Below are 113,801 nucleotides of genomic sequence, written 5' to 3' on the forward strand. Positions count from 1 at the left end.
CGGGGTGGAGCAGTTCGGTAGCTCGTCGGGCTCATAACCCGAAGGTCGCAGGTTCAAATCCTGTCCCCGCAACCAAATTATCTTTTATACATACTTGAATATATTATTACTATCCTTAGGCATAGCCTAAGGATTTTTTGTTTGGCTATATTTATAAACACTTGTTTAGGTTATGATATAAGATAGTGATGCAGATTAATCAGGAGGTTTTTTATGTTACAAAGTAATATTCAAACTTATATTGAAAAAGAAATGAACGTTCAAGGTCAATCTTTATCTCTATATCAAGAAGAAAAGGAATATGCGTTGCAAAAAGAGTTGGTGCCGCAAAACCTGATGATAGAAGAAAAAGAGGCATCTTCACGTTTTAAAGATTCTTATATCGAAAGAGTAGATAAAGAAACGGACGAGCTGATCGCAGAAGAATCTCCTCTTTCGTTTTTAGATACTCCTCTTTCTTACTTAAAAGAACACAGAAGTGAATTTCTATATGTAGAATCAAAATGGTTTGAATTTATTAAGCTTGATGGATGTTCTTTTGAAGTGGATGATGTGTTTGGCACATATAAAGTATTAACGGGGTTACATATGCAAAAAAAATTCGGTTCTGTACTAAAACAATTTTTTGCTAAAGAGCTTAATGACGGCCCAACAAGCGTCCAGCTTTTATTTAATGATAAAGATGGATTATGGGATGTGAATATTGAGTTAGATGCTATAAAAGAGTTTGATGAAAAAATGTCAATAGGTGAAGCTCTTGTTCTTACATATCGCTTTTTCTTTCATCTAGTGGAGTATGTAGAGAACGAAAAAGCTTAAAAATGATGATTACTTTTACTATAAAGATGCTGGGACAAAAGCAGTTTAGTTAACGTTGAACACGAACTATCTATCAAAAATAGATAGTTCGTGTTTTTTAATGGTCATGGTGAACGTAGGTTTCAGTAGGAGGTGCTTCTAGCTGTTGGTTGGAGGGCAAGGCTCCATCGCCCGCTCGCGGAAAGCGAAGCCTTGCACGTAAAGCAACAGCGGCGGAACAAGCATCCCAGGTTATTTATCCGGGTTGTTCGTCTTTAGATTGCATTCATTTCGTTATGGCCCAATCTCTTTTTTGATAGGTGATACATAATGAATGCTAAGTGAAGCTGGAAATATATTTACATCTCTATGTTTTTATGGAATGATAAAGAGTATCTTTACATATATGACTGATATGGGTGAAGAACAACTATCAGGAATCTTTCTAGTTTTTTGAGAAAGCAGCCTGCATATTAGCTGTTAATAGGACTCCGAGGAAGAAAGCTTCCGTAGGATGAAGTATAATATATACATACAGGAACTATTTTTAACTCTATAAAAAATGTCTGCTGACGTATGGGATTATAAATAAAGAGGGGATGTTCATGTTATTAAGAAAAATAAAGTCTGAAGAATTGGCAGAAGTCTATCAAATGGGATATGCGGCATGGCCTAAAGGCAGGACGTACAAAGAGTATGTTAGAGATAATCAAAAAGAAGAAACATATGGAATTCGGTATGTATATGTAAATGAAGAGAATCAAATTATTGGTTCATTTATTTTGCTTCTTTTACAAACTCCTCGATTAAAGTTTGCTTTGCATGGTATTGGGTCCGTTGTTGTTCATCAGCTTTATCAACGAATGGGGTATGGCCGAGATATGCTTGAAGACTTTTTTAAAAAGATGAAGATAGAGAAGCGCAGCGCTATTTTTATGCTTTATAGCGATATTCTTCCTGAATATTATCATCAGTTTGGGTTTAAGGAGCTCCCTTCTCATTTACAGCGTTATCCTCAATCCATTGCTATGGTAAATTGCAGCGAGTCACAATATGAATACTTAAGTAAGCAATCCATAGAAGACATACCGGCCTATTTTTAAAAGGTATGTCTTTTTTATAGTATTTATCGACACAATCGTTTACAATTTTATGTAAGCGTTTTCTTCATTTGGAGATGAATGATTTTATTTGTCCTCATAACTGTAGGCAAATCGTGCAGTCAATATAAATTTTATTACATAAAACCTTGCTATCATCTTACTAGTAACTCTTATTCATTTCCATACCATACCGATATGTACGTTTGCTGCTAAGTATAACCATATCAATATAAGGAGGAAGCAGGAAGATGAAACGATTATTTATAGCAGGGATGATTTTTATGCTTTTTTTATCTTTAGGTGCTGTATCTTCTTCAGCCGCAGGAAGTTTTACCTCTAAAACATATAACGGAAGAACATACAAACTGTACGTACCTAGCAGTTATCAGGGAGGTGCTGCCTTACCTCTAGTAGTTATGCTACATGGCTGTACTCAAGACCCTGATCAATTTGCAGCAGGAACACAAATGAATGCACTGGCAGAAACAGAGAAGTTCTTTGTCCTCTATCCAGAACAGCCCTCTTCTGCTAATTCAAATAAGTGTTGGAACTGGTTTGATACTGCTCATCAATCAAGGGGAAGCGGTGAACCAGCGTTAATTGCTGGAATGGTTAATCAAATAAAAAGCAGTTATTCAATAGATGCCGACCAAGTCTTTGTTGGAGGGCTATCTGCTGGTGCAGCTATGAGTGTTATTATGGGAGCTACTTATCCAGACATATTTGCGGCTATCAGCGTTGGGGCGGGCTTAGAATATAAAGCAGCCACTAGTGTAACAGGTGCTTATACAGCAATGAGCAGTGGAGGTCCTAATCCTATCCAACAAGGAGATTTAGCCTATTCAGCCATGGGAGAGCATAAGCGAGTGGTTCCGGTTATTTTGTTTCATGGGACAGCTGACTACACTGTTGCCCCTATAAATGCGCATCAAATACTATCGCAATGGGCTCAAACAAATGATAGAGCGTCTGATGGACTGGATAATAACAATATTGATGATACGGCAGATCAAACTTTACCAGGTACAGTATCTGGTGGAAGAAGCTATACGCAATATATTTACAAAGATACAGCAGGAAAAACAGTAATGGAAAAGTACATGATAGAAGGAATGGGACATGCTTGGTCAGGGGGAAGTACATCCGGTTCTTATACAGATCCTAAAGGGCCAAATGCAACTAAATTAAGTTGGAACTTTTTTAAAAATCATCCGAAGAATGGTGACGCTCCTAATCCAGGAGATATATCCCCGCCGGTTACAGCTGCTTCACCAGCGGGAGGAACGTATGGAAGTTCTGTTTCCGTCACATTATCACCCAATGAACCTGCCACCACTTACTATACATTAGATGGAAGTACACCAACTGTTAATTCTCTAAAGTATTCTGAGCCTATTAGCATCAACTCTAGCAAAACAATAAAATTTTTTAGTGTAGACGCTGCGGGTAATCAAGAGGGAGTAAAGACGGAAGTTTATAAAATTTCTGGAACTTCAGAGAAATCCTCAGTATTTTCTTCGCTTGCTGCTGAAGATGGATTTATCGGAAATTTATCAGCTGACGGTATGAGTAGTTCTATTCATAAAATTGGGGATAAGGGAATGTACAATACCGACACATACCGAACCATTTTATCTTTTGATACAAGCTCTTTACCTGATGATGCAAGTATTACGGATGTATCTTTGAAAATTTATCGCAAATCTTCAATTGGTAATATTTCATCTTTGAAAGGCGATATTAAAAGCGGTGTATTTGGAACTAGCAGTGCTTTAGAACAAATAGATTACCAGGCCTCACCATCTATTTCAGCGGCCTTCCAAATGTCAGTGCCTTCACTCGATAATGGATATACAACTATTCAACTTCCTTCCTCACTTTTGGGATATATGAATAGGAACGGCAAAACTCAGTTTCGCTTGTCAAGCTCAGGTTCAGCGGACTTTTTAAGTGACGTAGTTGAAATTTATGGGGGCGACAATCCTGCATATGCTCCAACTTTAACTGTTTCATATAAGTAAAAAAACCTTCTAAAAGCAGTTAGCTTTTAGAAGGTTTTTTTTGCTGATAAGTTACTTTTATCACCGAATACAACTCCAACTTTTTATAGAGTTTTCTTCAAATTTTGACATGATTTTGATGAAATTTAATCATTATTCAAAAATGAATTGTCAGAAATATTACAAGAAAATGTTTAAAATTAATTAAATCCGTAATAAAAGTAAAATATTCCTGTAATGGAAGTGAAATGAACAGGTGGTATCATTCAGTCATTGAGTAAATAAGGAGGTATTCGGAAAATGAAGAAATTTGTATTTACTCTAGGGACAACGGCAATTCTTTCAGCAGGATTTGTAGGTGCAGCATCTGCCTCTACAAGCGGAACGTATGAAGTACAAAAAGGTGACACTTTATGGAAAATCGCTCAAAATCATAATGTGAGCGTAGACGAGCTAAAAGATGCTAATAACTTAACATCAACACTAATTTATCCAAATCAGACACTAAACTTATCTAGCATAAAAGAAATCGTACATACTGTAAAACGTGGTGACACTTTGTGGTCAATCGGTCAACATTATGGCGTAACAGTAGAAGAAATTAAAGAATGGAACGGTTTAACATCAGACTTAGTTTTCCCTGGAGAACAATTTAAAATTAAAGCGGCACAAGCAGCTCAATCTCAAACAGCTAGTGCGCCAGTAGCAAAGGCAGCTCCACAAGTGCAGCAGTCTCAAACGGCACAAGCTCAGCAAGAACAAGCAGCCCAAGAACAAACACAAAAAGAACAAGAGCAAGCTCAAGTAGCAGCACAAGAGCAAGCACAAAAAGAACAAGAGCAAGCTCAAGCAGCAGCACAAGAGCAAGCACAAAAAGAACAAGAGCAAGCTCAAGTAGCAGCACAAGAGCAAGCACAAAAAGAACAGGAGCAAGCTCAAGTAGCAGCCCAAGAGCAAGCACAAAAAGAACAAGAGCAAGCTCAAGTAGCAGCACAAGAACAAGCACAAAAAGAACAAGAGCAAGCTCAAGCAGCAGCACAAGCACAGGCAGCCCAAGAGCAGGCACAAAAAGAACAAGAGCAAGCTCAAGCAGCAGCCCAAGAGCAGGCACAAAAAGAACAAGCAGCTCAACAGCAACAACAACAAGCTCAGCAACAACAGCAACAGCAGTCTCAACAGCAAGCTAGCGGCAAGTCTATGACTGTTGAAGCAACAGCTTATACAGCTAACTGTGCTGGATGCAGTGGTACGACAGCTACTGGAGTAAATTTAAAATCAAATCCAAATCAACGAGTAATTGCGGTTGATCCTAGCGTTATTCCATTAGGTTCAAAAGTATACGTTGAAGGTTATGGTCAAGCTGTAGCGGCAGATACGGGTGGCGCAATTAAAGGAAATCGAATTGACGTATTCGTTTCTTCAGATAGTGCTGCACAAGACTGGGGCAGAAGATCAGTTAAAATTACAGTTATCGACTAATACTAGTCTTATAGAATAGAAGTAAGAAGAGATGTCTTTTAGAAGACATCTCTTTTTTTATGCTTAAAATAAACGTTTGAAAAAAATAGGTCGGGGCATACTGAAATTTATAGTAGGAATTAGTTTGTTATATTAGTAATTATTTCTTAATTTATATACAATGTTTGAGTGTCTTAAAAAGCTTAAATTATGTCAGGAGTATAGAAATATGAAATTTTATAAAAAAATAGCATTACTAATAGTGCTGGGTGTGATCGCAGGATTCTCGTATCTAGGCTATCAGGGATTATTTCGGCACAACGATCATTTGAACACGTCTGATCATAATCCTTTATCTTCTTCTAAACAGAAGCAAAATAGCATAGAAGTTGTTGGGAACCCCGAATCCATTGCCGTGCTAGTAAATAAACAAAATCTTCTTCCTGATCACTATGAACCCGCTGACCTTGTATACCCGGACGTTCGGTTTATATTTAAAGAAAAAATTGAAAAGCGACAAATGCGTACAGAAGCAGCAAAAGCGTTAGAAAGAATGTTTTCAGCTGCTGAACGAGAAGGGATTTACCTAGCCGGTGTTTCCGCTTATCGTTCTCAAATTCGCCAGGAATCTCTTTATCAAGCGTACATAAAGCAAGATGGAGAAGCGGCAGCCAGTCATTATAGCGCCCATCCAGGCAGCAGTGAGCATCAGACTGGTTTAAGTATAGATGTATCAAGCAGCACAGGTAAGTGTGCGGCTCAAGATTGTTTTAAAGATACTCCTGAAGCCAAATGGATTGAAAGAAATTCATATAAATATGGATACATTGTTCGCTATCCAGAGGGAAAGCAGCAGATTACAGGTTATAAATATGAGCCGTGGCATATACGATTTGTCGGAAAAGAACTCGCCTCTAAAGTGTATAAAAAAGGAATTACGTTAGAAGAATATTATAATGACTACATGCAAGTTGATAATCCAGTTCAATAAAAAAGAAGAGTTATATAAACTCTTCTTTTTTTGTATTGCTGGAATATACCCTTACTTTAAAAGTTGGAACGAGGGAAAGATGTAGAGATGAACCACGGGATGCTATATCCTATGCCTTGCTAGTAAAAGAGTTAACGCTTATAAATTATAATGAATTTTGTGATAAAGAATACTCATGTTCGTTTTCATTTCCCTTCACATATTCTACAAAAAAGGGAGGTGAAAGAAAATGAGTTTTTATGGAGGTTATGGTTATGGATACGGAGCAGGTCACGGAAGTAGCTTTGCGTTAATCGTTGTGCTATTTATTTTACTAATCATCATCGGTGCTTCATGGGCAGGGCACTATTAATAAGGTGTCCATAAATAAACTCCCTTGAAATAATTCAAGGGAGTTATCTATTTTTATCTATAACTAGGTAACTGTAAGTACGAAGTGCTTACATATCCTTTAAAGCCGTTGTATTCTACAAAAGCCCAATCAAATGAAAGCTTGTTATCTTTTGAGTAGCCCCAAGCTAAGAAGCTGACGCTTTTTCCTTTAGGAACAGTTGTTACAACTTTGTTGCTTGTGCTAGGCCCTGTGCGTAAATTAAGGTTAGCAGCTGTATGAACAGTAGTAGGGACTTTCATTAAATAGGAAGTACTGATATATCCAGTGCCGCCAATTATTTTAATGGCAGCCCAGTCTGCATTTACAAACTTGACTACTTCAATTTGATCTTTTTTTCTTAACGTATCAAGAATTTTTCCCTGAGTGCTAGGTTTTGAACGTATATTGAGTACGTTTGCTGTCACTTCATATACGCTGAACGGTGCGTTTATTTTTTCTGCTGCACTTGCTGTTTGCTCGTGAGTGAATGGCAGTGTTCCAGATAGAGATGAAAAAGTAAAGCCAGCTGCTAATGCAAAAACCGATATAGATTTTGTAATTGTCTTCATGCGAATATCCAACTCCTTAGTGAAATAGGTTATATCTTTTTCTATAACACTAAGAATAAAGAATACTTGTTTCTAAATTGTTACCAACATGCATCCTAGTTGTAAATTTACGAAAGGTCTGTAAAAAGGTTTATTTCACAGACCTTTTAATAGCGCTATTGTTACTCATCCTCGCGATCTTCCGTTGATTTATGAAAAGAAAAATATACAAAAATTGATAATACTGTCCCATAAATGCTCCACAAAGCTAAAGCAAAAATAAATTCTTTCTGCAGGCAATAAATAATGGTTAAAGCAACTAGTGCAATAAAACTTATTAAAATGGTCTTTTTCATAAGCACCCCGCCTATTTAGTCTAATTACTCTATACGCTTTTTGATCGTGCTTTACCCTATAATTATTCGGTCATTGCGCTAAAGATGAAAGGAAAAAGTTAAACAAAGCCGAACTTATAATAAAAAGAGAGATGCAGGAGGATACGTATGTTAAAACAACATGTACTAGAAGATATACAAAAGCTACAGTCTATTTGCCAACAAGAAGAAAAAATAGAGCTGAAGCTGAATTTTGACATGTTACGAAGTCGAAAACAAAATGAAGTTAACGATTTTTTTTATTATGAAAATAATCAGCTTGTTGGATTTATTGGTCTTTATGGGTTTGGGAATACAGTAGAAATATGCGGAATGGTCGATCCTAGCTATCGCCGAAAAAAGATTTTTTCAAAGCTGTTTTCTCAAGCTTTACATATGTGTAAGAAGCGTGAGTATACAGAGATTTTATTAAATGCTCCTGGCGATTCGATTTCAGGCAGGGAGTTCTTAAAGAAGATTCCATGTTCATTTACTTTTTCAGAATATCAAATGAAGTGGGTAAAAAAAGAATTAGAAGATGATAATCCCTTTGTTACGCTTCGCTCTTCCCAGTCAGATACCAATATGAAAATGGAAATACAAGTTGATGTGGAATGCTTTGGTATGTCTTTAACAGAAGCAGCTGCTTATTATGAACAAACGAAAACGGAAGAACAGCAAAATCATTTTATCGTAGAGTACAATAGTCAAGCGGTTGGAAAGTTAAGGGTATCTTATGATAAAAGCGAAGCATGGATTTATGGATTTGGTATTTTACCTTCCTATCAAAAATTAGGAATAGGAAAGGCTGCTTTAAAACAAGTCGTTTTACAGCAGCATCAGCTAGGGTATGATGTATTTCTTGAGGTTGAAGCAAAAAACAAACGCGCTTTGCAACTTTACGAAACATGCGGCTTCGATTCATATCACGTGCAGGATTATTACGTATACAGCTTGTAGATAAAAAACACGGAAATCTTAGATTTTCGTGTTTTTTATTTACATATTAGATGATATGTGCTTTTTTGAGTAAATAATGAGAAAGTAGAGAGAAAGTGATATGCCCGTTGATAAAAACAGGGAAGGCCATACAAATAAGATCGGAGCACTGCAAGCAAGGATACACGTAAGAATACCTCCAATAAATGCTTTTCTAAATAATTGATAAGCCGTATATCCTAGGCTAATACTGACAAATACATTGATGAGGCTAAGAAAAATAAACGAAAAAAACAAATTATCTCCCCCCTTGTTTTTAATACACAATAAAAAGAAATATTTCACATGTTTAGTGTAGCAAAAAAGAAAAAACAACAAAATTTGGATCCTAAAGATGAAAAAGGAAGCCATCTGTGTTATGTATAGTAAAGTGAATGAGAACGTTAAAAAAGGGAATGAGTTAATAAAGCGATATAATAGAAAGAAAGGAGTAAAAGGATGGAATTTGCCCATATCTTTACACTAAGTGTATCTGTTGTAACAGCTATTAATATTTTATTAGCCGGTATTCTTATTTTCATTGAACGAAGAGATATAGGATCTACATGGGCGTGGCTTCTTATTTTATTTTTTATACCAATTGTCGGTTTTATTGTATATCTATTCTTTGGAAGACAGCTAAAACAGAAAAACTTTTATAAATTGTCATCTGATGAGCGGGAATATTTAAGATCTTCAGTGGAAGAGCAATTAAAAGAGCTTAAAGCGACCCATGAATATCGAAATGATTTATTAATCCAACATAATAAACTGCTGTTCACTAATTTAAATTCTTCTAAGTCACTTGTGCGCATCGACAACGAAATTGATATCTTCAGTGACGGTAATCAAAAATTTGAGGCATTGTTTGAGGATATTCGAAATGCTAAAAAAGAAATTAATATTCAATATTATATTATTCAACGAGATAATCTTGGGAAAAAATTAAGAGATGAGCTAACAAAAAAAGCAAAAGAAGGCATAAAGGTTCGCGTTCTTTATGATGAAGTAGGATCTAGAAAAATGACGCCATCATTCTTTAAGGAGCTTATTTCATATGGCGGCGAAGCACAGGCATTTTTCCCTTCAATTCTTCGCTTAATTAATTTTCGGATTAACAATCGAAATCATCGAAAGCTTTGTATTATCGATGGTGAAGTAGCATACATAGGAGGATTTAACGTAGGAGATGAATATTTAGGGTTAGATCCAAAAATGGGTTATTGGAGAGACACTCATTTTCGCATTAAAGGAGAGTCAGTGAACGATATTCAAGGGCGATTCATTTTAGATTGGCATCAAGCAACAAAGCAGCCAATTGAACTGGAACAATTTTTGCATCGTACAGAAACTCATTCTGGAACAGTTCCTGTACAAATTGTAGCAAGCGGTCCCAATTCGACTACCCAGCACCTGAAAAACATGTATATCTCATTGATTATGTCGGCCAAAGAAAGTGTATACCTTCAAACGCCTTACTTTATTCCTGACGCAAGCTTTATGGATGCTTGTAAAATTGCTTTATTATCTGGAGTAGAGATTCATATTATGATTCCAAACAAACCTGATCATCCTTTTGTTTATTGGGCTACGTGGTCTCATGTAGGGGAACTGCTGGCATACGGTGCGAATATTTATCTCTATGAAAAAGGCTTTTTGCATGCTAAAACGATTGTAGTAGATAATGAAGTGTCTTCTGTAGGAACGACGAATATCGATCCGCGAAGTTTCAGCCTTAATTTTGAAGTGAATGCAGTTGTATATGACCAGCCTATTTCCAAAAAGTTGCAGAACCTGTTTCTTGAAGATGTGCAATGCAGTTCAAAATTAACGTTTGAACGATATAAAGAGCGCTCTCTTCTTATAAAATTTAAAGAAGCGGTATCTCGCTTACTGTCACCAATTTTATAATAAAAATCATTGATATCATGAAACAGACTTGAATTTTTAGATTCAGGTCTGTTGTTTTATTGGTATCTCCTTGTAAGGAGAGCTAGAGATAAAGTTAAAAAGTTTTACCAAAAAATCCAAGGGTATTAATACTATAACAAGCTAAAAAATGATAATACCTAGGAGGAATAGAAAATGACAAAAAATGTAGTAGGTACGTATGATTCAGAAGAGGCCGTTATTACAGCGATTCGAAATTTAAAAACACAGGGATATCCGGACAGTGCACTTTCTGTTTTGACAAACAGTGGTCCGCATCATGAAAATACAGAAGTGATTGAGCGTTCTGCAGGAATCGATGTGCAAACAGTTGATACAGATCAACACTCAAAGCACCATCAATCCTTTATGGAGAAAATAAAAAATGCTTTTACTTCGTCTGAAGAAAAAATGGATCAAGATGTTAATCGAATCGAAAATCAATTAACCGAATATGGTGTACCTGCTGCGGAAGCTTCCTCGTATGTATCTGATCTTAAAAACGGAAAAGTTTTGCTGATGGTAGACGCAGTTGAGCATGATAAACACAATTCAGCTCTAGGACAAACCGTGACACCTGCTGAAAAATCAGCTGACCCAATGAATGAAAAAATGTTATACGGCAATCACGAAAATAAAATAAGGTAATGTTGAAGGAACTAAATAAGATAATAAAAGACTGCGTTCTTAAATAAAAGCTAGTTAACGAAAGGAAGGGGACCGATGAGAAATCTAGAAAAAACGGAATATGAACTTGACTATTTAAAACAGCAGCAAGAAGTTAATCAAGAGCTCATCAAAGTTTCACAGTCTCTTGTCGCTACGTTAAAACAGTATGAAGAAGAACCGACCAATACAGAAGTGTTAGCTGTAATCGCTGATTTAGAAGGTCAGCAAGAACAGCTCAAAGCAAAGACCGAAAAGATATCTGAAGAGCTTGCACATTTATAAAGTGAGATAAAAGAAGTTCCTATAAAAGGAACTTCTTTTTATGTTTTATTATACACAGTCTATTGTGAGAGAAAGAGAATCTTATATAACCGGATGTGAACGTTATGGGGGTAGTGATTTTGTTTTAGATACATATAGATGAGAAGGAACGCGATAAGACATTATATAAAAATGGGAAAAAGGAAGAACGGTCATTCGCTCTTCCTCCAGCCGTATTGCTTATGATAGTGATTTAGAAACGTCCGCCGCCAAGTTGCTGTTCAGCCATTTGCACAAGGCGTTTTGTGATTTCTCCGCCTACTGAGCCGTTTGCGCGTGCAGTTGTGTCAGGACCAAGAGTTACACCAAATTCGCTAGCGATCTCATACTTCATTTGATCGATTGCTTGTTGAGCACCGTGTACTGCTAATTCGTTGCTGCTCTTATTTCTGCTGTTTGCCATCATAATCAACTCCTTTTATAAGGTTAAGATTATGATTTGATTAATAGATAGTTTTTATACATAAAATAAAAAAATTTTTTCAAGGACTTATAGAATATGCTTATTGGAATATAGTTACAAAGTTTTCCACTAGGTAACGGAAAATAATTATGTGTAGAAAGAGAGAGAGGTCACGTAAAATAGAACACAAGTAAGTAAGCGGTTACATATTATTCGAAATAGAATGAGAATGTTAATATTCCTATTCTAATTTAAAAGGAGGAGTCCATCATGTATCAAACATTAAAAAATATGTACTATTGGCTGTTACATGGAGTCTAGCAATTGGCATTGTACTCTCTTATGAGAAAGAAGCGCTTGCGAAACAGGCGCACGAAAAAGCTACATCTTATCGTACAGTGACAGAGATATATGACTGGGGAGCGGTGATCACAAAAATTATTATTGACTTAGGTGAACCTGTTCCAACCAATTCACTTACAAAAGAAACGTTTAAGGTGCATGTGGCTCGAAGTGATAGTCGATTAAAACCGTCTTTATTGGAACAAGGAGATCGTACAATAAAAAAAGCCTATGTATCCGATAAAGATGGACAACCAGCCGTACATACTGGAAAATATGCAGTTTTAGAAATGGAAGTTGGACCAGCTGTTTCATTAGGAGCACCACTAAATTATGATGAATATGGTACAGGGTTAAATGCATGGATAGACAGTCAATATACCATTACCCAGCAAAAAGATATCGTAACAAAAAAAGGAAAGTTGTCAGGGCTTGTAGTGAAACAGTTTAAGGGAGAGAAAAGAGAGCTCGTAGATGATTTTACCATTCAAAAAGGTATATATCATAATATGGAATTGGCATACGCAAGTTACGCGCCGAAAAAAGATAAGAAAAAGAATCCGTTAATTATTTGGCTGCATGGAGGAGGAGAGGGAGGAACAGATGCAACAATTCCCTTATCTTCCAATAAAGCTGTTAGCTTTGTCACAAATGAAACTCAGGCTTATTTTAAAGGCGCCTACGTTTTAGTACCTCAAGCGCCAACGAAATGGATGGATGGTTATACAGGTGAAGCGGATGGAACTTCGATTTATAAAGAATCACTGATGGCACTAATTCAAGAATATGTTGCTAAAAATCCTGATATTGATCCCAATAGAATCTATATCGGAGGAGCATCTAACGGCGGATATATGACTATGCTTATGATTCGTGATTATCCAAACTATTTTGCAGCAGCATTTCCAGTATGTGAAGGACTAAATGATAGATTAATTACGGATCAAGATCTTGAAAAGATGAAAGAAACGCCTATTTGGTTCGTAGCCGCTAAAAATGATACGGTTCTTCCACCAACGATTAACACTCTTCCAACTTATGAACGTTTGGTGAAAAGCCATGCAAATAATGCTTATTTATCACTATTTGAAGATGTGCATGACACCACGGGTTTATACAAAAATAATGATGGTTCGCCCTATCAGTATAACGGGCATTCATCTTGGATATATCTGTATAATAATGAACCCAACGCTAAAATAAATGGAGCTACAACAACCATAATGAAATGGATGAGCAAGCAATCGTTGAACAACAATTAATCATTTATAAAAAAGCTGTTTCAAGTAGAGCAGCTTTTTTATGTCTCTTTTAAAGCTAAAGCATATATCTAAAATAAACGATTGAATACTTTCGTGATAAAATAAGGAAAGAGATCACGAAGAAAGGAACAGTGAAAGTGAAACCAACCATTTACGATGTTGCGAAAAAAGCAGGGGTATCGATAGCCACTGTATCCAAAGTAATCAATCAGACAGGCCGTATTAGTGAAAAAACGATAAAAAAAGTAAATGAAGTAATGATGGAATTAGATTATCAGCCTAGCAGTGTTGCAGCTGCGTTAACTGGGAAAAAGACATACACAATTGGCGTGCTAGTTCCTGACATCTCTAATCCTTTTTTCGCAGAGGTAGCAAGAGCTTTTGAGAATAGTGCCAGAGCAGCGGGATACACGCTTTTTTTATGCAGTACGGATCATCAAACAGAACGTGAGCATGAATACATAGATCTTTTATTCAAAAAGCAAGTAGATGGAATTATTATCGCAACCGAACTAAATGATACGAAGCTAGTAAAGAAAATTGTGAAGCATGATGTACCACTTGTATTGTTTTCAGTTGATCATCCTTCTATCTCAACGCATGTAGTGACAATTGATAACGTTCGCGGAGGATATATCGCAGGTACGTATTTAATAGAAAAAGGTCATCAATCGGTAACGATTATCACTGAAAAAGATAGAAAAAGCAGTGAGGGGCGATTAGCAGGATTTAAACAAGCGCTCACAGAGGCAAATTTATCACTAGAAAATCAGTCCATTATCAGCTGTTATTCAACAGTAGAAGATAGCAGAAGAGCAAGTAAACAGCTGCTTTCTTTGCCTAATAGGCCGACAGCAGTCTTTGCATGTACGGACTTAATTGGAATATCCCTCATAAATGAGGCAAGAAAGCAGGGGCTTTCAATTCCAGGAGATCTGTCGGTAATTGGATTTGATAATACAATTTATGCGGATATTGCTGAGCCTGGTTTGACAACGATTGAACAACCTATTTCGCAGATGGCAACTAGTACGTTCGAACAGCTGTTAAAGTCTATGAAAAAAGAAGAGCATGCAAAGCAGCGAATAACAATTATTCCAGAACTAGTAGAACGTGCGTCGGTAAAAAAGCTATAAAACAGAGAAAAGAAAAAGCTGCATGTGCCCAGGCACATGCAGCTTTTTTACTTAATAATATTTATAGAGAGACCGGATTTTTGACTTCGTTTATTGTTTCGCCTTTGACTGTTGTTTCTGTTGGAATTGTAAGGAAACCCGTTAAAAAAGCTCCAAAGAAATATAGGCAAGCAAATATCCAGATTACGCCGCCCGTGCCTAAAAGACCTATGAAAATAGTTACAATTAAAGGGCCTACAAAAGCAGAAAGTCCAGATCCTAAATTCAATACGGACATCGCAGCTCCTTTATTCTCCGGAGCTAAGGAAGGCACTAACGCTGTAAGAGGGACATATCCTGCTAGTGTTGCACCGTAACAGCATGCGACAATCATCATTACCCAATAATTATGTCCTACGAATTGAGGTACATAGTAAAGAGCGAGTGTTACAATTCCGCATCCTACTCCACCAAACCATTTGATTGTATTTACCCAGCCAAATTTATCTCCAACAATACCAAAAATAATATTAAAAGCCATATTCACAAAAAACAGAGTGCCCCAGATTTGAAGCCATTCGCTCATTGTGAAATCGTGTTTCATCATATAGGTTGGCAAGAAGACAACAAATCCAAATTGAGCAGCGGAGTTAATAATCTTTACAACTCCACCGATCCCTACTTTAGGGTTCTCAAATGCAATTGTAATCCCTTTCATTAATTCTTTTGTTTTGTTATCGCTTACTTTTTGAACGGTAAATCTGTCTTTATTCATGATAATTGAAAAGATTCCGCCGATCAAAACAAAAAGTAAACCACTCCACAAGGTAGCAATTTCGCCGATTTTAGGAACCATGTAACTGGAATAAAAAGCTCCGATTACGCTTAAACCAAGCTGGAAGACAAACCAAAACCAGCCTACTGCTTTTGAAAGCATTTCCTGGGGCGTGCGGTAAGACACCCAGACCAAGAATGAGTAAGCAAATAAAGGGTAGCCAAATCCTCTAAGAGCATAACAAATTAATATAATTGTGTAATTCATAATATGAAGTCCTATACCTATAAATCCAATTGAACCAATAATAAAGGATATCAAGCCGAATGCCATTGCTTTTCTAGGACCCCACAGCTGAACCAGTACGCCGGAGAACCAGGAAGAAATAGAGACCGTAATACCGTAAACGGTAAAAAGTAAAGCAGCATGTTCAATGGTTAAACCTCTTTCTACAAGATAAGGAGATAACCATCCTTGTTCTAAGCCATCGCCAATCATAAAAACAATAATACCTATGTATCCCCACGTTAAATGAGAAGGGATCCCAATCCTGTCAAGAGCTGTTTTTCTGGAAATAAATTCATTCATTTTTCCACACCACCAGATCGATTATTTTGTTGAAAACATCAAACTAATTTGGTTAAGCGCTTAATCTATTTGATAAAAAGTATACGCTTACATTTTTTAAACGTCAATTAAAATTTTAAATATATATAATTTTCAATTAAATGATTTCAACAGTGGAAATAGTAGTAGATAAGATTATAATAACTTGCCCTTATTATAAGAATACTTAAATATAGAGAATTCCCTTAATTTTAAGCATAAATAGATAAAAATAAGGTTTTTCATACTGTACAATCAGATGAATAAAAAACAAATATTCTAAATAATCTATAAAAAATGTTGCATTTCAAAAAACAGTATGTATAATTGGAAATAGGAAAGCGCTTAACCTAAAGATAGGTTTGAGCGAATGTTTTCTTAACTTTTAATTAAAGGGGAAAATAAGATGGGGATTCTTACAATTGGAATAATTGGTGCTGGACGAATAGGTAAATTACATGTTGATAATTTAAAATTAATGCCGCAAATAAAAATTAAAGCGGTTTCAGACGTAGTGGTAGATCATTTGCACGAGTGGGCTGCAAGTAAAGGAATTTCAACGTTAACAACAAATTATCAAGATTTATTAGCAGATTCAGAAATTGATGCCGTTTTCATTTGTTCGCCAACGAATACGCACGCATCGATTATTGAAGAAGCTGCTCGAGCGAAAAAGCATATTTTCTGTGAAAAGCCCGTTAGTTTTTCAGTAGAAGAAACAATCCAAGCGTTAGAAGTAGTAAAAGAACACGGCGTACAGCTTCAAGTTGGCTTTAACCGACGATTTGATCCCAACTTTAAAAAAGTGCATGATCTTGTACAGCAGGGAGAAGTAGGGCAGCCGCACATTTTAAAAATCACCTCCAGAGATCCTCAGCCTCCGAGTCCAGAATACGTCCGCGCTTCAGGAGGATTGTTCATGGATATGATGATTCATGATTTTGATATGGCTCGTTATGTAATGGACAGTGAAGTAATTGAAGTATCGGCTTACGGGACGACGCTCATCGATCCTGCTATTGAAGAAGCAGGGGATATAGATACGGCAATTGTGTCATTAAAATTTGCAAACGGAGCTTTAGGCGTGATTGATAACAGTCGTCAAGCTGTCTACGGTTACGACCAGCGCCTTGAAGTTTTTGGTGAAAAAGGTTCCGCTACTGCTGATAATTGCCGTCCAACTACAGTAGAAATATCAACAGGCGAAAGTGTAGTGAAAGAGAAGCCGCTATATTTCTTCCTTGAACGCTATACACAAGCATATATAGATGAAGTAACACAGTTTGCAAGAGCAATTATGGAAAATCAAAGCGTAATTTGTACAGGTAACGATGGATTACAGGCAGAACGAATTGCTAAAGCAGCAAAAAAATCTTTACTATCAGGGCAGCCAGTGAAGATTGAACATAAAAAATACGCAGTGAATTAATGATAGAAATGTGGGCTGAAAGAGAATATCTTGCTCTTTTCGCCTTTTTAGGAAAGCGCTTAACTAAGGAGGAGTAAAGATGAATCCGCTTGTTTTTAAAGAAAATCGTGAGTTAGATTTTATCGCTATCGGTCGCTTATGTATAGATTTAAATGCAAATGAAACACAGCGTCCAATGGAAGAGACTAAAACATTCACTAAATATGTAGGAGGCTCTCCAGCTAATATTGCGATTGGAGCAGCAAGGCTAGGCTTAAAAACCGGTTTTATCGGAAAAGTATCAGATGATCAAATGGGCCGCTTCATTACTGGGTATCTTCAAAAAAATAAGATTAATACAGATAGTATTGCTGTCGATAAAACAGGGGCTGTGACGGGGCTTGCTTTTACGGAAATCAAGAGCCCTACAGATTGCAGCATCTTAATGTATCGAGATAACGTAGCGGATTTAAAACTAGATCCTACAGAAGTATCAGAAGAATATATTAAGAAGTCAAAGGCTCTTTTAATATCTGGAACCGCTCTTGCACAAAGTCCTTCTCGTGAAGCTGTATTTCTAGCATTAGAATACGCACGCAAGCATGAAGTTGTAGTGTTTTTTGATATTGACTATCGTCCATATACATGGGAATCGGAAGCTGAAACGGCAGTCTATTTTAATTTAGCTGCTGAAAAATCAGATGTGATTATTGGTACGCGAGAAGAGTTTGACATGATGGAAAAACTTTTAAATTATGAAGAATCTAATGATCAAGTAACAGCAGAGCGCTGGTTTTCTCACCATGCTCAAATCGTCGTGATTAAGCATGGTGGAGAAGGCTCTATTGCCTATACAAGAGATGGTAAGTCTCACCGTGGAGGAATATTTAAAACAAAAGTTCTGAAAACGTTTGGTGCTGGTGATTCCTATGCTTCAGCCTTTATTTATGGATTGATGCAAGGACTGGAAATTCCACAGGCAATGCGATTGGGGGGTGCCTCCGCTTCGATTGTCATTTCAAGACACAGCTGTTCAGATGCTATGCCGACAAGCGTTGAGCTCTTCAACTTTATGGAGACAGCAACTGAAGTTTTGCAGAAAGCCTAATAAACAAAGGGAAAATCTTGAGAGATTAAAGGAATAGAAGCTTATTAAAATCAGATAAAGGGAGAGATATTCTATGACGCAAACAGCAGTAAAAACAGTAAAAAACTATATTGGTGGACAATGGATTGAATCAGTTGTATCAAAAACGGAACCTGTGTATAACCCAGCAACAGGTGAATTAATCGCACAGGTACCTCTTTCTACAAAAGAAGACGTAGATCAAGCGGTGCAAGCAGCAAATGAAGCGTTCAAAGGGTGGGCAAAAACAGCTGTGCCTAAACGTGCACGAATTTTATTCAAGTATCAGCAGCTATTAGTAGATAACTGGGATGAATTAGCAAAGTTAGTGACAGTTGAAAACGGAAAAAGCTTTAACGAAGCGCGAGGTGAAGTACAGCGTGGAATTGAATGCGTAGAATTCGCGGCAGGAGCTCCTACGTTAATGATGGGGAAACAGCTTCCTGATATTGCAACAGATATTGAGTCTGGCATGTACCGCTATCCAATTGGCGTCATTGGAGGAATTACACCGTTCAATTTTCCAATGATGGTTCCTTGCTGGATGTTCCCGCTTGCGATCGCTTGCGGCAATACATTTGTGTTAAAGCCTTCTGAGCGTACGCCGCTGTTAGCTGCAAGATTAGCTGAGCTGTTTGAAGAAGCTGGTTTGCCAAAAGGTGTATTAAATATTGTAAACGGCGCGCATGATGTGGTAAACGGTCTTCTTGAACATAAATTAGTGAAAGCTATTTCGTTTGTAGGTTCCCAGCCTGTAGCTGAGTACGTGTACAAAAAAGGTACGGAAAACTTAAAGCGTGTTCAAGCTTTAGCCGGTGCTAAAAACCATTCAATTGTATTAAATGATGCAGATTTGAACGTAGCAACAAAACAAATTATCGGAGCCGCTTTTGGTTCAGCAGGTGAACGCTGTATGGCAGCATCTGTTGTTACTGTACAAGAAGAAATTGCGGATCAGCTAATTGAAAGATTAGTAGAGGAAGCAAATGATATTGTAATTGGCGACGGCTTAGAAGAAAACGTCTTCTTAGGACCAGTCATTCGTGAAAATCATAAAGAGCGTACGCTCAGCTATATTGAATCAGGCGTGCAAGAAGGAGCGGAGCTTATTCGTGACGGTCGCACAGATGCAGCAGTAAATGGCAAGGGCTACTTTGTCGGACCAACGATTTTTGATCATGTTACGCAAGAAATGAAAATTTGGCAAGATGAAATTTTTGCACCTGTGCTGTCTATTGTACGTGTGAAAACATTAGAAGAAGCTATTGAAGTAGCTAATAACTCTCGATTTGCAAACGGTGCTTGTATTTATACAGATAGCGGCGCCAGCGTACGTGAGTTCCGTGAAAATATTGAATCTGGTATGTTAGGAGTAAATGTAGGGGTACCGGCACCTATGGCATTCTTCCCATTCTCTGGCTGGAAAGATTCTTTTTACGGTGATCTTCATGCAAATGGTACGGACGGCGTGGAGTTTTATACAAGAAAGAAAATGGTAACAACGCGCTGGTAAGTGATTCATTAAAAATCGCATTCCATTTTAAAAGGAGGTATCAGGAATTAAAGATATTCCTTATGCTTCCTTTTTTAAAATCGCAATCTAGTATTAGAAGGGAGAAAGAAGCATGGAAACAGTTAGAATGACGACGGCACAAGCATTAGTGAAGTTTTTAAATCAGCAGTATGTTGAATTTGATGGAAAGCAGCATCAGTTTATTAAAGGGATTTTTACAATTTTCGGGCACGGAAATGTAGTAGGTCTTGGGCAAGCTTTGGAAGAAGACCCAGGAAATCTAGATGTATATCAAGGACGTAATGAACAAGGAATGGCCAATGCAGCGATGGCTTTTGCAAAACAAAAACATCGAAAGCAGATTATGGCTTGCACATCTTCAGTAGGACCAGGTTCGGCAAATATGGTTACAACGGCAGCAACAGCTTCAGCTAATAACATTCCAGTTTTGTTGCTTCCCGGCGATGTATTTGCAACTAGACAGCCTGATCCCGTTTTGCAGCAAATTGAACAGTCATATGATTTATCTATTTCTACAAACGATGCTTTCCGTCCAGTGAGTAAGTACTGGGATCGCGTAAGCCGCCCTGAACAATTGATGACAGCTATGATTAATGCGATACGTGTGTTAACGAATCCTGCAGATACGGGAGCTGTAACTATTTGTTTGCCTCAAGATGTGCAGGGAGAAGCATGGGACTTTCCAGCTTATTTCTTCCAAAAGCGCGTTCACCGCATTGAGCGTCGCCTTCCGACTAGAGACAGTCTAGCAGATGCAATTCAAGCAATAAAAACAAAGAAAAAGCCAATCATCATTTGCGGAGGAGGCGTTCGGTATTCAGAAGCTGCAAAAGAGTTAAAACAATTTGCTAGTGAGTTCCATATTCCATTTGGAGAAACTCAAGCTGGGAAAAGTGCCGTTGAAAGCGACTATCGTTATAATCTTGGCGGAATAGGTGTAACAGGAAACTCAGCTGCTAATACAATCGCTAAAGATGCGGATTTAGTAATTGGAGTAGGCACTCGATTTACTGATTTTACAACAGCATCTAAACAGCTTTTTCAACATCCCGACGTGCAATTTCTTACTATTAACACGTCTGAATTTCATGCAAATAAACTGGATGCCGTGAAGCTTGTAGCTGATGCAAAAGAAGGGTTGTTTGCTCTTAGGAAAGAGCTCATGTCAATTGGCTATCAGTCTGGTTACACGACAGAAATTGCAAGTGCAAAAGACGCATGGGAAGCAGAATTAGAGCGTCTACATAGCATACGTTTTACAGGGGCAGATTTTATTCCAGAAATAAAAGGTCATTTAGATGAAAGCTTAGCTGAATATGCAGAATCACTTGGTACTCAATTAACGCAAACAGAAGTAATTGGAGAGGTTAATAAGCTCCTTGATGACAACTCCGTCATTGTTGGTGCAGCTGGAAGTCTTCCAGGTGACTTACAGAGAATGTGGAAGTCTAATAAACCCAATACCTATCATATGGAATATGGATATTCATGTATGGGATATGAAGTATCAGGTGCACTTGGAGTTAAGCTGGCTGAACCAGCTAAAGAAGTGTATGCGATGGTTGGAGATGGAAGCTATCAAATGCTGCATTCAGAGCTCATTACAAGCCTTCAAGAAAGAAAAAAGATAAATATTTTACTGTTTGATAACTCCGGATTTGGATGTATTAATAATCTTCAAATGTCAAATGGAATGGGGAGTTTTGGAACAGAGTTTCGCTATCGAAACGATGAAACAGGAAAATTAAACGGAAACGTGATGAAAATTGATTTTGCAGCCAGCGCCGCAGGCTACGGTGTAAAAACATATCGTGTAAGCTCTCTTGAAGAACTAAAAACGGCAATGGAAGATGCACAAAAACAAGAGACTTCTACATTAATTGATATTAAAGTGCTACCCAAAACTATGACAAACGGTTATGAATCGTGGTGGCATGTAGGAGTAGCAGAGGTATCTGAAAATCACCATGTACAAGAAGCCTATAAGGATAAAGTGAAAAATCTTGAAATGGCCAGAGGTTATTAACAAGCAAGAGAAATGGCCGATGTTGAGGGGAAACATTCGGTGAATATAATAGCGTTTTCAATTTGATATAGGGGAGAGGAAGACATGTTCAAGGAAAACACGGTCAAACTGGGGATTGCTCCAATCGCTTGGACAAATGATGACATGCCTGAACTAGGAGCTGAAAATACATTTGAACAGTGTATCAGTGAGATGGCTTTAACCGGTTTTAAAGGAAGTGAGGTAGGAAACAAATATCCGCGAAATGTTTCGATCTTAAGGAAGGCATTATCACTTCGGAATTTAGAAATTGCAAGCGCATGGTTTAGTACATTTTTAACGACAAAGCCGCTGGAAGAAACGGTGACGCCATTTATTGAACATCGCGATTTTTTATACGAAATGGGAGCAAAAGTAATTGTTGTATCTGAACAAGGACACAGCATTCAAGGGATGATGGATGTACCTTTATTCAAAGAAAAGCCCGTGTTCACGCCAACAGAGTGGAGCAGCCTTATAGAAGGCCTGCACTATCTTGGGAAACTAGCAAGAGAGAAAGATATGCATATTGTCTATCATCATCACATGGGAACAGGCGTCCAAACAACAGAAGAAATTGAGCAGCTAATGGAGCTTACCAATCCAGAGCTTGTTTCGCTCCTATTTGATACCGGTCATCTTGTTTTTTCAGGCGAAGAACCTCTTTATATCTTAAAAAAATATCTTCATCGTATTAAACATGTTCATTTAAAAGATATTCGCCAAGAAGTAGTTGATCGAGTCAAACAACAAGACCTGAGCTTCTTGCAAGCGGTAAAAGAAGGAGCCTTTACTGTTCCAGGCGACGGAGTTATTGAATTTGATGAAGTATTTACTACGCTTGCCGCTTCTGATTATAACGGCTGGTTTGTCGTAGAAGCAGAACAGGATCCAGCGCTTGCTAATCCTTTTGAATATGCGTTAAAAGCAAGAAACTTTATTAAAGAAAAAAGCGGTCTTTAATTTCTATTGTAAAAGGTTTTACGCCTTTTATATGTTTATGAAAGGAAAGGAGGAGATGAAATGAAGCCAACCATCTATAGTGTGGCTGAAGAAGCAGGTGTATCAATTTCCACCGTATCAAAAGTTATCAATCAAACCGGTCACATTAGTGAAAGAACAAGACAAAAAGTAATTGAGGTTATGGGGCAGTTGAATTACCATCCAAGCGTCGTAGCATCTGCTTTAACAGGAAAGCCTACTAAAACGATTGGGCTTCTCGTACCCGACATCTCCAACCCTTTTTTTGCCGATTTGGCAAGAAGCATAGAAGACCGAAGTCATGAGCGAGGTTTCCATGTTGTAATGTGTAATACCGATAACGATGCGGAAAAAGAGAAAAAATATCTATCGCTGTTAATTCGTCAGAGAATCGACGGTTTAATTGTAGCATCTGCTTTTCGCAATGCTAATCTTTTAAAAAATATGCTGAAGCAAGATATACCCATTAGCGTTATTGCTTCAGAAATCCCTCACATATCTGTTAATACAGTGACAGTGGATGACTATAAGGGAAGCTATTTGGCGACTGATTATTTGCTATCTTTGCATCATAAAAAAATTGCGATTATTACAGAAAATGCAAAAAGTAATCACGCCCGTTTAGATGCTTTTCGAGATGCCATGCAAGAAAATGGAATCACTGTGTTACCTCAGCACGTTATTACGACCGAAGCAAGTATTCAAAAAGGATATGAAAGTGCTAAGCAAATTTTTTTAATGAAGGAGAAAGTGACGGCTATTTTTGCTTGTAACGATTTACTGGCTATTGGCGTCATACAAGCGGCAAAAGAATTCAACATTGATGTGCCGAATGACTTATCAGTGATTGGCTTTGATAATACCGTCCTTTCTACTACCATCACGCCCATGTTGACGACGGTAGCACAACCGACAAAAGAAATGGCTGTAAACGTAGTGGATTTGCTGGTTAGAGAAATGGAATACTCAACGATGCATAAAGAACATTTACTTCTTGAGCCGAAATTGATTGTCCGGAAATCGACGGCTCCGTTACGAAGAAACGCCACAGCATCTGCAAATAATTGAATACAATCAAGAGTATTGCTGTTAATAAAAACTCTTCACAGTCACATATTCAAAAGAATGTATAAAGTCTATGAAGAAAAAATGAGTGATTAGTAAATTCTGATTGTGCTACTACATAAAGGAGGAAGTTAAACATGCTAGGTAAATTAGGTGAATTAAATAAAGGATACAACGTACTTACAGAAATGGCCGGTCAGCACAAAGATATGCTGATGGATATTGGGATTTATAATATGTCTCAAGGAAAAGAGGAAACCTTGCTAGACAGCAACAATGAAACGGCTATTCTTTTACTAGAAGGAAAGGTAAAGCTAGAGTGGGAAGGACATTCGAAAGAAATTCAGCGTGAGTCTCTTTTTGAAGAAGAGCCTTGGTGTTTGCACGTTTCGAAAAATGTGGAGGTTAAAATTACCGCGCTTGCCAATAGTGAAGTACTAGTTCAAAAAACGGATAATGAAAAAGAATTTTCATCAAAATTATATACGCCTGAAGACTGTCAAAATACAGTAGCTGGTGAAGGAGTATGGGAAGGTACCGCTCAGCGTGTCATTCGGACAATCTTTGATTATAATAACGCTCCTTATTCTAACCTTGTTATTGGAGAAGTTATTTCTTATCCAGGAAGATGGTCGAGCTATCCGCCTCATCATCATGATCAGCCTGAAGTATATTACTATCGTTTTGACAAGCCGCAAGGATTTGGCTGTGCAATGGTTGGAGAAGATGCATACCGTGTAGTTGATAATAGTTTTATTACAATTCCAGGTGAATTAGATCATCCTCAAGCAACGGCTCCCGGCTATGCGATGTACTTCTGCTGGATGATTCGCCATCTTGACAATAATCCATGGACAGACCGTATTATGGAAGAAGAGCATAAGTGGTTATTAGAGCCGGATGCAAAAATTTGGCCTGAAAAATAAATAAAACTCTTTATACGAAATGGGTTTCAAATGTTGAAAAGCCTCGAATAAAAAAATAATTATGCGTAAAATAATAGTTTATTTTTGTAAAATATGTTTTTATATGTTAAAGTATAGCTTGTATTAATATTCAGGCGATGATATCGCTCTTTTTGGCAGATTCCTTTTTTAGGAGTCTCTTTTTTTTCTAAACAGAAGCAAGAGATCGTATGTCAATCAAAAAAAGGAGATAAGCGTAGCCGCTTATCTCCTTTTCTTTTTAGCATTATCTAACGCTAAGTTCTTTTTCACTACTTTTTCTAAAGCAACTTCCACGTGAACATTTTTTTCATCGATGTCATTCACAAGCACGACGGTTCCTTTTCGTCCCTTAATCTTTAAATCATCACCCGTAGAAGGAATGTTTTCCCTCAGCTGGCTTAATAGAAGCTTTCTGTTTTCAAAAAAGTGGACAGCCACCATTTTATCTCACCTAATTTCATATGATATGTGTGATACAAAGATGTGTATATGAAATCCTTCCTATACATTATGCCGCCAGGGGTGGTTTTAGAACACATTGAATAGACAATTGTTGCATCGATATATGAAATAAATAGGGTGGCATAGTTATAAATCTTCTATTCTTGGACATACTTATACTACTAATCTAAAAAGGGATGTGGATGAAAATGAAGGTGGCTATCGGATTAAGTGTATTTACGGTCGTTACAGGAGCAATTGCGTTAGGGTCAGTTTACTTTTTAGCAGGGATCTTTTCGTTTTTCTTAACGGTTTTTTCATAAAAAAATCCACCAAGAGGTGGATTTTTTTATTTAGCAGCGGCTTTTGTTTCATGAGGCGAATTGCCGATAAATCCAAATTTTCCGCCGACAACTTCTTTTACTTCGTGGATGACAATAAAAGAATTCGGGTCAATTTGCTGGATTTTCTTTTTAATTTTTAATAACTCGTTCTTTTTAATAACAACGTAGATAATGCGTTTATCTTTGTTGGCGTAGTAGCCATATCCATAAAAGATGGTAGCTGCATTTCCAAATTCACTGGTGATAACTTGCGCAATGTCTTTGTACTGATCAGACATAATCGTCATTGCTTTTTTGTTGTGGAAACCTTCGATAACAACATCGACGATTTTAGCACAAAGATAGACGAATATAAAAGTATAGAGGGTATTGTTGACGCCAATAGCAAAAATCGATGCTAAAATAATGACGCTGTCCATGTAGAACATGCTTTTCGAGATATTGTAGCCTTTTGTGTAGTTTAATAAATAAGCTAAAAGAGTTGTGCCGCCGGTAGATCCATCCGCGATAAAAATGAGTGCCAGTCCTGTTCCCATTAGTAAAGCCCCGAATACAATTCCTAAAATCATGTCGTGAACGTGAAAAGGAATATAGCTGACCAGACCTAAGAAAACGGACGTCATGACAGCTCCTAGAATCGTATAGAGAATCGTTTTTTTAGTTAGAAATTTATAAGCTAAGGCAATGAATACAAGGTTCACAAGAAATGTGCTGATACTTGTAGGGATATGAAATAAATAATATAAAACAAGAGCAATACCAACCGTACTTCCGTCACCTAATTTATTTGGAATGACAAAAAAATCAATGGATGCAGCAACTAAAAGCGCTCCGGCAATAATTAAAATGATGTCTTTATAGATTGTTTTCAATATGCAAACCTCCCTGATCATTAGGATATTTTTGCGTGGAATCTTGTTTTTACTAGTGTTTCACAAATGATAAAATAAAAAACGTCTTAGAAATTGTCTAGTTATAAAACTGATCAACTTCTAAGACGAAGAATTACGATACGTGTATAATGTCTTGAGTCTGCTTTTCTATGCTTCGATGTCACCGATTATATAAACCTCTGACCGCTATGTCAACGCTATGAGAGATGTTCAACTTTTCAAAAAATAGAAGGCGGTTTCCTACATAAAAAAAGAATCCTTTGCGACGGCGCAAAGGATTTTCAAATTTATTGGAATAGGGGGAATACGTTATTAGGATTACCATTTTCATAAATTAATATACCTTTATTTTTTAAAAAAATTTATTTGTTAATGACGATTGAAAGTTTGTAATTCACATGCTGATTTAGCTCTGTCAAAAAATCATTTAATTCTTCATTCGAATGAAATTTACATTCTAGTAAGTAGCAGCCATCGCCGCTGATTTTAAAGTTGTTGATGACGTACTTCTTCTGACTTTCTACAAATGTAAGGTAGGGGTGGTGATGAATGCTCTGCGTATAGATATTTAAAAATGCATGGACGGTGTAGCCAAGTTTTCGTTCATCAATGTTAATTGTATAGCCTTTGATAATGCCTTCATCTTCTAACTTTAATACTCTAGCAGAAGCGGCTTGTCCGGTTAAATGCACTTTTTCTCCTAATTCTTTCATCTTCATACGTCCATTTTTTGATAGCTCTTCTAGTATGCGCTTATCTGTATTATCTAACATCGCTACAAATCCTTTCGTATTTCAAATCAAAAGGGTTAACTACTTTATGTCACCTATGTATACGGATACGTCTTCTATTTTATACTAAAGAAAAGTAAGAAAAAAGAGCAGTCAATATGGAAGACATGAAAGCAGCAGTAGTTTGCAAACAGCTAGATTGACGAAAGCTTAAGCTTGCTGTATGATTCTTTGAGTGTTTACGTGGTTCGTAACCATCCCACGTTAAAAAACTAAGGAGAGAATAGTAAGATGAATATAAGAACACTTTGCGTCAACGGTCTTTTAGCAGCTATGTATATTGCTGTTAGCATGTTAATTCAGCCGTTTGGCTTCACCAATATCCAATTTCGTATATCAGAAATGTTCAATCATTTGATTGTATTTAATAAAAAGTACGTGTACGGCATTGTACTAGGGGTATTTCTGACGAATTTGTTTTTTTCACCAATGGTCGCTTATGATCTGGTGTTTGGGGTAGGACAATCTGTACTATCATTACTCATTACCATTTTTTCTATGCGCTACATTAAAAATATGTGGGCTCGTATGCTTATTAATACACTTGTGTTTACGTTTACGATGTTTATTATTGCGTTTGAACTGCACCTAGCATTTGATTTACCATTTTTCTTTACATGGTTAACAACAGCTGTTGGTGAGTTTGTGGTTATGCTTGTTGGAGCACCAATTATGGCGGCAATTAATAAACGTGTACAATTTAATAAGCTAGTTGGATAAAAAGATGCGGCTGTGATAAATCTCACAGCCGCATCTTTTTTTCTTTGTTATTCTATAAGTGTAGTGATAAACCCCTTATTATTGAAGAGCTTTTCACGCATGGACAAATTACCCATATCTAGCATGTAAAAAGAGCAGGTCGCTATTGCGTTCTGCTCTTTTTGCGTAACGCAATAGCGAGTATTCAATTAGATTATTTTGAAAGAAGAAGTGACAAATCTCACAGCGTGTTCTTTTTTCTTTTGTTACGATATACATATAGTTGGCAAACTCCTTATCGAAAAGTTTTTCGCACAACAACACATTACCTATGCGTAGCAATTAAAAAAGCAGACCGACAAGGTTTGCTTTTTTAATTGTGTATTTTTACCATTAAATAACTTTTTTGAGTTATAATTGTAAAATAATCTTTGTTACGAGAGAGGGGATTATTTTTTGAATAGAAAGTTAGGAATTCTTGTTTTATTAGTGTTAGCTATCTTATTTGCCGGGTGTTCAAAAGAAGAAGACAACGTTCCTTTAAGAGAACTAGAAAAAATCCATATTAACGTCATCAAAGAACAAAAGATGAAGCAAGGGATTTCGTATGAATTGGAATTCGTAAACAAGAGCGATTTGACCATCAAACAAAACGACGTATTTTTATCGTATCCACTAAAAATAAAAAACGGTTATTCTGAAAATAAATTTAAGGTGTTAGCAGAAGGCAATAAGTTAAATATTAAGCCAAAACAAAAGGTAAAGTTGACTGCATTTCTTCCTTATAAAGGAATTAATAAAGAAGCGTTAGCTATTGATGAGCCTGACGTAAAGTGCATAGGATATTGGAATAAGATCGATGACTACCATCAATTTTCTTTTGGAGGATCTTTGAAGCGAGAATAATACATGGATTTGTTAAATGATGGAACTTATGAAGCGTGAAATCGTATATAAATCAAGGGAGAGATTTTATTGAAGAGATATGGACTATTTATCATTAGTTTCATCGTTTTCTTGGGTAGCTTTCAACTGCTATCAGGAATGATTCTTACGCTCTTATATGTTCCAGAAAGTTCGACTATGTGGAGCTCAATCGAAGGATTATCAAGTAAAGTAACGTTTGGCAGTTATTCTGGTAGCTTTGCTTTTATGATTCCGGCTGTAGCAGCTACAGCCGCTTTTTTTATCTCTAAAAAATGGGTTAGGAAAAGTGTATAAGAAACTAATAGCGGTGGTGAATAAACAGTGAATGTAGACACGGATAGATTAGTTAGCTTCTTTATTTTATGGGGAACACCCGCTGCTTTTAGTATAATAGAGTACTTTAAACTGAGTAAGACTGAAAAACAAGAAGCTATACGAGACTTAACATCATTAAAATCGATTATAACAACAGGCTTTATATTGATTGGAGGAGTGATGGCGAGTTTAGGTAGAGTATTATCGCTGCTGCCTCTGCACATTATAGGTACTTTTATTTTAGTCATTGGTGGTATCGCGGGCGCTATTGAAGCATGGAAAACAGAAAAAAAGAGAGGTATTATTATTCTTGCTTTCATAGTATCTATGATTGCTTTTACATTTGTAATATAAATTCGGCATGTAACAAGAGCTGCTCATGACTTGAGCAGCTCTCGTTAGTTTCTTATTTATTGCGTCTCCAGCTGCTGGTCTTTTTTCTTTAACGTAAGAGTGAGCAGGAACGAAACGATAGCGAAAGCGATGGCTACATAATAGACGGTATGGACCCCGCTTGTCATACTTTTTATTTGCAACAGCGTTTTATTCGCTTCATTTGATTGTTGAATAAAGTGCTGAGAAGCCATAGTCATAATACTTGTATACAAAGCTGGTCCAATCGCGCCTGCAACTTGGTTAATCGTATTTGAAATGGCTGAACCGTGAGCGTGAAGAGGTTTAGGTACTTGATTTAAAGCAAGCGTCATCACGGGCCCTATGCTTAAACCTACGCCAATTGTAAAGGCAGCGTATAAAATAGCTGCAGTCATCGTAGTTGTTTCGCTTGAAATGGTAGTGAACAAACTTAAAATAAACGTTAAAAGAATTAAACTTGTTAAAAGCAGCGGCTTAAATCCAATTTTATCGAACAAATGTCCTCCGACCATAGCTGTCAGAGCCAGCGTTACTCCTCCTGGAAGCATAAGAAAACCTGATGGTAGCAACTCTATACTGATCAGTCAATCCAGACGTCTATGTCTTGTATAGGAGTGAAGATTGACGTTGGTTTGACAGGTGTAAGCATTGCTTGAAATGTTAAGAATAAGGTTACAAAGTATTTTGAGGCTATCCTTTTATTTCTGTTAAAAAAATATAGTCAAGTAATGAAATTAAAAGAAGACGAGAAGCGTATAGCATGTTACGATAGGGACGGTATAGAAATTGACACATATCGGTTTCTAATAGAAGAGACAAATTTTAAAATTTTTAAATGTAAGGTTGTGATTCACCTGAGACTGAATAAATTTATTAGCGAATCTGGCAAAGCGTCAAGACGCGGGGCAGATAAGTTAATTAGTGAAGGAAGAGTAACCGTTAATGGAAAGGTTGCAAAAATCGGAGATCAAGTTAAGCCTGGCGATGATATTCGAGTAAGTGGCCAACAGCTTCGGATTGCTCGAAATAATGTATATATTGCACTTAATAAACCAGTCGGCATTACAAGTACGAGTGAGAAAAAAGTAAAGGGAAACATCATTGACTTAGTCAATCACCCTTTGCGTATTCATCATGTCGGACGACTAGATAAGGATTCAGACGGCTTAATTTTACTTACAAATGACGGCGATATTATTAACGAAATTTTACGTGCAGAAAACAAGCATGAAAAAGAATATATTGTTGCAGTAGATAAGCCGATTACACCCGAGTTTATCAAAAACATGTCTGAGGGAGTAAAAATTTTAGGTACAAAAACGCTTCCTTGTAAAGTGACACAGCTGTCTAAGTACGAGTTTCAAATTATTTTAACACAGGGCTTAAATCGTCAAATTCGCCGTATGTGTGAAGTGCTCGGATATGAAGTGTACCGCCTTCAGCGTACGCGTATTATGAATATTCACTTAAACAACTTGCCTGTTGGGCAATGGAGAGATTTAACGAAAAAAGAGCGTACGCAGCTATTCAAAGAATTAGACTATGAACCTAAAGAGTGGTAAATCAAAAGACACCAGCCTGTTAGACTGGTGTCTTTTTTTATTCGCATACAACTACTTGTCTAGAAAATACGCTTTTGCGCGCTACGCAGCGATCTGAAATAGAAAAGCCAGCTTCATGAATCATATGGTCAATCGTGTCTACTGTAATCACGACTACTTTATCCGCAAAGCGGCGAGCGTGTTTTAAAATAGAAAGCTGATCTTCAGGCGTCGCGTGGGTGTAGAGATTGTAAGGCATGTCGATGATCGCTACGTCATAGTGAGTGGTAACATCCGAAATCGGTCCGGTTTTGACATCACCCTTTAAGCCGAAATGCGCAATATTTTCACGAGATCCGTCGGTCACAAGTGGGTTGATATCGCGTCCTACAATATCAATGCCCATTGAAAGAGCTTCTACGAGGACTGTACCAATACCACAGCATGGATCAATCGCTTTGATTCCTTCAGGCTTTGGAACGGCAATGTTAGCTACAGCTCTTGCAAGGCGGGTACTGAGTGCCGTAGAGTATTCACGCGGTTTCTTCAAATGATGCAGCCATACAGCTTCGCTTTTTTGATATTTTCCAAAATACCAGCGTCCTTCAAATGGAACAATTCCAAACAAATGGTCAGGGTTATGCAAGTCTGCTTCTGCTACAAAATGCCAACCCACATCACGTTCAATCGCACGCTGACCTTTATAGCTTATTTTTTGATCTTTTTCCAAGTCATTAATTTTCATAAAAATGAGTTTAAATGTTTGATCTCCAAGGTCAATATCTTCTACTTGTTTGCAAATATCTGCAAGGTCATCTGATTCATACATAATATCTAATCGCTCTTTGATAAAAGGGCTTCTGCTTGGATCAAGTTTAACGGCGCTTCTTATGATAGGTTTCTCAGTTTCAATTTCAAAAAGAGAGCGTCTCTCTAATTGACATAGTGAGAGTTCCTCTTCGCTGCATGCGTATGTGTAGATATACTGAGGCAGCTGCGTATGGTTATTCAATATCGTATCATCCTTTATCGTATCTAATTATCCTTCTTCTCAAACAATAGCGAGAAAAGAAGAGAAAAGCAACGAATTTAAATATATTTGGCTGTGAATACTAAATTGAAGCGCTACATAGTCCACTTATTTGACAAAACATGCTAAAATAACTGATGATAACCTGCATGTGCTGCTGTTTATACAAAAGAACTGGATCAAGGTTTCTCAAAAATCATTTATACACTGCTGACATTTTGATGAATAGGAGAGGCTACGTGATGTCTAAAAGTGATCATGAAAAGCAACAGATGAGTCGGGCTGATATGAAAAAACAAGCTAAAACATCCTCGCAAAACCTTGTGATGAACGTACTCATTGCCATTGTATCTGCATGTATTTTAGCTCTTATTATAAATATTTTTGTACTAATGAAATGAGTCGTTATGCTGCTCATTTCTTTTTATTAGGTTCAGCTTTTATTGAAGAGTTTGAGGTCTCTTTCACTAGAGAGCACATTGTGAATAGCATATCTTTTTTTTACAAATGATAGTTGTGATATGATAAAGCAATAATACATTAGACAAAAAGCTGGAGGTTACTTAGTATGCCATTACTTAGATTTGATGTAATAGAAGGAAGAGACGAAAAAGAGTTAAAAGCATTACTAGACGCTACTCATCGAGCGATGCTAGAAGCCTTTGGCGTCCCAGAACGCGATCGTTATCAAATTGTACATCAGCATCCTGCTCATGAAATGATTATTGAAGATACAGGTCTTGGCTTTGAGAGAAGCAAGGATTTGGTTATTATAAGTGTGACGAGCAAACAGCGAACAGAAGAGCAAAAACAAGCTCTTTACAAATTAATTGTAAAAGAGCTGGGAGAAAGCTGCGGAATTCAGCCAAGCGACATTATGATTTCAATTGTTGAAAACGGTAATGCTGACTGGAGCTTTGGTATGGGAGAAGCTCAATTCTTAACTGGGAAATTATAAAATGGTTTATTATCTAGAGAAGCCCTTATTTCTAAGGGCTTTTTCTCATTTTGTCTATAAAAATATTATTCTCTTAGTCACATCTTACTCAAAATTAAATACAGACATCTGTCAAATGAATGATACAATAAGCTTATATGCCGTTTTGAGTGGGAAAACCAAAAAAGAGTTCGGCGTACTAACTTCAGAACAACAATAATTTTACATAAAGATGTAAAGATTTAAAGGTTAAAAGAGAAATGTATAAAATCTGTAAAACAAAAGAACAGTTACGCGTTAAACATAGGAGTAAAAGGTTCTTCACGTGTTTTTTCGGATAATAAGAGAAAGTAATTTTGATCATTGAGGAGGAACTTAGAATGTTTGGATTTGATGCAGATGTATCGCCATTAGTGCGAATTAAAGTAATTGGAGTCGGCGGTGGAGGAAATAACACCGTTAACCGTATGATTGAACATGGTGTACAAGGGGTAGAATTTATCGCCGTTAATACGGATGCTCAGGCGCTTAATTTATCTAAAGCAGATGTGAAAATGCAGATTGGTGCGGCATTAACGCGAGGATTAGGTGCAGGAGCTAATCCAGAAGTAGGAAGAGAAGCTGCAGAAGAAAGCAGAGAGCAAATTCAAGAAGTACTGCAAGGCGCAGATATGGTATTCGTAACAGCTGGCATGGGGGGAGGCACTGGTACTGGAGCAGCTCCGGTTATTGCCCAAATTGCCCGTGAACTAAATGCTTTAACAATTGGAGTAGTTACTCGCCCTTTCAAGTTTGAAGGAAATAAACGTACCAAGCAAGCAGTAGGCGGTATTACTGCGATGAATGAATCGGTAGATACCCTTATTGTCATTCCAAACGACCGCTTGCTTGAAATCGTTGATAAAAAGACACCTATGCTTGAAGCATTCCGTGAAGCAGATAATGTTCTTCGCCAAGGTATTCAAGGTATTTCAGATTTAATCGCTGTTCCGGGGCTGATTAACCTTGACTTTGCTGATGTAAAAACAATTATGTCTAATCAAGGATTTGCGCTTATGGGTATCGGACGAGCTTCGGGATCAGATCGAGCAATTGAAGCAGCGAAAAAAGCGATTTCTAGTCCGCTGCTAGATGCATCGATTGATGGAGCAAGAGGCGTGCTGCTGAACATTACGAGCGGCAGCAGCCTGAGTCTTTACGAAGTACAGGAAGCAGCAGATATTGTCACGTCCGCTTCTGATCAGGACTTAAATATGATTTTTGGATCTGTGATTAATGAAGATTTAAAGGACGAAATGATGGTAACCGTTATTGCCACTGGATTTGATGATGAAGATATTTCACCATCAGCTTCCACTTCTAGAGTTTCAAGAGCACGCTACTAAATTAAATAACCAGCTTTTATGGTGGCAATTGTTTTTCAATTGCCTTAAAAGGGAATCCGGTGAAAATCCGGAGCGGTCCCGCCACTGTAACAAGGAGCCTTATGTCAAAAAGCCACTGTCTATTTAGAGACGGGAAGGCGGTATAAGGCAATGACTTGAAGCCAGGAGACCTGCCATAAATCGCAGCACACAATAACCTACGAGGATAGGGAGGTGTTTTGGCAGAATCAAAAATACGATAAACAAGGGATACGTTTATCTGAATTTGTTGTGAAGGCAAGCACTTCTTTTTAGAAGTGCTTTTTTTTGTGTATTAAAATAGAAGGTGGAAAAATGAATGATAAATAATAAAAAACTTGTATCTATGATATTTCTCGTGTTACTTTGCCTCACTGCTTGCGCTCCTAATGAAGAGAGCGTAAGTATAAAAGAAAGAAAGAAAACGGATAAAAGTGTGACGTTTTTATTTAATTTTACATCTGCAACGCTTGATCCTCATACGGACGATAATTATACAGCAGTTCGTGGGGGAGTAGGGGAGACGCTTGTTAAAATCAACGACGATTTAAAAATAAAGCCTTGGCTTGCTGAAAAGTGGGAAACGAAAGATAACGGCCTTACATGGACATTTATGATAAGAAAGAACATCACGTTTCAAAATGGAAAAGCGCTGAATGCAAATGCCGTTAAGTCTTCTCTTCAAAGAACGATAGACCAAAGTTATGCGATGAAAAACGCTTTAAATATTAAAGAAATGAAAGCGAACAGTCATGCGCTGACAATTACATTAAAAGAAACAATGCCTAAATTTCCTTCTGAATTAGTGCATCCAAATACAGCTATTATAGATGTTGATGCTTCTAATATAGCTAAGAAGCCCATTGGTACGGGTCCATTTCGCGTCTTGTCTTTTGATCAAGGAAATCAAGTAAAATTAGAAAGATATGAAAATTATTGGGGTGGAAAAGTGAAATTGAAAAGTGCGATCTTTGGATTTAACGAAGATGCTAATGCGCGAGTTGCTGCTCTTCAATCTGGAACAGCCGATATTATTTATCGCCCGCCTTTAGAAAGCTTGGGCACTTTACAAACAGATCCGTCTTTTAAAGTAAGTGGAGTACCTAGTGTGCGCACCCATTTATTGCTTTACAATCAAACTAATGACGCATTAAAAGACGAAAATGTAAGAAAAGCTATCGATACCTTATTGAACCGAAAAGAAATTGTTAGCAGCATCATGAACAATCAAGCGGCAGCGGCTCGAGGTCCATTTTTACCCCAATTACCTTTTGCTGATAGTACTGCTAATGAGCAAAGAGGTATGACATCTGCTAAAAAATATTTAGAGAAAGCAGGCTATCAAATCAAAAATGACAAAGCAATCAAAAATGGAAAGCCACTATCGCTCTCTCTTGTCACATATAGTTCTTTGCCAGAACTGCCTTTAATTGCTCAGCTTATACAGTCTAATGCCAAAGAGTTAGGAATTACTATTAAGATTCACCTAGTTGAAGATAGCGATGAATATGTAATGGCAAAAGATGATTGGGATTTAGCATTGTACAGCCTTATCACAGCACCTAGAGGAGATGCCAGCTATTATTTAAGTACGAACTATTTGCCCGGCGGTGGTTTAAATGCCAGCCGGATTAATGATGATACGCTAACAAAAATGATAGAACAGTTAAATTCAACAGTAGATGACGCAAAACGAGATCAGTTAGCCAAACAAGCAACCGCTTTGATTAATAGAAAAATGCTGACGTCATCGATTGTACATCCAAACATTGTTGTTGCTTATAATCAAAAAGTGAAAAACTGGACAACAAATCCAAGCGAGTATTATATGCTGACTCAGCATTTAGACGTAACGCCGTAGTTAACATTGCAGCATAAGCAGAGAAAAGAAAAAGTATACAATGATCGTTAAAAGGATGTGACAGTAAACGTGCAAGAAGTACAAATGTATCAAATTAAAGAAGTAAAAGAAAAGGATGCTGAAGTGATTCAGTTTGTCATGAATATGCGGAATGAGCTATTTCCTATGCTGGAAAAAAATCAGCTTCCTGTGGATTTGCTTCATTTTAATGAACATTACGTTCAAGCGAAAGACGCTGCTTTTTTTGCAGCTGTTACGGAAAATCAACAAGTAATTGGAACCATTGGTTTATACGCTTACGATGGACGGTTTCATGCATTAAAAGAGCGATATGAACATAGAACTGCAGCTGAGGTTGTAAAATGCTATGTCGATCCAGCGTACCGGCGTCTAGGCATTGGACAGCAGCTGTTAAAAGCAGTTGAACAATTTGCCCAAAGTCATTTTTATGACACGCTGTATCTGCATACTCATCCTTTCTTACCTGGCGCTATTCCTTTTTGGGCTTCACAAGGCTTTATCAAAAGGCTAGCTGAACAGGACGAACCATGGAATACGCTGCACATGGACAGAAAAATACAACGAGTCGTAACGTAACGAGATCATACAGTAATTACCATGGAATCTGTATATGGGCTCATGCTATAATGAACGTAACTTACATTTATAGCCTGTAGGGCAAGTCCTTACAGAAAAGAACCACGTTTCGAATTGGCTGAAACGTGGTTTTTTTCTATAAAAAACAAGTAACAAAATATTTTTAAAAATATATATGAAATCGCTTTCAAAATAATGAAATATATTATATAATTACTAGTGTTGTGTTGTACTTTGTTAGTGTTAAATCAATATCCTACATGTGTGAGCCGATTGCCTTATGGTAGTCGGCTTCCTTTTTTTATAGTAGAAGTCTAAAGGGAAACAGCGTTCGTTAAAATGGCTGTAATTGTCATGATAATAGTTGTCCCAAAGGCCCACTTGAAAAGAAAGAAAAGTAGCAATCATTCCAAACCCTAACAAAGAAAGCATTATCCATCACCTCTTAAAAATTTAGAAAATTCTATTAATTTATGTTATAGCATTAGAATTAATGTTAAAGTTTGGTATTTTTAAATAAGGTAACTTCAAACTAAACCTAAAAACTAAAAAAGCCGCCTTGTAGGCGACTGGTTTAAGCTAGGTCAGCTGTTATGGACTGCTTTTGAAGGTGATCAGACAGAAGGCTGTAGGCGATAATCTTCTTTTTATATTGTTTCACGACGTCGACATGATCATGATAGCTATATACGCATAGTCGAACAGCGTTTTTCCCTTTTTTCGTATCGATAACAAGTGGAGTTTCACTGTCTTCTAGGTGTTTATAATAGTCCTTATTTCCTTCATGGACATAATATTGTTTTAAAAATGTTGCTTTATTAAAATAATCAATCACTTGCATTTTGTCTTTGCCTTCTAAATGTTTCCCATCAACTGTGACAGTAGCGTTTTGATCATCAAGTGTTGGGTGTAATTGAAATTTAGTCATAAGCCATTTGACCACTGGAGTTGGAAGACACGTTATTAATATTTTGAGTGCACTTACAAGAATGATGGAAAGTAATACAATCCATGTCATAGTTAATCATCTCCGCTTAAATTAAATAAGATTACATACTTATTTTACCACAGAGAACATGATTGCTTTTTGTACATTATGTGAACCTTCTTTAGTGAAAAGATGTATATGAAATGCGTTTATTTATGCACATTTAGGGAAATATAAAATTATAACAAATACTACATATAAAAAAGGAGAAAAAATTATGTTGTGGACGATTATTGGACTTTTATTTATTTTTTGGTTATTAGGATTAGTTTTTCATATTGGCGGCGGCATCATTCACATTCTTCTTGTCATTGCAGTGATTGTGCTGATCGTAAAACTTGTGAAACGAATTTAGATATAAAAAGCCTTTCCTTAGGGAAAGGCTTTTTATGTGGAGAGATTATAAAAATGAGCTGTATTTCGATATAAAAAATCATATGTCTCCGTTACAGAAACCCTTTTGAGACGTGCTATTTCCTGAACGGACTGATGCATCATTGATGGAACCGTTGTCTGGTTTTGAAAATGTCCTTCAAATGGCCACGGACCATCTGTTTCGACCATCAAGTAGTCAAGAGGGTAATCTGTGGCAAGCGCTTGGATTTTAGGTTTATATACAATATCAGGTGTAACGGAAATATAGTAGCCGTTGTTTTTCATTCGTTCAACGGTTTTTTTAGCTCCTTTGAACCAGTGGAAGTGAGCTTTAGGCACAGAATGTTTTTCTAGTAAGTCGCACACGATCTCAGCATCTTCATATACAGCGTGAAGAATTAACGGTTTCCCCCATTTTTTTGAATGAATAATAAAAGCTTCAAGCAGCTCCAAATAGGGCTCTAGAGAAAGAGTATAGGTCTGACTTAAGTAATAAGGTAGACCAACCTCCCCAACAGCGATCATTTCTTCATTGTTTTGATCAATCCAGGCAAACAGCTCCGCTAATTCATTTGAAGAAGGCAGCATTTGTTCAGGGTGAAATCCGTAGGCAGGTTTCACGCAGGAATATAACTTGCTGATTTTTTGATTAAGTTGGCAAGAGTGTAATGTAGAAGATACAGAAATAAGCGCTTGTAACGAAGGATCCTGCTCAACTATGTCTTTCCAGCTTTTCTGTTCATATTGATCTAGATGAATATGCGAGTCAATAATGCGTTTCATAAATAATGCTCCTCCCAGCCTATTTTGTTTAAAAATAATACGTAAGAGAGTGTATGATTCTGTTAAGCCTCCACTTTATTTCTTATTTGTTTTCTGTTCCCCCATTTAGTAATAGATGAGAACGTATAAACAATAAGAGCTAACCAAATAAAACTAAAAGCAATAACATGAGCTTTTGTTAGCGATTCATGGTATAGAATGACTCCTGCTAGCAAAGACAAGGTTGGTGAAATATATTGAAGAATACCAAGCATTGATAATGATACTTTTTTAGCACTTTTTGTGAATAATAGGAGTGGTAAAGCTGTAACTACTCCACTGCCCATTAATAAAAGACTTGTTGAAAAAGAATCAAAAAACTGCAAGTGTGATTGAAATGTAAGGTAGCCTATGTATGCTAATGCAATAGGGGAGATGACCATCGTTTCAAGAGTTAATCCAATCGTTGAATCAGCTTTAATCTTTTTCTTTGCCAAACCATATAATCCGAAGGTAACAGCTAAGCTAAGCGAAATCCAAGGAACCACACCATAATGAAGACTAAGCGTTAAGACGCCGATTCCTGCTAGTATAAATGCAAAAATTTGAGCCCCGCTTAATCTCTCTTTTAAGAAAATAACACCTAATAAAACACTTGTTAGGGGATTAATATATTGTCCAAGGCTCGCTTCTACTATTTTTCCATTAATGACAGCCCACATAAAAATGCCCCAATTTGCACTAATAAGTACAGACGCAGTAAAAAGGGACCAGAATAAGGATGGTTTTTTCACTATTTCTTTTATAAACGTAATGTATGTACGCCATTTCTTTGTCATTAATAAAAGAATAAGCATAAAAATAAAAGACCAAAAAACGCGCTGAGCTAAAATCTCACCTGGTGCTACGTGGTGAACCAGCTTCCAATAAATTGGCGTGAGCCCCCACATAAGATAAGCAAGGACCGCATATATCACACCATCTCTGTCGTGATTTAAGTTCATGTGAAACCTTCTTTCTAACATAAGATAAAATCAGTAATAAAAGTCATAGATTAACATAAAAAAGCAGCATAAACGATTATATCACAGAGAAAAACGATTCTTCACATGTTGAATGGCTCAAAAAAGCGCTATGCGCCAGGTCATTGCTTTTCTATGTCTAAAATAAAATCAAATTGCGTGTTTCTAACAAGGTAAGTGCTTACACAAGTGCGTATGATAAGCGTTCCTTCAGCTTATATTCAAGTGGTTATGAAAAACAGTTGATTTCCCCATTATAAACTGTCAAGCTTAGGGAAGAAGAAAATCTTAGAGGAAAGAATATATAGGTGACGAATATGATCGAAATAAAAATGTCTACGATAAGCGACGGAGAATTTAACAGAGGTGTATTTGCTAAGCAAGATATTAAAAAAGGAACGCTTATTCACGAAGCTCCTGTTATCGCTTATCCTAATAAAGAGCATGATTTTATTGAGAAAACAACACTAGCGGATTATGCTTTTGAATATGGAGTGAATCATACGGCTATTCTTTTGGGATACGGTATGCTGTTTAATCACTCGTATACACCCAATGCTACGTATGAAATTAATTTTGACAATCATACCTTTGATTTTTATGCATATACGGATATCCAAGCAGGAGAAGAAATTCTCATCAACTATAATGGAGATGAAGATGATCAAGAGCTCCTTTGGTTTGATCGTGAAGATGAAGAAGAACAAAAGTAAAAAGTTAAGCCCATCGAAAATCGATGGGCTTTTTATTATGCTTTTTTATCTGGATACATAGTAGAGTTCAAACGGATGAATTGGTAAATATGCGTAATAATAACTTTTAAAACGGCATATCCAGGAACGGCTAAAATAATACCGATGATTCCGAATAAGTTTCCGGCGGTTAGAATGACAAAAATGACCGTAATCGGGTGAATATCCAGGCTTCTTCCCATAATTTGCGGAGAGATTACTTTGCCTTCAAGCAATTGAACAACTGCCCAGACAATGGCCAGTTTTACAAGCATGAAAGGAGACGTAATAAACGCAATAATAATGGCTGGAATAATGGCGATAATAGGACCAAGGTAAGGGACAACATTGGTTACCATGGCGATAATCGCTAGAAGTAATGCATAATCTAACCCAATAATCAGATAGCCAATGAAAAGCAGTACACCTATACAAATCGCAACAAAAATTTGCCCGCGAATATATGCGCTTAATGCGTGGTTCATGTCGGCTAAAATGAATTTAGCTTCAGAACGAGAGCGGTTTGGAAGCAGTTTTACAATGTAATTAGGTAAGTTTTTCCCATCTTTTAATAAGTAGAAAAGAATAAAGGGTAAAACGGCAACCGATAATATAATTTCTGTAATGGTACCGACAAAGTTCACAATACCGCTTGAAAATCCAGAAACATATTTGCTCAAGTGTTTTGATGCATCTTTTGAAATCTTATCTAGGTCCGTGTTAGCCGACTGAAGACCCTGTTCGACATATCGGTTATTCGAAAGATTCGTCACCGCATGCTGAACGTCATGCGTCAGCTCTGGGATATTATCAATAAGACGGTCAACTTGATTTTTTAGAGGCGGGATAACCGATGAAATAATAATGGCTAATGCGCCGATAATCACTATGTATAAAACAAGAATGGAAATAATTCGTTTTACACCTTTTCGTTCTAAAAAGTCAACAAGCGGATTAAATAAATAAAAGCAAATTCCTGCTAAGATAATCGGCAGTGCGATTGTTTTAATAAAAATAGAGATAGGAATTAAAATAAATCCGATTTTTGATAATGAAAAAATAGTCATGCTGAGAATAAAAATAATAATTGTATATACAACAAATTTATTATTTAAGATTTTTTCTCGGAAAAAAGTTCCTTTCTGAGGTCTAGGTTCCAAGCTGTTCAACTCCTTTAAAAAGTAAATGTATAGTTATCATACCCTGATTTAGACTAATTTAAGAGGGTTTTTTACAAAGAAGTGTGCATACTAGTAGAAAATCTTCTAGAAAGAAGGGGTGAAATCATTGAAAGAAGACAAACAGCCCTCGTATCGTGATTTCTCTACAGTAGAAAAAAGCCACGAGTATATAACCGCTGAAGAATTTCCAGACGGTCCCTTCGGCTCTCCGGTTAATCAAAAACTGGGGAAATCTACTTCATGGGAAGAAGGGCAGCGAACGTATAGCGCATTTAATTATGAAAACAAAAACCTTCATGAAAAAGCTCAAAGGTTATTCCCAGGGGCGCACCCTGTACATGATAACCCAAAGGAACATGAACAAAATCCAAGCTAATGTTTTTATTTTTAATGGGAAATGAAGAGCGCTTCTTTCTTGCTTGCATTGATATATGTATAGAATAATGTCTGCCAACTGCGATATCAAAAAGTCTTTGATATGTTTAGTATATGTCGATTTATCTTTTTGTTAAATCATGTTGACAACAAGCAATTTAGCCTGTAATATAAAACGTAACTTATCAATGTTTCTACAGGATTCGACAAAATTTGATTTACTTAAACTTGTGATCTCAACTTCTATTTACAGCTATTAGAGCGCTGTAAGTAGAAGTTTTATTTATGTTATCGATCAAAAAGAAAAAAGCAGGTCTGCTCAAGCAGGCCTGCTTTTTTTATTATTGAACAGCGTCAAATTTATTTACTTTCCACTGAGAATTAGATTTATAGAATGTGACAGTTCGTTTTACACTGCCGCCATCTACAGTTGGAACTGTGAATTCATAAGAGCGAACTGTTGCTGTTTGATACACAAGCTTTGTTTTTGCTTTTGACCACTCTAACATGCTGAATCCGTCGCCGATTGGATGTGCAAGTTTGCCGTTATATGTGATATAGCCGTAATTTGTTAATCCTTTTTCTACTGCACTATTTGTAAATGTCTCAGATAAGTAGCTTGATAGCTCAGCTTTTGTATCAAATTCAGGGCAAAGGTACACGTACTCAGTTCCTTTATATTCAAATGTACGTTCTGTACATGGTTTGTTTTTATAACCGTGCAGAGCACTCCAGAAATGATTGCTGGCACTAGCTGCAATTTTGACAGCATTTGCATCCGTTAGTGTTGAAGATGTTGTTTGTGCTGTAACTCCAGTGCTTAGTGTAAAGAAAATAGCGATTGATGATAAAACTAGTCCAATTTTTTTCATTTCTAACTCACTCCTAATTAATTAACCTTATTTATGTAACGATTATGTGTTTTATATTTCTTTTGTTACATTTATATTACAATAAATCTGTAATAAAAGAAAGTGTTTTGTCTTTTTTTCTTAAATTTTTTTAGATTTTTACTAGTTTCTGAAGTAGATATAGTAAATAAATTGCGGATAAATGTTGATTTATCAGGATTTTTAAACCGATTTTTCTATTTTATATTCGTTTTGTTACAAATAATCTTTTTTGTAACAAAACTGTAATAAAAGAAGCTGAATACTTTTAGGATACAGAAAAATAAAGATAAAACAGTGAAAAAGCGATTTTAAAAGTTTTTTTCCTTTTTTTGGGCATATTTCTTTTGCGGTTTTGAGCTTTTTAGTAGAGTAGATTAAGAGGAGGCGAAATCATGAAAGTCATTATACATAGTGAGAAAAGCGGTATAGCAGGCATGAATTACAGAGATCTTCAGGAGATGCCCCCTGAAAGAGGAGAAGTAAAAGTAAGGTTAAAAACAGCAGGTTTAAACCGGAGAGATTTATTTGTTATGAATAATCGAGGCAAAGGAGATAAGCCGTTTATTCCCGGTTCAGACGGTGCAGGTATTATAGAAGAAGTGGGAGAAGGCGTAAAAGGTTTAAAAATTGGAATAGAAGTGATCATTAATCCAAGTCTGGAGTGGGATCGTATAGAGGACATTCCGTTTACGCCTAAAATTTTAGGTGGTCCATCGAATGGAACGTTTGCAGAGTATGTAATCATAAAAGCGGATAATGTTGTGCAAAAGCCGCCTTATCTATCTTGGAAACAAGCGGGAGTTCTTTCATTATCAGCTTTAACTGCGTATAGAGCTCTCTTTACAAAAGGGCAGTTAAAAAAAGGAGAACATCTACTTATTCCTGGTATAGGGAGCGGAGTCGCGACTTATGGCTTGTTATTCGCAAAAGCTATCGGAGCTGACGTAACGGTTACTTCTAGAAGTGATGAAAAAAGAAAGCAAGCCCTAGAGTACGGAGCTGATTATGCATTAGACAGTGGAAGTAACCTAAAAGAAGAAATCAACGATAGAAAAGTAGATATCATACTTGATAGTGTGGGGGCAGCTTTATTTCCGACGTATTTTGAAATACTAAAGCCAAATGGAAGAATTGTTAATTTTGGTGCGAGTTCTGGAAATGAAGTTGAATTGCCTCTAAGAACTATTTTTTATCCTCAATTCAATATACTTGGCACATCTATGGGAAGTCAGGAAGAATTTGTGGACATGATGGATTTTATAGAGAAACATCAAATTAAACCAATCGTCGATAGATTCTATCCGCTGTCAGAGGCAGCTGCAGCTTGCGAACGATTAGATAAAGGAAAACAATTTGGCAATATAGGTTTACTTATTTCAGAATAAAAAAATCCCCGGCGCTAACTGGGGACTTTTTTATATAATCAAACGTTTGTTTAAATGAAAGAAACAAGGTAATAACAGGATTTTTAGCAGTTTTTTATCATAACCACCAAGCCAATAAAAAGGTAACAAATCCTCCTAGTATCAAAAATCCCATGCTGTATTTGAGCGTGTATTTAAACAGTTCACCCTCTTTTCCGGCTAAACCTACTGCTCCAGCAGCGACAGCAATTGATTGAGGAGAAAGCATTTTAGCCATCACGCCGCCGGCAGTATTAGCCGCTACGAGAATAATTGGCAAGACATTAATTTGCTGAGCAGTAGTTAGCTGCAAGTTGCCGAACAGCGCATTATTCGATACGACAGACCCCGTTAGAAATACGCCAATCCAGCCAAGAAATGGAGATAAAAATGGAAAATAAGCAGCTGATGTAGCGAGTGCCAATCCAAGTGTAGAGGACTGTCCTGAATAATTTGAAATAAAAGCAAAAGCAATGACCATCATAATCGTCATAATAGGTCTTGATAGTTCTTTTACGGTTTCCAAAAGAGTGGTCCATGCCACTTTTGCCGATACGTTAAGCAAGAAAACTGAAAGGATACAAGCGATAAGAATTGCCGTACCTGTTGCTGCAAATAAGTCTATTTTTAAGACAGCAGCGTAAGGCGTAGGATCTTTTACTAAAGGCGCTGCTTTAATTACGTGATTGTGTAAAAATGGGACGTTAATAAGCAGGTTCAGATGTTCAAGCGCCGTTTTGACAAAAGAAATGCTCCAAGCCGTAACGAGTATCGTTAATAGAATAAAAGGAGACCAAGCCTTTAAAATTTGTTTTGGTGACAGGCTGAAGCTTTTAGCTGCTGCCGGGCTTGTTCTTTTAATATAAAAAGCAAGAGCAAGCAAACTCACAATAGAAGATGTGATATTTGGAAGTTCAGGGCCGATGTATGTAACAGTTAAATACTGCGTCAGTGCATAGGAAATGGCTGTGATGCTCGTTGCTTTCCATACGTCTTTTAATCCTTTTATCCCATCCATAATAAAGACAAGTAAAAAAGGGATAAGAAAAGAAATAATCGGAAGCTGCGTGCCAAGAAAATGAGCAATTTCTTTTGGATCAATGCCAGATACTTGTCCTGCGACAATGACAGGAATCCCCATGGCGCCAAAAGCTCCTGAAGCTGTATTAGCAATTAAGCATAGCGCCGCTGCTTTTAACGGTTTGAATCCAAGTCCAACTAGAAGCGCTGCTGTAATGGCAATTGGAGCTCCAAATCCTGCTGCTCCTTCTAAAAAAGCATTAAAGGAAAAAGCAACAAGCAGCATTTGCAAGCGGGGGTCATCGGTTATTGAAATAATAGATTGCCTAATGGTAGTAAACTGTCCGCTTTTGACAGTTAGCTTGTATAAGAACACCGCGCCGATAATAATATAGCTGATGGGCCAAAGTGCATACAAAAACCCATAGCCTGTGGCTCCTAAGACCATTGAGGCAGGCATATCATAAAAATAAATAGCAATAATCATAGAAAGAAGTACCGTAATACCAGCAGCAATGTGTCCTTTTAATTTCAAAAGAGTTAAAGCAATAAAGAAAAAGATGATGGGGATGAGTGCAATTAGTGCAGAAAGCCAAATATTATTTAACGGATTATATACTTGAGTCCACGTCATATTCATACACCTCTACTACATATTTAAAACAAGGGAGCGGGGGAGTCCCCCGCAAAAATCTTTTGATGTTACACAAAAGCTCTGTCGCGAGTTTGCTTAAGAATGCTAGCAGAGTGCTCGAGCTGCTGCTGTTCGTGAGGAGTTAAATTCAATTCAATAATTTGGCGCACGCCGTTTTTATTAATGATAGCCGGCACGCCGATATACACATCAGAAATACCGTATTGTCCTTCTAATAAAGCAGATACCGTTAAAATAGAATTTTCATCATCTAAAATAGCCTTGGTTATGCGTACAAGTCCCATCGCAATTCCGTAATAAGTCGCTCCTTTTCGATTAATAATATGGTAAGCCGCATCGCGTGTTTGTTCGAATAGATGCTGCATATCCGGCTCTTTTTCAATAGCAGCAGTATTGATAAAATGTTCGAGCTTCACACCGCCAATTTGCGCGTGGCTCCAAACAGGAAATTCCGTATCTCCATGTTCCCCCATAATATAAGCGTGGACGTTGCGAGAATCTACTTCGAAATAGTCGCTTAACAAGTAGCGGAAGCGAGCTGTGTCAAGAATCGTTCCTGAACCAATTACTCGTTCGTTTGGTAATCCTGATACTTTTTGTGTAACGTGTGCGAGAATATCAACTGGATTTGTTGCCACTAAAATGATGCCGTCAAATCCGCTGTTCATAATATCTTTTACAATGCATTCAAAAATTTTAACGTTTTTTTCAACTAGATCTAAGCGCGTTTCCCCTGGAGCTTGATTAGCGCCCGCTGTAATAACTACTAAATCAGCATCAGCGCAGTCTTTATAATCTCCAGCCCAGATTTTCATCGGTGTGGCAAATGGCATTCCATGATTGATATCGCGTGCTTCGCCTTCTGCTTTTTCTTTGTTCATATCGATTAACACTAATTCATTGGCAATACCTTGATTGACCATTGAAAAAGCGTAGCTTGAGCCAACAAAACCAGTTCCGATAACGGCAACTTTTCGTGTCTTTGGTGTAAATTGTGTTTTCATTTGTATCATCCTTTGAATTTTATTTTGTGATGTTTTTCACAATGTTAGTGTAACAAGAATAAATACCCTCGGCTGTGATAAAAATCACACCCTTAAAAAAATAGTAAACAATTTTACAGGGCGATTTAAAAAAGGGTTCTTCTACATGAAGTGCCACATTTAGAAAGATCTTAAACGTTTAAAGTGTTGAGTAAAGGCAACTTGTTTTGCAGAAAGCTAAAGAGTTTAACATTCTCTATTTGTATGTTAACAGCCAATAATGTTTCTATAGACCCACACGAAATCCATTTGTTACACTAAGTTTGCTTATTTTGAATAAAGGAGTGGAAGGGATGGAGAACTACTATGAGCAAGCCCAAAAAGGCGCTTGGGTTAGTATCTTATCATATATCTTTTTATCAGCATGTAAACTTATTATTGCGGGTGTCACCGCTTCCTCTGCTTTAAAAGCCGACGGTCTTAATAATGTTACAGATATTATTGCATCAATTGCCGTCTTAGTCGGCTTAAAAATCTCTAAAAAACCTCGCGATAATGATCATCCCTATGGACATTCCAGAGCGGAACATATCTCTTCACTTATTGCTTCTTTTATCATGATGGTCATCGGACTAGAAGTATTGGTCGACGCGGGTCAGTCATTATTTATGGACAAATCTGAAGCGCCTAATTTACTGGCTGCTTGGGTAGGTCTTGGAGCGGCTGCTGTTATGGGTGGTGTCTACCGGTATAATATTAAGATTGCTAAAAAACTTGATAGCCAGTCTTTATATGCGGTTGCTAAAGATAATTTGTCTGATGCACTTGTGAGTATAGGGGCTGTTGTGGGAATTTTCGGCTCACAATTCGGCCTGCCCTGGCTGGACGTGGTAGCTGCTTTTGCTGTGGGAATTATTATTTGTAAAACAGCCATCGAGATTTTTAAAGAAGCGGCTCACTCCTTAACGGACGGATTTGATGAAGAAAAGTTAGGGCACTACAAAGAAAGCATTGGGCTTGTAGAAGGTGTAAAAGAAGTAGAAGATGTGAAAGCGCGCAAGCTTGGTAATCAAGTCGTGATTGATGTAACTGTTAAAGTAGATCCCCATTTAAATGTTATTAAAAGCCATGAAATTGCTGATCAAATTGAACATATGATGAACGATGAGCATCAGATTAAAGATACGCTTGTTCATATTGAACCTGATGCATACGAAAAGCAAAAATAAAACCAGCACGTTCTTTCGTTATGAAAGGATGGGCTGGTTTTATTTTTGGAGAAATTTGAAATAAATCACAAAAACTTCTTCAAAAATGAAAATGAAAAGCCGTTATTAGTAATATAAAGATTTTTGTAGAAGGGTGAGGGAATGAAGAGGTTAAGTGCAAAGCTCGTAGTATTTTTTAGTATTTTTATAGCTATTTTATTATTAGTTGTTTCAGGGGCTGTTTATCAATTTACCAAAACACAAATAGAAAAAGATGTAGAGATTCAGTCTCAAAGTCAAGTGAAAGAGTTAAAAGAAACGATTCATACGTACTTAGACATGTATAGTCGTTCTTTGCTGACGTATAGTGAAAATGATGTAATCGTTAATTTTGTTAAGCAGGAAGGAAATCAAACAAACCAAGAGAAAAATCCGTATTTTACATGGAATACGGTTCAAAAAGAGTTTACGCAGTTTAAAGAAAAATATCCAAACCTGGCACTTGAATACATAGGCACTAAAAATAAGGGAATGTATTCTGTTCCCAAGCAAGAGTTTGGTTCAAACTATGATCCGACTTCCAGGGTGTGGTACAAACAAGCAGTAGAATCACCTGAAGAGGTTGTTTACACGGATCCATATGAAGATGCAGCAACGAAAAAGACGGTTGTGACGATTGCAAAGGCTATTTTAGATCCAGATACTAAAAATGTGCTGGGCGTTATAGCTACTGATTTAGACTTAGATGCATTAAAAAACATTGTAGGTAAAGCAGAAGTAAATCACGGTGGATATGCATTTTTATTTGATCAAAATGGCACAGCGCTCGTTCATCCAACAGAAGCTGGAAAAAATTTAATGAATCAGCCATTTATGAAAAAAATGTACGAAGCAGACCGGAATAAAGATTTCATGAAGTATACCTTTCAAGGTGAAGAGAGAGTGATGGCATATGATACTCTCGAAGGAACAAATTGGAAGATAGGAAACGCCTTTATTTATAATGAAATGCTCTCAAGCGCTCATCATTTACTGAATGTGATTGTCTGGATTGCGTTAATTGGCATCTTATTATCAGTGGTGTTAACCATCTTTTTCTCAAGAATCATTACGAATCCGATTCGCCGCTTGAAAAACGAAGTAGCCAAAGTAACAGCTGGCGATTTAACAGTTCAGGTTCAGACGAAGTCAAAAGATGAAATTGGTGAACTTACTCATTTATTTAACGATATGGTAGCTAAAATGAAAACATTGATTGGCACGGTTCAGACGTCTGTTGAGACAGTAAAAACGTCTGTTGAAGACTTGAGTGCTGTATCTGAAGAAGCAACTGCATCCAGTGAAGAAATTGGCCGGGCTATCCATGAGATTGCCAGCGGCGCCACGCAGCAGGCTTCTGACGCTGACTCTACTAATCACAAAACGATGAGTTTATCTTCACAAATTGAAGAAGTCATTGAACAAAACGCCCAGATTAATAAAATGACGATTGAAGCTGTAACCATCAATGAAAAAGGCTTAAAACAAATGCAGCTGCTTCGCAACCAAACTACCGAATCATCTCAGACGATTCACGGTGTTCAAACGGTAATGGAAGAGTTAACAAGTAAGATGAAAGAAATTGAATCTATTATTTTTACAATTAATAGCATTTCAGATCAGACAAATTTACTTGCACTAAATGCTAGTATTGAAGCAGCTCGTGCAGGAGAACATGGCAAAGGATTTGCGGTAGTAGCTGAAGAGGTACGAAAACTTGCTGAACAGTCCTCTCAGGCTACTGAACAAGTTCGCCACACGATTGCAGCGATTCAAGGGGAAGTCGCGGCTGCTCGTGAAGAATGCAACCGGACAGAAGAACTTTCAAAATCTCAAGACTTTGTGGTAGGAGACACAGAACAAGCTTTTCGTGAAATTGCTACTACCATTGAGCAGGTGGCAGCGGCTGTCGAACATGTAACAAGCAGCATGGACAGCATTGATGAGCATAAGGAAGACGTGGTAGCGGCCATTCAAAGTATAGCAGCTATTGCACAGCAATCAGCAGCAGGAACGGAAGAAATTACGGCTTCTACAGAAGAACAAATTAGAGCTATTTCTACTGTTTCTCAATCGGCTGAACATTTGCAAGAGATTAGTGAAGAATTGGCGAACTTGATTCGTCAATTTAAAATTAAATAAAAAAGAGCGCCAATAACATATTGGCGCTCTTTTTTATTTAATAGGAAAACAAGTTGCTGTACGGTAAAAAAACCTGCTGATCTAGAGGTGCAACAGCTGACACGCGCTGATGTGTAAACGGGTGTATAAAAGAAAGCTTAATGGCATGTAAAGCTTGCTGCTGATCTTTTAATCTCTTTCCGCCATAAAGCGTATCACCAAGTAATGGATGGCCGACGTGACTCATATGAACACGTATTTGGTGAGTGCGTCCGGTCTCGAGCGAAAGTTCAATAAGCGTTTCATTTTTTGCCATATTGCGCTTTAACACGCGATAAGATGTTTTGGCAGCTTGTCCCGTTCTAGATACTCTTCTTCTCGTAGCGTGATGGCGATCGCGTCCAATAGGTTCATTAACGATTCCTTGCTCTTGTTTCATGAGTCCTTGGACAAGAGCAACATAAGTCCGATTAATTTTACGTTCAGCCAGCAGCTGGTCAAACACAGAGCTTGCTACAAAATGCTTCGTGAATAAGATAGCACCTGATGTATCGCTGTCCAAACGGTGAACGTGTCTAGGTTTTGTTTGGAGGCCTATTTTTTGAAAATAAGCAGCTACAGCATTTAAAAGAGTTTTTTGGTCCTGCTCTGATGAAGGATGAGTATCTATGTTTATTGGTTTGTTTACGATTAGCACGTGTTCATCTTCAAACAAAATCTCTATATTAACATTGTAAGGTGTTATTTCATTAGATTCTGCTTCAAAAAAAGGGAGTGATACTCTATCATTTTCCTTAAGAGTATTCCTCCATGGTAAAGGCTCACCGTTTATAAGCACATTTTTATTCATCCGAAACTGATGCAACGTTTTTTTGGGAATACGCCATTTCGTTTTTAAATAATCTTCAATTGTTTGCCCTGCATCATTTTTTGTGATTTTATCTTCTAGCCATTGGCCGTGTATACTCATATTTAATCCCTTCCTTACATACTAGTAAATATCCTTTAATCTTTAAAAAGAACTTGTAAATAATTAGGAGGAAATAACTACCTGAAGTTCTCGTTTTATGTTTATGTTATGCTAAATAAAGAGACATAAGTTAAGAGAAAAAAGGGGGGGTAACCATGAAAATTGCCCAAGCAGCTCCGCCAGAAATGGAGAATTACATAGAAGAGTTGACTGAACAGCTTCGCTATGACTTGTTACCTCGGTATGTATCTGTAGATAAGCTTAATCCTGATCAATTATTAAATCCAGATTATTGTACAGACCATTTATATAATGGCTTACTCGATGAAGCATTGCAAGTCATTAGTAGCCTTCAGACAATAATTGCCGTGATTGAAGCGATTCAACATCGGCCGATTGAAGAAAGCGACTGCGAGCAATTCGAAAAAAATATTGCAATTTTAAAAAAATACGGGTTCTTATTTCCTGTTTCCATTGAGTGTTTTGCAAAAGAAAACAATTTGATTACGTATTCGTATGAATCGTTTTACAATTCATACATAAATTAAAGAAAAAAAGCATGTATCACATGCTTTTTTTCTTTTGAATCATATATTTCAGACTTCTATTGGACATTCAAAAAGAGCTTGTGATATGGTCAAACTTGTATAAATCCATCAAAAAATAAATAGGAGCGAAAACATGACGAAAGCAAAATTATGTTTTATCGGTGCAGGCTTTCACGCATCAACGAACATTTACCCCTCTGTTATTGAAGCGGGAGCAGAAATTAAAGCAATTTCCACACGCAGTATCGAAAGATCAAAAACTGCTCTTCAACGATTTGGGAGCAGCGGTACGCCGTACGATGATTATAAGAAAATGCTAAAACAAGAAAAGTGCGATGGAGTAGTGGTTGTGGCACAGCCTAAAGATCATCCTGCTTTGGTGCTTGATTGCATTCGAGCAGGACAAAATGTTTATGTGGACAAGCCTTTGGGGATGAATGAAAGAGAAGCAAAAGAGATTTCAGATGCTGCTAAGCAAGCTGGCGTAAAAGTTATGGTAGGTTTTATGAAGCGCTATGCGCCTTGTTATATGAAGTTAAAAGAATTAATTGAAGAAGGTAGCCTAGGAAGTGTTCGTTCATTTCAAGCAAGATTTGCTGTAGACAGCACCCCTTTTTGTAAAAATGAAGAACAGTTTGTGAAGCTGGCTGCTATACATATTGTCGATCTTGTTCGTCACTTGTTCGGAGAAGTTGTTCACGTGACAGGTTTTAGAAATAATCATCGTGAGTATATTTCAAATAGTATTTCGCTAAAGTTTGAAAATGGTACGGTCGGGAGTCTTTATTTTACTGGCATGACAGCGTGGTCTCGAGAAAGTGAAAACTTATTAGTGACATTTGATGATGGTTTTGCTTTTGTTGACGAAATAAATTCATTAACTATTCACGAATCCCAGACTTTTGATGAATTACCGTGGAAATCATTAAAAGAAAACGATCGTGTGTTTACACCTTCTGCTTCTCCGATGTCGGGAGCTTATCGAGATCTTTATCTTCGTGGGTTTGTTGGAGAGATGGCTCATTTTATTGAGTGTTGTACAAATGACCAAGAACCTCTTTCCAGTGGGAGCGACAATGTAAAAACGATGAGATTATGTGATCAAATACTGTCATCTTTAATGTAAAGAAAACTTTAAAGAAAAGAATGTACGATGAATAGATTACTGTAAATTATGTAAATCATACTAAATAATGTTATGATTAGACAGGTCGTATAAACGAAAGCATTTACCTTTCATAAGATTACAAAACGTTTCAATCTTATTACATATGTTTAAAATTAGCCTAAATGGTTTCTTTTTACGCCTATATCATATACAATGCCCCCTAGATGATTTTTTCGAATAGCTAATAATCGTTTGGGATTATGAAAGGAGATTAATCATGAGAAAACTGATGTATACATTGCTCATTGGGTTAATTGCTGCAGCTTTAACAGCTTGTGGTTCAAACGATGATGCAAAGCAATCAAAGAACGATGATCAAAAAACTGCACAAACTGAGAAGCAAAAAGAGGCGCAGGAAAAGCAGGAAAAGCAAGCAAAAGAAATGCAGAAGAAATTAGATAAACAAAAAGTAGATGAAAAGAAAACCGTAGCAGTTGTAAACGGTAAAAAAGTTTCGGGTGAAGAATATAATGCAGCCCTGGCTACATCACAAAATCAGTACCAACAAATGGGACAAGACCCAACTTCTAAAGAAGCAGCTAAACAAGTAAAGCAGCAAACAATTGACAATTTAGTAGGTCAAACGCTGCTATTGCAAGAAGCTGAAAACAAAGGCTATAAAGCAACTGATGAAGAAGTAGATAAAAAGTTCAAAGAAACGAAAAAGCAGTTCAAGACAGATAAACAGTTTAAAGCGGCATTAAAAGATGCAGGAATAACTCAATCACAATTAAAGTCTGAGCTGGCTGACAGCATTAAATATCAGCAGTACGTAGATAAAGACATCCAAACACCAGAAGTAACAGATAAAGAAATTCAAGATTATTACGATCAATTTGCAAAACAAAGCCAAAGTCAAGCAAGCGGCAGTAAAGAACAATCTCAAATGCCAAAGCTTGAAGACGTAAAGCCTCAAATTAAGCAGCAGCTTGAACAACAAAAGAAACAAGAAGCATTAGAGAAAAAAGTTGAAGAACTTAAGAAAAATGCAAAAGTTGAAGTGAAGCTTTAAATACAAATGAAACGGCCCTTTAAAGGGCCGTTTTTTGTTATGTACATTATTGCTTCTTGTCAGTAAAAAGGGGTGCGTGAAAGATTTTATTGTATTTTGACTTATAAGGTAAAAAGTGTTCTGATGGTTTGCCTTTCATCCTATACTTTTCTTATATAGATATAAGAGAAATTGGGGGAGTCGATAAATGAAAAAGGTGGCTGTTTTTTTTGTTGGGCTTGTTTTTTTACTCGCGGGGATGGGTCTGACAGGCAATGCTTCTGCGGCGTCCAATCAACTTGTTATCATTAACAAATCTACTAACACACTTGCTTTTTATGATGGAGGCAAATTGGTAAAGACGTTCAAAGTTGCGACAGGGAGGCAGATGAGTTATACACCAGAAGGTACCTTTAGCATTGTGAATAAAATTAAAAACCGGCCTTATTATAAAGACAACATTCGGGGAGGAGATCCTAGAAATCCACTAGGTGATCGCTGGCTAGGATTAAATGCGCGCGGAACGTATGGCACGACGTACGCTATTCATGGAAATAATAATCCAAGTTCTATCGGGACCTACGCAAGTTCAGGGTGCATTCGTATGTATGATGAAGAGGTACGCTGGCTGTTTGACCGCGTTCAAACCGGTACAAAAGTGGTTATTGGTCAATTTCATTCTCAAAGTTTTGATTCAATCGCTGTTAAAAACAAATACAAAGTAAGCAGTGCTTCAGTCGCCCAGAATCTTTGTAAAACAAAAAAGCTCTCAAAAGGCCAAATTGGTTTTGTAACGATTCAATCACCGATGGTTTTGTTAAAAGAAGAAAAAGGAAAATGGGTAAAGATTCGCACGTTAAATCGCGGTGAACGCTATAATGTATATAAAATAAATGGCATTAAAGTCTCTTTAGGACCAGGATTTATTGAAAATTATCCTAATAAAAAAACATCCATAAAATTAGATATTTGCAAATAGAAAATGAGGCTGGGACAAAAGTATTTTAGCCTAAGTGAAAAACGAACCATTGATCAGAATTTTGATTCTTGGTTCGTTTTTTTTATTATGGTGAACGCAGATTTCATCTGTTTCGTTCCTTCTAGCAGTTGATGGGAGGGTGAAGACTCCTGCGGCCGCCCGCAGAAAGCGAAGTCTTGCACGGAAGTCAACAGCGGTGTCACAAGCTATCCATACGAGCTAATCCATTTGTGCGTCTTTCGATTGGATTTATTTCGTTATGTCTCACCCTCATTTTTTGAATTTTTAATAATGTTTATTATAATAAAAAACAGGGAAACTAATTGCCTAATGAAGAGAGAGAAAGGGTTGTTTGAGCGTATGTCTACAATAGACTTATCAAAATTCGAGAAAAAAATGATTATTCGTAACATCAAACCGGACGATATAGATGAAATTTTAGCACTTCAAAAGCTATCATTCCCCGGAATGGATCCGTGGAAAAAAGAACAGCTTGAAAGTCATCTGGCCATTTTTCCAGAAGGACAAATATGTGCAGAGTACGACGGGGAAATTATCGGATCTTGTTCCAGCTTGATTGTGAACTTTGATGAGTACGATGATCAGCATACGTGGGACGATATTACAGACGAAGGATACATTACAAATCATAACCCAGAAGGCTACAATCTGTATGGAATTGAAGTAATGGTTCATCCAAAGTATCGCGGCATGAAAATAGGACGCCGCTTATATGAAGCGCGTAAAGATTTAGCACGTGAGTTGAACCTTAAAAGTATCATCATCGGAGGAAGAATTCCTAATTACCATAAGCATTCAGCTGAAATGTCGCCTAGAGAGTATGTAGAGCAAGTTATTCATCATAAAATTTATGATCCAGTACTATCTTTTCAGCTAATGAACGGATTTACGCTTATGCGTATAAACCCTGGTTATCTTCCTGATGACCTAGCTTCTAATAAGTATGCAACGCTGATGGAATGGAACAACGTAGATTATGTTCGCCGTTCAAAACGCCATTTTAAAACATCATTCCCAGTGCGTATTTGTGTTGTTCAGTATATGATGAAACAGATCAATTCATTTGAAGAGTTTGCAACACAGGTAGAATATTATACAGATGTTGCTTATGATGCAAAAGCCGACTTCTGCGTATTCCCGGAAATTTTCACAACTCAGCTCATGTCTTTCTTGAATGAAAAAATTCCAAGCAAAGCGGTTCAGCGCGTAGCAGAATATACGGAAGAGTACATTGAGTTATTTACTAACTTAGCGGTTAAATATAACGTAAATATTATTGGAGGATCCCACTTCGTCGAAGAAGATAATGGAGATATCTTTAATATTGCCTATCTATTCCGCCGAGATGGAACAATTGAAAAGCAGTACAAAGTGCATATTACACCTAATGAAAGAAAATGGTGGGGAATTAGCCCAGGAGATAAAGTTGAAGTGTTTGATACAGATTGCGGGAAAATTGCGATCCAAATTTGCTATGACATTGAATTTCCGGAGCTTGCTCGTATTGCTACAGATAAAGGTGCAAATATTATTTTTACACCATTCTGTACGGAAGATCGTCAAGGCTATCTGCGCGTAAGATACTGCTCTCAGGCTCGTGCGATCGAAAACCAAATTTATACGGTTATCGCAGGTACGGTTGGAAACCTGCCTGAAACAGAAAATATGGATATTCAGTACGCTCAGTCTGCTATTTTTGCACCGTCTGACTTTGAATTTGCACGAGACGGTATTGTAGGAGAATGTAACCCTAATATTGAAATGGTGGTTATTGGAGATGTAGATTTAGAAATTCTTCGTCGCCAGCGTCAATCAGGAACGGTTCGTCAATTAAAAGATCGACGCCATGACGTTTACAATATTAAATATAAAAAATAACGCAGTTTCTAAAAACATCATGCAAATGCATGGTGTTTTTTATTTCAACTTTTGCCATAATAAAAACTATTACAATGAATTTTGTGGACTAACCATGGAAAAGAGGGGAAAACATGAGTTTTCATGGACAATCGGTATTACCCGCTGTTCGAGATATGAAGCAATTGGAAAATTTTTTAGTAAGCAATTACGAGTACGGAGTTCTTTTAGACAATCAAGTGGGCATGCTAAAAGGAATTATGAGAGAGGTTCATAAGCATGAAAAAAAGCTAATCATTCATTTAGACTTAATTCATGGCTTAAAGCACGATGAGTATGCGGTTGATTTTTTGTGTCAGGAGTTTAAGCCTGCGGGGATTATTTCGACAAGAACAAACGTCATTTTAAAAGCTAAACAAAGAGGAATCTATGCCATTCAACGGGTCTTTTTATTAGACAGCACGGCTTTGAAGAAAAGCTATGAGTTAATGAAGAAAGTAAAACCCGATTATATTGAGCTTCTTCCTGGAATTGTGCCCACTTTAATCCAAGAAGTCAAAGCTGAAACAGGCATTCCGGTGTTAGCCGGAGGTTTAATACGAACCGAAGAAGAAGTTCGTAATGCTTTAGGAGCCGGGGCTTCTGCTGTTACAACATCAAATAGAGAACTGTGGAGTATTTCAACTTAAAAAAACTGTTTGACAACGCTTTCATCATCTAGTAAACTTCTAGATAAGTTAATAGTTGTGAGGGAGAATAGGAGATCCACGGTATAGCCTTTTAATGATTTTATTAGGGGGATGTATGGTGGATTTTCTTATTTTCTTGTAATGTTAACCGTGTTTATACAAAGGGGAGGTATTTATATGCAAGCATTTTTAGGAGAAGTAATTGGAACAATGATACTAATTATCCTTGGCGCTGGTGTATGTGCGGGCGTCAATTTAAAAAAATCGTTTGCTGCTAATTCAGGATGGATTGTTATCACAATGGGGTGGGGAATGGCAGTAGCCATGGCAGCATATGCGGTTGGTAATATGAGTGGAGCACACTTAAACCCAGCGCTAACAGTAGCGCTTGCTATTACAGGTGATTTTCCGTGGTCACAAGTACCGATGTACATCTTAGCTCAGTTTATTGGAGCGATTCTTGGTGCAACAGTTGTTTATTTACACTATCTTCCACACTGGAAAGAAACAAAAGATGCTGGTACAAAACTAGGCGTATTTGCAACGGGGCCAGCAATTGCGAACCCATTTGCAAACGTTTTAAGTGAGGCGATTGGAACATTTGTATTAGTAGTAGGAATTTTAGCAATTGGAGCAAATAAATTTACAGATGGATTAAATCCTTTAGTAGTAGGATTTTTAATCGTAAGTATTGGTTTATCATTAGGAGGAACAACAGGCTATGCCATAAACCCTGCTCGTGATTTAGGACCACGTATCGCTCATGCTATCTTGCCGATACCTGGCAAAGGCAGCTCGAACTGGAAATACGCTTGGGTGCCAGTAGTGGGTCCTTTATTAGGCGGATCAATTGGCGCAGTATTTTATCAAGCGGCATTCTTAAATAAAACGTCTAGCAGCTTATGGATTGTCTTAAGCATTGCGGTGATTGTTTTAGCTGTTATTTACGCTATTTCTAAACAAAAAGCAGCACAAATTCAATCAGCAGTAGTACCAAAAAAATGAATGCGCTTTACCATCTAACTATGTACAATAAAGAAACGACACTATACAGAGAATAGGGGATATTGATATGGAAAAATTTATTTTATCTTTAGACCAAGGAACAACAAGCTCACGAGCAATGTTATTTAATAAAAAAGGTGAAGTTGTACATGTAGCTCAAAAAGAGTTTACGCAGTACTTCCCAAAACCAGGTTGGGTAGAGCATAATGCTAGTGAAATTTGGGGTTCTATCCTTGCCGTTATTGCATCTTGTCTATCTGAGTCAGGTGTTCATGCTGATCAAATTGAAGGAATTGGAATTACCAATCAGCGTGAAACAGCAGTAGTATGGGAAAAAGCAACAGGAAAGCCGATATACAATGCAATCGTATGGCAGTCTCGACAAACGTCTGGTATTTGTGAAGAGTTAAAAGCAAAAGGATTAAACGATACGTTCCGCGACAAAACGGGATTATTAATTGATGCATACTTCTCTGGAACAAAAGTAAAGTGGATTTTAGATAACGTAGAAGGTGCACGAGAAAAAGCAGAAAACGGTGAATTGTTATTCGGAACAATTGATACATGGTTAATTTGGAAGTTATCAGGCGGAAAGGCGCATGTAACGGATTACTCAAACGCATCCCGCACGCTTATGTTCAATATCTACGATTTAAAATGGGATGATGAACTGCTAGATATCTTAGGGGTACCGAAATCAATGCTTCCAGAAGTAAAGCCTTCTTCTGAAGTATACGCTCATACAGTAGATTATCATTTCTTTGGTAAAAACATTCCAATTGCTGGAGCAGCAGGGGATCAGCAAGCCGCTTTATTTGGACAAGCTTGCTATGAAAAAGGAATGGCAAAAAACACCTATGGAACAGGCTGCTTTATGCTCATGAATACGGGTGAAAAAGCAGTTAAGTCCGATCACGGCTTATTAACTACATTAGCATGGGGGATTAACGGAAAAGTAGAATATGCGCTTGAAGGCAGTATTTTTGTAGCAGGATCTGCTATTCAGTGGCTTCGCGACGGTTTAAGAATGTTTAAAAATGCGGCTGAAACTGAAAACTATGCAACACGAGTAGAGTCTACAGACGGCGTATATATTGTGCCAGCTTTCGTAGGACTTGGAACGCCATATTGGGATAGCGATGTACGTGGAGCGATGTTTGGATTGACTCGCGGTACAAAAAAAGAACACTTTATTCGTGCAACGCTTGAATCACTAGCTTATCAAACAAGAGACGTATTAAGCGCGATGGAAGCAGACTCTGGAATTACATTAAAAACATTGCGTGTAGACGGAGGAGCAGTTAAGAATAATTTCTTAATGCAGTTCCAAAGTGATGTGTTAAATGTTCCTGTTGAGCGTCCTCAAGTGAATGAAACAACCGCTCTTGGGGCAGCATATTTAGCGGGTCTAGCGGTCGGCTACTGGAAAGATTGTGATGAAATTGCGCAGCAGTGGAATATGGAAAAATCTTTCGAACCAAACATGGAAGAAGAACAACGTGAAGAATTATATAGCGGCTGGAAAAAAGCCGTACATGCAACAATGGCTTTTAAGTAATTATTTGATGAAAATCCTTTAATTAAAAGCGCATGTATGATATAATGTATTCAAGTTAATAAATTGGTTGGAGAATCGGAGAGACCACAGATCCATATGTAGGCATACTATATATGTGATTTGTGGTCTCTCTTTTTGTATATTGGAAAATTTTGATATCTTTGAAAAATGAAAGGGGAATGACGTATGTTTTCAAGTCAAACACGTTCGAATAAATTGGTAGACATGACACAAAATCAATATGATTTATTAGTAATTGGTGGGGGAATTACTGGGTCAGGTATTGCACTTGATGCGACTCATCGAGGCATGAAAACGGCATTAGTTGAAATGCAGGATTTCGCAGCAGGAACATCTAGTCGTTCAACGAAGCTTGTTCACGGCGGTCTACGCTATTTAAAACAGTTTGAAGTTAAAATGGTAGCCGAAGTTGGTAAAGAACGTGCCATTGTATATGAAAATGGCCCTCATGTAACGACTCCGGAGTGGATGCTGTTACCTTTCCATACGGGTGGAACATTTGGGAAATTCTCAACTTCAATTGGATTGCGCGTATATGATTTCTTAGCAGGAGTAAAACGTGCAGAGCGCCGCAAAATGTTTAGCGCAGAAGAAACGCTTAGACGCGAGCCACTAGTGAAATCTAAAGAGTTAAAAGGCGGCGGTTACTACGTTGAATATAAAACAGATGATGCACGTTTAACGATTGAAGTAGCTAAAGAAGCTGCCGCAAGAGGAGCAGATTTAGTCAATTACACAAAAGTGGAAAACTTCATCTACGATAAAGGAAAAGTAGTAGGGGCTGTTGTTCGCGATCAGCTTACGAATAAAGAATATAATATCTATGCAAAAAAAATCGTCAATGCTGCAGGTCCATGGGTGGACACGCTACGTGAAAAAGATAATTCAAAAAAAGGCAAGCAGCTTCAATTAACAAAAGGAATTCACTTAGTTATTGATCAAGAGCGCTTTCCGTTAAAACAAGCCATTTACTTTGATACACCTGACGGACGTATGGTATTTGCAATTCCGCGTGATGGAAAAACATACGTAGGCACAACAGACACGGTCTATAAAGAAGACGCTAGACATCCGCGTATGACTGTAAAAGACCGTCAATATGTTATTGATGCGATTAACTATATGTTCCCAACGGTTGATATTACAGTAGACGACGTAGAATCAAGCTGGGCGGGTGTTCGTCCACTTATTCACGAACAAGGAAAAGATCCTTCTGAAATTTCGCGTAAAGATGAAATCTGGACATCAGAATCAGGTTTAATTACAATCGCTGGAGGGAAATTAACTGGGTACCGTAAAATGGCTGAAATTGTCGTAAATCGCGTAGCTGAAGATTTTAAAGCAGAAGGACGCGAATTTGAAAGCTGTCAAACTAAACATTTACCGATTTCTGGAGGTAATGTAGGAGGTTCAGGCGGGTTCCCAACGTTTGTAGAGCAAAAAGTCAAAGAAGGCATCAAACTAGGGTTATCACGTGACGCTGCTGAAAAGCTTGTAAAACGCTATGGCTCAAACGTAGACAAAGTATACCGCTACATGATTGAACGTCCGGATCAGCTAAAAAACAGCGACCTTCCAGCTAGTGTATTTTTGCAAATTCAATATGGCATAGAAGAAGAAATGGTTTCAAAACCAGTGGACTTCTTCATTCGACGTACGGGCGCTTTATTCTTTGATATCAACTGGGTAAGAAGCTGGAAAAAACAAGTGATTGCTCATATGGCCGAAGAGTTAAAGTGGACGCCTGAGCAAACAAAAGCTTATACCGATGAATTAGAACAGCACCTTCATGACGCAGTTGTACCAGTAGATGAAAAAGTTAACCGTATGACAGGTATTTCATGATAAAATAAAAAAGTACCTCAAAATTTGTCAATACAGCCATAATATAATAGCAGGAAGTCAAATTTTGACGAAGAAATATAATATGACTGTTAAAAAAAGAGAAAGACGATTACTCGTTTTTCTCTTTTCATACATATTTACATTTATATAAGGGGGCTTTTTTTTATGAGTTGGAAAGAAACGTATACATCTTGGATTAATCACCCAGATTTAGATCCTGAATTACGTCAAAATTTGGATGCAATCAAAGGTGATGAAAAACAATTAGAAGATAGTTTTTACAAAACATTGGAATTTGGAACAGGCGGAATGCGTGGAGAAATTGGAGCGGGTACAAACCGTATGAATACGTATACAATCCGAAAAGCTTCTGAAGGCTTTGCTGAGTACATTAAACAAGCTGGCGAAGAAGCTATCAAGCAAGGCGTAGTCATTGCATATGATTCTCGCCACAAATCGCCTGAATTTGCGATGGAAGCAGCAAAAACATTAGCAAGTCACGGAATTAAAACGTATGTATTTGAAGAGCTAAGACCAACACCTGAACTTTCATTTGCAGTGCGTGAGTTAAACGCATTTGGAGGTATTGTTATTACAGCGAGCCACAATCCTCCTGAATATAATGGATACAAAGTATATGGTCCAGACGGTGGTCAGCTGCCGCCAAAAGAAGCTGATGAACTAGTTGGCTTTGTAAATGCTGTGGAAAATGAACTTACATTAGCTGTTCAATCTGAAGCGGAGCTAAAAGAAAAAGGTTTTATTGAAATGATTGGTTCAGCGATTGACGAAGCATACAATGAGAAACTAAAAACGATTTTAATTAACCCAGAGCTAGCTTCTGAAACAGGTAAAAACTTAAAGGTAGTTTTTACACCTCTACATGGTACAGCTAATAAGCCAGTTCGCAACGCGCTTCAATCCATCGGTTACGAAAATGTTACGGTTATTGAAGAACAAGAACTTCCTGATCCGAATTTTTCGACGGTTAAATCTCCGAATCCTGAAGAGCCGGCTGCATTTGAATATGCTGTTCGTAAAGGAAAAGAAATTGATGCAGATCTCTTAATCGCAACGGATCCAGATGCAGACCGTTTAGGAATTGCTGTCAAAGATCCAAGCGGCGAATATGCGTTATTAACAGGAAATCAAACCGGTGCTTTATTGCTTCACTATTTGCTTTCTCAAAAGAAAGAAAAAGGCGTGCTGCCTGCTAATGGCGTTGTGTTAAAAACGATTGTAACGTCAGAAATCGGCGCACAAATTGCTCGTTCATTTGGATTGCAAGTTGTTGACACTCTAACAGGTTTTAAATTTATCGGTGAAAAAATTAAGCAATATGAGCAAACGGGCGAGTATACATTCCAATTCGGTTATGAAGAAAGCTACGGCTATTTAATTGGTGACTTTGCTCGTGACAAAGACGCTGTACAAGCAGCCATTCTAGCGGTAGAAGCTTGTGCTTATTATAAAAAGCAGGGCATGACGCTATATGAAGCGCTTCAGCAAGTGTTTACCAAATATGGTTTCTATCGTGAAGGTCTGAAATCTTTAACGCTTAAAGGAAAAGAAGGATCTGAGCAAATTCAGCATATTTTGGCTACATTTAGAAATGAGCCTCCTACTGACATTGCAGGGTTAAATGTTTCGGTTGTAGAGGATTATACATTAAGTGAGCGCCAGCATATTAAAGCAGGAAAAGTAGAAGAGATTACATTACCAAAATCAAATGTATTAAAATATATCTTAGAGGACGGTTCTTGGTTCTGCCTTCGTCCGTCTGGTACAGAGCCAAAGGTGAAGTTCTATTTTGGCGTTGTGTCAGAAGATGAAGCAACGAGCATTGCCCATTTAGAAGCTGTACAAACAGCTGTAATGGGTGAAGTGGAGCGTGTACTAGATAAAGTGAAAACGGTATAAAAATAAAGCCTGCTCAAACTTGAGCAGGCTTCTTTTATGATACTTTATTTGATTGCGTATTTGACAAATATGAAGAAGATCGTAGGGCTTTATAAATTCTCGGAGCAAGCATAGCCCCAAGAACAGTGAAAATAAGATCCTTTACAGCAAACCACGACATAATCTTCCAAGCAGCTGCATATGTCATTGCAGGAGCTTCAAGCCAGTAGTTAATCGCTATATACATATACGTAGTACCAATTAAATAAATAACGGCAATACCAACTAGCGATGAAATTAAAAAGATAGAAAAAGTCGGCTTGCCGCGCATTTCCATAATTTTTCCTGTGATAAATGCAGCGACAATATAAGAAAGCAAAAAGCCGCCGGTGCTTCCAAATAAAATACCAATTCCTGCTTTAAATTGAGCAAATACCGGAGCGCCGGCAATGCCAATTAATACATATACAATCATCGAAATAGAACCCATTCGGCTCCCAAGTAAAAGTCCTGCTAATATAACAAAAAAAGGCTGAAGCGAAAGAGGCACGCCGCCTACTTGTAAAAAAGGTGCCCAAGAAGTAATGTTTGCACCAATAGCCATAAGAGCTGCAAACATACCGGCTAATGTTAAATCTAATGTGCGAAACCTTTTAGTATTCATATATGTTCCTCCCAGTATGTACTGAAATATCTTAGCCTATGTACTGAAGATTGTACGTCGAATTCACTTTTATGTCAACGATAAAAATAAATATGTTTACATATATTATTTGATGTTTTTTGAAATGAAATATGCATATTTTTAATGCAACATAAAAAAATAAAGAAGGGAATTCATCCCTTCTTTGTCCAAGTGTGTGTATCAAAAATACTAGTACAATGATTCTTCCAGAAGCTCCGGGTTGTGCTCCGAATATTCCGTTGCATGATCAATGTAGCGTAGTAAAGAATAAAGCTCTTCTTGAATGATGCGGTAGTTTCGTTCAAAATTGTAGGCGTGCAAAAAATGTTCAATCTTTTTTGAAAGAAAATCGTCGTCTGTTCGAACCATTAAAATTAATAAGTTATCCCATTGTGAACGGTGTGTGTAATATAAAGCTCGATCATAATCAATTACATCCATTAATAACGTTCCTCCTTTTGAGGAGTTGAAATTAGTGTATGATATTTGCGGGAATTCTTACGCTGTAAATGTTGGGCAAAAGACCAGTGCATAATTAAAAGAGGTTGTAGTAATTATGTAAGAAGAATAAACGTACAGCACCGGATAAATGATAAGAAAGGCAAAGAATAACGAAGCGTAACAGTTACATTACATCCATTATTTAAGACAACTAAATAAAAATCCCCTTTTCTTGAAAAAATAAAGCTTCTTTTTGATGAAAACACATGAATTGACATGTTTGTACATAGATTGAAGTAAGGAGTGAAAGGGGGAGCTGTCGTGAAAGAAGCAGATTATAAGCAATTATACCGTGCGATTGATGAAATTACGGAAATAGCTAGCGGTTTCGGTTTGGATTTTTATCCGATGCGCTATGAAATTTGCCCGGCAGATATTATTTATACGTTTGGTGCATATGGGATGCCAACTCGTTTTTCACATTGGAGCTTTGGAAAACAATTTTACAAAATGAAATTACACTACGATCTTGGATTGAGTAAAATTTATGAATTAGTTATCAATTCAGATCCTTGTTATGCATTTTTATTGGATTCCAATGCGCTTATTCAGAATAAATTAATTGTAGCTCACGTGTTAGCTCACTGTGACTTCTTTAAAAATAACAGCCGTTTTGCCAACACTAAACGGGATATGGTAGAAAGTATGGCAGCGACCGCTGATCGAATTAAAGAATACGAAGTAAAGCACGGTAAGCGTGAAGTAGAAAAGTTTTTGGATGCTGTCTTATCGATTCAGGAACATATTGATCCGTCTCTTATGCGTGCCAAGCTTTCTTGGAGCATAGATGATGTAGAATCATCGGAAGAAGAAATCACTTCTCCTTATGATGATTTATGGAATTTGGATTATAAAGAAAAGAAAAAACCAAAACCTCCAAAGTCTTTTAAAAAATTTCCGCCTCAGCCTGAAAAAGACATCTTATTATTTATTGAAGAATACAGTCCTTATTTAGAGGATTGGCAGCGGGATATTTTAACGATGATGCGAGAAGAAATGCTTTATTTCTGGCCGCAGCTTGAAACAAAAATTATGAATGAAGGCTGGGCTTCTTTCTGGCATCAACGCATTATTCGAGAAATGGACTTAACGAGTGATGAAGCGATAGAATTCGCGAAGCTAAATGCAGGGGTTGTGCAGCCGTCCAAGACGGGAATCAATCCATATTATTTGGGATTAAAAATCTTTGAAGACATTGAAGAACGCTACAACAATCCAACCGAAGATATGATTCGCCGGGGCGTCGAGCCCGGGTCAGGAAGAGAGAAGATGTTTGAGGTACGTGAGGTTGAATCAGATATTTCCTTTATCCGCAATTACTTAACAAAAGATTTAGTTATGCGGGAGGATATGTACTTATTCCAAAAACAAGGAAAAGACTATAAAATCGTCGATAAAGAGTGGACAGAAGTTAGAGATCAGCTTGTTAATATGCGCGTAAACGGAGGATTTCCTTACATCACAGTAACCAATGGAGACTATTTAAAAAATGGAGAGCTCTATTTAAAACACTGGTATGAAGGAATTGAATTAGATGTTAAATACTTAGAAAAAGTGGTACCGTACGTTCATCAGCTTTGGGGCCGACCGGTTCATTTAGAAACGATGATGGAAGGCAAGCCAATTGCCTTCACGTATGATGGGAAGACAGTGCATCGAAAACATTTATAAAAAGGAGGCCGCTTAAATAGCGGTCTTTTTGTGCTTCTGTAATTTTATTATCCATATAAATTGAAAAAATAAAATTACTATGCAATAATTTGGTGAGAATCATTTTCATTTAGAAAGGGAGATAAGATGTTTGTTGTAAACGCAAGTTTTGAAACGGAAAAGAAATTTGAAGAACGGCTCAAGCAAAAAGCTAAGAAAAACAAAACAGAAATTGAGGAAGCCAAAGGAAATTTATCGTTCGAATGCTGGAAAAAAGATTCCGCGGATAAAGTCGAATATATCTTTGTATCCAAGTGGGAAGAAAAACAGTTCTTTCAAGCTTGGATTTCAAGAGAAGAACATGTGAATGAACATAAAGAAGCGAATAAAAAGAAAACGAAAGCATTTTCTGAAGCTATGGAAATCAAGAAAACGCTGCGTTTTTATGAGGCGGTAGAAGAAGACATTCTTTCCTAAAAAAGCACGCTTGACTTTCATAAATGTTGTAACTATAATGATTACAACAAAATAGGAGTGAGAGTAATGAAAATTAGCAGTCGATTCACCGTGGCCGTTCACATACTGTCTTTAATTAAAGTAGATAGCAGTCATCCTAGTACTTCAGAGTGGATTGCTAGCAGTGTAAATACAAATCCTGTTGTTATAAGACGAGTAATTGGGATGTTAAAGAAAGCTGGACTTGTGGGCGTAAAAGCCGGAGCTGGCGGAGCTTATCTATTGAAAGATTTAGAAGAGATAACGTTGTTAGACGTTTATCGAGCGGTAGCGGCTGTGGAAGAAGGAGAATTGTTTCAAATGCATGAAAATCCGAATGTGGAGTGTCCTGTAGGAGCCAATATTCAAAGTGTCCTTGAATTGATTTTAAAACGTTCTCAAGATGCCATGGAACAAGTCTTAGCCGATGTGACGATGAAAGAATTAGTGACGGATTTAATAGCAAAAATAGATGCATAATAACATGCGTCTGTTCGTAAAAAAACGGAGAAACCCAGGTTTCTCCGTTTTTTTATAGCTTCACAATTGTTCGTCCTCGAGCTTGTCCTTTTAATAAAGTAGGAAGAACCTGAGGGAGATCTTGTAAAGAAACTTCCTGCTGAATGAAAGGTTCGAAGCTTTCAGGTTTAAAGTCATTAGCGAGTCTATTCCAAATCTCTTTTCGAGTAGGCATTGGACAGTAAACAGAATCGATGCCGAGTAAATTAATCCCTCTCAAAATGAAGGGAAAGACCGTTGTTGGCACTTTGCCTCCAGCTGTTAGCCCGCTGACCGCTACAGAGCCTCCGTACTGAATTTGACTGAGGACAGAAGCTAGGGGCTCTCCACCCACAGGATCCACTGCAGCGGCCCATTTTTGCTTGCCTAATGCTTTTAATTTGCCGTTATAAACGTCTTCACGCGCTACAATAGAGGAAGCGCCAAGCTCTTTCAAATAAGCTGCTTCCGAGCTTTTTCCTGTACTTGCTTCCACTGTGTAGCCTAATTTTGAAAGAATGGCAACCGCAAAGCTTCCTACACCTCCCGTAGCCCCTGTTACAAGCACAGAGCCGTTAGATGGACTAGTATGGTTTTCCTCTAAGCGATGCACAGATAAAGCAGCTGTAAAGCCAGCTGTTCCGATAATCATTGCTTCTTTTAACGTCAAATTTTCAGGAAGAGGGACAATCCATTCGCTGCGTAAGCGCGCATACTCACTGTAGCCTCCAAAGTGTGATACGCCAATGTCATAGCTTGTTGCGATGACACGATCACCTTCTTTAAAATCAGGGCTGTCAGAAGATACAACGATTCCTGCTAGGTCAATACCTGGAACAAACGGATAGCTTGTCACAATATTGCCGTTTGCGATGCTGGCTAAGCTATCTTTATAATTCACCCCTGAATAATGAACGCGAATAAGTACATCGCCTTCTGGCAAATCGTTTAGCGTCAGTTCTTGGACAGACGCCTCCACTTGTTCTTCACCTGTTTTATCTACTACTAATGCTGAAAATGATTGCTTCATTTTATTTCTCCTTTCTATACTGAGATGTATATGCCTATACATAGATTACCTTATTTCTATACCCATTATAGAAAATAGTAAAAGAAGTTCATAATACTTTGATTACCAAAGAGGCCATTTCATTATAAAATAGCGGTACAGCTATTACGTAGCGATACATAGAAAAGAGGAGAAGAGACATGAGCACAAACATATATTTTAACCATGATGCAGGGATTGATGATTTAGTATCCCTTTTTTTACTGCTGCAAATGGATGATGTAAAGGTAACGGGGGTATCTGTCATTCCTGCTGACGGATACTTAGAGCCAGGTATCAGCGCAAGCCAAAAAATTATTGATCGTTTTGGAAGTTATGATATCGAGGTAGCCAAATCTACTTCACGTGGTATGAACCCATTTCCAAAAGAATGGCGCATGCATACGTTTTATGTAGATGCACTGCCAATTTTAAATGAAAAAGGGAAAGTGCAAACAAAAATAAGTCAGCTGCCTGCTCATGATCATTTAATTGAAACATTGCAGCACACAGACGGAAAAACGACTTTATTATTTACAGGACCGCTAACTGATTTGGCAAGAGCACTTGAAAAAGCGCCTGAAATAGAAGAGAAAATTGATAAGTTAGTGTGGATGGGCGGTACATTTCAAGAAGTAGGAAATGTGCAGGAGCCTGAACATGATGGAACGGCGGAATGGAATGCTTTTTGGGATCCAGAAGCAGTAGCAAGAGTATGGGAAAGCAGCATTAAAATTGAGATGGTTGCTTTAGAAAGCACGAATCAAGTTCCATTAACGCCGGCTATTCGCCAAATGTGGGCTTCACTTCGCAGGTATGAAGGAGTAGACTTTGTAGGGCAGTGCTACGCGGCTTGCCCGCCGCTTGTGCATGTTGAAACCAATTCGACTTATTATTTGTGGGACGTACTCACAACAGCATTTACAGGGAATTCAACACTTGTGAAGGTAAAAACCGTTTCGAGTATTGTGTATACAGAAACACCAAGACAAGGAAGAACAGAAATTTCTGAAGAGGGACGACCTGTAGACGTCGTGTATGACGTCACAGCTGAAGCATTCTTTACGTACATTACAGATTTAATGAAAAAAGCAGTAGCCAAATAAAGAAAAAGGTTGCACGTGAAAATGTGCAACCTTTTTAATGAATCATATTCAAGAATTGACGTGTCCGCTCTTGTTGAGGATTTGAAAATATTTGATCCGGTGTACCTCTTTCCATAATGACACCTTGATCCATAAAAATAACTTCATCTGCTACTTCACGGGCAAAGCGCATTTCATGAGTTACCACCACCATCGTCATTCCTTCTTTTGCCAGGTCTTTCATCGCTTGAAGAACGTCTCCTACAAGCTCAGGGTCAAGAGCTGAAGTAGGCTCATCAAATAGCATAACTTTTGGGTCCATCGCCATTGCTCTGGCGATGCCAACACGCTGTTGTTGTCCGCCAGACAGCTGGAAAGGGTAAAAGTCGAGCTTATCGCCTAAGCCAACGCGTGTTAACAATTCTTTACCTCTTTTTTCTGCCTCTTGAGTAGAAACGCCTTTTACAATTACAGGACCTTCCATAACATTTTCAAGCGCACTTTTATGAGGAAATAAGTTATAGTTTTGAAAGACCATACCTGTTAGGCTTCGAAATGAAGTAATGTCTTTTTTACGAACAGGTTTGGTGAAATTCATGCTTTTTTTATCAAGTTCAATCGTGCCGTCTGTTGGGATTTCTAAAAGATTTAAGCAACGTAAAAAAGTAGTTTTACCCGATCCAGAAGGACCAATTAATACAATTACCTTGCCCTGTTCAACTTCTAAATCAATCCCTTTTAATACTTGCAAATCACCGAATGATTTATGCAAATTTTTGATATTAATCATATGAAAAACTCCTTTAGCTACTCGAAACGGTTATTTAGATACGTAACGATCTAGTCTTATTTCAATGCGTCCTTGGATAATGGATAAGATTGTACACATAATCCAGTACAAGAGCGCTGCTTCACTATAAAGAAGTAAAAATTCATAGTTAGTCGAAGCAATTTCTTGAGCTTTACGGAACATCTCAGAAACAAGAATAAGCGATGCAAGTGACGTATCTTTAATAAGGCTAATAAAAGAGTTAGATAATGGCGGAATCGATACACGTGCTGCTTGCGGTAAAATAATCCGTCTTAACGCTTGGGAATAGGTCATACCAAGTGAGTAGCCAGCTTCCCACTGTCCTTTAGGAATAGATTGAATCGCTGCTCGGATAATTTCAGATGCATACGCACCTACACTTAATGAAAATCCAATAATAGCAGAGATAAATGGGTCAATTGTTATATCTAAATTGGGTAAGCCGTAGAAAATAATAAATAATTGCACAAGCAGCGGTGTACCTCGAATAATCGATACATAGATGCGCGCAATTATATTTAAAACTTTTATAGATGATAAACGAGCCAAGGCTGTTAAGACAGCTAAAATGATACCGAGTACAAACGTGATTAATGTTAGTGGAATAGAATATTGAATAGCTCCCTTTAGCATTGGTAAGAGAGATGATTGAGCGATTGAAATCAATTGATTCAATCGCTCTCCATCAGGAAAAATATTATTTAGGAGAAACATCTTCGCCAAACCATTTCTTAGAAATTTTTGCGTATGTTCCGTCTTTTTTCATATCTTTCAATGCTTTGTTTACTTCATCCACTAACTTACCGCTGTCTTTTCTAAACATAAAGCCGCTTGCAGCACCATCGGATTTTTCATCCGCGATTTTGATAGGTGCGTTAGGGTGCTTTTTCTTATAGTCAAGGAACGATAATTTATCGTTGATTGTAGCATCAACACGGTTTGCGCTCATTAGTTCTACTGCTTGAGCAAAACCTTCAGCACTCGTAATGTTTGCACCATAAGATTGAGCCATGTCTTTGTAGTTACTTGTTAATGACTGTGCTGATTTTTTTCCTTTTAAATCTTTGAATGATTTGATATCTTTTTCGTCTTTACGAACAATTAATACGGCGCCTGACTGGATGTATGGGTCAGAGAAATCGTATTTCTTTTGACGATCTTCACGAATACCCACTTCATTAGCAATCATGTCAAAGCGTTTAGCATCTAATCCGGCAAACATGCCATCCCACTGTGTTTCTTTGAACTCAGCTTTTACGCCAAGACGTTTAGCTACTTCTTGAGCCAATTCTACATCAAACCCAGTTAGCTTTTGTTTGTCATCATGAAAAGTGAACGGAGGGTATGTACCTTCAGTTCCAATTGTTAATACGCCATCTTTTTTCACTTTATTATATAAATCCTCTTGTGAAGATTTATTGTCTCCATTGTTTGCTTCATTTTCTGAGCTAGAACCGCATGCGGCAAGCACAACTGTGAAAGCTAATAGTAGCGACAAAAGTGCAGCAAATTTCTTCATTTTCTAAACCCCCTAGTATTCTGATAGGAAATGATACTCTGTGATACTAAACAAGAACACAGCAAAAGTCAACAAAAAAAACTTATACGATTAATGTGACTTAAAATAAGGGAAATATACCTTCTATACACGGTTTGTCATAAGGATACAGAAAGATTTTAAAATTTGGATTAAGTGGATTTTTAAGGGATATTTGAGGAGTAAAAAGGAAGTTTCATGCGACGATTTTCTCTTTCATTTTTTCATGACTTTTGGTGCAATAAACATATAGTTAAATGTTAAGGTAGAAATAAATTCCTTATGGTACACTTAAAGAAGAATTTATGAAACGGAGCGATATGATGAAAGCCATAAACTTAATCTCAATTGCCTTTGGTGCTATCGCTGGTACATATGCGCGTTATTTGCTAAATCTTTCCTTATTATATACGGGCTATCCAATAGGAACGGTAATTGAAAACCTATTAGGAAGCTTCATACTAGGCCTATTAACAGGATTTTTTGCGTGGAAAAAGCCAAAAGAATGGATAAAGCTTGGACTAGGAGTTGGCGTGTGCGGCGGTTTTACAACGTATTCAACCTTTGCAGGAGACGTCATTTCTCTCACTCAGCACCATTTATTTTGGGGAGGCATTTATGTCATTGTCTCTTTAGTAGGTGGAATCCTTCTTGCTTTAGCAGGCTATCTATGCGGTGAAGCGGCAGGGAAAAATTTAGTGAAAGTACATGAGGTGAAGTAAATGAGCATAGTGAGCTTGGCACTTGGCGGGGCAGCTGGAGGAATATGCCGTTATCTTTTGGGTTTAAAAGTTACAAAAACAGTTTCAAACCCTCCTTTTCCAGTCTCAATGCTGTTTGTAAACTTGCTCGGTGCGTTTGGGCTTGGTCTTTTTTACGGTAGTTATTATGGAAAGGTTCCGAGTCATGCTTATGATGATTCAATATTTTTAATGATTGGCATTGGGTTTTTTGGTGCCTTTACCACTTTTTCAACGTTTAGTGTGGAAACCGTACAGTTAATTCGGGAAAAATCTTATCGGAAAATGTTGGCGTACGTGGGGATTTCAGCATTTGGAACAGTTGGTTTATTTACAGTCGGTTTACTGGCAGGAACGTTTTTATTATAAGTAAAGAGAACGTTTCTAGTAGGGAAAAACAAAAAGACGGAGAAGTAGAGAATGGATAGAAAAGCAGAAGTTTGGAAATACATTTTGTTGATTGTAGCTGTTGCAGGTCAGATCATTGGTTTTTTATTTTTATTTATAAATGTTGTGGCGGCATTTATTTTTTACGGTTTTTATATTCTAACTTTTATTATGTTACTCCTGCTGTTTATATGGGATCGGAAAAAGGAAAAAGACAAAGAAGAATTTGACGACTATACCGATTACTAACTATATAAAAAGCAGAATGATTCGGTGCGCCGGGCCTCTTAGTAAAGAAGCTTAAAAGATACATCTATAAAAGGAAGAGAGCCGTAAGAGCATAAAGAGATATTGTATTTACATCTAGTTGTGTTATAATTTTAAGTGCAAAAACAAAATCAATAAATAGCAATCACTAGGGGAGCTTTTTGAAGCTGAGACGGATGTATTTCGGACCCTTTGAACCTGATCTGGTTTGGACCAGCGTAGGGAAGTGGCGATCATGTTTACATAACGATGCATGCTAACCACTCTACGTTGTAGAGTGGTTTTTTGTATGTAATAAAGCCCTCTGCACAAGATGAAGTGATTGAAATTTCTCTTTATTCTGAATGGAAAGGTTTCGATCATGTGGATATTCCTAAATTTCATGTCATTACAACAGATAAGCAGCCAATCGAAGAGCTTCAAAAAATTTTAACGGCTATCGCGCCTTTTGCGGGCGCCATTCATATTAGAGAAAAAAAGAAAACGGCAAAGCAGATTCAATGTTTACTAGAAAGCCTACCATTTTGTCGCTCTAAAATTATTGTGAATGACCGAGTTGATGTAGCGCATGCTTTAAAAGCAAAAGGTGTACAGCTTGCCTATCATAGTTTAGACGTTTCGTTTGTTAGAGACGCATTTCCTTCTCTTATTGTTGGAAAGTCAGTTCACTCTGTGGAAGAGGCTTTAGAAGCTGAAAAAGATGGTGCTCACTACATTTTATACGGACATATTTATTCAACACATTCAAAAAAAGAATTAAAAAGTCGAGGGATAGCGGCACTAAAAGAAGTAGTAGACGCTGTGCAGATACCGGTTATTGCCATTGGAGGAATTACACCTGTAAATGCCAAAGAGGTACTTCAAACAGGAGCACACGGTATAGCCGTGATGTCTGGTGTCATGCTTGCGCAAGATCCCCTGAAAGCGATTAAACAATATTCTCATATATGGACATCTGGAGGTGGAGAAAATGAAGCAGCATTATGATGTACTGTTAATCGGAGGAGGTATAATCAGCTCTTCTATCGCTTATCATTTGTCAAAACAAGGAGCGTCAGTAGCTATTCTTGAACGCAATCAAGTTGGTTGTGAAGCTTCAAGTGCAGCCGCTGGTATTTTAGGTGCTCAAGCTGAAATTGATGAAGAAGGTCCTCTTTTAGACCTTGCTATTAAGAGCAGAAGCATGTTTCCTGAACTGGTGAAGGAACTAAAAGAAAAAACGGCTATCGACGTAGAGCTCATTCAAAAAGGCTTATTAAAAGTCGCTGTAACAGAAGAAGATGCACACGTATTAAAGAAAAAAGCCGCTCAGCACCACCGGTGGGACAAAGATGTAAGATGGATCGATGTAAAAGAAGCGCGTTTGTTAGAACCCGGGCTCTCTCCAGACATATACGGAGCCATTACAATACCGGGAGACGGCCAGCTAGCTCCGGCTAAGTTAACACAAGCTCTTGCTCATGGAGCCTTGTATCACGGAGCAGATGTATTCGAATACTGTGACGTTCACTCTCTTATTATGGAAAATGAAACAGTAAAAGGGGTACAGACGTCCAAAGGCTCTTTTTATGGAGAAAAAGTAGTGATTGCAGCAGGCTCATGGGCTAAACGCTTTATTTCTTCTGAACATTTAGGCGAGGTGTTTCCTGTAAAAGGAGAGTGTATTGCTCTGCAAAGTCATAAGCCCCTGCTTTCTAAAACGATTTTTTTAGATGAAGGTTTTTACTTAGTCCCTAAGACTGGTGGAAGAATCGTAATCGGGGCAACTAAGCTGCAGCATGATTTTACTAAGACCGTTTCTGCACAAGGTATTCAATTTTTGCTGAATAAAGCTTCTGCGCTTCTGCCGGCCATTAAAGAAGCCACATTTGAAAAAGCATGGGCTGGTCTTCGTCCACAAACAAATGATGGCTGGCCTTATTTAGGAGAGCACCCTGAAATAGCGAATCTGCACATGGCTTTTGGCCACTACCGAAACGGTATTTTATTAAGCGCTGCAACTGGAAAAATTATGGCTGATGCTTTGTTAGGGAAAAAGCCAAATCATTCATTCTTTACATCATTTCAGCTAACGAGAGCAATGGAGGGAGTTCATTGAATCTAATTATTAACGGTAAGACCGTCACTGTCGGAGATGAAATTGAAACGGTCGAGCACTTGCTGCAGGCTCAGAGTCTGCATGAGCGAGTTGTAATTGTTGAATTAAACAAGAATATTTTGCAAAAAGAAGAACATAGCGATGCATGCTTAAAAGATGGAGATACATTAGAAGTTGTTTCATTTGTTGGAGGAGGATGAAGAGTATGTTAAAAATTGGACAATATACATTTAATTCACGTTTATTATTAGGAACAGGGAAATTTCCGGACTTTACGACTCAGCGTCAAGCGGTAGAAGAGTCGGAAACAGAAATTTTAACATTTGCTGTTAGACGAATGGATATTTTTGATCAAAATCAGCCTAATTTATTAGAAGCACTTGATGTGAAGCGTTTCACTCTTTTGCCTAACACTGCTGGAGCAAAAAATGCAGAAGAGGCCGTACGTATTGCTAAATTAGCAAAGGCTTCTGGACTTTGTGACATGGTGAAAGTAGAAGTAATTGGATGTGATAAGACGCTGCTTCCTGATCCAGTTGAAACATTAAAAGCTAGTGAAGAACTGTTAAAAGAGGGCTTTACCGTTTTACCTTACACATCAGATGATGTTTTACTTGCGCGTCGTTTAGAGGAGTTAGGCGTACATGCCATTATGCCAGGAGCGTCGCCTATCGGTTCAGGTCAAGGTATTATTAATCCGTTGAACATGCGTTTTATCATTGAACAATCAACCGTTCCAGTAATTGTAGATGCAGGTATTGGAACGGCTTCAGACGCAGCTCAAGCTATGGAGCTAGGAGCAGATGGTGTGTTATTAAATACAGCTGTTTCAGGAGCAAAAGATCCTGTGAAAATGGCTCGTGCTATGAAGCTAGCGATTGAGGCAGGAAGAGCAGCATTTGAAGCAGGACGTATTGAAAAGAAACAATATGCAACGGCAAGCAGTCCAACAGAAGGGATGAGTATCGGTTGATTAATCGTTATTCCCGCCAAGAATTGTTTCAACCTATTGGAAAAGGCGGACAGCAGCAAATTCAAGAAAAGCATGTTCTGATTGTAGGAGCAGGTGCTCTTGGAACAGGGAACGCCGAGGCCCTTGCACGAGCGGGAGTAAAGAAAATAACGCTCATTGACCGCGATTATGTAGAGTGGAGCAACCTTCAGCGTCAGCAATTGTATAGTGAAAAAGATGCTGATAAAAGAATCCCAAAAGCAGTTGCCGCTAAAAAAAGGCTTCACGATATTAATCATGATGTAAAAGTAGAAGCCCACGTAGCGGACGGTACCCCTCAAGTTTTAGAACAGCTTGTTGAGGGGGTAGATGTTATGATTGATGCAACCGATAATTTTGACACACGCCTTGTAATGAATGATTTATCACAAAAATATGATATTCCTTGGATTTACGGAGCATGTGTAGGAAGTTACGGAATTAGTTATACTATCATACCAAGTGAAACACCGTGTTTATCCTGTTTGCTTGAATCTGTACCGCTTGGAGGGTTAACATGTGATACAGTGGGGATTATTAGTCCTGCTGTACAAATGGTAGTCGCTCATCAAGTAACAGAGGTGTTAAAAATATTAGTTGGAGACTGGAATGCGCTCAGGAGGGAACTTGTTTCGTTTGACGTATGGAAAAATGAGTATACGAGCATCAATGTGAACGTATTTCGCAAATCTGCTTGCCGCTCATGCGGCAGTGAACAAACGTATCCCTTTTTACAATATGAAAATCAAACGAAAACAGCTGTGCTATGCGGAAGAAACACGGTACAAATCCGTCCGGGCAAATCAGCCAAGCAGCCGCTGCAGTCTTTAGGTGAACGATTAAAAGAAAAAGGATATAAAATTGAACAAAATCCGTATCTGCTTTCTTTTTATGTAGATGATTACCGTTTAGTGATGTTTCAAGACGGGCGCGTCTTTGTCCATGGAACAAACGATATAGTAGAAGCAAAGTCACTTTATCATCGGTATATTGGGTAAGAAAGAGATGGAGGTTTCAAGCATGACAGTACCAAAAGCATTAACCATTGCTGGATCAGACAGCGGTGGAGGAGCAGGCATTCAAGCAGATTTAAAAACATTTCAAGAGCGTGATGTTTTTGGCATGTCTGTTATTACAGCTGTGACTGCACAAAATACAGTTGGCGTTCAAGGAGTTTATCCTTTAGAAGTAGAAGCAGTTGAAACGCAGTTAGATTCAATTGCGACTGACTTATTTCCTAATGCAGTGAAGACAGGTATGTTGTTCAGTGCTGATATTATTTACGCAGTGGCTCGTAAAATCAAACAGCACGGACTGCAAAATATTGTAGTTGATCCCGTTATGATTGCAAAAGGCGGTCAATCTCTTCTTCAAAGAGAAGCTATACAGGCTCTAAAAGAATTATTGCCCCTTTGTGAAGTCATTACGCCGAACATACCGGAGGCGGAAGTCATCACGGGGAAAGAAATTCACACGATTGAAGACAGAAAAGAATCGGCAAAACAGATGCATGAGCTAGGTGTAAAGCACGTGGTAATTAAAGGCGGACATGACCAATCTCATCAAGATATGATTGATCTAGTGTATGATGGTCATACGTATGTTGAAATCAAGCATGAAAAGATGAATACAAAGCATACACACGGGACGGGATGCACGTTTGCTGCTTGCGTCACGGCTGAACTAGCGAAAGGCAAAAGCGTAGTTGAAGCAGTTCAAACCGCTTCGGATTTTGTTCACTATGCGATTAAGCATACGCTTGAACTTGGTTCGGGACACGGTCCTACTAATCATTGGGCGTATAGAAAATACTTTCGTTCAAATATATAAAAAAACGTGCCTACAATCTAGGCACGTTTTTTATGAAGAAGGAATATGTGTCGGAATTTCTCCATCGATGCCTAAATAATAATGTCTAATGGGCTTTAAATTATCATCAAGCTCATACACAAGCGGTACGCTTGTGGGAATATTCAAGTTCGCAATGCCATCAGGTGAAATGTTATCCAAATACTGCATCAGAGCTCTAATCGTATTACCGTGAGCGGAAATAATAACCTTTTTGCCAGCTTTAATAGAAGGAGCAATAGTTTTGTTCCAATATTCTAGAACCCGCTTTTCTGTATCGGCTAAGTTTTCCGTTACAGGAAATTGTCCCTTGGCTAATTCCTTATACTTAGGGTTGGAAGCTTCATAGCGAATATCTGTTGTCTCTAAAGCAGGAGGGCGTTCGTCCATCGACCTTCTCCACAAATGCACCTGCTCTTCTCCAAATTTTTTTGCGGTTTCTTCTTTGTTCAAACCTTGAAGAGCCCCGTAGTGTCGTTCATTCAGTCTCCAAGATTTATATACAGGAATCCACACGAAGTCCATTTGATGTAAGACAATCCATAGAGTACGAATGGATCGTTTTAAAACAGAAGTATAGGCGATATCAAAAGCATATTCGTTTTTCTTTAGCACTTTTCCGGCTTCTCGCGCTTCTTGCAATCCATTTTTAGAAAGGTCTACATCCGTCCAGCCTGTAAATTTATTTTCAAGGTTCCATACGCTTTGTCCATGCCTAATCAACACAAGTTTTATCATCATGTTCTCCTTTCAACAATGACTAAGGACTCTATTCTTTTTTATTATGAGAAGGAAAGTGTTTTTTATCCTAAAGCCGGGGAAAGGAGTTTTTAACATTTAGAAAAAGTGATGCTGAAAAGTAAAGCTTTAACTTTTTTACGCATATGATAAAAATAAAAAAGGGAAGGGAAGATAGTGGATGAGTGACCAAGAACGTCAGATTCAAGCGCTGCACGGCCAGATTGAAGATTTAAAAGAAGAAATGTATCAGATGAAGCTTGATATTAGCACATTAGAGAAAGAAAAAGGAAAGCCTGTTTTGACACCGGCTCTCGTTGGTCAAATAGGAGGTTTTGTTCTAGGTGGATTAGCTATAATTGGTATTTTTTGGATGTAGAACTTTTCGTTTTGAAAACGAAAAGTTCTCCTGATTTTTCAATAAGCAATTCCAACGCGGCATTTTGGGAATTTTTGAGCCCATATTTCATGGTAGGTAAAATGAGCGGTATCTCCCGTTGAAATTTTAACGGCATCTGCTGGCAAAATATCTTTTTCCACTCGGTATGTGCCTGTTACTTCACCATCAGGCAAGTAGGTTGGGCATATAACGGTCCAGTTTAGGTCACTTTCCTTCAAGTGTAAGTATCCTTTTAAATGATCTTCTGCTGCTCTGGTCGTTTTACGCTTTGATTCATTTGATTGAAAACGATACTTTTCCGGTTCCGTTCGTGACTGTAAAATACCTGCAGTTCCGATAGTAAGAATACGATGAACGCCGTAATGCTTCATGCTGTTTATAATAAGCGGAATACTTTTTGAAATGGTCTCTGCACCATCTGTATTTAACGCGCTGACTACGATATCTTGGTGCTTGAGGGCAAAGCTGATATTTTCTTGATCAAGGACATCGCCTTGTAAGATATGTAGGTTTGGATGACTAATCTTTAGCTTATTGCGGTCTCTAACAAGTACCGTAACGTCGTTTTCATCTTTTAGCATCATTTTTAATAAAGACTGTCCAACTCGTCCTGTTGAGCCTAATAGTAAAATTTTCATTGGTTGCACCCCTCTATAAAAGATAGTATCTATTCTTTAGAATATACAATTTGTATACTTATTCATAATAAAAAGCATGCGTAGCATAAAGTAATACAAAGTTGATGAAGAAAATATTCAACATCAAAAAAATTTGATATGATAAAAAGACAGAAAAATCAAAAAATAGGAGAGTGAATGTCTTTTGGGAGACTTGCCTCTGAATCAAATGATGATATTAGTCGTTTTGCTTATGTTATCAGCTTTCTTTTCATCTGCTGAGACAGCCTTTTCAAGCGTAAATAAAATTCGTTTAAAACATTACGCTGAGAAAAAGTATCGAGGAAGTAAAAAAGCGCTGCATATTGCTGAACACTTTGAGCAGACGCTATCGACAATTTTAGTAGGAAATGTTGTCGTAAACATTGCTGCGTCCTCTTTGGCAGCTAAAATTGCCCTCGATGTGTTTAAAGGAAACCTAGCACTTGTGATTAGTATCATCGTTATGACCATCATCATTTTGATTTTTGGTGAAGTCTTACCGAAATCGTTAGCGAAAGAGCATGCCGAATCTTTTGCGCTGATGATTTCTTCCTTGTTATTTCTTATTATTAAATTATTAACCCCGATTTCCTTCTTATTTTTACAGGTGAGAAAAGGAGCTTCTCACTTGTTAGCGTCTGCTCCCACACCAACGATCACAGAAGATGAAATTAAAGTGATGGTAGATTTAAGCGAAGAAGAAGGAACGATTAATAATATTGAAAAAGAGCTAGTTCATCGTTCACTCAATTTTAATGACATTGTGGTGGGGCAAATTTTAAAACCTAGAATAGATGTCACAGCAGTTGACGTAAATGCTGATATTGATTCGGTTTGTCAAATGTTTCTTGAAGAGAGATATTCGAGAGTCCCTGTATACGAAGATCATATTGATAACATTATTGGCATTTTATCAGAAAGAGAATTTTTAACCTGTTTAGTCCAAAGAAAAGAGATTTTTATTCGTGATTTGTTGAGACAACCTATTTTTGTAGTAGAATCCATGAAAATATCTGTACTATTGCCAGAGCTCCAAAAAAGTAAGGTTCACATGGCAATTGTAGTTGATGAGTTTGGGGGAACGGCCGGTCTTGTGACCTTAGAGGATATATTAGAAGAAATTGTAGGAGAAATTTGGGATGAACATGATGAAGCTGTTAAGTATGTACACCAGATAGGGGAAAAGGAGTACGAATTTAACGCAGACATCCCTATTGATGAATTTTTAACCTATGTAGCAGTTAGTTCTCCTGACAGTACGTGCCATACCTTAGGGGGATGGATATATGAGCAGTTTGATCATATTCCTGCTAAAGGAGACTTTTTCTCATATGAAGAGATATTGTTTACCATTAAGGAAGTAGAAAATCGACGCATTCGCAAAGTTTCCGTAAAATCATTTGCGAATAAGAATGAGGAAGCTGATTAAAAGAAATTAGAAAGCGCTCCAAGAGATCTTGGAGCGCTAAAGCCATAATATGAAATTAGTTAATATTAGTACTTGCCGCCTAAGTTTTGCTCAGCTAATTGTACTAAACGTTTTGTGATTTCGCCACCAACAGATCCGTTCGCACGAGCTGTTGCATCTGGTCCTAAGTTTACACCAAACTCACTAGCGATTTCGAACTTCATTTGATCGATAGCAGCTTGAGCACCAGGCGCTACTAACTTGTTTGATGAATTTCTGTTTGATGCGTTTTGATAATTTGCCATGTGTATTCATCTCCTCGTTAGATAAAATAGATTGTAATGGTTGAGTTAGCTGGAGTTGAACCAGCCGAGCAGATACATCGATTAGACCTGCTTGCCTACCGCGGCGTAACTCAATGTTTGCGAGCTGTTGTGCTCGGTTGTTACTAGTATTATGGCGAAAGGGAAAAAAACATATACATAGAATTTTATTGGTAATTTATAGAAAATTTTTGTGTGGAGTTTGATAAAGAGTAAGAGAGTTTTATTCCGTGCATATTATAGGTACATATTGATCAGGTAAAGCGAGGTGTGCGGATGTCGATTTGTTCTTTATGTAATGGGTTTAGTGATGTACAAATGACGTGCAAAGCATGTGGAGAAGTGCTAGGGGATATGGGAAAAGTCAGCGATTATTTTGATGATTACAGTGCTTACATGGAAATCGATCAGTTAAAAGTAGAAAATGGGTATCCTAGTGATTTAGCAAATCACCAATGTATTCATCTCTTTTACTGCTCTACTTGTCACAGTGAGGAATTGAAGCAAATACAGGAATAAAAAAAGACCCCTAAGGGTCTTTTTTATTCGTGCTCAGCACGGATGCGCTGTTCGGATTCTGCATCAAAGAAATGCGCTTTGTTCATATCTAATGCTAAGTCTAGAGACTGAAGCGGTTTAATATCTGTTCTTGAATCTACGCGTGCTACAAAATCTTGTCCGCCAAGTTTAGAATAAAGCATGGTTTCAGCTCCCATTAACTCGGATACATCGACTTTAATGGTAACTTTTGTGCCGGGTGAAGATTCAATAAATACAGGCTCATCATGGAAATCTTCAGGACGGATGCCTAAAATAATTTGTTTATTTAAATATCCTTGCTCGCGAAGTATTTTCATTTTACCTTCCGGAACTGCAAGAAGAGAATCGCCTACTTGAACCTTTCCGTCTTTTAACGTTCCGGTTAAGAAGTTCATAGCAGGAGAACCAATAAACCCGCCTACAAATACATTTTCAGGTTTTTCATATACTTCTTTTGGTGTACCAACCTGCTGGATAATCCCATCTTTCATAACAACCAGACGAGAAGCCATTGTCATTGCTTCGGTTTGGTCATGTGTTACGTAAATTGTTGTTGTACCCAAACGCTGGTGAAGCTTCGCAATTTCAGAACGCATTTGCACACGTAATTTCGCGTCTAAGTTTGATAAAGGTTCGTCCATTAAGAAGACCTTAGCATCACGAACGATTGCACGACCTAGAGCTACACGCTGACGCTGTCCGCCGGATAATGCTTTTGGCTTGCGCTCTAAGTATTGCTCAAGTCCTAAAATACGAGCGGCATCTTTTACGCGGCGTTCGATTTCATCTTTTGGTAATTTACGAAGTTTTAAGCCGAAAGCCATGTTGTCATATACGCTCATATGCGGATACAATGCGTAGTTTTGGAATACCATTGCAATATCGCGATCTTTTGGAGCAACGTCATTTACACGCTTGCTGTCAATATAAAAATCACCTTTGGAAATTTCCTCTAGCCCTGCAACCATACGAAGCGTTGTCGATTTCCCGCAGCCTGAAGGCCCAACAAATACAATAAATTCTTTATCTTGAATGTGAAGGTTAAAATCTTTTACCGCCGTCACATCTTTATCATACATTTTATAAATATGTTCTAAACGTAATTCAGCCATTTCCATTTCCCCCTTGTATGTACTCTGTGAAACCGTTTTCTTAACTCTAGTGTAATTTTTTTTAATGAAACGGTAAATGGCAAACATGCACAAAAAAAAGAAAGAGTTTTCGTGCACTATTTACGAAAACCCTTTCATTTTATTTTTTATCCTGCGAATTTTTTAACGCAAGAATAGCTAAGTAAGCAGACACAGCTCCTGTGAAGTGTTTGATATCAAGGTGTGTGCGATCAATAAATTTCTCAATTCTATACTGCAAGCTGTTGCGATGCATGTACAAATTCTTAGCAGCAAGAGATACGTTTAAATTACATTCTAAATAAACTTTAATCGTTTCTAAAAGATCTCCATCATCTTTTACTAAGTCAAGTAAATGTATCATATGATTTTGGATTGCCTCTGAAGACTCTTGCAGAACCAAATGGGGTAAAACGTCGGTAAAATGGATAACATGGTTTTGTTCGACTGTATGCTTAATTTGATAAAACCATTTCTTTTCACGCTCAAAAATTAATCGCGGTGAAGACGGAAAAAAGTGAATTTGTCCTTCAAAGAACTGAATTGAAGTTTCAAAATCATGACATAGCACCTCGATAGAATCTGATAAATTTTCAGTTAAGTCATTAGGATCATCAAAGGTTTCGATAACGATACCTGATTGTTTATCAATCCACAACACAGTAATCGAGGTAGAATACAAGGCGTGAAGCGCATTTTCAAACTCTATTTTTTGTTCAAACAAACGTTTAATTAAAAACTGGGTAAAGCGAAAAGAATGGTGCGTATGATGAGAGTGAATGACTTTTTCAGGTGCTTTAAATAACAGGTTTGACCAATACAATTGTTCTGGCGTCAGGAAAGAAACTTCCTCATCATAAGGCGTTAAAAAAGCAGAAAGTAATGCCTGCTCTTTTTGAGACAAAGCCGTGTGTTCAATTCCAATGAAGCCTTCATCACATGAAAACCATTTGTATCGTTCAAATTGAGAAGGGATTTTAGCCTTAATCATTTTATCCCCAAATAGTGTGTGCAGCTGTTTCATCTGTGCTCGTTCCCTTCGGTGAAAGCTTACTATTCATAAACGTGAAAAAGCATAAGCTCATGAATATAATCAATTAATTGTGTTTCATCTATTTGATTAGAAAGCGCAGTTTTCCATACAATTTGTCCATCTTTTAAATAATCAGCCTCGTAATAAACCCGATTCATATAAAACGAGATGTGCCAGCCCGGCATTCGATTATTTTGATACAGTGGTTTAACCTGAAAATGTGCAACCATAAAGAAAATCTCCTTTCTCAAGTAGTTATTATAAGCTTACCATGAGAAAAGGAGATGAAAAATCATTTAATCTAAAAATTTTGTTAATTTGTAAAATATGTTGCATATGTGTTTAGCACCTTGCGTTTGAATGTCTGTTTCATCAAAAATCATCGGTTTTGCATTCACTTCAAACAGATAATAATGACCTTGGACTGACTTTGCCATATCAAGAGAAAATTCTTCAATGAGAGGGAAGGACTTTTGAAGGACTTGCCCGCACGTATTTACAAAAGACGAAAGAAAGGAAGTATCTACTTCATCTTCAAGATCTTGAGAAGGTGAAATGCTTCCGCCGTTTAACGTATGTGTTGTAATGGAGTGATAGGGACTATGTCGAATACCGACGCCGCTAATAACATACCGGCTATCTTTGTGATGCGCTAAAATACGTAAGTCATAGCGCCGGTCTTTGAATGGCTGCGTCTCAATTGCTTCTTGAATGAGATAAGCAGACCTGGGAAGGTCAATTGCTTGTAAAGAAGAAAATTCTTCTTTGCGCTTATGATCTTGATAAATAATCGTATGCTTATCGGAAGATAATCGGAAAATTCCAGCGCCTTTACTGCTGTTAATAGGCTTAAAATAAAGAGAAGAGTGTTTTTGCAGAAGCTTAGCAATATCAATTTCTGGTGTTAAACGATAGGTTTTAGGAAGGTGAGAAGATAATAGTGGATGTTTTGAAAATAACTGATACACTTTCCATTTTGAAAAAAAAGCGGAATTAAAAAGGGGGATGTGCCTGCTTTTTATTTTTTTGTGTAAAGATTTCAGCTTTTTGGTTTCTGATTTTCTTCCTGGATAACGATTATATATAACGTTTGGCAGCGGCAAAGTTGTTTTGATCCACTGCTTTTTTGCCCCGTCAAAGCAATACCCTTCAAAGAAGTGATGAGACATTGTTTCTTCAGCGAATAAAGCAAGAAGCCCGCCTTTCTCTTGCAGGGTATGATGTAAGAGTTCTAATAAAGGACGCTGTTTTACATTCAGTTTTTCCAAAACAGCTTTGTTCGTTAAAACTCCCACAATAGGACCTGCTTTTTCTCCTTTTAAACGAAGAAAAGCTTGAGTAGAAGAAATGCTTTGAGTAAAGGGAAGTTCAATTTCTTGAACTCCCCATTTGTAAGATGCTGAAGGATTATTATGAAACCACTGCTGCTTTTCTTTGTGATAGTAAATTGTAATCATATGCTGATGCCTTCAGGTGTATTTAGATAGTATCCAGATAAGTAAATCGCATATTCTAGAGAAAGTTTTCTAGTTTGTTGATCTGCTTTTCGTAAGGCAGGGTGTGAAAAAATAGAGCGACCGGGCTTAGAGTTAGCTTCAAACAGCCACACGTTTCCTTGATAATCCACTCCAAAATCGAATCCAAGCTCTCCAATTAATCCGTTCAACTCCTGTTCAAGTATATGACTAATTGAGATAGCGGCATCTTTTAGCTTATTTTCAATTTCTTTTTTGTAAGAAGGGTTAGTGAATATTTTGGCTGTAGCTTCAATTTCTCCGCCGTAATCAAGATGCGTAGTGATGCTGTTGGGACCGGCTACTTTAGCAGCTAGAGCAGTAAGCACCCATTGGTTATTCCCGTCTTTATTCGTATGCACGCGAAAGTCTACACAGCGCTTTTCTTTTTTGATTAATGAAATACCTTGCTGAGCAATGTATGAAGGATTAGTAAGTAAATATTCAAATTCTGATAATAGTTCCTCCAAGGTTTCTTTTTCTTGAACATGAAGACCTTTTTCTCCTTTGTAAGTCAGCGTGTACATGGAATCCTTAAAAGATAGGGTATAAATGCCGCGGCCTAAGCTTCCGTTTTTCGGCTTTAAATAAACGGTTTGATGAAGAAGCAGAAGTTTTTTTATTTGCTCACACGAAGGACTTTCAACCGTGTAAGGTAACAAATAGGCTGTCTGCTCGTTCAGTTTTAAAAGCTCATGAATTTCCCACTTGTTGAAAAAATCAGGATTAAAAAATGGAATGCCGTAATCAGTCATCATCTTTTCTTTAATGAACTTAAAAGGAGCTAACCCCTCTGTTTTTCGATTTGGCAAACGGTTATATACAACGTTAGGAAGCGGGACTTCATGCTGTGTCCAGCCGCTTTCCTCGTAAAAATAGCCGTTTATGGTCCCGGTTTCCCAGTTGATATGATGAGTTCCAAAAATAAAAGGAAGTCCCCCTGTTATACTTGCAGTAGAAAGAAGTTTAGCTAAGTGAAGGGAACGCTTTCCAATTGGCCGCAGCAGAGAACCAGTAAAACCAGCTGATAACACACCAATTAAAGGTCCTAAGTGAATGGTCTCATTCACAATAATAGGGTGCATCATATGAGCGAAAGGAATTTGCAGTTTTGTCATTAGCTCAGCTGAAATCTGAATTTCTTCACATTCTGAAGATTGTATAAGGCATGGAGCTGTCATTGTTCCAAAAGCTGCTTGTTTCAAGGAGTCTTTGTAAAGAGATGCAGGAACAGAAAGATCGCATCCTAGCTGCTCTACTACAACAAGGCGAGTAAGAGTTTTTTTCATAGCATTACTCCTTACGATACGATAGTGTGTTAGCTAAATAGATGCAGTAAGACAGGACATTTTTATACATGACTTCTTTTTGTTCAGGAGCTGTCTCCATTACGATTTTTCTTCCTGGTTTCGAATTTAAATCTAGAATCCAGATGCTGAAGTCTCTCGAGATACATAAATCAATACCTAATTCAAAAAGAGAAGGAAAATGATTTTCCAGCACGGACGGAATCGTTTTACAAATGGTGTTGATTTCATCCATTACATATTGACGGTGAACGCGAGGGATGCGAGGCAGCAAGTTCTCAAAAGGTACAATAGAGGCTCCTGAACTTACATTTGTTACGATGGAGTCTCGTTCACCTTGTCTAATTCCTCTTCCAATTTCTTTCCAAGCACCATCGTTTCCTTTTTGTAATAGCAGTCTTATATCAAAAGGAGTGCGCTCATAAGGGAAAAATGAAATATGGGGCTGAGCAATATACAATACATCACGGGCCGTTTTCGTAAACCAGTTCTTAAACTCCTGAAAAGAGGAAAATAGAATGGTGTTTACAATGTCATTTTGTTGATAAGAAGCTTCAATTTCACGTCCACGCTGTCTTAATTTCACAATTCCTTTACCTTGTGAGCCGTTGGCAGGCTTAATCATTAGGCTATCGTTTGTTCGAAGCAGCTGAACAAGCTGCTCTACACTTTCGATTGGAGTGGTAGGAGGAATATATGAAGATAAATAGCTATCTTTTTTAATGGCTTCATAGACATCTAGCTTATTGGGCAATCCATGGCCTAAAAATGTAACATCTTCCCGCTGTTTAAGCCAGTTTACAATAGGGCGAGCCTTATTAGACAGCGAGTCTTTTCGATAAAAGCAGCGATCGTAAATAAACGAAGGAAGTAAAAAGGAATCTTCTATCCATTTCTTTTGTTGTAAATCGTAGCGGAAGCCTTCAATATTTTCGGTGTTAGGATGAATGTTAAAAGGAGTAAAACGGTATATTTCAATTGAAAACTCAGAAGCATGTTTAGCAATTTCGGTCACATACTCCACTTCTTGCTGTGGGTGAATCGTTAAAAAGCCTAATGAAATCATCGTAAATCCTCCTTGGCAAATTGAAAATTCGTTGCATGCAGACAATAATCAAGCAGTGCTTTTGTTGAGGGACGAACAGAGGAAGCGCTTGAATCTAATTGTTTGGAAGGTTTGACATTTACTTCAATAATCCAAGGCTTTCCTTCTTGATCAATCGCTAAATCAATACCAAATTCTGCATAAAGTTCAGACGGGTGAGAAAGCTGTGTGCAAATTTCAATCGCAATCTCTTTTAAAAGTGAAAGGATATGGCGCGTCGTTTTTGAATCATAGAGCTGAGTTAAAACTTGCTGAGGAGGATGAATATCCCCTCCACGAGCAAGATTTGAGACGAAATTGCCGGGTTTTGATACACGTGTGACAATGGACGTGATTTTCCACGTCAAGTCGTCTTTTTTATGACAGAGAATGCGGAAATCAAAAGGGCACTGTTTGTATGTCTGCAGTGAAATTCCTTCTTGGATGAGAAATCCTTGCCTTTTTAATTGACTATAAAGCGTTTCAAATAAGTCATAGAGAGATTCATATTCTTTTTCATACGTCTGTGTAAACGTTGTATAGTCTAAAATATACTTCTCTTTCTTTGAAATTTTAAAAATATTTTTTCCTTGGCTACCATGAACAGGCTTCAGAAAAACATCGTCATGAAGTTCCAAAGCGTCAAGAAGATCTTGACGTGAACGAAGCTGATACGTTTTTGGCAAATATGGAAGCAAGTGTACAACATCTTTAAGCTGTTGAAAAACCGTCCATTTATTTAAGTAGCGTGCGTTAAAGAAAGGAACGTCATGCTCTTTCAAAAATGTTTTAAAGGTTTGAAAATCAGCGCTTTGCTCGGTTTTCCTGGCATGAATCCGGTTGTGTACGATTCCCGGAAAGGGAACGTCTGAATAAACCCATCGATCACCGCGATAAACATATCCTTTAGGGGACAATGACTTCACGTCGCTCAATTTGCTCACATAGCAAAAACACCCTAACTCCTTGCAAGCTTGAACAAATTCCTTACAAAATACAGAAATGGAGCCAAAGGGTTCTTCATCTTCTCGAACTTCTGTTACGATGCTAATCACGGGTCCCATCCTAAACGTGTTCTCTTCGTAAATGCCTCTCAGCTGATGCGTTTCATACGGAAAGCGAAAGTCTGCAAATAGAGCTTCCGACATCATGAAGCAGCATTCTCGATGCTGAAAAACAGTGGCTTTGACTTCTTTCGTGATGGAGCCTACTGTTAACGTAAACTCGTGCTTGCATTTCACACGTGAGAACAGAGCAGAACTAATGTAAATGTCGTCGCTCATATGGTTCTCTAGTGGTTTTAGAGAAATGGTAAAAGTATTCATAAACGAATCCTCTTTTTCTTTTCTTTAGTAGGCGAATGCTGATATATACTATGAGGAATTAGCCCAATCTGTGAAGAGAATTTATCGTTTTCTGAGAAAATAAAGGTCTTAAGCTGAATTTTATATAATAATTTGTTATAGTTAGGGAAGTCAAGAAATTATAGAACTGAATTAGGAGGAACTTAACGTGTCTGTAAACTTACATGATGTAGCAAATGATTTAGAAAAAGCAATTCGTCAAAGCGACGATTACACAAACTTAAAAAACTTATATGCAGCAGTAAACGCTGATCAAGGTTCAAAACAATTATTTGAGCGTTTCCGTACAATGCAAATGGAGCTGCAACAAAAGCAAATGATGGGCCAAGAGATCACTGAAGAAGAAGTTCAGCAAGCTCAACAAACAGTTGCAATCGTTCAACAAGATCAAAATATCGCGAAGCTAATGGAAGCTGAGCAACGTATGAGCATGGTAATTGGTGAATTAAACAAAATTATCATGAAGCCACTTGAAGAACTTTACGGTGCGGCTGAATAAGAGATAGAGAAAAGAGGAAAAGAGAAATCTTTTCCTCTTTTTTTATGCGGAAATTCCTTCTAATTGTGCAGTTCTGCTCATAAGCTTAGTAACAAGGCTACACATGCCGACTATCATGAAAAGGTCATTTATAACCGTATCCTAACGGATTAGACATCTATGAAAGAAGGGGTTTTCATATGGCTTATCGATTGCTAGCGTTGAATATTGATGGAACCATTTTAAATAGCCAAGGGCGCGTTACAAAAGAAACGAAAGACGCAATTCAATTTGTGAAAAATAAAGGGGTTTACGTTACGTTAGTAACAAACAGGCATTTTCCGTCTGCTAAAAAAATTGCTCGATCACTTAAAGTTCATCCAGCAATGCTCATTACTCATAGCGGTGCCTTTATCGGAACATCGATAGACAAACCGATACTAGATAAGAGAATTAGCGAGGAAAAAACATTTAATCTCATTCAGCTTTTTGAAAATTTTAATTGTCATGTCCGCATTTTGCATGAAAGGTTTTCAATTGGAAATCGTGTAAAGCTTCCTAATAATATCGTAGCTAAAAGCGTGTTAAAAACGGGAGAACCGCTCTTTTATCCCGTGCAGTTCGTAGATTCATTAGGAGATACGCTTCGTGATGAACCTGTTTCTACTCCAAAAATAGAAGTATATTTTGCAGATCGTAGAGAAAAAGAATACGCTGAGCAAACAATTGCCAGTGCAGTTCCGGATATTGAATGGTTTTCGTATCCAAATGAAAATAGATGTTATATTACGCCAAAAGGAGCCACAAAAGCTGCCGGCGTTCGTTATGTAGCAAATCGTCTAGGGATACCGATGGAAGACGTAGTAGCCATTGGAAATTGCTATGATGATGTAGAAACGATTGAACACGCGGGAATGGGTGTGGCCATGGGTAATTCACCAACGGAATTAAAAATGCTTGCGGATTGGGTTACTCGTTCTAATAATGAAAATGGTGTAGCATATATGGTGAAAGAATTATTTAGAAAGCAGCAGCGTCTTGGTTATCTTCATCAAATTGACAGCTTTCGTTTAAAATAAATAAAAGTATGTTAGTTGAAGGGAAATCCGAACGAAGAATCCAACTCGTTCGGATTTTTTTCATTGGTAAGATAAACTTCAGCTTCACGTATGTAGCTGTTTCTAACTGTTGATTGAAGGGCAAGGCGAAGACTCCTGCATAAATCAACAGAAGTGTAACAAGCAATTCATATGAGCTTATTTGTCCCATTTGTTCGTCTGTAGGTTGAATTAATGTAATTATGGCTCAATTTCTTTTTCCGTTTGTTTCCTGTCCGCATATTCCCTTGAGCTGAGCACCTTGACCGGACATACGTAGGTTTTGTAAACTGATTACTTAGATAGAATTGATTTGAAAGGTGATTATATTGAACATTTATATAAAAGGTATAGAAGATGAGCGTTTTTTACGTCCGCTTCACCGAATTTCAGATTTGTTTTTTGAAGAAAGCAACGTCTCCTTTGAGGATGATAACGAAGCTCAGCTCAAGGTCGAAGTAGAGCTAAAAGTTCATGAAGAAATTTATGCGAAAGCAGTGCTGCATGATGCTGCAACGGACAAGGTGTTTACAGAAGAGCTTTCTAAATCGTTTACGCCTTATGAAACAGAAAAAGAAAAATTTAAGCAAATAAAAAATGTGGTGCTTCGCGTCTACTTATCTGTGTTACAGGAGTATACAAACATTGTTCAAAAATGGGGTATTTTAACCGGTATACGTCCAACGAAGTTGCTTCATATGAAACTGCAGTCAGGCAAAAGTAAAGAACAAGCACATCGTGAGCTAAAGGAAGAATATTTAATCACTGATGACAAAATTAATTTAATGCAGCATATTGTGGATCGTCAACTAGCAGCTATTCCCGATTTACATGAGTTAAAGAACGAGGTAAGCATTTATATAGGCATTCCGTTTTGTCCGACGAAGTGTGCATACTGTACATTCCCAGCCTATGCGATTAACGGACGTCAAGGATCCGTTACGTCATTTTTAGGCGGCTTGCATTATGAGATGCGTGAAGTAGGGAAATGGTTAAAAGACAATGACGTCAAGATTACAACCGTCTATTACGGCGGAGGCACACCAACGAGCATTACCGCTGAAGAAATGGACATGCTGTATGAAGAGATGTATGAATCGTTCCCTGATGTACAAAATATCCGTGAAATTACGGTAGAAGCAGGAAGACCCGATACGATTACGGAAGAAAAGCTAGCTGTTTTGAACAAATGGAATATTGACCGGATTAGTGTAAATCCGCAGTCTTATATTCAAGAAACCTTAAAAGCTATTGGACGTCATCATACAGTTGAAGAAACGATTGATAAATTTCATCTTTCTCGAAAAATGGGGATGAATAACATTAACATGGACTTAATTATTGGGCTTCCAAATGAAGGTGTAGAAGAATTTCAGCATACGCTAGACGAATCTAAAAAATTGCTTCCTGAATCTTTAACTGTTCATACGCTATCGTTTAAACGCGCGTCTGAAATGACTCAAAATAAACGGAAATACAAAGTAGCAGATCGCTATGAAATTGGTAAAATGATGGATTTAGCGACTGAGTGGACTCAAGAACAAGGATATGAACCTTATTATTTATATCGCCAAAAAAATATTTTAGGTAATTTAGAGAACGTTGGATATTCATTCCCTGGTCAAGAGAGCCTGTACAATATTATGATCATGGAAGAAAAGCAGACGATTATTGGCCTTGGGTGCGGGGCATCCAGTAAGTTCGTGCATCCAGAAACAGGCATTATTACAAGGTTTGCGAATCCAAAAGACCCAAAATCGTACAACGATGGATTCGAGCACTATACGCAAGAGAAACTCAAGATTTTAGATGAATTGTTTAGGAAATAAAAAGGTCACTTTTTAGTGATCTTTTTTATTTTCAGCAGGGAAATGTCGGAATCTGTTGAATATATAAGAAAGTTGTAAGCGTTTTCTTATTATGACGATGCGAGGTGCCGCTTAATGATGAATGTACAGTTAACCGTACCATCTATGATGGAAAGAGCTGAAAAGCTGTTTGGTAAAAAAGAAGTGGTTTCTAAATCTTCAAAAGGGATTCAACGTTTAACTTATAATCAGTTAATAAAACGGACTCGGCAGCTCTCTAGTATGCTAGAACGAATTGGAGTGAAGCGAGGAGAAAGAGTCGGAACGTTTGCATGGAATCATCATAGACATCTAGAGGGTTATTTTGCTGTGCCGGGAATAGGCGCTGTGCTTCACACAATTAATATCCGGTTAGATTCTGAGCAAATTGTATACATCATTAACCATGCACGCGATAAAGTCATTTTACTTGATGAATGCTTTTTACCTTTATTTGAAAGCATTCATCAAAGGCTTTCACATGTTGAAGCCTATATCCTTATGTCAGATGAAGGTGAGCTGCCAGAAACAGAGTTGCCAGTGTATCATTACGAAAATTGGATTCAGCAAGGGAATGCATCGCATTCCTTTGTTCAAGATTTAAGCGAAGAAGAACCAGCAGGTCTTTGTTATACCTCTGCTACTACAGGAGAGCCAAAGGGCGTTGTATATTCTCATCGCGCTATTTATTTACACTGTTTGGCGCTAGGACTTGCTGATAGTGCTGGATTATCAGAAGGTGATACCGCTATGCCTATCGTTCCGATGTTTCATGTAAATGCATGGGGAATTCCTTTTGCTGCGGTCTGGTTTGGGACAAAGCTCGTGCTGCCGGGCGCTTTTTGTACCTCAGAGACGATTGCCTCTCTCATTGAACAAGAGAAAGTAACTCTTGCTGCAGCAGTACCTACCGTTTGGTTAAATTTTTTACAAGAGTTAGAAAAAAAGCCTTACGCAGTTGATAGTTTGCGGGCTATTTTATGCGGCGGATCAGCGGCCCCAAAAAGTGTCATTCGAGAATTTCAGGAAAAATATCAAATTGAATTTATGCATGCATACGGAATGACGGAAACAAGCCCTGTTGTAACCGTCTCCCGCTTAAAAAGCTATCAGTACAGCGAAGACCCTGAGTATCAGCTCAGCGTAAAAGCGAAGCAAGGTTTCTTAGTTCCTGGCGTTGAAATGAAAGTAATAGGTCAAAATGGAGAAGTTGCTTGGGATGGAGTGGAAATGGGTGAGCTATTACTAAAGGGGCCATGGGTAGCTTCTGAATATTACAAGGATAAAAGAACAGAAGATACGTTTAAAGACGGCTGGCTGTATACGGGAGATATTGTGACGGTTGACGAAGAGGGAACGATCAAAATTGTAGACCGAACAAAAGATTTAATTAAAAGCGGAGGAGAATGGATTTCATCGGTTGATCTAGAAAACGCGCTGATTGCCCATGAATCTGTTTTCGAAGCCTGTGTCATAGCAGTCCCTCATAAGGTGTGGCAAGAGCGTCCAGTTGCTTGTGTCGTGTTAAAAGATGCATATAAAGGTGTCGTTTCGTCAGAAGAGCTGCTCAAATTTTTAGCGCCGCAGTTCGCAAAATGGTGGCTTCCAGATGACATTTTATTTATGGATGAAATCCCAAAGACAACGGTCGGAAAGTTTTTAAAACGTACGCTTCGTGAACAAGTCCTCAATCATTATCAGAAAGGGTGAGTAAATATGACCGTCGAATTAAAAGTAGTAGAACTAGTTTTGCAAGAGCGTGTCGCCACAATTTCGTTTAACAGGCCGGATGCGTTAAATGCATTAAACGAAGAAGTGCTAGAGCAGTTTATTCAATGTTTAAAAGTTGTCGAAGAAAGTGAAGTGGACTTCTTAGTAGTAAAAGGAAACGGAAAAGTGTTTTCAGCAGGGGGAGATATTAATATGATGATGTCACCTTCACAATCAGAACGTTTTGAGCAGGTGATGGATTTAATTAATGAAGCCGTGCTGACTTTATACAGCCTGCCTCAAATGACGATAAGTGTACTGCACGGTGCGGCAGCAGGGCTAGGGCTCAGCATTGCGCTTGCTTCTGATTATATTATTGCAGAAAGACACACGAAAATTGCGATGAACTTTATCGGCATTGCTCTAATTCCAGACGGAGGCGGTCACTTTTTACTAGAAAAGCGCATCGGTTCTCATCGTGCGAAACAGCTGATTTGGGAAGGAAAGACATTAAAAGCAGAGGAAGCTCATCAATTTGGCATAATTGATGAAATAAAAGAAGGAGATTTGGCGAAGCGTGTAGAAGATTATCTTTCATATTGGCTAAAAAAACCTTCACGTGCTTTGAAGGAAACAAAGCGAATTTATGTGGAGACATCTATTTCACAATTAAAGCAAGTGCTTGCGCTTGAGAAAAGAAGTCAGTTTGCTATGAGCCAAAGTTCGGATCATAAGGAAGGTGTACGTGCGTTTCTGGAAAAGCGAGCGCCTGTTTTTAATCAAAGTGAAAAAGATATTTCCGAAAATTAAGTGAACTAGTTTAAAAGCCAATATTTTTGTCTATCATATTGATAGAGCATGTTTAAAAGTTGCAAAACAGTGGTAACACAAGATAATGTAGAAACTAATGAGGTGATTGGAAATGAACAAAACAGATTTAGTAAACGCAGTGGCAACAAAATCAGAGTTAACAAAAGCAGATGCATCTAAAGCAGTTGACGCATTACTAGAAACAATTTCATCAACGCTAGGTGAAGGTGAAAAAATTCAGTTAATCGGCTTCGGTACATTTGAAGTACGCGAGCGTGCTGCTCGTACAGGCCGTAACCCTCAAACGGGTGAAGAAATGCAAATTCCAGCATCAAAAGTACCGGCATTTAAAGCTGGTAAAGAACTAAAAGAAGCTGTAAAGTAATATAAAACGCCGGAAAGCTAAACCTTTCCGGCGTTTTGTATTAACGATGAAATAATACAAGTTTTCCGCTAGAGCTAACGCATCGATGTGTTTTTTCTAAGTAGGCAAGCTCTTCTAACTTTTTGGTGCCGATTGTCTTTGCTTCTGTTTCAGAAGCTGCTTCGAAGCTTTCATCTATTAATTTTTCTCCAGTCTTTTCAAAAGCGGTTAATGTATAAGTACTCATAAAATCTACTCTCCTCTTATAGTATAATTGTAAGCGTATTCAACATATTTCTCGTCTTATTCCTCTAAATCCTGCTAAGGTTTACAGATATCATTTTTTTCCATACAATAAACATAGGTTTATTTACAAAGGAGGAATTAAATGTCTCTTTCTATCCGTGAAGTTTCAAAAAGGTACGGTGAATTTACAGCTGTAAATGAACTATCCTTGCAAATTCCAAAGGGTGAAGTGTTTGGTTTTTTAGGTGCAAACGGTGCTGGCAAAACAACGACGTTTCGAATGATTTTAGGGCTCATTGAACCAACCTCAGGTCACATCCAATGGAATGATAAATCTTTAACTTACAGTAGAAGCCATCTAGTTGGTTACCTTCCAGAAGAAAGGGGATTATATCCGAAATTAAAAGTCAAAGATCAGCTTGTTTATCTAGGACGGCTGCGCGGGATGAAAAAAGCTAAGGTGCTGCAAGAAATGGAGCGCTGGTTATCTCGATTTAATATTCCTCAATATGCTTCAAAAAAAGTAGAAGAGCTATCCAAAGGAAATCAGCAAAAAATTCAATTTATCGCTTCCGTTATTCATCGTCCCGAGCTGCTTATTTTAGATGAACCTTTTAGCGGCTTGGATCCTGTAAACGTAGAGGTACTAAAAGAAGCGGTACTTGATTTGAAAAAACGCGGGACGACGATTGTTTTTTCAAGTCATCGAATGGAACATGTGGAAGAACTTTGTGAATATTTATGTATTATGCATCATGGTACGCCTGTTGTATATGGAAGACTGCCGGAGATCAAGCGTTCATTTGGCAAGAAAAACGTCATTATACATGGGAAAGGTCCGTTTGAGAGAATTACGGAGCTTGAAGGTGTTGTAAAGGTGAAAAAAACGGTTGAAGGCATGATTGTTCAAATTCAGCATGAATCCGTATCGCAACTCATTTTTCAAGAACTTAAACATTTTTCATTTGTATCTAAATTTGCAGTGGAAGAGCCTTCATTAAATGATATTTTCATTGAAAAGGTAGGTGCTTCCTATGAATAAATTTTGGGTCATCGTTTTTCATACATATCTTAATAAATTAAAAACAAAATCTTTTATTATTACGACGATTATTACTGCTCTTATTCTAGTTGCTCTTACAAATATGGAGAAAATTATCGACGTTTTTAATTCAGACGATAATGGCACAAATGTGGGTGTCATCTATGAAGTGGAAAGCGTATATACGTTGTTCAAACAAAATATAAATGCTATGGATTCAGACATTCATTTAAAAGAATTTACGTCTGAGTCTAAGGCAAAGCAAGCGGTAAAAAGCGGGCAGCTCGATAGCTATTTACTTTTATCTTTAAACGATAAGCAGCTGCCTCAAGCTGTGTACAAAGCTAACTCTTTGGCCGAATCAAATCTTTCATCTACCTTAGAACAGGCGGTACAGCAAACAAAAGTGGCTATGGCTACAGTGAAAATTGGTTTAGAAGAAAAGCAAATTGATCAGCTTTACAGCCCTGTTTCATTTAAAAAAGAAGCGTTAGTTGAAAATGCCAAAACAGAACAAGAGCTAAATCAAGCAAGAGGTCTTGTGTATGTTCTGCTGTTTGTTATTTATTTTGCCGTTATCATGTATGGGAGCATGATTGCGATGGAAGTAGCTACTGAAAAATCATCCCGCGTTATGGAGATCCTCGTATCGAGCGTATCACCTATTACACAAATGTTTGCTAAAATCATTGGAATTGCACTGCTCAGCTTAACACAGCTTGCAGTGATACTGAGCGTGGGCTACACATCGTTAAAAGCCAGTGTGGAAACAAATCATAACGGCATCTTTTCTTATCTCGGATTTAATGATGTTCCGCTGACTACATTCGTGTATGCATTTGTCTTTTTCATATTAGGGTACTTTCTTTTTGCTACGCTCGCGGCTTTTTTAGGTTCTCTTGTGAGCCGTATTGAAGATGTACAGCAAATGATTACGCCCATGACCCTTGTGATTGTGGCCGCTTTTTTAATTGCTATGTTTGGACTTGGTGATCCTGAAACCACAATCATTACGGTCACATCTTTTATCCCGTTTTTTGCTCCGATGATTATGTTTTTGCGTGTAGGTATGTTAAATGTTCCTATGTGGGAAGTGAGTGTATCGATAGGGATTTTGGTTGTGACGATTACTGCTTTAGCTATATTTGGTGCCCGTGTGTATAAAGGAGGAGTCCTTATGTATGGTCAATCTACCTCTTTTAAAGATATTAAAAAGGCGCTGCAGTTAACGAAAAAAGAAACATAAAGAAGTGAGAGGCTGAGACAAAAGTAGATTAGTTGAAGGGAGGTCCGGACGAACAATCTAGATTCTTGATGGAGAATCCAACTCGTCCGGATTTTTTTATTGGTATGGTGACCATAGTTTGCATGTATGTAGTTGTTTCAAGCTGTGTAGTGGAGAGCAAGACGAAGACTCCTGCGGAGAAAGCGGAAGCGACGAGGAGGCTCAGCGGCTGCCGGAAAGAGAAGTCTTGCACGGAAATCAACAGCGGTGCCTCAAGCGATTCATACTCGCTCCTTTATCCAATCTGTTTGTCTTTAGATTGTATTGATTTTGTTGTGTCATAATCTCATCTCTTATGAAAAAGCGTCTACCCGTGCATTCGGTGCCAAGCGATGGTAAAATGAAATGTAAAGAGCTGTAAATAAGCGGACGAAGCGATAAGAGCTTTGCTATCAAATACATAGAATGAAGTGGTAAGGAGGAAAAGGGCATGACAAAAGGAATTGCTCAATACGAAGTAGGAGAGCAAGTTGATCTTTATTTTTTAATTAAATCCTCAACGAGAGGAATTGCAAGCAATGGAAAACCATTTTTAACGGTAATCCTACAGGATAAAACAGGTGATATTGAAGCCAAGCTGTGGGATGCATCCCCAGATGACGAGGAAAATTATGCTGCTCAAAAGATTGTGCGAGCTGCTGGAGAAGTAATGAATTACCGCGGGCGCAACCAGCTGAAAATACGCAACATTCGTCCTGCACAGCCCCAAGACGGAGTGCGCACATCTGACTTTTTAGAAGTGGCGCCTTTATCTCAAGAAGAAATGGTGGAACATATTACAAAGAGTATATTTGAAATGAAAAATTCAAATGTCCAGCGCATTACTCGCCATTTGTTTAAAAAATATCAAACGGAATTTTTAGAATATCCGGCAGCAACTAAAAATCACCATGAGTTTGTATCGGGGCTTGCCTACCATGTGGTGTCTATGCTGAAGCTGGCTGAGTCATTTTCAACCCTTTATCCAAGCTTAAACCGCGACTTGCTGTACGCTGGAGTTATTCTTCATGACCTTGGCAAAGTATTTGAACTTTCAGGTCCTGTTTCGACGATATACACAGTCGAAGGGAACTTGCTTGGCCATATCTCGATTATGGTGAATGAAATTGGAAAAGCGGCGGAAGAATTAGCGATTGAAGGAGAAGAGGTCATGCTTCTTCAGCACCTTGTATTATCGCATCACGGTAAGGAAGAGTGGGGAAGTCCGAAAAAGCCGTTAATTAAAGAGGCTGAGATGCTTCATTTGATTGACAATGTAGACGCTAAAATGAATATGCTGGACCGAGCATTAACAAAAGTGAAGCCTGGTGAATTTACAGAGCGTATTTTTGCACTTGATAATCGTTCATTTTATAAACCAACGATTGATTAAAAAGGTATAAGTCTTTCTTCCTTCGCATATAGTGGTTGTAAATAACTGTGATGGGGGATCAATATATGGTGACACTACCAATTTGGATTTATTTAGTTGTAGCAGGCATTTTCTTTAGTGGATTTATGGCAATTCGTGCTGCACAACATGATAAGCAAGTGGATGATTCGTTTATTGAAAAAGAGGGACAAGTCTTCATCGAAAGAATGCAAGTGGAAAAAGAAAGACGCAACAGCGATTCTATCTGATTATATAAAAGAGCCTGTCACATGAGTGACAGGCTCTTAGCATTACTGCTGAGGAGTTTCTACGCCAGATTGACTATCTGTCGTACCTTCTTCGAAAATTGGTTTTACATTTTTATCTTTGACTTCCACTTTTGCTTTATCAAGCTCTTTTTGAATCTTCTTGTTCGCTTCTGCTTGATCTACTTTTGAACGTTTGATTTGCTGCTCAAGTTCGGGTTTCTTTTTCTCAAACGATTCTACTTTCTTTTTATCGACTAGTTTAATGATATGGTAGCCGTACTCTGTTTTGATTGGTTTACTTACTTCACCTTTTTTCAGCTTGTAAGCCGCTTCTTCAAATTCTTTAACCATTTGGCCTTCACCGAAGTAGCCTAAATCGCCGCCGTTAGCTGCAGACTGCTGATCCGTTGAATATTCTTTTGCTAGACTAGCAAAGTCCTCGCCTTTTTTGATTTTCGCTTCTACTTCGTTTGCTGTCTTTTCGTCTTTTACTAAAATATGACTTGCGCGAATTTGAGGTTTTTGAGCTTTATATTCATCATAAGCTTTTTTCAGTTCTTTGTCCGATACTTTAATGCCTGCCGTAGCAGCTTTTTCACGGAGGATATCTACTTTTAGCATATCTTTGACTTCTTTTTCGCCTTTTTGCTTAATAACTGAATCCACCTGATCACCGTATTGTTCTCTTAGAATGTTCAGCTGCTGATCAAGCTCTTTATCCGTTACTTTATATTTTTTACTCAATACTTTTTCTTCGGTAACGCTTCGTACGAGTGTATTAAATTGGTCTTGTCCGATTGTATCTTTCATTTGCTTATACAAATCACCTTGAGTGATATTGCCTGCTTTTGTTTCTACAATTACTTTTGAAGAATCGTTTGCATTTGAAGCATCATTTCCCCCACTGCATGCTGATAAAGCAACGAGGCTGGCTGCCGTTGTTAGTGCAACTAAGCTTTTTTTCATACGTAAACACTCCTACTCATCATTTTTACTTATGTAGCTTGACTCAAGATTTACTATATCACATTTCCTGATGTTAGCAAATGAAGTTAAAACCACGTAAATTTACATTTATTTTCCACTAAGCATGGAGTGATTATACGCTTATGATGGCTTTTTTATAAAGCGTTTTCAAAATGGTGGACAAACTCACAGAGTAATCTCCAAACGAGAAGCAAGAGAAATAAATTATGGAGTTTGGGCTAAAAGCCTAGACGTTTTTTGAGCTGATGCATAAGATGCAGTATTAGTAAACAAAGGGGGTGCTCAAATGAGCGGATGCGGATATGGAGGCGGTTTTGCACTATTAGTTGTACTGTTTATCTTATTAGTCATTGTTGGTTGTGCATGTTACCACTAGGAAACAGATGAATATAAAAGGAAAGGGGCGATAGATATGGGTTCTTACGGATGCGGATACGGCAGTGGATTTGCTCTATTAGTCGTATTATTCATCTTATTAGTTATCATCGGCGCTAGCTGTTTTTGCTAAGCCTATAAAAAAGCGGTGAGACATCTCACCGTTTTTTATGTAAATGATACTTCAATATAAGATGAAACTAATAAAATGGTAATTAATACATTAATCGTACGAAAAACTTTAGGCTGTTTTTCAGCTGGAATTTCTTTTTGAATACACAATGTATTTGTTAGTGCATTGATGTAGAATAAAATGAATAGTGCAAATACAATAAAGAATATGTACATAAAAATCCCCCTAACAAAATCAGTGTGACGAAGACAAAAAGTCTTATAGTCATTTATATAGTACAGCTTTGTATGAATTTACAAATATCTATATTAACATTACCAAAAAAGCGGTAAAATAGATAGTTATATATACAGTTGAACAAAGAATTTCAAAAGGTATTTACACAGAAATGCGGTTTTTATTTTATAAAGGGTAGTTAAGAAGTTGAGAAATAGGTTTTAAACGAAATAGCAAAGTGAATGGATAAGAAATGAGTAACAATCAGCCATTGTGCAAAAGGATTGTTAAAAAGGACAGAGGGATTTATATTAATATATGCAGTGAGTACATAATCAGTATATGAAAATCTTTATACGGTGCTACTCAAACAGGAAATGTGATTGACGAAGAAAGAATTATTTGGAAGAACATGAATGAATCATGTACAATATGGAGTAGAGATATATGAACGTTGAAGGAGTAGGGGAAGCGGATGGAAACTTTAGAATCTCGAGTATCACGTTTAGAATATTACATAAAACTGTTATCTGGGACATCTGAACAAGAAGCTAAACCATTTATTGATTTAGTGGTAAGAAATCAGCTTACAAAGAAGGAAGTAGAGGAAATTTTAATTCTGTGTGAAGATACAAAAAACGAATATATTGAGCAAAAAGCGGAAGGCCTAACAGACTTTGTTCCGCTTCTTACACAATTTGTTGGTATGCTGAATTATAAATTAACTCCTAGAGAGACGGTCGAATCGCTTCGTTATCAACCTTCTTATCAAGATGTGATGAATGAATTTTTTGAAATTATTCAATGGATAAGGGACTAACCATTAAGAGTTTGAAATAGTCTCCTGGTGGTTCTCTTTATCTTTCTTGACAAGCTTGCCATCTTCTTCAGTGAATTCTTCTTCGATATGATGGAAAGATCGCTCGAAGATATCCATAAAATCTTCACCGTAAATTTTGCGGATGACGGTCATTAGTTCCATAAACTCAGGGAATTTGCCGTACAAGTCGCGCAACGGAAGTGCGCCGCTGAATACTGAATTATTAGAAGGTTCGTAATGTTCCATTAAATCCAGTAAAATGGCCTCGCCTTTATCTGTCAGCTGAATGTACGTATTTCGCTTGTCGCTTTCTTTTTTAGAAAACTCAAGTAAACCTCGTTCTTCTAGTTTTTTGGAGAAGTTAAATGCAGTAGAAACATGCATAACTCCAAACTTGGCAATTTCGGAAATGGAAGCCCCGTTTAAATGATATGAAATCCACAAAATATGATGCTCGTTAATATTAAGGTCATAAGGCTTAATCCATTGCTGCCAATCCTTCTCTACGGTTTTCCAAAGGGCTTTACTTAATTGGGCAATACGTTGGCTAAATAGAAGTGCTTCTTTCAAACTGTAATCCTGATCACTAGTCTTTTTCATCTTCTCCCACCTACTTAGTCTCTTTTTTTATTTATCTTCTATTATGCCAATAAAATAAAAAATTATAAAGATGTAAATTTACAAAATTTTAAAAAATTAAAAAAGAAGGCGCTTTAACCTTCTTTTTTGTCAATTTTTTCATTGGGATTTTTAGTTGTCTGTACATGTTCCTCTAGGTTTGACAAAGAATTTTGGATTTCTTTCAAATGATGCTGAATGGATTCCTTATGAGGGACAATTTCTTCTTTAAACTGACCAAGGGTAGTAGAAAGGTCACTTGCGATATTTTTCACTATAGTATTTCCTTCTCTGGCGGTCATTTGTACTTGTTGAGAAACAGCTTTTATTTTTGTTGAGAGCTCTTGTTGTGAAGCGTTAACTCGGTCTTTTCGAGAACTGACACGCTGTTTAAGTTCTCGTCCTGAATATGGAGTAATAAGAAGCGTTGTAATAGCGGCTACGGTGCTTCCGATTGCTGCTCCAGCTGCTAGTTTTTTCATTCTACTCATTATTTATTTCCTCCTATGTAGTAAAGTAATTGCTAACACTTCCTTCTGACATAATCATAAAAAAATAGCATAGATTTATACAAAAGAAGGAGGTTATCAACATGGGATAGCTTTATTCATTCTTTTGATGATTAGCCTGAGTTTTTTTCTCGCTGCTTTTAAATGGTTTAGCCTTACGACTAGAACGGCATCATATCCACCTAAACACGTACTTAAACAAAAGTCTCTTACATGTGCGACAGTGGCTTTTGCGAGTTTTTTATTGGCGCTTATACTTTATTATGTAACCTAGGATGGGGAACTTAAACCTTTATTACATAGTAAGTCTTCATACCTATTGTATGAGCTGCAAATGAAATTTAAGTGAAAAGCATCCTGTACCATTTCTTTTTAAACAAAAGAACCGTAGGCTGTCTCTAAAAGATCAGCAACATACTATAAATGAACCGTTTTATCTAAAGGTCCGCCACGCTTTGGCGGGCCTTAGCTTTTGGTGTAAAAAAAGAGCCTGATTCTTAATTAAATCAGGCTCTTGACGTTACGATAATTTTGCTTTGATACTTGTGCGTTTTAGAACGGATTGAACAATTGGATAAATAACGACCATAACGATTGTATTTACTACTGTTGCAGGTAATACAACCGCAGCAACAAGTGCCATGACGCTATTTCCACCCGGTAAGCCGACGATTAGCGCGGCAGCTGACAAGAATACGGTTCCTGATACGAGCGTGCCAACAGCTGTTAAAGCAGCAGCAACTGGTGTTTTCATGCCTATTGCTTTTTTCACAAGCATAAATAATGCAAAGAAAACAAATGCTGTAATTGGTTTATCAATCAAGTTTGCAATTTGTCCGCCAGGAAAGCTTGTTGTTAAAGCAGAAATAACTGCTGTGGTTAAGCTAACCAATGCAACATTTTTTACGCTAGGAAACAACAGGATTGCTAAAAACATCATTGTTAACATCATATCTGGCTTCATTCCAAATAAAATAGGAGGTACCACCGTGTGGAGAACCGCTCCAATTCCGACTAATAACGCTAAAGAAACTAAAACTTTTGTATTCATTTCTCATCTCTCCTCTTCTAAGCTAAGCTCGAAATATACCAATAGTGCGTCTATGCCCATTGCATATATTTACATACTGATTATAACATATTTATGTGAAAAAAGAATCAGCTAATTCTGCCAATTACGCGTTTGCCTGCGCAAATTCATCCATAAAGACGGCAAGAGCTTCACACGCTTCAAGCGGCACAGCATTGTAAATAGAAGCGCGGCATCCGCCGATTGAACGGTGTCCAGCTAATCCTACAAAGCCTTTTTCTTTTGCTTGCTGTAAAAACTCAGCCGTTAGCTCATCGTTTGGTAAAGTAAACGTGACATTCATAATTGAACGGCTTTCCTCTGTAGCGTGAGGAGTATAGAAACCGTTTGAACGTTCCATGCTTGCGTAGAGTAACTTAGCTTTTTTATGATTTTGAGCTTCAATGGCTTTAACGCCCCCTTGTTCTTTAATCCAATCTAAAACAAGTGAAAGCATATAAATACCAAACGTTGGAGGAGTGTTGTAAAGAGAATTGCTCTTTACGTGAGTCTCATAGTTCAGCATTGTTGGTAAACCTTCAGGGATACGTTTAAGCAATTCTTTCTTCAAAATGACAACTGTTACACCAGATGGTCCGAGGTTTTTCTGAGCACCAGCATAAATGAGTGAGAACTTAGATACATCAATTTGACGGCAAAGAATGTCGCTTGACATGTCAGCAATTAAGTCTACTCCTTCAATAGAAGGGTAGTCAGCCCATTGTGTACCAAAAATGGTATTATTGGACGTGATATGCAAGTACCCAATCTCTTCTTTTGGAAGCTTTATATCATCTAAAGCTGGAATAGAGCTGTAGTTCTCTTCTTTAGTAGAAGCAACCACTGCTGTTTTTCCAAGTTTCTTTGCTTCTTTTAACGCTTTTTCTGACCATGATCCCGTTAGCACATATGCCCCCACTTGATCAGGAGCTAAAAAGTTCATTGGAATCATAGAGAATTGCAGGCTTGCTCCGCCCTGCAGGAATAAAATTTCATGTGTATCTGGAATATTAAGCAATTCCGTTAGTGTTTCTTTAGCATGTGTTAATACATCTTCAAACTCTTTGCTGCGATGTGATAATTCCATCACAGACATACCTGTATTTTTGAAGTTAACTAGCTCCTCTTGAGCAAGTTGTAAGACAGGTAGGGGAAGCGCAGATGGACCTGCATTAAAATTATAAGCTCTGTTTAACGTAATCACATTAATTCCTCCTCAAATTAGTTCGAACACTCATCATACAAAATGGCTAATGACTGATGTCAGAAAGAATATCATTATACTATCATGAAAACTCTTAGTTGTGGAGGTAACTTTTCAAAAATTTAAATTAATCTGTAAAGAGAAAATAATAGAAAAAAGATAAATAAAAAGTATACGTAAACATGTTTTGGTAAACATGTAAAAGAAATGTTTATATGCTATACTGATGGAAGAAATAATGTGGAGGAACAGAATGAGAGTATTAAAATATGCAATATTAGGGCTCTTAAATCAGGAGGAGCTCAGCGGGTATGACATTACCAGACTTTTTAAAGAAGAGGTTGGTAATTTTTGGAGTGCTAAACACAGCCAGATTTATCCCGAGCTAAAGCGATTAACAGAAGAGGGATTTATTCGCTATGAAACGGTGATTCAAGGCAAAAAATTAGAAAAAAAGATGTATTCGATAACGGAAGAAGGAAGAGTCGAGCTAAGCAAGTGGCTCACTACGATTGATCCTATTCCTGAAACAACTAAAGATGAATTTATGTTAAAAGCTTATTTTGCTTCATCCATGTCAATAGAAGAGTTAAAGCAACAAATAGATAACCAATTATCAAGCAGGAAAATGAAGCTGACTTTTTTAAAAAAACGAATGGATGATCTTTTAGAAGAAGTTAATCACCACATTACCGTTTCTTCTCCTCAATTTGGTCATTACTTGGTGCTATCTCGTGCTCAAGACCGGGAGACAAGCTATATCAATTGGCTTGAACGTACGCTGAATTTAATTGAAAAAGAACAATAAGAAAAGGTGAGCAGATCATGAGTTGGTGCATAAAATCATTTCAAGAGCTGACAAACGATGAGCTTTATGAAATTCTACAGCTTCGCACCTCTATTTTTGTTGTGGAACAGAAGTGTGCTTACTTAGAAGTAGATGGAAAAGACAAATTTGCTTATCATTTGTTCAAAAAAGAAGATGAGAAAATTATCGCATACCTTAGAGTTTTACCAAAAGGAATTAGCTATAAGGAAGCTTCTCTTGGACGTATTATTGTAAAACAAGCACAGCGCGGTACAGGTCTCGGAAGAGAACTAGTAGCAAGAGGAATTGCTTTTCTAGAGAATGAATGGCACGAGAAGACAATTAAAATTCAAGCTCAAAGCAGACTTCAAACATTTTATGAATCGTTTGGTTTTAGACCTATTTCCGATATTTATTCAGATGAAGGACTCCCACACGTCGATATGCTAAAGACACCTTAGAAACTTCACCATTTGTGTGAAGTTTTTCTATTTTTAAAACGGGTAAGGTGAAAGAAACGTGTAGGGTTTAGTGGCATGCAGATAGAATCGATATGACTACTACTAAATTAGTAATTTATGAATAAGATAGATAGTGAATTTGTTTCTTTTTACTTATTCTTTGATTTTCAGTAAGTGATATATTGAAGAAAGTAATAATATTGTATATAATGATTTTTGTAACAAAAATGTAACAATTACGTAATATTCTTAATATTTATTGAGAAAGAAATTTGTTGTACATATTGCTTGGAGGCATTTTTATGAGTGCAAAAGAAAAGAAAAATAGGTATATATATAGTTTGGACGGACTTCGGGCCTTTGCTGTCATGGCTGTGATTGCTTATCACTTAGGCTTTGGATGGGCGTCTGGAGGATTTTTAGGAGTTGACGTTTTCTTTGTATTATCTGGGTATTTAATTACCTCAATTTTACTGGTGCAATCTTGGGAAAATCCTTTAAAGAATTTGAAGCATTTTTGGATTAGCCGTACGAGAAGACTTCTTCCAGCTGTGTATGTGATGGTCATATTAACTGCAGCGTGGGTTATTTTATTTAACCGACCATTGTTAACAACGCTACGAGGCGATGCATTATCGTCTATTTTTTATATGAGTAACTGGTGGTTTATTTTTCATAAAGTTTCATATTTTGATAGTTTTGGATCACCGTCACCATTAAAGAACTTATGGTCACTTGCTATTGAAGAGCAGTTTTATATTGTATGGCCACTTGTTTTATTGTTGGGTTTGAAATTTATTAAAAAGAGAGGAATTCTTTCTCTATTTATTTTAGCTGGAGTAATGGCCTCAGCCATTCTGATGTCTTTTTTATATGAGCCAGGAGGAGATCCTAGCCGCATTTATTATGGAACCGATACTCGGCTGTTTGCCCTTTTAATCGGTTGTTTACTTGCATTTGTCTGGCCCATGTATCGTTTATCATCAAAAAATCTTCCAGCTGTGGGCAAGCAAGTATTAAACGCAGTAAGTATGGTAAGCTTCTTTGTATTTATTCTCTGCGTATGGAGCGTTGATGAGTATACGCATGCATCTTTTCTTTATCAAGGTGGCATGCTGCTGATTTGTTTAAACGCTGCTGTGCTGGTTGCAACGATTAGTCACCCTAGTAGCTTTTTAGGAAAAGCTTTGTCGTTTAAACCGCTTCGCTGGCTTGGTACTAGATCATACGGTATCTATTTGTGGCATTATCCGGTTATTGTTCTTACAACACCTGTAGCCGAGATTGGCCGCCCGGTCTATTGGCATGCGCTGTTACAAGTAGGAATTACATTTATCATTGCTGAACTTTCGTACCGTTACATCGAGGTGCCTATTCGCACACGCGGTTTTCGCTATTATTTCCGGCATTACCATCCGAGAGAGCTTTTTAAATGGCGTAATCTCTCTCGTTCGAGACAAGCGGTTTTGGGCAGTCTCATTTTCTTTTTGGCGTTGTTTACAGCGGATATGACAAGCTTTGCTATTAGTACGCAGCAAAAGGATGAGACCGAAGCAAAACAAACAGAGGTTAAAATTCAAACGAATCATAAAGAAAATGCTTCAACTTCTGTCAAAGACAAGAACAAAGCGGAGGATGAAAAAACAAAGAACGCGGAAAAGAACTCCGCAGAAGAAAAATCTGATGCAAAAGAAGAACAGCAGCCGAATTCTTACAGAGATGTTCTTGCGATTGGAGATTCGGTCATGCTGGATATTGCTCCTAATCTTAAAGAGATGCCGCTTAGTATTACGATTGACGGAAAAGTAGGAAGGCAGCTCAATGAAGCACTGCAGCTAACTCCAAGTTATCAAGCATTTAATAATCCGAACAGCGCAGTGATTATTGAGTTAGGAACGAACGGTTATTTTACCAATGAAGAACTTGAACAACTGTTAAAAGCTTTTTCACAAGCGGACGTTTACTTAGTGAATACGCGCGTTCCTCGTTCCTGGGAAAGCACCGTGAACCAGAACTTGAAAGCTGCTTCTGAAAAGTTTGATCACGTCACGCTTGTAGATTGGTACTCTGAGGCTTCTAAGCACCCTGAATACTTTACATCAGATGGTGTCCACTTGGTACCTGAAGGATCAAGAGCATTAACAAAATTGATTGAAGAGCGTATGAATTTAGAAGTTAAGGCAGAAAATGGTTCATAATGAGCGAGAGACGTATTGAGTTTTACATCATAAACTGATTAATAGATAAAACAAAAAAAGCTTACATGTGTAAGCTTTTTTTGTTTCAAGAAAGGCGAGAAGAAATATTGCCAGCGATTTCTTGAAGTTTTTCAGGCGTGTATTCGCTTGTATGCTCTTTCCATACAGCACCGAATCCATCGCCTTCCCCGTAGCGTGGAATAATGTGCATATGATAATGAAACACGGATTGACCAGCTTTTTCACCATTATTATTTAAGATGTTTAAGCCGATTGGGCTGTATGTTTCTTTAATTGCATTTGCGATTTGAGGAACCACTTCAAATAAATTGCGCGCAATTTCCGGTGTTAGTTCGTGAATGTCTTTTTTATGTACTTTTGGAATCACCAACGTATGACCTTTTGTTACTTGACTAATGTCTAAAAAAGCTAATACATGTTCATTTTCAAATACTTTTGCACCTGGAATTTCACCGCGAATAATTTTGCAAAAAATACAGTTTTCATCATGTGTGCTCATTATGTTCACCTTCCGTTACTAATATAAATGTATGGGTATACATGTACGTTTATTTTACCACAAAGTAGAAATGCAATCAGCAGGCAAGAAATAGCCACTCATATTTTATACACAAAAACGGGATGCAAACGATTATGCATCCCGTCATGTGAAGAAGGAAAAAATAGCTTTTAATGCAGCATATGATCTTTAAGGAACACCTCATTTACGTAATTGCATTGCCTAATGAAACAGTCACTTGAAAAAGTATATTCTCTTTAACAAACACCTCATTTAAGCATTAAGCTAAAAAAATATACAATGTGAACGAAATCGTTCTTGGTCTTTGACAAACACCTCATTTACACAGTAATAAATGAACATTATTGTCTACCCATTATATATATTCTTACTACGTTCATGACTACCATCCCCTTATGAATCAAACATACATTGATTTACAATAAGGTTTTCTGAAATATGCCTGCTGTAGACACCTCATCCCAAATGTAAGAAGCTTTGTAATGATTAGTTGTAATCAATAACTTGTTTTCCTTCTTCCCTATATAGAATGTCCCGATATTTCGATTATATTCTGGAAAAATTAACCGAAAAGAATTGAAAACGATGTGAGGACGAAAAAGATTTGGTACAATAGAGCAAATAGCGCTTGCGCTTGTAGACAAAAAAGAACAAATAAAAGGAGATCGTGATGGGTTCTTTATTGCAAATTAACAATATTACAGGGGGATATACGAAAACTCCCGTCTTAAAAGATGTATCGTTTGATGTAAATGCAGGTGAATTAGTTGGGTTAATCGGCTTAAACGGAGCCGGAAAAAGTACAACGATTAAACATATCATTGGATTAATGGAAGCAAAAAAAGGAAGTGTATCCATTAATAATAAAACCTTTCAACAAGACCCAACAGGCTATCGAAGTCAGTTTACGTTTATTCCAGAAACTCCTGTGCTCTACGATGAATTAACATTAAAAGAACATTTGGATATGACAGCTATGGCTTATGGACTTGAGCCTCAAGCATATGAAGCACGTCTGCAGCCGCTTTTAAAAGAATTTCGTTTAGACCGGAAGTTAAAATGGTTTCCCGCGCATTTTTCAAAAGGGATGAAGCAGAAGGTTATGATTATGTGCGCTTTTTTGGTTCAGCCGTCTCTTTATATTATTGATGAACCTTTTTTAGGTTTAGACCCGCTTGGTATTCAATCTTTACTTGATTTGATGACGGATATGAAAAAGCAAGGTGCAGGCATTTTAATGTCCACACACATTTTGGCGACCGCGGAGCGCTACTGTGATAAATTTGTTATTTTACATAACGGAGAAGTAAGAGCGCAAGGAACGCTTAAAGATCTTCAAGAAGAATTTCAGATGCGCAATGCTACTCTTGATGAAATTTATATTGAATTAACAAAGGAAGAAGGCTATGAGTAAGATTGACGCATTATGGAAGCAACGATTTCAGCAGTATTTAGTGGATGTAAGAAGATATACAAAATATATCTTAAATGATCACATTAAATTAGTGTTAATTTTTGCGATTGGCGGTTTAGCCTACTATTATCAACAGTGGTTGAGTACATTAACACCTGCGTTTCCTTCGGCTGTAGTGATTGCGGTCCTTATGGGATTGATTTTAACAATGGGCCAAATTCAAACGTTTTTAAAACGACCTGATTTAGTCTTTTTGCTTCCTTTGGAGACGAAGCTGCAGCCTTATTTCAAAAAATCTTTTTGGTTTACCTTTACGATTCAGCTTTATATTTTATTATTTGCAACGGGTGCAGCAGCGCCTCTTCACGTAAAAGTAATGCATGATTCTTACTCAAATATTTTTGTGTTTTTTCTGCTATTACTCATTCTGAAAGTTGTAAACTTAGGCATGTCTTGGTGGGCCGTATGGTTTGAAGAAAAATGGGCGAAGTGGACAGATTATATCGTCAGATTTTTCTTAAACGCAGTTTTTACTTATTTCTTATTTTCGCATGCATACGTATTTTTCACAGGAATTGTAGCGGTAATTATGATTGCGCTAGCCGTTTATTATCGCTCTCTTACAAAAAGGAAGCCGATTAAATGGGAAAAGCTAATTGACTTAGAAGAAAAGCGCATGGGCTATTTTTATCGATTAGCTAATTTATTTACGGATGTTCCACAAGTCAAAGAACGAATCAAACGCCGTAGATATTTAGATTGGCTAGTAACACGTATTCCATTTCGTCAAAATGCCACTTACCATTACTTGTACACCAGAACATTTTTGCGATCAGGAGATTATTTAAGTTTGCTCGTTCGCTTAACTGTCATTGGCGGATTTTTAATTGTAGCTGCGCCGTTTCAATACGGCAATATAGTGGTTGTTTTATTTGTTGTATACATGACGGGTTTTCAATTACTCCCGCTTTGGAAGCAGCACAAGCAAATTTTATGGCTTTCTCTTTATCCAGTCGAAGCTAAAGAACGAAAAAGGGCATTTTTGGACGTATGGAAAAAAGCGCTGTATGTACAAATTCTTGTGCTCGCCATAGTGGTGGCTTTTTCTAATATAGTTGCTGCACTGCTTTCCTTGGCAGCAGGTGCTATATTTATTCACTTATTTGTAAATGCATATGTAAATAAAAAATTAACGTA

The 113,801-nt window shown here is 37.6% G+C and carries 121 protein-coding genes, 1 tRNA gene and 3 riboswitches (1 of these 125 running past the window's edge); of the genes, 80 read left to right on the forward strand and 42 right to left on the reverse strand.

The annotated features are described in order from the left end of the window. The first annotated feature begins 213 nt into the window (after positions 1-213). The 6 genes from ACRPLQ_RS23655 to ACRPLQ_RS23680 all read left to right on the forward strand — a co-directional run bounded on the left by ACRPLQ_RS23655 (position 214) and on the right by ACRPLQ_RS23680 (position 6,702). A complete protein-coding gene (locus tag ACRPLQ_RS23655) occupies positions 214-819 on the forward strand; it encodes a hypothetical protein (RefSeq protein ID WP_033580913.1) in 606 nt (201 codons plus the stop codon). A gap of 584 nt (positions 820-1,403) precedes the next feature. Continuing rightward, the gene (locus ACRPLQ_RS23660) at positions 1,404-1,901 is read left to right on the forward strand and encodes a GNAT family N-acetyltransferase (protein WP_013055206.1); all 498 of its coding nucleotides are present in this window, start codon (positions 1,404-1,406) and stop codon (positions 1,899-1,901) included. 248 nt (positions 1,902-2,149) lie between these two features. After that, positions 2,150-3,922, forward strand: coding sequence for an extracellular catalytic domain type 1 short-chain-length polyhydroxyalkanoate depolymerase (locus tag ACRPLQ_RS23665; protein ID WP_367078749.1), 1,773 nt, complete (start codon positions 2,150-2,152; stop codon positions 3,920-3,922). A gap of 279 nt (positions 3,923-4,201) precedes the next feature. Then, positions 4,202-5,380 (forward strand): 3D domain-containing protein, encoded by a 1,179-nt coding sequence (locus ACRPLQ_RS23670; RefSeq protein ID WP_285852086.1) that lies wholly within the window; start codon positions 4,202-4,204, stop codon positions 5,378-5,380. A gap of 208 nt (positions 5,381-5,588) precedes the next feature. Next, complete coding sequence (locus ACRPLQ_RS23675) at positions 5,589-6,350, forward strand: M15 family metallopeptidase (protein WP_165635931.1); 762 nt, start codon at positions 5,589-5,591, stop codon at positions 6,348-6,350. Between the two features lie 229 nt (positions 6,351-6,579). After that, positions 6,580-6,702 carry a YjcZ family sporulation protein gene (locus ACRPLQ_RS23680; RefSeq protein WP_074682883.1) on the forward strand — a complete coding sequence of 41 codons (123 nt, stop codon included), beginning with the start codon at positions 6,580-6,582 and terminating at the stop codon, positions 6,700-6,702. A 53-nt stretch (positions 6,703-6,755) separates the two neighbouring features. Here ACRPLQ_RS23680 and ACRPLQ_RS23685 read toward each other — a convergent pair whose 3' ends face one another. Both ACRPLQ_RS23685 and ACRPLQ_RS23690 read right to left on the reverse strand, forming a co-directional pair. After that, positions 6,756-7,292 (reverse strand): SH3 domain-containing protein, encoded by a 537-nt coding sequence (locus ACRPLQ_RS23685; RefSeq protein ID WP_033580693.1) that lies wholly within the window; start codon positions 7,290-7,292, stop codon positions 6,756-6,758. 161 nt (positions 7,293-7,453) lie between these two features. Continuing rightward, positions 7,454-7,627: a hypothetical protein gene (locus ACRPLQ_RS23690; RefSeq protein WP_196299074.1), complete on the reverse strand. Its 174-nt coding sequence runs from the start codon at positions 7,625-7,627 to the stop codon at positions 7,454-7,456. Positions 7,628-7,774: 147 nt separating this feature from the next. On the opposite strand from ACRPLQ_RS23690, the gene ACRPLQ_RS23695 reads away from it, so the two are divergent. The 4 genes from ACRPLQ_RS23695 (at position 7,775) to ACRPLQ_RS23710 (ending at position 11,503) form a co-directional block, all read left to right on the forward strand. Beyond that, positions 7,775-8,605 (forward strand): GNAT family N-acetyltransferase, encoded by an 831-nt coding sequence (locus ACRPLQ_RS23695; protein ID WP_367078752.1) that lies wholly within the window; start codon positions 7,775-7,777, stop codon positions 8,603-8,605. Positions 8,606-9,082: 477 nt separating this feature from the next. Further along, complete coding sequence (gene cls / locus ACRPLQ_RS23700) at positions 9,083-10,534, forward strand: cardiolipin synthase (protein ID WP_028414357.1); 1,452 nt, start codon at positions 9,083-9,085, stop codon at positions 10,532-10,534. 174 nt (positions 10,535-10,708) lie between these two features. Beyond that, positions 10,709-11,200 (forward strand): general stress protein, encoded by a 492-nt coding sequence (locus ACRPLQ_RS23705; RefSeq protein WP_047751706.1) that lies wholly within the window; start codon positions 10,709-10,711, stop codon positions 11,198-11,200. Between the two features lie 75 nt (positions 11,201-11,275). Beyond that, the gene (locus ACRPLQ_RS23710; protein WP_028414355.1) at positions 11,276-11,503 is read left to right on the forward strand and encodes a hypothetical protein; all 228 of its coding nucleotides are present in this window, start codon (positions 11,276-11,278) and stop codon (positions 11,501-11,503) included. Positions 11,504-11,735: 232 nt separating this feature from the next. Here the strand turns inward: ACRPLQ_RS23710 and ACRPLQ_RS23715 are convergent, their stop codons facing one another. Next, positions 11,736-11,945 carry an alpha/beta-type small acid-soluble spore protein gene (locus tag ACRPLQ_RS23715; RefSeq protein ID WP_016762907.1) on the reverse strand — a complete coding sequence of 70 codons (210 nt, stop codon included), beginning with the start codon at positions 11,943-11,945 and terminating at the stop codon, positions 11,736-11,738. Between the two features lie 299 nt (positions 11,946-12,244). Between ACRPLQ_RS23715 and ACRPLQ_RS23720 the strand changes: the two genes are divergently transcribed. Together ACRPLQ_RS23720 and ACRPLQ_RS23725 are read left to right on the forward strand one after the other, a co-directional pair. Then, positions 12,245-13,549: a prolyl oligopeptidase family serine peptidase gene (locus ACRPLQ_RS23720; RefSeq protein WP_432236294.1), complete on the forward strand. Its 1,305-nt coding sequence runs from the start codon at positions 12,245-12,247 to the stop codon at positions 13,547-13,549. 137 nt (positions 13,550-13,686) lie between these two features. Continuing rightward, positions 13,687-14,685: a LacI family DNA-binding transcriptional regulator gene (locus ACRPLQ_RS23725; RefSeq protein ID WP_028414353.1), complete on the forward strand. Its 999-nt coding sequence runs from the start codon at positions 13,687-13,689 to the stop codon at positions 14,683-14,685. 61 nt (positions 14,686-14,746) lie between these two features. Here ACRPLQ_RS23725 and ACRPLQ_RS23730 read toward each other — a convergent pair whose 3' ends face one another. Beyond that, positions 14,747-16,027, reverse strand: coding sequence for an MFS transporter (locus tag ACRPLQ_RS23730; RefSeq protein ID WP_033580688.1), 1,281 nt, complete (start codon positions 16,025-16,027; stop codon positions 14,747-14,749). 424 nt (positions 16,028-16,451) lie between these two features. On the opposite strand from ACRPLQ_RS23730, the gene iolG reads away from it, so the two are divergent. The 7 genes from iolG to ACRPLQ_RS23765 all read left to right on the forward strand — a co-directional run bounded on the left by iolG (position 16,452) and on the right by ACRPLQ_RS23765 (position 25,129). Further along, positions 16,452-17,474, forward strand: coding sequence for an inositol 2-dehydrogenase (gene iolG, locus ACRPLQ_RS23735; RefSeq protein ID WP_028414351.1), 1,023 nt, complete (start codon positions 16,452-16,454; stop codon positions 17,472-17,474). A 79-nt stretch (positions 17,475-17,553) separates the two neighbouring features. Continuing rightward, complete coding sequence (iolC, locus tag ACRPLQ_RS23740) at positions 17,554-18,561, forward strand: 5-dehydro-2-deoxygluconokinase (RefSeq protein WP_328172486.1); 1,008 nt, start codon at positions 17,554-17,556, stop codon at positions 18,559-18,561. A 73-nt stretch (positions 18,562-18,634) separates the two neighbouring features. Continuing rightward, positions 18,635-20,092: a CoA-acylating methylmalonate-semialdehyde dehydrogenase gene (locus ACRPLQ_RS23745; protein WP_328172487.1), complete on the forward strand. Its 1,458-nt coding sequence runs from the start codon at positions 18,635-18,637 to the stop codon at positions 20,090-20,092. 112 nt (positions 20,093-20,204) lie between these two features. After that, positions 20,205-22,139 carry a 3D-(3,5/4)-trihydroxycyclohexane-1,2-dione acylhydrolase (decyclizing) gene (gene iolD, locus ACRPLQ_RS23750; protein WP_047751703.1) on the forward strand — a complete coding sequence of 645 codons (1,935 nt, stop codon included), beginning with the start codon at positions 20,205-20,207 and terminating at the stop codon, positions 22,137-22,139. A gap of 84 nt (positions 22,140-22,223) precedes the next feature. Further along, positions 22,224-23,120 (forward strand): myo-inosose-2 dehydratase, encoded by an 897-nt coding sequence (iolE, locus tag ACRPLQ_RS23755; protein ID WP_028414347.1) that lies wholly within the window; start codon positions 22,224-22,226, stop codon positions 23,118-23,120. A gap of 60 nt (positions 23,121-23,180) precedes the next feature. Beyond that, entirely contained in the window at positions 23,181-24,206 is a 1,026-nt protein-coding gene (locus ACRPLQ_RS23760) for a LacI family DNA-binding transcriptional regulator (RefSeq protein ID WP_033580685.1), read from the forward strand. Positions 24,207-24,340: 134 nt separating this feature from the next. After that, positions 24,341-25,129: a 5-deoxy-glucuronate isomerase gene (locus tag ACRPLQ_RS23765; protein WP_028414345.1), complete on the forward strand. Its 789-nt coding sequence runs from the start codon at positions 24,341-24,343 to the stop codon at positions 25,127-25,129. Between the two features lie 243 nt (positions 25,130-25,372). Here ACRPLQ_RS23765 and ACRPLQ_RS23770 read toward each other — a convergent pair whose 3' ends face one another. The 3 genes from ACRPLQ_RS23770 to ACRPLQ_RS23780 all read right to left on the reverse strand — a co-directional run bounded on the left by ACRPLQ_RS23770 (position 25,373) and on the right by ACRPLQ_RS23780 (position 27,601). After that, the gene (locus ACRPLQ_RS23770; RefSeq protein WP_013055227.1) at positions 25,373-25,591 is read right to left on the reverse strand and encodes a hypothetical protein; all 219 of its coding nucleotides are present in this window, start codon (positions 25,589-25,591) and stop codon (positions 25,373-25,375) included. Positions 25,592-25,940: 349 nt separating this feature from the next. After that, complete coding sequence (locus ACRPLQ_RS23775; RefSeq protein WP_432236295.1) at positions 25,941-26,807, reverse strand: YitT family protein; 867 nt, start codon at positions 26,805-26,807, stop codon at positions 25,941-25,943. Positions 26,808-27,190: 383 nt separating this feature from the next. Then, a complete protein-coding gene (locus tag ACRPLQ_RS23780; RefSeq protein WP_028414343.1) occupies positions 27,191-27,601 on the reverse strand; it encodes an Lrp/AsnC family transcriptional regulator in 411 nt (136 codons plus the stop codon). 195 nt (positions 27,602-27,796) lie between these two features. Then, positions 27,797-27,841: riboswitch (PreQ1 riboswitch) on the forward strand. 9 nt (positions 27,842-27,850) lie between these two features. On the opposite strand from ACRPLQ_RS23780, the gene ACRPLQ_RS23785 reads away from it, so the two are divergent. The 4 genes from ACRPLQ_RS23785 to ACRPLQ_RS23800 all read left to right on the forward strand — a co-directional run bounded on the left by ACRPLQ_RS23785 (position 27,851) and on the right by ACRPLQ_RS23800 (position 29,914). Next, positions 27,851-28,339, forward strand: coding sequence for a QueT transporter family protein (locus ACRPLQ_RS23785; RefSeq protein ID WP_028414342.1), 489 nt, complete (start codon positions 27,851-27,853; stop codon positions 28,337-28,339). A 435-nt stretch (positions 28,340-28,774) separates the two neighbouring features. Next, positions 28,775-29,224: a hypothetical protein gene (locus tag ACRPLQ_RS23790; protein ID WP_028414341.1), complete on the forward strand. Its 450-nt coding sequence runs from the start codon at positions 28,775-28,777 to the stop codon at positions 29,222-29,224. Positions 29,225-29,293: 69 nt separating this feature from the next. After that, entirely contained in the window at positions 29,294-29,539 is a 246-nt protein-coding gene (locus ACRPLQ_RS23795; RefSeq protein ID WP_028414340.1) for a hypothetical protein, read from the forward strand. 27 nt (positions 29,540-29,566) lie between these two features. After that, a complete protein-coding gene (locus ACRPLQ_RS23800; protein ID WP_028414339.1) occupies positions 29,567-29,914 on the forward strand; it encodes a hypothetical protein in 348 nt (115 codons plus the stop codon). A 56-nt stretch (positions 29,915-29,970) separates the two neighbouring features. Here ACRPLQ_RS23800 and ACRPLQ_RS23805 read toward each other — a convergent pair whose 3' ends face one another. Then, positions 29,971-30,504, reverse strand: a complete 534-nt coding sequence (locus tag ACRPLQ_RS23805; protein ID WP_268834003.1) for an MFS transporter — start codon at positions 30,502-30,504, stop codon at positions 29,971-29,973. Positions 30,505-30,780: 276 nt separating this feature from the next. Here ACRPLQ_RS23805 and rluF point away from each other — a divergent pair, with 276 nt between their 5' ends. Next, a complete protein-coding gene (gene rluF / locus ACRPLQ_RS23810; RefSeq protein ID WP_014461744.1) occupies positions 30,781-31,497 on the forward strand; it encodes a 23S rRNA pseudouridine(2604) synthase RluF in 717 nt (238 codons plus the stop codon). Positions 31,498-31,534: 37 nt separating this feature from the next. Here rluF and ACRPLQ_RS23815 read toward each other — a convergent pair whose 3' ends face one another. Beyond that, positions 31,535-32,488: a TRM11 family SAM-dependent methyltransferase gene (locus tag ACRPLQ_RS23815; protein WP_033580681.1), complete on the reverse strand. Its 954-nt coding sequence runs from the start codon at positions 32,486-32,488 to the stop codon at positions 31,535-31,537. 260 nt (positions 32,489-32,748) lie between these two features. On the opposite strand from ACRPLQ_RS23815, the gene ACRPLQ_RS23820 reads away from it, so the two are divergent. The 5 genes from ACRPLQ_RS23820 to ACRPLQ_RS23840 all read left to right on the forward strand — a co-directional run bounded on the left by ACRPLQ_RS23820 (position 32,749) and on the right by ACRPLQ_RS23840 (position 37,304). Then, the gene (locus ACRPLQ_RS23820; RefSeq protein ID WP_165635927.1) at positions 32,749-32,907 is read left to right on the forward strand and encodes a hypothetical protein; all 159 of its coding nucleotides are present in this window, start codon (positions 32,749-32,751) and stop codon (positions 32,905-32,907) included. 167 nt (positions 32,908-33,074) lie between these two features. Next, the gene (locus ACRPLQ_RS23825; RefSeq protein ID WP_033580680.1) at positions 33,075-33,464 is read left to right on the forward strand and encodes a tautomerase family protein; all 390 of its coding nucleotides are present in this window, start codon (positions 33,075-33,077) and stop codon (positions 33,462-33,464) included. A gap of 359 nt (positions 33,465-33,823) precedes the next feature. After that, positions 33,824-34,828 (forward strand): cell division protein FtsZ, encoded by a 1,005-nt coding sequence (gene ftsZ / locus ACRPLQ_RS23830; protein ID WP_014461739.1) that lies wholly within the window; start codon positions 33,824-33,826, stop codon positions 34,826-34,828. Positions 34,829-34,830: 2 nt separating this feature from the next. Next, positions 34,831-35,021: riboswitch (cobalamin riboswitch) on the forward strand. Positions 35,022-35,165: 144 nt separating this feature from the next. After that, positions 35,166-36,707 (forward strand): nickel ABC transporter substrate-binding protein, encoded by a 1,542-nt coding sequence (gene nikA / locus ACRPLQ_RS23835; RefSeq protein ID WP_328141201.1) that lies wholly within the window; start codon positions 35,166-35,168, stop codon positions 36,705-36,707. Between the two features lie 69 nt (positions 36,708-36,776). Beyond that, on the forward strand, positions 36,777-37,304 hold the full coding sequence (locus ACRPLQ_RS23840) for a GNAT family N-acetyltransferase (protein WP_049162817.1): 528 nt from the start codon (positions 36,777-36,779) through the stop codon (positions 37,302-37,304). 574 nt (positions 37,305-37,878) lie between these two features. Here ACRPLQ_RS23840 and ACRPLQ_RS23845 read toward each other — a convergent pair. Further along, entirely contained in the window at positions 37,879-38,322 is a 444-nt protein-coding gene (locus ACRPLQ_RS23845; RefSeq protein WP_328141200.1) for a YfmQ family protein, read from the reverse strand. A gap of 187 nt (positions 38,323-38,509) precedes the next feature. Here ACRPLQ_RS23845 and ACRPLQ_RS23850 point away from each other — a divergent pair, with 187 nt between their 5' ends. Continuing rightward, positions 38,510-38,647, forward strand: coding sequence for a lmo0937 family membrane protein (locus tag ACRPLQ_RS23850; RefSeq protein WP_013055244.1), 138 nt, complete (start codon positions 38,510-38,512; stop codon positions 38,645-38,647). A 32-nt stretch (positions 38,648-38,679) separates the two neighbouring features. Here ACRPLQ_RS23850 and ACRPLQ_RS23855 read toward each other — a convergent pair whose 3' ends face one another. Together ACRPLQ_RS23855 and rarD are read right to left on the reverse strand one after the other, a co-directional pair. Then, positions 38,680-39,450 carry a TatD family hydrolase gene (locus ACRPLQ_RS23855; RefSeq protein WP_328141199.1) on the reverse strand — a complete coding sequence of 257 codons (771 nt, stop codon included), beginning with the start codon at positions 39,448-39,450 and terminating at the stop codon, positions 38,680-38,682. A 62-nt stretch (positions 39,451-39,512) separates the two neighbouring features. Continuing rightward, positions 39,513-40,433, reverse strand: a complete 921-nt coding sequence (rarD, locus tag ACRPLQ_RS23860) for an EamA family transporter RarD (protein WP_328141198.1) — start codon at positions 40,431-40,433, stop codon at positions 39,513-39,515. 335 nt (positions 40,434-40,768) lie between these two features. On the opposite strand from rarD, the gene ACRPLQ_RS23865 reads away from it, so the two are divergent. Further along, a complete protein-coding gene (locus tag ACRPLQ_RS23865; RefSeq protein WP_028414329.1) occupies positions 40,769-41,164 on the forward strand; it encodes an SET domain-containing protein in 396 nt (131 codons plus the stop codon). Between the two features lie 35 nt (positions 41,165-41,199). On the opposite strand, the gene ACRPLQ_RS23870 is transcribed toward ACRPLQ_RS23865, so the two are convergent. After that, on the reverse strand, positions 41,200-42,342 hold the full coding sequence (locus ACRPLQ_RS23870; RefSeq protein WP_013081622.1) for an AI-2E family transporter: 1,143 nt from the start codon (positions 42,340-42,342) through the stop codon (positions 41,200-41,202). 127 nt (positions 42,343-42,469) lie between these two features. Here ACRPLQ_RS23870 and ACRPLQ_RS23875 point away from each other — a divergent pair, with 127 nt between their 5' ends. Then, entirely contained in the window at positions 42,470-42,739 is a 270-nt protein-coding gene (locus tag ACRPLQ_RS23875; protein WP_028414328.1) for a hypothetical protein, read from the forward strand. Positions 42,740-43,079: 340 nt separating this feature from the next. Here the strand turns inward: ACRPLQ_RS23875 and ACRPLQ_RS23880 are convergent, their stop codons facing one another. After that, positions 43,080-43,610 carry an IseA DL-endopeptidase inhibitor family protein gene (locus tag ACRPLQ_RS23880; protein WP_033580675.1) on the reverse strand — a complete coding sequence of 177 codons (531 nt, stop codon included), beginning with the start codon at positions 43,608-43,610 and terminating at the stop codon, positions 43,080-43,082. A gap of 413 nt (positions 43,611-44,023) precedes the next feature. On the opposite strand from ACRPLQ_RS23880, the gene ACRPLQ_RS23885 reads away from it, so the two are divergent. After that, positions 44,024-45,016, forward strand: a complete 993-nt coding sequence (locus ACRPLQ_RS23885; RefSeq protein WP_154974264.1) for a zinc-binding dehydrogenase — start codon at positions 44,024-44,026, stop codon at positions 45,014-45,016. Between the two features lie 97 nt (positions 45,017-45,113). Here ACRPLQ_RS23885 and ACRPLQ_RS23890 read toward each other — a convergent pair whose 3' ends face one another. Together ACRPLQ_RS23890 and ACRPLQ_RS23895 are read right to left on the reverse strand one after the other, a co-directional pair. Continuing rightward, the gene (locus tag ACRPLQ_RS23890) at positions 45,114-46,694 is read right to left on the reverse strand and encodes a lactate permease LctP family transporter (protein ID WP_033580673.1); all 1,581 of its coding nucleotides are present in this window, start codon (positions 46,692-46,694) and stop codon (positions 45,114-45,116) included. Between the two features lie 62 nt (positions 46,695-46,756). Beyond that, the gene (locus ACRPLQ_RS23895; protein ID WP_013081626.1) at positions 46,757-47,713 is read right to left on the reverse strand and encodes an L-lactate dehydrogenase; all 957 of its coding nucleotides are present in this window, start codon (positions 47,711-47,713) and stop codon (positions 46,757-46,759) included. A 332-nt stretch (positions 47,714-48,045) separates the two neighbouring features. On the opposite strand from ACRPLQ_RS23895, the gene ACRPLQ_RS23900 reads away from it, so the two are divergent. Further along, a complete protein-coding gene (locus ACRPLQ_RS23900) occupies positions 48,046-48,921 on the forward strand; it encodes a cation diffusion facilitator family transporter (protein ID WP_165635924.1) in 876 nt (291 codons plus the stop codon). A gap of 141 nt (positions 48,922-49,062) precedes the next feature. Beyond that, entirely contained in the window at positions 49,063-51,081 is a 2,019-nt protein-coding gene (locus ACRPLQ_RS23905; RefSeq protein ID WP_165635923.1) for a methyl-accepting chemotaxis protein, read from the forward strand. Between the two features lie 37 nt (positions 51,082-51,118). Here the strand turns inward: ACRPLQ_RS23905 and ACRPLQ_RS23910 are convergent, their stop codons facing one another. Then, positions 51,119-52,030, reverse strand: coding sequence for an RluA family pseudouridine synthase (locus tag ACRPLQ_RS23910; RefSeq protein ID WP_328141197.1), 912 nt, complete (start codon positions 52,028-52,030; stop codon positions 51,119-51,121). A gap of 155 nt (positions 52,031-52,185) precedes the next feature. Between ACRPLQ_RS23910 and ACRPLQ_RS23915 the strand changes: the two genes are divergently transcribed. The 10 genes from ACRPLQ_RS23915 (at position 52,186) to ACRPLQ_RS23960 (ending at position 64,632) form a co-directional block, all read left to right on the forward strand. After that, positions 52,186-52,578, forward strand: coding sequence for a YhcU family protein (locus ACRPLQ_RS23915; RefSeq protein ID WP_014461720.1), 393 nt, complete (start codon positions 52,186-52,188; stop codon positions 52,576-52,578). A gap of 133 nt (positions 52,579-52,711) precedes the next feature. Beyond that, positions 52,712-53,704 (forward strand): Gfo/Idh/MocA family protein, encoded by a 993-nt coding sequence (locus ACRPLQ_RS23920; protein WP_328141196.1) that lies wholly within the window; start codon positions 52,712-52,714, stop codon positions 53,702-53,704. A 259-nt stretch (positions 53,705-53,963) separates the two neighbouring features. Next, on the forward strand, positions 53,964-54,758 hold the full coding sequence (locus ACRPLQ_RS23925) for a SurA N-terminal domain-containing protein (RefSeq protein WP_328172491.1): 795 nt from the start codon (positions 53,964-53,966) through the stop codon (positions 54,756-54,758). 187 nt (positions 54,759-54,945) lie between these two features. Then, on the forward strand, positions 54,946-55,716 hold the full coding sequence (locus tag ACRPLQ_RS23930; protein ID WP_014461717.1) for a L,D-transpeptidase: 771 nt from the start codon (positions 54,946-54,948) through the stop codon (positions 55,714-55,716). Positions 55,717-56,076: 360 nt separating this feature from the next. Then, complete coding sequence (locus tag ACRPLQ_RS23935) at positions 56,077-57,615, forward strand: carbon-nitrogen hydrolase family protein (RefSeq protein WP_013055260.1); 1,539 nt, start codon at positions 56,077-56,079, stop codon at positions 57,613-57,615. Positions 57,616-57,728: 113 nt separating this feature from the next. Next, a complete protein-coding gene (locus ACRPLQ_RS23940; protein WP_033580667.1) occupies positions 57,729-58,283 on the forward strand; it encodes a glycerol-3-phosphate responsive antiterminator in 555 nt (184 codons plus the stop codon). A gap of 177 nt (positions 58,284-58,460) precedes the next feature. Next, complete coding sequence (locus ACRPLQ_RS23945) at positions 58,461-59,288, forward strand: MIP/aquaporin family protein (protein ID WP_432236296.1); 828 nt, start codon at positions 58,461-58,463, stop codon at positions 59,286-59,288. 67 nt (positions 59,289-59,355) lie between these two features. Then, a complete protein-coding gene (glpK, locus tag ACRPLQ_RS23950) occupies positions 59,356-60,846 on the forward strand; it encodes a glycerol kinase GlpK (RefSeq protein WP_014461712.1) in 1,491 nt (496 codons plus the stop codon). A gap of 186 nt (positions 60,847-61,032) precedes the next feature. Further along, entirely contained in the window at positions 61,033-62,712 is a 1,680-nt protein-coding gene (locus tag ACRPLQ_RS23955) for a glycerol-3-phosphate dehydrogenase/oxidase (RefSeq protein ID WP_034268068.1), read from the forward strand. 165 nt (positions 62,713-62,877) lie between these two features. Then, positions 62,878-64,632: a phospho-sugar mutase gene (locus tag ACRPLQ_RS23960; protein ID WP_155010640.1), complete on the forward strand. Its 1,755-nt coding sequence runs from the start codon at positions 62,878-62,880 to the stop codon at positions 64,630-64,632. Between the two features lie 34 nt (positions 64,633-64,666). On the opposite strand, the gene ACRPLQ_RS23965 is transcribed toward ACRPLQ_RS23960, so the two are convergent. Both ACRPLQ_RS23965 and ACRPLQ_RS23970 read right to left on the reverse strand, forming a co-directional pair. Further along, the gene (locus ACRPLQ_RS23965; protein ID WP_154992365.1) at positions 64,667-65,275 is read right to left on the reverse strand and encodes a biotin transporter BioY; all 609 of its coding nucleotides are present in this window, start codon (positions 65,273-65,275) and stop codon (positions 64,667-64,669) included. A 210-nt stretch (positions 65,276-65,485) separates the two neighbouring features. Next, the gene (locus tag ACRPLQ_RS23970; RefSeq protein ID WP_013055267.1) at positions 65,486-65,737 is read right to left on the reverse strand and encodes a YhdB family protein; all 252 of its coding nucleotides are present in this window, start codon (positions 65,735-65,737) and stop codon (positions 65,486-65,488) included. A 321-nt stretch (positions 65,738-66,058) separates the two neighbouring features. Here ACRPLQ_RS23970 and ACRPLQ_RS23975 point away from each other — a divergent pair, with 321 nt between their 5' ends. From ACRPLQ_RS23975 to ACRPLQ_RS23985, 3 genes are all read left to right on the forward strand, one after another. Continuing rightward, positions 66,059-67,468, forward strand: a complete 1,410-nt coding sequence (locus tag ACRPLQ_RS23975) for a SpoVR family protein (RefSeq protein ID WP_033580662.1) — start codon at positions 66,059-66,061, stop codon at positions 67,466-67,468. Between the two features lie 126 nt (positions 67,469-67,594). Further along, the gene (locus ACRPLQ_RS23980; protein WP_033580661.1) at positions 67,595-67,924 is read left to right on the forward strand and encodes an antibiotic biosynthesis monooxygenase family protein; all 330 of its coding nucleotides are present in this window, start codon (positions 67,595-67,597) and stop codon (positions 67,922-67,924) included. A gap of 66 nt (positions 67,925-67,990) precedes the next feature. Further along, the gene (locus ACRPLQ_RS23985; protein WP_013081642.1) at positions 67,991-68,422 is read left to right on the forward strand and encodes an Rrf2 family transcriptional regulator; all 432 of its coding nucleotides are present in this window, start codon (positions 67,991-67,993) and stop codon (positions 68,420-68,422) included. 52 nt (positions 68,423-68,474) lie between these two features. Here ACRPLQ_RS23985 and ACRPLQ_RS23990 read toward each other — a convergent pair whose 3' ends face one another. Next, positions 68,475-69,470 (reverse strand): NADPH:quinone oxidoreductase family protein, encoded by a 996-nt coding sequence (locus ACRPLQ_RS23990; protein ID WP_028412585.1) that lies wholly within the window; start codon positions 69,468-69,470, stop codon positions 68,475-68,477. A 179-nt stretch (positions 69,471-69,649) separates the two neighbouring features. Between ACRPLQ_RS23990 and ACRPLQ_RS23995 the strand changes: the two genes are divergently transcribed. Continuing rightward, entirely contained in the window at positions 69,650-70,594 is a 945-nt protein-coding gene (locus ACRPLQ_RS23995; protein WP_028412584.1) for a nucleoside hydrolase, read from the forward strand. A 34-nt stretch (positions 70,595-70,628) separates the two neighbouring features. Here the strand turns inward: ACRPLQ_RS23995 and ACRPLQ_RS24000 are convergent, their stop codons facing one another. From ACRPLQ_RS24000 to ACRPLQ_RS24010, 3 genes are read right to left on the reverse strand one after another with little or no spacing between them, the layout of a single operon-like run. Next, positions 70,629-71,363, reverse strand: coding sequence for an amino acid ABC transporter ATP-binding protein (locus tag ACRPLQ_RS24000; RefSeq protein ID WP_013081645.1), 735 nt, complete (start codon positions 71,361-71,363; stop codon positions 70,629-70,631). A 30-nt stretch (positions 71,364-71,393) separates the two neighbouring features. Beyond that, positions 71,394-72,098, reverse strand: a complete 705-nt coding sequence (locus ACRPLQ_RS24005; RefSeq protein ID WP_013055275.1) for an amino acid ABC transporter permease — start codon at positions 72,096-72,098, stop codon at positions 71,394-71,396. Further along, a complete protein-coding gene (locus ACRPLQ_RS24010) occupies positions 72,082-72,903 on the reverse strand; it encodes an amino acid ABC transporter substrate-binding protein (RefSeq protein ID WP_432236297.1) in 822 nt (273 codons plus the stop codon). Before ACRPLQ_RS24010 ends, ACRPLQ_RS24005 begins: the two co-directional genes overlap by 17 nt. A 341-nt stretch (positions 72,904-73,244) precedes the next feature. Between ACRPLQ_RS24010 and ACRPLQ_RS24015 the strand changes: the two genes are divergently transcribed. The 9 genes from ACRPLQ_RS24015 to thiD all read left to right on the forward strand — a co-directional run bounded on the left by ACRPLQ_RS24015 (position 73,245) and on the right by thiD (position 79,234). Beyond that, on the forward strand, positions 73,245-73,643 hold the full coding sequence (locus ACRPLQ_RS24015; RefSeq protein ID WP_325077416.1) for a fluoride efflux transporter FluC: 399 nt from the start codon (positions 73,245-73,247) through the stop codon (positions 73,641-73,643). Then, entirely contained in the window at positions 73,644-74,030 is a 387-nt protein-coding gene (gene crcB / locus ACRPLQ_RS24020; RefSeq protein WP_028412580.1) for a fluoride efflux transporter CrcB, read from the forward strand. Positions 74,031-74,081: 51 nt separating this feature from the next. Further along, positions 74,082-74,297: a hypothetical protein gene (locus ACRPLQ_RS24025; protein ID WP_013055279.1), complete on the forward strand. Its 216-nt coding sequence runs from the start codon at positions 74,082-74,084 to the stop codon at positions 74,295-74,297. Between the two features lie 158 nt (positions 74,298-74,455). Beyond that, positions 74,456-74,557: riboswitch (TPP riboswitch) on the forward strand. 121 nt (positions 74,558-74,678) lie between these two features. Continuing rightward, on the forward strand, positions 74,679-75,302 hold the full coding sequence (locus ACRPLQ_RS24030; RefSeq protein WP_165635932.1) for a thiamine phosphate synthase: 624 nt from the start codon (positions 74,679-74,681) through the stop codon (positions 75,300-75,302). Further along, positions 75,286-76,413 (forward strand): glycine oxidase ThiO, encoded by a 1,128-nt coding sequence (thiO, locus tag ACRPLQ_RS24035; protein ID WP_028412578.1) that lies wholly within the window; start codon positions 75,286-75,288, stop codon positions 76,411-76,413. The genes ACRPLQ_RS24030 and thiO overlap by 17 nt, the downstream gene beginning before the upstream one ends. Further along, entirely contained in the window at positions 76,410-76,613 is a 204-nt protein-coding gene (thiS, locus tag ACRPLQ_RS24040; protein ID WP_028412577.1) for a sulfur carrier protein ThiS, read from the forward strand. The genes thiO and thiS overlap by 4 nt, the downstream gene beginning before the upstream one ends. Before the next feature lie 5 nt (positions 76,614-76,618). Beyond that, positions 76,619-77,386, forward strand: coding sequence for a thiazole synthase (locus ACRPLQ_RS24045; RefSeq protein ID WP_013055283.1), 768 nt, complete (start codon positions 76,619-76,621; stop codon positions 77,384-77,386). Beyond that, complete coding sequence (locus ACRPLQ_RS24050) at positions 77,383-78,402, forward strand: thiazole biosynthesis adenylyltransferase ThiF (protein ID WP_028412576.1); 1,020 nt, start codon at positions 77,383-77,385, stop codon at positions 78,400-78,402. The genes ACRPLQ_RS24045 and ACRPLQ_RS24050 overlap by 4 nt, the downstream gene beginning before the upstream one ends. Positions 78,403-78,424: 22 nt before the next feature. Continuing rightward, on the forward strand, positions 78,425-79,234 hold the full coding sequence (gene thiD, locus ACRPLQ_RS24055; protein ID WP_432236298.1) for a bifunctional hydroxymethylpyrimidine kinase/phosphomethylpyrimidine kinase: 810 nt from the start codon (positions 78,425-78,427) through the stop codon (positions 79,232-79,234). A gap of 30 nt (positions 79,235-79,264) precedes the next feature. Here thiD and gpmA read toward each other — a convergent pair whose 3' ends face one another. Then, on the reverse strand, positions 79,265-79,990 hold the full coding sequence (gpmA, locus tag ACRPLQ_RS24060; RefSeq protein WP_098112843.1) for a 2,3-diphosphoglycerate-dependent phosphoglycerate mutase: 726 nt from the start codon (positions 79,988-79,990) through the stop codon (positions 79,265-79,267). A 181-nt stretch (positions 79,991-80,171) separates the two neighbouring features. Between gpmA and ACRPLQ_RS24065 the strand changes: the two genes are divergently transcribed. Beyond that, a complete protein-coding gene (locus ACRPLQ_RS24065; RefSeq protein WP_016762958.1) occupies positions 80,172-80,369 on the forward strand; it encodes a hypothetical protein in 198 nt (65 codons plus the stop codon). A gap of 38 nt (positions 80,370-80,407) precedes the next feature. On the opposite strand, the gene ACRPLQ_RS24070 is transcribed toward ACRPLQ_RS24065, so the two are convergent. Continuing rightward, positions 80,408-81,028, reverse strand: a complete 621-nt coding sequence (locus ACRPLQ_RS24070) for an NAD(P)-dependent oxidoreductase (RefSeq protein WP_028412573.1) — start codon at positions 81,026-81,028, stop codon at positions 80,408-80,410. Positions 81,029-81,212: 184 nt separating this feature from the next. On the opposite strand from ACRPLQ_RS24070, the gene ACRPLQ_RS24075 reads away from it, so the two are divergent. Beyond that, positions 81,213-82,478 (forward strand): hemolysin family protein, encoded by a 1,266-nt coding sequence (locus tag ACRPLQ_RS24075; RefSeq protein ID WP_028412572.1) that lies wholly within the window; start codon positions 81,213-81,215, stop codon positions 82,476-82,478. A 65-nt stretch (positions 82,479-82,543) separates the two neighbouring features. Here the strand turns inward: ACRPLQ_RS24075 and ACRPLQ_RS24080 are convergent, their stop codons facing one another. Then, the gene (locus tag ACRPLQ_RS24080) at positions 82,544-82,762 is read right to left on the reverse strand and encodes an alpha/beta-type small acid-soluble spore protein (protein WP_013055290.1); all 219 of its coding nucleotides are present in this window, start codon (positions 82,760-82,762) and stop codon (positions 82,544-82,546) included. Between the two features lie 37 nt (positions 82,763-82,799). Beyond that, positions 82,800-82,875, reverse strand: a tRNA-OTHER gene (locus ACRPLQ_RS24085). A gap of 181 nt (positions 82,876-83,056) precedes the next feature. Between ACRPLQ_RS24085 and ACRPLQ_RS24090 the strand changes: the two genes are divergently transcribed. Further along, a complete protein-coding gene (locus ACRPLQ_RS24090) occupies positions 83,057-83,299 on the forward strand; it encodes a hypothetical protein (protein WP_034268022.1) in 243 nt (80 codons plus the stop codon). A 23-nt stretch (positions 83,300-83,322) separates the two neighbouring features. Here ACRPLQ_RS24090 and ACRPLQ_RS24095 read toward each other — a convergent pair whose 3' ends face one another. The 7 genes from ACRPLQ_RS24095 to ACRPLQ_RS24125 form a co-directional block, all read right to left on the reverse strand. After that, positions 83,323-84,432, reverse strand: coding sequence for an ABC transporter ATP-binding protein (locus tag ACRPLQ_RS24095; RefSeq protein ID WP_025752961.1), 1,110 nt, complete (start codon positions 84,430-84,432; stop codon positions 83,323-83,325). Positions 84,433-84,571: 139 nt separating this feature from the next. Next, the gene (locus ACRPLQ_RS24100) at positions 84,572-85,474 is read right to left on the reverse strand and encodes a PucR family transcriptional regulator (RefSeq protein ID WP_033580652.1); all 903 of its coding nucleotides are present in this window, start codon (positions 85,472-85,474) and stop codon (positions 84,572-84,574) included. Positions 85,475-85,503: 29 nt separating this feature from the next. Beyond that, positions 85,504-85,713 carry a YheE family protein gene (locus ACRPLQ_RS24105; RefSeq protein WP_028412569.1) on the reverse strand — a complete coding sequence of 70 codons (210 nt, stop codon included), beginning with the start codon at positions 85,711-85,713 and terminating at the stop codon, positions 85,504-85,506. Between the two features lie 66 nt (positions 85,714-85,779). Next, entirely contained in the window at positions 85,780-86,940 is a 1,161-nt protein-coding gene (locus ACRPLQ_RS24110) for a YheC/YheD family protein (protein WP_432236299.1), read from the reverse strand. Beyond that, complete coding sequence (locus ACRPLQ_RS24115) at positions 86,937-88,286, reverse strand: YheC/YheD family protein (protein ID WP_047751686.1); 1,350 nt, start codon at positions 88,284-88,286, stop codon at positions 86,937-86,939. The genes ACRPLQ_RS24110 and ACRPLQ_RS24115 overlap by 4 nt, the downstream gene beginning before the upstream one ends. A gap of 4 nt (positions 88,287-88,290) precedes the next feature. Next, positions 88,291-89,370 (reverse strand): YheC/YheD family protein, encoded by a 1,080-nt coding sequence (locus ACRPLQ_RS24120; protein ID WP_049162846.1) that lies wholly within the window; start codon positions 89,368-89,370, stop codon positions 88,291-88,293. Beyond that, the gene (locus ACRPLQ_RS24125; RefSeq protein WP_325077415.1) at positions 89,367-90,713 is read right to left on the reverse strand and encodes a YheC/YheD family protein; all 1,347 of its coding nucleotides are present in this window, start codon (positions 90,711-90,713) and stop codon (positions 89,367-89,369) included. The genes ACRPLQ_RS24120 and ACRPLQ_RS24125 overlap by 4 nt, the downstream gene beginning before the upstream one ends. Before the next feature lie 187 nt (positions 90,714-90,900). Between ACRPLQ_RS24125 and ACRPLQ_RS24130 the strand changes: the two genes are divergently transcribed. From ACRPLQ_RS24130 to ACRPLQ_RS24155, 6 genes are all read left to right on the forward strand, one after another. Further along, positions 90,901-91,251, forward strand: a complete 351-nt coding sequence (locus ACRPLQ_RS24130) for a YlbF family regulator (RefSeq protein ID WP_013055299.1) — start codon at positions 90,901-90,903, stop codon at positions 91,249-91,251. 179 nt (positions 91,252-91,430) lie between these two features. Further along, positions 91,431-92,309, forward strand: coding sequence for a Cof-type HAD-IIB family hydrolase (locus ACRPLQ_RS24135; protein WP_028412564.1), 879 nt, complete (start codon positions 91,431-91,433; stop codon positions 92,307-92,309). Between the two features lie 344 nt (positions 92,310-92,653). Next, positions 92,654-94,156: a coproporphyrinogen III oxidase gene (locus tag ACRPLQ_RS24140; RefSeq protein WP_182029536.1), complete on the forward strand. Its 1,503-nt coding sequence runs from the start codon at positions 92,654-92,656 to the stop codon at positions 94,154-94,156. 114 nt (positions 94,157-94,270) lie between these two features. Then, complete coding sequence (locus tag ACRPLQ_RS24145; RefSeq protein WP_432236300.1) at positions 94,271-95,884, forward strand: long-chain fatty acid--CoA ligase; 1,614 nt, start codon at positions 94,271-94,273, stop codon at positions 95,882-95,884. Between the two features lie 6 nt (positions 95,885-95,890). After that, positions 95,891-96,694, forward strand: coding sequence for an enoyl-CoA hydratase (locus ACRPLQ_RS24150; RefSeq protein ID WP_028412561.1), 804 nt, complete (start codon positions 95,891-95,893; stop codon positions 96,692-96,694). A gap of 112 nt (positions 96,695-96,806) precedes the next feature. Beyond that, positions 96,807-97,079 (forward strand): HU family DNA-binding protein, encoded by a 273-nt coding sequence (locus ACRPLQ_RS24155; protein WP_013055305.1) that lies wholly within the window; start codon positions 96,807-96,809, stop codon positions 97,077-97,079. A gap of 40 nt (positions 97,080-97,119) precedes the next feature. Here the strand turns inward: ACRPLQ_RS24155 and ACRPLQ_RS24160 are convergent, their stop codons facing one another. Then, a complete protein-coding gene (locus ACRPLQ_RS24160) occupies positions 97,120-97,305 on the reverse strand; it encodes a YhzD family protein (RefSeq protein WP_028412560.1) in 186 nt (61 codons plus the stop codon). A 141-nt stretch (positions 97,306-97,446) separates the two neighbouring features. Here ACRPLQ_RS24160 and ACRPLQ_RS24165 point away from each other — a divergent pair, with 141 nt between their 5' ends. The 5 genes from ACRPLQ_RS24165 to ACRPLQ_RS24185 all read left to right on the forward strand — a co-directional run bounded on the left by ACRPLQ_RS24165 (position 97,447) and on the right by ACRPLQ_RS24185 (position 101,251). Beyond that, entirely contained in the window at positions 97,447-98,346 is a 900-nt protein-coding gene (locus tag ACRPLQ_RS24165; protein ID WP_154974288.1) for an ABC transporter ATP-binding protein, read from the forward strand. Next, positions 98,339-99,592 (forward strand): ABC transporter permease, encoded by a 1,254-nt coding sequence (locus ACRPLQ_RS24170; protein WP_367077604.1) that lies wholly within the window; start codon positions 98,339-98,341, stop codon positions 99,590-99,592. The genes ACRPLQ_RS24165 and ACRPLQ_RS24170 overlap by 8 nt, the downstream gene beginning before the upstream one ends. A gap of 118 nt (positions 99,593-99,710) precedes the next feature. Next, entirely contained in the window at positions 99,711-99,899 is a 189-nt protein-coding gene (locus ACRPLQ_RS24175) for a hypothetical protein (protein ID WP_156830714.1), read from the forward strand. Between the two features lie 162 nt (positions 99,900-100,061). Beyond that, positions 100,062-101,003 carry a 3'-5' exoribonuclease YhaM gene (gene yhaM / locus ACRPLQ_RS24180; RefSeq protein WP_013055309.1) on the forward strand — a complete coding sequence of 314 codons (942 nt, stop codon included), beginning with the start codon at positions 100,062-100,064 and terminating at the stop codon, positions 101,001-101,003. A gap of 65 nt (positions 101,004-101,068) precedes the next feature. Continuing rightward, positions 101,069-101,251, forward strand: a complete 183-nt coding sequence (locus ACRPLQ_RS24185; RefSeq protein WP_013055310.1) for a sporulation YhaL family protein — start codon at positions 101,069-101,071, stop codon at positions 101,249-101,251. A gap of 42 nt (positions 101,252-101,293) precedes the next feature. On the opposite strand, the gene ACRPLQ_RS24190 is transcribed toward ACRPLQ_RS24185, so the two are convergent. Then, positions 101,294-102,217, reverse strand: a complete 924-nt coding sequence (locus ACRPLQ_RS24190) for a peptidylprolyl isomerase (protein ID WP_432236301.1) — start codon at positions 102,215-102,217, stop codon at positions 101,294-101,296. Between the two features lie 307 nt (positions 102,218-102,524). On the opposite strand from ACRPLQ_RS24190, the gene ACRPLQ_RS24195 reads away from it, so the two are divergent. Together ACRPLQ_RS24195 and ACRPLQ_RS24200 are read left to right on the forward strand one after the other, a co-directional pair. Beyond that, positions 102,525-102,614, forward strand: coding sequence for a YjcZ family sporulation protein (locus ACRPLQ_RS24195; RefSeq protein WP_074682953.1), 90 nt, complete (start codon positions 102,525-102,527; stop codon positions 102,612-102,614). Between the two features lie 36 nt (positions 102,615-102,650). Continuing rightward, on the forward strand, positions 102,651-102,746 hold the full coding sequence (locus ACRPLQ_RS24200) for a YjcZ family sporulation protein (protein WP_016762974.1): 96 nt from the start codon (positions 102,651-102,653) through the stop codon (positions 102,744-102,746). A 35-nt stretch (positions 102,747-102,781) separates the two neighbouring features. Here ACRPLQ_RS24200 and ACRPLQ_RS24205 read toward each other — a convergent pair whose 3' ends face one another. Further along, complete coding sequence (locus tag ACRPLQ_RS24205) at positions 102,782-102,961, reverse strand: hypothetical protein (RefSeq protein WP_013055312.1); 180 nt, start codon at positions 102,959-102,961, stop codon at positions 102,782-102,784. 476 nt (positions 102,962-103,437) lie between these two features. Here ACRPLQ_RS24205 and ACRPLQ_RS24210 point away from each other — a divergent pair, with 476 nt between their 5' ends. Then, on the forward strand, positions 103,438-103,782 hold the full coding sequence (locus ACRPLQ_RS24210; RefSeq protein ID WP_013081673.1) for a DUF1878 family protein: 345 nt from the start codon (positions 103,438-103,440) through the stop codon (positions 103,780-103,782). A gap of 3 nt (positions 103,783-103,785) precedes the next feature. Here ACRPLQ_RS24210 and ACRPLQ_RS24215 read toward each other — a convergent pair whose 3' ends face one another. From ACRPLQ_RS24215 to serC, 4 genes are all read right to left on the reverse strand, one after another. After that, a complete protein-coding gene (locus ACRPLQ_RS24215; RefSeq protein WP_014461677.1) occupies positions 103,786-104,382 on the reverse strand; it encodes an HTH-type transcriptional regulator Hpr in 597 nt (198 codons plus the stop codon). A gap of 113 nt (positions 104,383-104,495) precedes the next feature. Next, positions 104,496-104,891 (reverse strand): YtxH domain-containing protein, encoded by a 396-nt coding sequence (locus tag ACRPLQ_RS24220; RefSeq protein WP_028412556.1) that lies wholly within the window; start codon positions 104,889-104,891, stop codon positions 104,496-104,498. 538 nt (positions 104,892-105,429) lie between these two features. After that, entirely contained in the window at positions 105,430-105,960 is a 531-nt protein-coding gene (locus ACRPLQ_RS24225; protein WP_028412555.1) for a tryptophan transporter, read from the reverse strand. A gap of 124 nt (positions 105,961-106,084) precedes the next feature. After that, positions 106,085-107,182 carry a 3-phosphoserine/phosphohydroxythreonine transaminase gene (gene serC, locus ACRPLQ_RS24230; protein ID WP_034327445.1) on the reverse strand — a complete coding sequence of 366 codons (1,098 nt, stop codon included), beginning with the start codon at positions 107,180-107,182 and terminating at the stop codon, positions 106,085-106,087. Between the two features lie 253 nt (positions 107,183-107,435). Between serC and ACRPLQ_RS24235 the strand changes: the two genes are divergently transcribed. The 3 genes from ACRPLQ_RS24235 (at position 107,436) to ACRPLQ_RS24245 (ending at position 110,649) form a co-directional block, all read left to right on the forward strand. After that, on the forward strand, positions 107,436-107,990 hold the full coding sequence (locus tag ACRPLQ_RS24235; protein WP_028412553.1) for a PadR family transcriptional regulator: 555 nt from the start codon (positions 107,436-107,438) through the stop codon (positions 107,988-107,990). A gap of 17 nt (positions 107,991-108,007) precedes the next feature. After that, positions 108,008-108,451 carry a GNAT family N-acetyltransferase gene (locus ACRPLQ_RS24240; RefSeq protein ID WP_098999424.1) on the forward strand — a complete coding sequence of 148 codons (444 nt, stop codon included), beginning with the start codon at positions 108,008-108,010 and terminating at the stop codon, positions 108,449-108,451. Between the two features lie 302 nt (positions 108,452-108,753). Beyond that, complete coding sequence (locus ACRPLQ_RS24245) at positions 108,754-110,649, forward strand: acyltransferase family protein (RefSeq protein ID WP_098999423.1); 1,896 nt, start codon at positions 108,754-108,756, stop codon at positions 110,647-110,649. 85 nt (positions 110,650-110,734) lie between these two features. On the opposite strand, the gene ACRPLQ_RS24250 is transcribed toward ACRPLQ_RS24245, so the two are convergent. After that, positions 110,735-111,169, reverse strand: a complete 435-nt coding sequence (locus ACRPLQ_RS24250) for an HIT family protein (protein ID WP_014461670.1) — start codon at positions 111,167-111,169, stop codon at positions 110,735-110,737. A 691-nt stretch (positions 111,170-111,860) separates the two neighbouring features. Between ACRPLQ_RS24250 and ACRPLQ_RS24255 the strand changes: the two genes are divergently transcribed. After that, positions 111,861-112,604 carry an ABC transporter ATP-binding protein gene (locus ACRPLQ_RS24255; RefSeq protein WP_034267986.1) on the forward strand — a complete coding sequence of 248 codons (744 nt, stop codon included), beginning with the start codon at positions 111,861-111,863 and terminating at the stop codon, positions 112,602-112,604. Beyond that, positions 112,597-113,801, forward strand: the 5' portion of a protein-coding gene (locus tag ACRPLQ_RS24260; protein ID WP_154992349.1) for an ABC transporter permease. 1 nt of this gene lie beyond the right edge of the window; the window shows 1,205 of its 1,206 coding nt (coding positions 1-1,205); it begins with the start codon at positions 112,597-112,599; only part of the stop codon is in view: it crosses the right edge, with 2 bases visible at positions 113,800-113,801. The genes ACRPLQ_RS24255 and ACRPLQ_RS24260 overlap by 8 nt, the downstream gene beginning before the upstream one ends.

Source organism: Priestia sp. TRN 1309 (assembly GCF_050846875.1).
Classification (GTDB): Bacteria; Bacillota; Bacilli; order Bacillales; family Bacillaceae_H; genus Priestia; species Priestia zanthoxyli.

Excerpts from the sequence above, each read along its gene's own strand:
- ACRPLQ_RS23655 (WP_033580913.1), top strand. The coding sequence starts at position 214 with ATGTTACAAAGTAATATTCAAACTTATATTGAAAAAGAAATGAACGTT.
- ACRPLQ_RS23660 (WP_013055206.1), top strand. The coding sequence starts at position 1,404 with ATGTTATTAAGAAAAATAAAGTCTGAAGAATTGGCAGAAGTCTATCAA.
- ACRPLQ_RS23665 (WP_367078749.1), top strand. The coding sequence starts at position 2,150 with ATGAAACGATTATTTATAGCAGGGATGATTTTTATGCTTTTTTTATCT.
- ACRPLQ_RS23670 (WP_285852086.1), top strand. The coding sequence starts at position 4,202 with ATGAAGAAATTTGTATTTACTCTAGGGACAACGGCAATTCTTTCAGCA.
- ACRPLQ_RS23675 (WP_165635931.1), top strand. The coding sequence starts at position 5,589 with ATGAAATTTTATAAAAAAATAGCATTACTAATAGTGCTGGGTGTGATC.
- ACRPLQ_RS23680 (WP_074682883.1), top strand. The coding sequence starts at position 6,580 with ATGAGTTTTTATGGAGGTTATGGTTATGGATACGGAGCAGGTCACGGA.
- ACRPLQ_RS23685 (WP_033580693.1), bottom strand. The coding sequence starts at position 7,292 with ATGAAGACAATTACAAAATCTATATCGGTTTTTGCATTAGCAGCTGGC.
- ACRPLQ_RS23690 (WP_196299074.1), bottom strand. The coding sequence starts at position 7,627 with ATGAAAAAGACCATTTTAATAAGTTTTATTGCACTAGTTGCTTTAACC.
- ACRPLQ_RS23695 (WP_367078752.1), top strand. The coding sequence starts at position 7,775 with ATGTTAAAACAACATGTACTAGAAGATATACAAAAGCTACAGTCTATT.
- cls (WP_028414357.1), top strand. The coding sequence starts at position 9,083 with ATGGAATTTGCCCATATCTTTACACTAAGTGTATCTGTTGTAACAGCT.
- ACRPLQ_RS23705 (WP_047751706.1), top strand. The coding sequence starts at position 10,709 with ATGACAAAAAATGTAGTAGGTACGTATGATTCAGAAGAGGCCGTTATT.
- ACRPLQ_RS23710 (WP_028414355.1), top strand. The coding sequence starts at position 11,276 with ATGAGAAATCTAGAAAAAACGGAATATGAACTTGACTATTTAAAACAG.
- ACRPLQ_RS23715 (WP_016762907.1), bottom strand. The coding sequence starts at position 11,945 with ATGGCAAACAGCAGAAATAAGAGCAGCAACGAATTAGCAGTACACGGT.
- ACRPLQ_RS23730 (WP_033580688.1), bottom strand. The coding sequence starts at position 16,027 with ATGAATGAATTTATTTCCAGAAAAACAGCTCTTGACAGGATTGGGATC.
- iolG (WP_028414351.1), top strand. The coding sequence starts at position 16,452 with ATGGGGATTCTTACAATTGGAATAATTGGTGCTGGACGAATAGGTAAA.
- iolC (WP_328172486.1), top strand. The coding sequence starts at position 17,554 with ATGAATCCGCTTGTTTTTAAAGAAAATCGTGAGTTAGATTTTATCGCT.
- ACRPLQ_RS23745 (WP_328172487.1), top strand. The coding sequence starts at position 18,635 with ATGACGCAAACAGCAGTAAAAACAGTAAAAAACTATATTGGTGGACAA.
- iolD (WP_047751703.1), top strand. The coding sequence starts at position 20,205 with ATGGAAACAGTTAGAATGACGACGGCACAAGCATTAGTGAAGTTTTTA.
- iolE (WP_028414347.1), top strand. The coding sequence starts at position 22,224 with ATGTTCAAGGAAAACACGGTCAAACTGGGGATTGCTCCAATCGCTTGG.
- ACRPLQ_RS23760 (WP_033580685.1), top strand. The coding sequence starts at position 23,181 with ATGAAGCCAACCATCTATAGTGTGGCTGAAGAAGCAGGTGTATCAATT.
- ACRPLQ_RS23765 (WP_028414345.1), top strand. The coding sequence starts at position 24,341 with ATGCTAGGTAAATTAGGTGAATTAAATAAAGGATACAACGTACTTACA.
- ACRPLQ_RS23770 (WP_013055227.1), bottom strand. The coding sequence starts at position 25,591 with ATGGTGGCTGTCCACTTTTTTGAAAACAGAAAGCTTCTATTAAGCCAG.
- ACRPLQ_RS23780 (WP_028414343.1), bottom strand. The coding sequence starts at position 27,601 with ATGTTAGATAATACAGATAAGCGCATACTAGAAGAGCTATCAAAAAAT.
- ACRPLQ_RS23785 (WP_028414342.1), top strand. The coding sequence starts at position 27,851 with ATGAATATAAGAACACTTTGCGTCAACGGTCTTTTAGCAGCTATGTAT.
- ACRPLQ_RS23820 (WP_165635927.1), top strand. The coding sequence starts at position 32,749 with ATGTCTAAAAGTGATCATGAAAAGCAACAGATGAGTCGGGCTGATATG.
- ACRPLQ_RS23825 (WP_033580680.1), top strand. The coding sequence starts at position 33,075 with ATGCCATTACTTAGATTTGATGTAATAGAAGGAAGAGACGAAAAAGAG.
- ftsZ (WP_014461739.1), top strand. The coding sequence starts at position 33,824 with ATGTTTGGATTTGATGCAGATGTATCGCCATTAGTGCGAATTAAAGTA.
- nikA (WP_328141201.1), top strand. The coding sequence starts at position 35,166 with ATGATAAATAATAAAAAACTTGTATCTATGATATTTCTCGTGTTACTT.
- ACRPLQ_RS23845 (WP_328141200.1), bottom strand. The coding sequence starts at position 38,322 with ATGACATGGATTGTATTACTTTCCATCATTCTTGTAAGTGCACTCAAA.
- ACRPLQ_RS23850 (WP_013055244.1), top strand. The coding sequence starts at position 38,510 with ATGTTGTGGACGATTATTGGACTTTTATTTATTTTTTGGTTATTAGGA.
- ACRPLQ_RS23855 (WP_328141199.1), bottom strand. The coding sequence starts at position 39,450 with ATGAAACGCATTATTGACTCGCATATTCATCTAGATCAATATGAACAG.
- rarD (WP_328141198.1), bottom strand. The coding sequence starts at position 40,433 with ATGAACTTAAATCACGACAGAGATGGTGTGATATATGCGGTCCTTGCT.
- ACRPLQ_RS23865 (WP_028414329.1), top strand. The coding sequence starts at position 40,769 with ATGATCGAAATAAAAATGTCTACGATAAGCGACGGAGAATTTAACAGA.
- ACRPLQ_RS23880 (WP_033580675.1), bottom strand. The coding sequence starts at position 43,610 with ATGAAAAAAATTGGACTAGTTTTATCATCAATCGCTATTTTCTTTACA.
- ACRPLQ_RS23885 (WP_154974264.1), top strand. The coding sequence starts at position 44,024 with ATGAAAGTCATTATACATAGTGAGAAAAGCGGTATAGCAGGCATGAAT.
- ACRPLQ_RS23890 (WP_033580673.1), bottom strand. The coding sequence starts at position 46,694 with ATGAATATGACGTGGACTCAAGTATATAATCCGTTAAATAATATTTGG.
- ACRPLQ_RS23895 (WP_013081626.1), bottom strand. The coding sequence starts at position 47,713 with ATGAAAACACAATTTACACCAAAGACACGAAAAGTTGCCGTTATCGGA.
- ACRPLQ_RS23900 (WP_165635924.1), top strand. The coding sequence starts at position 48,046 with ATGGAGAACTACTATGAGCAAGCCCAAAAAGGCGCTTGGGTTAGTATC.
- ACRPLQ_RS23905 (WP_165635923.1), top strand. The coding sequence starts at position 49,063 with ATGAAGAGGTTAAGTGCAAAGCTCGTAGTATTTTTTAGTATTTTTATA.
- ACRPLQ_RS23910 (WP_328141197.1), bottom strand. The coding sequence starts at position 52,030 with ATGAGTATACACGGCCAATGGCTAGAAGATAAAATCACAAAAAATGAT.
- ACRPLQ_RS23915 (WP_014461720.1), top strand. The coding sequence starts at position 52,186 with ATGAAAATTGCCCAAGCAGCTCCGCCAGAAATGGAGAATTACATAGAA.
- ACRPLQ_RS23920 (WP_328141196.1), top strand. The coding sequence starts at position 52,712 with ATGACGAAAGCAAAATTATGTTTTATCGGTGCAGGCTTTCACGCATCA.
- ACRPLQ_RS23925 (WP_328172491.1), top strand. The coding sequence starts at position 53,964 with ATGAGAAAACTGATGTATACATTGCTCATTGGGTTAATTGCTGCAGCT.
- ACRPLQ_RS23930 (WP_014461717.1), top strand. The coding sequence starts at position 54,946 with ATGAAAAAGGTGGCTGTTTTTTTTGTTGGGCTTGTTTTTTTACTCGCG.
- ACRPLQ_RS23935 (WP_013055260.1), top strand. The coding sequence starts at position 56,077 with ATGTCTACAATAGACTTATCAAAATTCGAGAAAAAAATGATTATTCGT.
- ACRPLQ_RS23940 (WP_033580667.1), top strand. The coding sequence starts at position 57,729 with ATGAGTTTTCATGGACAATCGGTATTACCCGCTGTTCGAGATATGAAG.
- ACRPLQ_RS23945 (WP_432236296.1), top strand. The coding sequence starts at position 58,461 with ATGCAAGCATTTTTAGGAGAAGTAATTGGAACAATGATACTAATTATC.
- glpK (WP_014461712.1), top strand. The coding sequence starts at position 59,356 with ATGGAAAAATTTATTTTATCTTTAGACCAAGGAACAACAAGCTCACGA.
- ACRPLQ_RS23955 (WP_034268068.1), top strand. The coding sequence starts at position 61,033 with ATGTTTTCAAGTCAAACACGTTCGAATAAATTGGTAGACATGACACAA.
- ACRPLQ_RS23960 (WP_155010640.1), top strand. The coding sequence starts at position 62,878 with ATGAGTTGGAAAGAAACGTATACATCTTGGATTAATCACCCAGATTTA.
- ACRPLQ_RS23965 (WP_154992365.1), bottom strand. The coding sequence starts at position 65,275 with ATGAATACTAAAAGGTTTCGCACATTAGATTTAACATTAGCCGGTATG.
- ACRPLQ_RS23970 (WP_013055267.1), bottom strand. The coding sequence starts at position 65,737 with ATGGATGTAATTGATTATGATCGAGCTTTATATTACACACACCGTTCA.
- ACRPLQ_RS23980 (WP_033580661.1), top strand. The coding sequence starts at position 67,595 with ATGTTTGTTGTAAACGCAAGTTTTGAAACGGAAAAGAAATTTGAAGAA.
- ACRPLQ_RS23985 (WP_013081642.1), top strand. The coding sequence starts at position 67,991 with ATGAAAATTAGCAGTCGATTCACCGTGGCCGTTCACATACTGTCTTTA.
- ACRPLQ_RS23990 (WP_028412585.1), bottom strand. The coding sequence starts at position 69,470 with ATGAAGCAATCATTTTCAGCATTAGTAGTAGATAAAACAGGTGAAGAA.
- ACRPLQ_RS23995 (WP_028412584.1), top strand. The coding sequence starts at position 69,650 with ATGAGCACAAACATATATTTTAACCATGATGCAGGGATTGATGATTTA.
- ACRPLQ_RS24000 (WP_013081645.1), bottom strand. The coding sequence starts at position 71,363 with ATGATTAATATCAAAAATTTGCATAAATCATTCGGTGATTTGCAAGTA.
- ACRPLQ_RS24005 (WP_013055275.1), bottom strand. The coding sequence starts at position 72,098 with ATGTTTCTCCTAAATAATATTTTTCCTGATGGAGAGCGATTGAATCAA.
- ACRPLQ_RS24010 (WP_432236297.1), bottom strand. The coding sequence starts at position 72,903 with ATGAAGAAATTTGCTGCACTTTTGTCGCTACTATTAGCTTTCACAGTT.
- ACRPLQ_RS24015 (WP_325077416.1), top strand. The coding sequence starts at position 73,245 with ATGAAAGCCATAAACTTAATCTCAATTGCCTTTGGTGCTATCGCTGGT.
- crcB (WP_028412580.1), top strand. The coding sequence starts at position 73,644 with ATGAGCATAGTGAGCTTGGCACTTGGCGGGGCAGCTGGAGGAATATGC.
- ACRPLQ_RS24025 (WP_013055279.1), top strand. The coding sequence starts at position 74,082 with ATGGATAGAAAAGCAGAAGTTTGGAAATACATTTTGTTGATTGTAGCT.
- thiO (WP_028412578.1), top strand. The coding sequence starts at position 75,286 with ATGAAGCAGCATTATGATGTACTGTTAATCGGAGGAGGTATAATCAGC.
- ACRPLQ_RS24045 (WP_013055283.1), top strand. The coding sequence starts at position 76,619 with ATGTTAAAAATTGGACAATATACATTTAATTCACGTTTATTATTAGGA.
- thiD (WP_432236298.1), top strand. The coding sequence starts at position 78,425 with ATGACAGTACCAAAAGCATTAACCATTGCTGGATCAGACAGCGGTGGA.
- gpmA (WP_098112843.1), bottom strand. The coding sequence starts at position 79,990 with ATGATAAAACTTGTGTTGATTAGGCATGGACAAAGCGTATGGAACCTT.
- ACRPLQ_RS24065 (WP_016762958.1), top strand. The coding sequence starts at position 80,172 with ATGAGTGACCAAGAACGTCAGATTCAAGCGCTGCACGGCCAGATTGAA.
- ACRPLQ_RS24070 (WP_028412573.1), bottom strand. The coding sequence starts at position 81,028 with ATGAAAATTTTACTATTAGGCTCAACAGGACGAGTTGGACAGTCTTTA.
- ACRPLQ_RS24080 (WP_013055290.1), bottom strand. The coding sequence starts at position 82,762 with ATGGCAAATTATCAAAACGCATCAAACAGAAATTCATCAAACAAGTTA.
- ACRPLQ_RS24090 (WP_034268022.1), top strand. The coding sequence starts at position 83,057 with ATGTCGATTTGTTCTTTATGTAATGGGTTTAGTGATGTACAAATGACG.
- ACRPLQ_RS24095 (WP_025752961.1), bottom strand. The coding sequence starts at position 84,432 with ATGGCTGAATTACGTTTAGAACATATTTATAAAATGTATGATAAAGAT.
- ACRPLQ_RS24100 (WP_033580652.1), bottom strand. The coding sequence starts at position 85,474 with ATGAAACAGCTGCACACACTATTTGGGGATAAAATGATTAAGGCTAAA.
- ACRPLQ_RS24105 (WP_028412569.1), bottom strand. The coding sequence starts at position 85,713 with ATGGTTGCACATTTTCAGGTTAAACCACTGTATCAAAATAATCGAATG.
- ACRPLQ_RS24110 (WP_432236299.1), bottom strand. The coding sequence starts at position 86,940 with ATGATTACAATTTACTATCACAAAGAAAAGCAGCAGTGGTTTCATAAT.
- ACRPLQ_RS24115 (WP_047751686.1), bottom strand. The coding sequence starts at position 88,286 with ATGAAAAAAACTCTTACTCGCCTTGTTGTAGTAGAGCAGCTAGGATGC.
- ACRPLQ_RS24120 (WP_049162846.1), bottom strand. The coding sequence starts at position 89,370 with ATGATTTCATTAGGCTTTTTAACGATTCACCCACAGCAAGAAGTGGAG.
- ACRPLQ_RS24125 (WP_325077415.1), bottom strand. The coding sequence starts at position 90,713 with ATGAATACTTTTACCATTTCTCTAAAACCACTAGAGAACCATATGAGC.
- ACRPLQ_RS24135 (WP_028412564.1), top strand. The coding sequence starts at position 91,431 with ATGGCTTATCGATTGCTAGCGTTGAATATTGATGGAACCATTTTAAAT.
- ACRPLQ_RS24145 (WP_432236300.1), top strand. The coding sequence starts at position 94,271 with ATGATGAATGTACAGTTAACCGTACCATCTATGATGGAAAGAGCTGAA.
- ACRPLQ_RS24150 (WP_028412561.1), top strand. The coding sequence starts at position 95,891 with ATGACCGTCGAATTAAAAGTAGTAGAACTAGTTTTGCAAGAGCGTGTC.
- ACRPLQ_RS24155 (WP_013055305.1), top strand. The coding sequence starts at position 96,807 with ATGAACAAAACAGATTTAGTAAACGCAGTGGCAACAAAATCAGAGTTA.
- ACRPLQ_RS24160 (WP_028412560.1), bottom strand. The coding sequence starts at position 97,305 with ATGAGTACTTATACATTAACCGCTTTTGAAAAGACTGGAGAAAAATTA.
- ACRPLQ_RS24165 (WP_154974288.1), top strand. The coding sequence starts at position 97,447 with ATGTCTCTTTCTATCCGTGAAGTTTCAAAAAGGTACGGTGAATTTACA.
- ACRPLQ_RS24170 (WP_367077604.1), top strand. The coding sequence starts at position 98,339 with ATGAATAAATTTTGGGTCATCGTTTTTCATACATATCTTAATAAATTA.
- yhaM (WP_013055309.1), top strand. The coding sequence starts at position 100,062 with ATGACAAAAGGAATTGCTCAATACGAAGTAGGAGAGCAAGTTGATCTT.
- ACRPLQ_RS24185 (WP_013055310.1), top strand. The coding sequence starts at position 101,069 with ATGGTGACACTACCAATTTGGATTTATTTAGTTGTAGCAGGCATTTTC.
- ACRPLQ_RS24190 (WP_432236301.1), bottom strand. The coding sequence starts at position 102,217 with ATGAAAAAAAGCTTAGTTGCACTAACAACGGCAGCCAGCCTCGTTGCT.
- ACRPLQ_RS24195 (WP_074682953.1), top strand. The coding sequence starts at position 102,525 with ATGAGCGGATGCGGATATGGAGGCGGTTTTGCACTATTAGTTGTACTG.
- ACRPLQ_RS24200 (WP_016762974.1), top strand. The coding sequence starts at position 102,651 with ATGGGTTCTTACGGATGCGGATACGGCAGTGGATTTGCTCTATTAGTC.
- ACRPLQ_RS24205 (WP_013055312.1), bottom strand. The coding sequence starts at position 102,961 with ATGTACATATTCTTTATTGTATTTGCACTATTCATTTTATTCTACATC.
- ACRPLQ_RS24210 (WP_013081673.1), top strand. The coding sequence starts at position 103,438 with ATGGAAACTTTAGAATCTCGAGTATCACGTTTAGAATATTACATAAAA.
- ACRPLQ_RS24215 (WP_014461677.1), bottom strand. The coding sequence starts at position 104,382 with ATGAAAAAGACTAGTGATCAGGATTACAGTTTGAAAGAAGCACTTCTA.
- ACRPLQ_RS24220 (WP_028412556.1), bottom strand. The coding sequence starts at position 104,891 with ATGAGTAGAATGAAAAAACTAGCAGCTGGAGCAGCAATCGGAAGCACC.
- ACRPLQ_RS24225 (WP_028412555.1), bottom strand. The coding sequence starts at position 105,960 with ATGAATACAAAAGTTTTAGTTTCTTTAGCGTTATTAGTCGGAATTGGA.
- ACRPLQ_RS24235 (WP_028412553.1), top strand. The coding sequence starts at position 107,436 with ATGAGAGTATTAAAATATGCAATATTAGGGCTCTTAAATCAGGAGGAG.
- ACRPLQ_RS24240 (WP_098999424.1), top strand. The coding sequence starts at position 108,008 with ATGAGTTGGTGCATAAAATCATTTCAAGAGCTGACAAACGATGAGCTT.
- ACRPLQ_RS24245 (WP_098999423.1), top strand. The coding sequence starts at position 108,754 with ATGAGTGCAAAAGAAAAGAAAAATAGGTATATATATAGTTTGGACGGA.
- ACRPLQ_RS24250 (WP_014461670.1), bottom strand. The coding sequence starts at position 111,169 with ATGAGCACACATGATGAAAACTGTATTTTTTGCAAAATTATTCGCGGT.
- ACRPLQ_RS24255 (WP_034267986.1), top strand. The coding sequence starts at position 111,861 with ATGGGTTCTTTATTGCAAATTAACAATATTACAGGGGGATATACGAAA.